Here is a 112,077-nt window from a genome sequence, read left to right on the forward strand (position 1 = left end):
AAACTTTATTGCAGTCCAAGCCTTCCGGGCGAGACGACAGCGGCGACGTCAAGCCGACGTCAAGCCCCCTGAGCAATGGTCCAAAATCTCGCTTACCCAGATCCTTGACCTCCTGTGGGGTGAAAGCCTTGAGGCCATAATAACCGGTCAGCTCCAAAACCCTGACGTCATCATAGATAAATCCCGCAGGGCGACCGACCTGAAGGAACGCAACCCCTCCATGGAAGCGATCACCGATATATGCATCGCGTGTGGTGGCGTAGGCGCGCCATGCCTGGGGGGAACGGAAATAGTAGTATCTTGAGAAGTGGTCGTCGGTCTTCAGCTTTTTCTTGACGTAACTGTCGCAGGCCGACTTGCTGACCTCATGGGATTCCGAGTTATAGCCGATTTCGCCGAGGTCATCTTTGCGGAACAGGTTGAACAGGTCGTTCTGAAAGGCGTAATCCGTGTCAAACTCGCGGGTGACATCGAGGAGAGGCTGAATGCGGCCGGTCTTCAATCCGGAAATTGAAAGACGTCCGGCAGCGGTCATGCGGTAGTCTTTTGACAACGGGCGGAACTCCAACTGACTGGTGCTGAAGGGGTTCACGTAAAGGCTGGGGCACCCAAGTGCGACAGCATTCGTCAGGCCAAGATCATGGAGAAATCTCTCGGTCCTGAAGCCCCGCGTGCCGAAGATCGCGGCCTTGTCGTTCAGCGCGGTGAGCAGCCTGAAGAGGCTGGGTCCGATCGATTCCGGTACCGCAGGCATCTCATCCTGAAGCCCGACGCCGAACGCAAAGATCTTGACGTCGTTCAGCTTCTCGACGAGTGCCGCAGTCGAGGCAAAGCCGACCTCCAGTATCTCGAATAGACCTTCCGCGAGCTTTTCCTTCGCATGTATGATGTTTGCGAAGTTAAGAACGACCCCGTCAAAGTTCTTCTCGACCGGCATGAGTTTCCTCGCGATCGTTTCCTCGGAATCCTCTGGGCGGATACCGGGGAGGCGCCCGATCGTCGAGAGAGATCGGTCACACTCAAAGATCTTGGCGGCCGACTCGGCATGGATGATGTTCCCGTTATTGGGCGTGACCCAATCGTTGTCGAGCTCCAGGCCCGCGAGCGTGTTGAACGTGTCAAGAGGCATGCTGCTACGGTTCAGGTAGCGGCTCTGGCACATGGCAGAACCGCTGTAGGCGGGGGTAAACAGTATCCTCATCGCTCACTCTACTCTTAAGGAATCGCTATCGGGCGCATTACAGGCTTTCACTAAACCATCTTTGTGCCAGATGGGCTATCCCATAGTTTGCGATACAAATCCGTCCGGTCGCTTGACGTAGGTTTCTGAGCATAGGGTCCGGATGTGCACAAGAAACGCACGGAGGTGTGTTGTCTGCTCCGCTTCTGCAGCGCGCTTCTGATCGAAATCGGGGAGCTTCTTGTGGCGCGCAGCTGTGATGGTGTAGTTCGTTGTCTAAGCGGGGATCCCGTGTTGTGTTTGCGTATGTGTGTGGGAGTGCAAGATGAAGTTTAGCCAGCTCAACAGGGACAATGTTCAGCAGTATCTGTGGGCGAACGGAGATCCCTCTGCTCTGTGGATATTTCAGCACATCCCCAAGACGGCTGGGTCATCTCTTACAGTCGAACTTCGAAAAAATCGGCCACCGTACCGAAACTTCTTCGCCGATTTTTCAAGCTCGGTTGGTCCTCGAGATCAGATGCGGGCCTTGGCCGAGACAGCTGATCTGGCGCCGAGCAAAAAGCCTCTCCGCTCTGCATCTGGACATTTCTTTGCCAGTGAGATGGATGTGCTACTTAAGAGGTACCCGGACGCGCGGCTGTTCACATTCGTCCGCGATCCAATCGAGCGCGTTGTTTCGAGTTACCGCTACTCCAGAACGCCCGATCACCCCCAGTGGGAGAAAATGTTGCTCGATTATCCCGATATCGAAACCTTCATCGATCGCTCGCCGATTGCCCGGAATGAAACAGCGTTCTTTATGCTAGGAGTTAGAACAGGAAACGCGCAGGAGGTCGCGAGTGCCGCGCTTGAAAGATTCAATTTTATCGGGTGTTTAGAGAAGTACCCGGCCAGTTTTCGAGCGCTTTCTTCAATGCTCTGGCGTCGCTCGGACCCAGAGGTGCGTGTGCGCGTAACTCACGCGACCGAGCACAACCGCGTCGAGCTTTCTGAGTCGATTAGGGCGCAAATAGAACGAAAAAACTATCTCGATTTGGAAATATACAAGCAAGTCATGAATAAGCTTACAGTTATTGAACGCGCTCTTGAGGCGCCGCCGGGAAATTACTCATAAATAACGCAGAGCCAAAAAGAGCGCTGCAGGAACTGGTTCCTGCAGCCTCGCGCGTGATGCCTTTTTTATTCTGGCACTGTTTCAGTTTCTGGGGCCTTTTTCGGTTTCAAGACTTTGGTGAGGGCACGCAGCGTCTTGCTTGTTCTGCTCGTGCGGTACTTGGGCAGTTCCTGGTTCAGCCCCTCAGCAATGGTCTGGAGACTTGCGGCGATGCGTTCCAGAGTCGCCGTGCCTTCCTCAGTGATCGACACGTAGCTGGCGCGGGCGGCTTCGTCGTCCTTGATGACCGTCACCAAGCCCTGAGCGCTGAGCTTCTTTATCGCGTTGTTGGCGTTCTGGCGGCTGATCCCCAACTTCTTGGCGACGGAGAACGGTCGAATTGGCTCGGTGGTGGCAACCAGATCGAGGAATGCCCAGTGAGTGACGGCAAGCCGGCTTTCGTCGGCCTGCAGGGTTGTTTCGAAGGCGCGCGAGACGCGATCGGCGAGCTTGATCAGCTCTTTCGCGTCGTCAGCGGTTTTCACTACGGTTTCTTCAGGTGCAGGTTCTGACATGATTGTGTCCTTCTGGGTGTTTCTTGCAGCCATTGCTGTCTCCGTTCGCTAGGGCTCACGGCCATTGGCACGTGTCAAAAGTCTCACATGCAGCTTGCGCATTATCGAAGAGGAGTCAAGTTACTTTACTCGAAAGCGCGGCGGGCCAGCACGATCGCGCCTGCTTCGCGCCTTCAAGAAATCCTCAGTCCTTCGCATTTGCCGAGTTTGAGAGCATTCTGAAGAGAGGCACTCGGCTGTGCCTGCTGCGAAGGGCGGCGGGCTGCGCAACAGGTCTTCATGGAGCGTCCGGATCATTTGCCGTCCTTCCGCTCCATGAAGGCCAGCAGCTTTTGTCGGGCACGCAGCTCCAGCATGGCTTCGCCGCAGGCCTCCTGCAGATCCTTTGGCTGCTTCTCGTATTGCTCGCGAATATCGAGCGGATTGGCCCGAAGCGAGTTCTCCATCCCCCGCTTCGCGCCCTCGACCCAACCCTCGATCTCGGAGGGCGGAAGGTCAAACGGACGACTCGCCTCGGCCACCGTTGTCTTGCCTTGGATGATCTCGATCACCAGCGCCGTTTCCGCTTCGCCGTCCACCGGTTGGATGCTCTCGTCCATCGCCAAACGCATCGCTGCGGTCTCGCTTGTAGCATGAGCAGACCTTCACTGGGGCGATACAGGTGTAAACGTCCGTTCCAAGGCACGACTCCTGCCGCAATAAGACGGGCGAAAAGCCGCTGCGCAGCTTCTTCGGCCACTTTTATCGCGAACTGCCGCTGTCTTTCTTCTAGTAGGAAATCTTCAGATCATGGGGTTTGGTAGGCCCGGAGGGACTCGAACCCCCAACCAAGGCGTTATGAGCGCCCTGCTCTAACCATTGAGCTACAGGCCCAGCCCATTTTGCCTAGCAGATCGGGCGGCGTGGTCAAGTCCGGTCATCCTTTGCAGGCGAATGACCAGAGCGGATTGCCCGGGCCGGGCGGATCGTCTATGGGGCAGCAGGATTTCCGCAGCGAAGGGGCGCGCGCCATGACCACCGGGAAGAACGGGCTGACATATGCCGATGCCGGCGTCGATATCGATGCGGGCAATGCGCTTGTGGAGCGGATCAAGCCCGCGGCCAGACGCTCCGCGCGTCCGGGAGTGATGGCGGGGCTTGGCGGCTTCGGCGCGCTGTTCGATCTGCGCGCCGCAGGCTATCAGGATCCGATCCTGGTGGCGGCGACGGATGGCGTGGGGACCAAGCTGCGCATCGCGATCGACACCGGAAATGTGGATACGATCGGAATCGATCTGGTGGCGATGTGCGTCAACGATCTTGTCTGCCAGGGGGCCGAGCCGCTGTTCTTCCTCGACTACTTTGCTACCGGCAAGCTCGACATCGATCAGGCGACGCGGATCATCAACGGTATCGCCGAAGGCTGCGCCGCCTCGGGCTGCGCGCTGGTGGGCGGGGAAACGGCCGAGATGCCGGGCATGTATCACGGCGGCGACTTCGACCTGGCGGGCTTTGCGGTTGGCGCGCTCGAGCGGGGGGCTGACCTGCCCGCAGGCGTCGCGGATGGCGATGTGCTGCTCGGGCTGGCTTCTGACGGAGTCCATTCCAACGGCTATTCGCTGGTGCGCAAGATCGTCGAACGTTCGGGCCTTGGCTGGGATGCGCCGGCACCGTTTGCGGAGGGCGCCCTTGGTGCGGCTCTGCTTGCGCCGACGCGCCTTTACGTCAAGCCCGTTCTGGCGGCGATCCGGGCGGGCGGCGTGCATGCGCTTGCCCATATCACCGGCGGCGGTCTGACCGAAAACCTGCCGCGCGTGCTGCCCGAAGATCTGGGTGCCGAGATCGATCTGGGCGCCTGGCCCCTGCCGCCTGTATTCCGCTGGCTGGCGGGAACGGCCGCGATGGCGGAGGCCGAACTGCTCAAGACGTTCAACGCGGGCATCGGCATGGTGCTTGTCGTGGCAGAAGAGCAGGCCGCGGCAGCCGAGGCGCTGCTGGCCGAGGCGGGGGAAACTGTCCATCGGATCGGACGGATCGCGCCGGGGCAGGGCGTCCGCTATCGCGGCAGCCTTCTGTGAAACGCGTCGCGATCCTGATTTCCGGCGGCGGTTCGAACATGATCGCGCTGGCGGAAAGCATGGTGGGCGATCATCCTGCCCGGCCGGTTCTTGTCGTCTCGAACGAGCCGACGGCAGCGGGTTTGTCGCGCGCGGCGCGCATGGGCATTCCTGCGGCGGCAGTGGATCACCGGCCCTTCGGCAAGGATCGCGCGGCCTTCGAGCAGGAACTGCTGAAACCGCTTCTAGCCGCCGAGCCCGACATCGTCTGCCTGGCCGGGTTCATGCGGGTTCTGACGCCTGCCTTTGTCAGCCGGTTCGAGGGGCGGATGCTGAACATCCATCCGTCGCTTCTGCCGAAATATACCGGGCTGCACACCCATGCCCGCGCAATCGCGGCGGGCGATGCCGAGGCCGGCTGCACCGTGCACGAAGTGACGGCGGCACTGGACGAAGGGCCGATCCTGGGCCAGGCGCGGCTGCCGATCCTGCCGGGTGACACGGCCGAAACGCTTGCGGCACGGGTGCTGCCGCTTGAACACAGACTTTATCCGGCGGTGCTGCGGCGCGTGGCATCGGGTGACCGGGGGCGGCTTGATCTCTGATCGTTCCGGGGCTTTTCTTTGCGGCAGGAACATCCTAAGCAGGGCAGGCGCCGGCAGCCACGATCCTGCGATCCCAGAAGAACGGGCCTGAATGAAGACCATCACCACCACCGAAGATCTGGCGCGTTTCTGCGAAGCGGCCAAATCTGAACCCTACGTCACGCTCGACACCGAATTCCTGCGCGAACGTACCTATTATTCCAAGCTGTGCCTGGTGCAGATGGCGCTTCCCGGGCGCAAGGGCGAGGCGGTCCTTGTGGATCCGCTGGTGGAAGGGCTGTCGCTCGAGCCGCTCTACGACCTGTTTCGCCACGAGGCGACGGTCAAGGTGTTCCATGCGGCGCGTCAGGATCTGGAGATCTTCTTCATCGAAGGCGGGGTTTTCCCCAAGCCTCTGTTTGATACCCAGGTTGCGGCAATGGTTTGCGGCTTTGGCGAGCAGGTCGGATACGAGACGCTGGTGAAAAAGATCGCCCGCGCGCCGGTGGACAAGACCTCGCGCTTCACCGACTGGTCGCGGCGGCCGCTGTCGGATGCGCAGAAATCCTATGCGCTGGCCGATGTCACGCATCTGCGCGACATCTACGAACACCTTGCCGCCGAGATTGAAAAGACCGGGCGTCAGAAATGGGTGGAAGAGGAGCTGGCGGTACTGACCGAACCCGCGACCTATATCCTCAACCCTGCGGATGCCTGGACGCGCGTCAAGACGCGGACCACCTCGGGCCGCTTCCTGGCAGTGGTGCGTGAGCTCGCCCGGTTCCGCGAGAATTATGCCCAAAGCAACAATGTGCCGCGCAGCCGGGTGTACAAGGATGACGCGCTGATCGAGCTTGCCTCGACCCGGCCCACCAATCACGAGGAACTCGGCCGCTCGCGGCTGCTGTTGCGCGAAGCCCGCCGCGGTGACATCGCCGAGGGGATTCTTGACGCGATCAAGGCCGGGATGGAGGCGCCGCCCGAGAGCTTTCCAAAGCCCGATCTGGCGCGCGAACAGCTTCAGGTGAATCCGGCCCTCGCGGATCTGCTGCGCGTGCTCCTCAAGGCAAAATCCGAGCAGTCGGGCGTTGCAGCCAAGCTGATCGCCTCGTCCGCCGATCTTGATGCGATTGCGGCGGGTGAACGTGATCTGCCGGCGCTGCGCGGCTGGCGCGAGGAAGTCTTCGGTCGCGATGCGCTGCGTCTGTGCCGGGGTGAAATTGCCCTCTCGGCCAAAGGGAGCGCGGTCAAGGTGGTGGCGCTGCGCTAACGGCTGCTGCTGCGCGCATTCTGGGCACCGCTGACGGTGATCTGACGCGCATTCGCCAAGCGAACAGCGGGCACAAAGATCGCCGCGGTCAATTCACGCGATTGTGGTGTTGAAACGCGCTGCGGCGCCGGGGGCGGTGCCGCGACAAAGCGGAAGCGGATTGCCCCGTCAACGGCGCGGCCCTCGTTTTCGGCAAGAAGTGCCGCATTCCACCAGCCTTGCACCGGTTGCCGCGCGGTTGCGCGGACAATGGCGCCGCCGGGGATGGATTCGACCCGCATGTCGACGATTTCGGCAACCAGGGGACGGGGATCGTCGGCGATGCTGCGCAACCCGCCTGCAGGCTCAAGTGTCGTCACCGGTGTCGACCGGCCGAACCAGTTGAGCGGATTGGCGCGCGACTCGCGGACCGTGCTGCAGGCGCTGATCAGAAGCAGCGCCGAAAGCGCAGCAATAAGCGGCTTGTTCATCCCGAACCCCCTGCCCAATTCACTGCCCTCTGGGTAGCGGAAAGCCACGCGCTTGAAAAGCCGCTTCCCGCGGCTGGACCTTTGGACACAGCGGGCTTAGGTCATGGGCAGGAAACGGAGGACGCCATGGCCAGCCCTGCATTCGAGGAAATCGCCGAAACCTTCGAGTTTCTGGACGATTGGGAAGATCGTTACCGACACGTGATCGAGATGGGCAAGGCAATGCCGCCGCTGCCCGAGGCACTGCGTGTCCCGGCAACCAAGGTCGAGGGCTGTGCCAGCCAGGTCTGGATCGTGCCCCGGATCGAGGGCGCGGGGGCGAATGCCATCTTCCACTTCCAGGGGGAAAGCGATGCACTGATCGTGCGGGGGCTTATTGCGATCCTTCATGCCCTTTACGATGGCCTTACGGTCTCTGAAGTTGTGAAGGTCGATGCCCCCTCCGCACTTGCACGGCTGGGGCTGACCGAGCATCTGTCCTCGCAACGCTCGAACGGGGTGCGCGCGATGGTCGAGCGCATCCGCATCCTGGCGGCAGCGGAAGCTGCCTAACCGTAATGCGCGACGGGTGTGCCCGCGAGCGCCGACATGTTCAGAAGGCCGCGGACGGTGATTGACGGCGTGACGATATGGGCGCGGTTTCCCATGCCCATGAGGATCGGTCCTACCTCAAGTCCTGCTGCCCGCATCTTCAGGATGTTTCGCGTGGCCCCTGCGGCATCGGTGCTGGCAAAGACCAGCACATTGGCTGCGCCTTCAAACCGGGCGTTGGGGAAGATCCGTGCCCGCAGATCGGCGTCCAGCGCCAGATCGAGCGACATTTCGCCTTCATAGGCAAAATCGGGGCGAAGGGCATCTAGCAGTCCAAGCGCCTGACGCATGCGATGGGCTGATTCCGTCGCGAGGTTCCCGAACTGCGACTGCGAACACAGCGCGATCTTCGGCTCGATCCCGAAGCGGCGCACATGCCGCGCCGCACCGATCACCGTGTCGCGGATCTGTTCGGGCGTGGGCTCCGGGTGAACCTGCGTATCGGCGATGAACAGCGGCCCTTCTTCCTGAATGATCAGGCTGAGCGCGCCCACCGGCTTGAGGTTGTCGCGGCCGAGAACTTCGGACACATATTTGAGATGCCACAGGAACTGGCCGAAGGTGCCGCAGATCATGCTGTCGGCCTCGTCACGGTGCACCATGACGGCGGCGATGGCAGTGGTATTGGTGCGCAGCACGGCCCGCGCAATGTCGGGCGTGACGCCGCGGCGCTCCATCAACGCGTGATAGGTTTCCCAGTAGTCGCGATAGCGGGGATCGTTTTCCGGGTTCACGATCTGGAAATCGCGATCCGGCCGGATCGGCAGGCCGGCCCGTTCACAGCGCCGTGCGATCACCTCGGGGCGGCCGATCAGGATCGGCACCTCGGTGGTTTCCTCCATCAGCGCGTGGGCGGCCCGCAGCACGCGCTCATCCTCGCCTTCCGCAAACACGATCCTGCGTGAGGCCGAGCGCGCCGCCTCGAATACTGGCCGCATGATCAGCGCCGAACGAAAGACGGAGCTGTCAAGCTTCTGCTTGTAGGCGGATAGGTCCTCGATCGGGCGGGTGGCGACGCCCGACTCCATCGCCGCGCGGGCAACCGCGCTTGCGACCACGCCCATCAGCCGCGGATCGAAGGGTTTCGGGATCAGATAGTCGGCTCCGAAGGTCAGCTGTTCGCCCTGATAGGCCGCTGCCGCCTCGGCGCTGGTGGTCGCACGCGCAAGCCGGGCGATGCCTTCGATACAGGCAAGCTCCATCGCGTCGTTGATGGTGGTCGCGCCCACGTCCAGCGCGCCGCGGAAGATGAACGGAAAGCACAGGACGTTGTTCACCTGGTTGGGGTAGTCCGACCGCCCCGTCGCCATGATCGCATCGGGTGTAACGCTACGGACCGCTTCCGGGGTGATTTCCGGCGTGGGGTTGGCAAGCGCGAAGATGATCGGACGCGCAGCCATGCGGGTCACCATCTCGGGGGTCAGCACGCCGGGGCCGGAAAGCCCCAGGAACAGATCCGCCCCGTCAATCACCTCGGAAAGGGTGCGCTTGTCGCTGGCCTGCGCAAAGGCCGCCTTCTGCGGGTTCATATCCTCGACCCGGCCCTCGTGGACCAGACCGTGAATGTCGCACAGCCAGACGTTTTCGCGCCGCACGCCAAGTTTCAGCAGCATGTTCAGGCAGGCGATCCCCGCAGCGCCGCCTCCGGTCGAGACGACCTTGATATCCTCGAACCGCTTGCTCGCCACATGCAGCGCATTGGTCGCGGCGGCACCCACCACGATGGCGGTGCCGTGCTGGTCGTCATGGAATACGGGGATGTTCATCCGTTCGCGGCAGATGCGTTCCACGATGAAGCATTCGGGCGCCTTGATATCCTCGAGGTTGATGGCGCCGAAGGTGGGTTCGAGGGCGCAGACAATCTCGGCCAGGCGCACGGGATCGGCCTCGTTCACCTCGATGTCGAAACAGTCGATATTGGCGAACTTCTTGAACAGGACGGCCTTGCCCTCCATCACCGGTTTCGAGGCCAGTGCGCCGATGTTGCCAAGCCCCAGGACGGCCGTTCCGTTTGACACGACAGCCACCAGATTGCCCCGCGCGGTGAAGCGGCTCGCGGTGCCTGGGTCTGCCTTGATCTCCAGGCAGGCTTCGGCCACGCCGGGCGAATAGGCGCGCGACAGGTCGCGGCCGTTGGCGAGCGGTTTCGTGGCGCGCACTTCAAGTTTTCCGGGCTTGGGAAACTCGTGGTAATCCAGCGCCGCTTGCCTTGCGTTGTCTTGCCGGGCCTCTTCCATCTGCGCCTCCGATTTGTTTAACGCTAAACCATCTGTGCCCGAGTATCGGTAAAGCGCCGCGTGGTTCAAGGGAAACTTGGTCGGCCGAGGGGGCGCAGCATGGGCCTTGCGGGCTTGCATCGGGGCTTGCAAGGCTCCAGACTTCGCCCATTCAGCAGGAGACCCGGATGCGCCTTCTAGAAGCTGCCACTGCCGTGCGTGAAAACGCCTATGTTCCCTATTCCCGCTTCAAGGTGGGGGCTGCAATCCGCGCCGCTTCGGGCGCGATCTATGCCGGGTGCAACGTGGAGAATGTTGCCTATCCGGAGGGCACCTGTGCCGAAGCCGGAGCCATTGCGGCCATGGTCGCCGCCGGTGAAACCCGGATCGAGGAAGTCCTGGTCATCGCCGACAGCCCGCTGCCGGTGACGCCCTGCGGCGGTTGTCGCCAGAAGATTGCCGAATTTGCCGCGCCCGGGGTGAAGGTGACGATGACCACGCTGGAGGGGAATGCGCGCAGCCTGACGGTGGCCGAGCTTTTGCCGGGGGTTTTCACCCAGGCCCATATGGAACGGGCCTGAATGGACATCCGTGCAACGATTGCCGCGATCCGGGATGGACGCGAGCCCGGCCGGCCCGCGCTGACCGCCTTTGCCCAGGGTCTTGCCAGTGGCGCGGTCAGCGATGCGCAGGCTGGGGCCTTCGCCATGGCCGTGCTTCTGAAGGGTCTGTCACCCGAGGCGCGGGTGACGCTGACCCGCGCGATGCGCGACAGCGGCCAGCTTCTGGATTGGGATCTGCCGGGGCCGGTTCTGGACAAGCATTCCACCGGCGGGGTGGGGGACTGCATCTCGCTGCTGCTGGCGCCGGCGCTTGCGGCCTGCGGCGCCTATGTGCCGATGATCTCGGGTCGCGGCCTGGGCCATTCCGGCGGCACGCTTGACAAGCTCGAGGCGATCCCCGGCTATCGCGCCGATGTGAGTGTCGAAAAGCTGCGGCAGGTCGTGGCTGAATACGGCTGCGCCATCGTCGGGGCGACGGGCGATATCGCCCCTGCGGATCGGCGGCTTTATGCAGTGCGCGATGTGACGGCAACGGTGGAAAGTGTCGATCTGATCACAGCCTCGATCCTGTCCAAGAAGCTTGCCGCGGGCCTCGAAGGGCTGGTGCTGGACGTCAAGGTCGGCGCCGGCGCCTTCATGAAGACCATGGAGGAGGCCGAGCGCCTGGCCGCCGTTCTGGTTGAAACGGCGCAAGGCGCAGGCTGCATGACGCGCGCGCTGATTACCGACATGAGCCAGCCGCTGGCCACAGCGGTGGGCAATGCGCTTGAAGTGATCGAGGTGATGGAAACCCTCACCGGTACCTCGGTCAACCATGATCTGTGGGATCTGACGACGGATCTGGGCGGCGAGTTGCTGGCGCTGGGGGGGCTTGTCGCCGATGCCGAAGATGGCGCCGGGCGCATTGCGATGGTTCTGGAATCCGGCCTTGCCGCGGAACGGTTCGGGGCAATGGTTGCCGCGATGGGCGGGCCGTCGGACTTCATCGACCGCTGGCCCGACCGGCTGCCCTCGGCGCCTGTCGTGCGTGAAGTGCCTTGCCCGGCCGAAGGCTATGTGCGCGCCATCAATGGCGAGGCATTGGGATTGGCGGTGGTCGCGCTGGGCGGGGGCCGTCTGCGGGATGGCGACCGTATCAACCCGTCGGTCGGGCTGTCGGAAATCGCGGCGCTGGGGGAAGAGTTGCAGCCCGACATGCCGCTTGCCCTTGTCCACGCGGCGACCGAAGCCGATGCCGAGCGTGCCATTGCAGCCGTGCAGGCCGCCTATCACTTCGGCCCCGAAGAACCACCCGAGCCGCCGCTTGTCCACCGAAGGATCGGCTGATGGGACGCGCGTTTCTGATCGTGATGGACAGCGTCGGCTGCGGGGGCGCACCTGACGCGGATGTGTTCGGAGACTCGGGTGCGAATACGCTCGCCCATATCGCGCAGGCCTGTGCCGCAGGCTGTGCCGAAGTGGGCCGCCAAGGCCCCCTTGCCTTGCCGCATCTGGATGTGTTGGGCCTTGGTGCAGCGATCCGGCTGGCCTCCGGTGCGGCAACACCGGGGTTGGAGGCCGCGCCGGCCGGGATATGGGGGGCGGCGACCGAAGTATCGCGCGGCAAGGATACGCCCTCGGGGCATTGGGAATTGGCCGGCGTGCCTGTTCCGTGGGACTGGCACTACTTCCCGACCACACCGCCCGCCTTCCCGCCCGATCTTGCTGATGCGGTCGCCGCTGCGGCGGGAACCGAGGGAATACTGGGCAATTGCCATGCCTCGGGCGTGCCGATCATCGAGGCGCTGGGCGCCGAGCATATCCGCAGCGGCTGGCCGATCTGCTATACCTCGGCCGACAGCGTGTTCCAGATCGCCGCCCATGAAGAACACTTCGGCCTCGCGCGTCTTCTGGCGCTGTGCGAGGCAGTCGCGCCCCGCCTGCACGCGATGAAGGTAGGCCGGGTCATCGCGCGGCCTTTCACCGGCGCGCCCGGCGCGTTCCGCCGCACCGGCAACCGGCGCGACTATGCGATCGCCCCGCCGTCGCCCACGCTGCTGGACTGGGCGCAGACTGCGGGCCGCATGACCTATGGCGTTGGCAAGATCGGCGACATCTTCTCGGGGCAGGGGATCTCGCAGCAGCGCAAGGGGCCAGACGATGCGGCCCTGTTCGATGCGCTTCTCGATCTGGCCGACGCGGCCGAGGATGGCGCGCTTGTCTTTGCGAATTTCGTGGAATTCGACAGTCTTTATGGCCATCGCCGCGATGTGGCAGGCTATGCGCGGGCACTGGAATGGTTCGATACCCGGCTGGGGATGCTTTTGCCACGCCTGCGCGCCGATGATCTGTTGATCCTGACCGCCGATCATGGCAACGACCCCACCTGGCGGGGCACCGATCACACCCGCGAACGTGTGCCGGTCCTGGTGCATGGGCGCGGCGCGGGGACGATCGGGCTGGTGGCCTTTGCCGATGTCGCGGCCTCGGTTGCGGCACATCTCGAGATTCCGGCCCAGCCGCCGGGAAGGAGCTTTCTGTGACCCTGCGCGACAGTCCGAAGGTCGAACTGCATCTGCATCTGGAAGGCGCCGTGCCGCCCTCCTTTGTTCGCGGCCTCGCGCGGCAGAAGTCCATCGACATTTCGGGCATCTTTGACGAAGGCGGCAACTATCGCTACCGCGACTTTGCCGAATTCCTGAAGGTCTATGAAGCGGCTACCGCGCCGCTGACCTCGCCCGAGGATTACCATAGCCTGACCCGCGCCGTCCTGGCGGAAAGCGCCGCGCATGGGGTGATCTATTCCGAGACCTTCCTGTCGCCCGATTTCTGCGGCGCGCGCGATCTGGGCGCCTGGCGCGAATACCTTCATGCGATCCGCGAAGCGGCAGAGGCCGCCGAGGCGCAGGACGGGATCATCTTGCGCGGCATCGTCACCTGCATCCGGCACTTCGGCCCTGACGCCGCCCGCGAAGTGGCGCTTTGTGCTGCCGAAACGGCGGGCGACTGGGTAGTGGGCTTTGGCATCGCGGGGGATGAGACGGCGGGCAAGCCGCGCGATTTTGCCTGGTCGTTCGACATGGCGCGCGAGGCCGGCCTGCGGCTGACCGCCCATGCGGGGGAATGGGCGGGGCCACAAGGCATCCGCGACACGCTCCGCGACCTGCGGGTGGAGCGGATCGGCCATGGTGTGCGAGCGATCGAGGATCTGGCCCTTGTCGACGAACTGGCCGAGGCGGGCATCGTGCTCGAGGTCTGCCCGGGCTCGAACGTTGCGCTGGGCGTCTATCCCGGCTGGCGCGCCCATCCGATCGGGCAGCTTTACGACCGTGGGGTGAAGGTGACAGTCTCGACCGATGATCCGCCTTTCTTTCACACGACCATGACGCATGAATACGACCGCCTCTCCGAGGCGTTCGACTGGGATGACGGCGTCTTTGCAACGCTGAACCGCACCGCGGCCGAGGCCGCCTTCTGCGCCCCCGAAACACGGGCGCAGATTCTCAAACGACTGGAGACCGCCTGATGCAAGAGCACCTGACAATCGTCCGCCATCCGCTGGTACAGCACAAGCTGACGATCATGCGCGACAAGGCGACCTCGACTGCCGGTTTCCGCCAGCTTCTGCGCGAGATCAGCCAGCTTCTGGCCTATGAGGTGACGCGCGATCTGGAGCTTTCCACCCGGCTGATTGACACGCCGGTCTGCGAGATGGAGGCGCCGACGCTCAAGGGCAAAAAGCTGGCGCTGATCTCGATCCTGCGGGCAGGTAACGGGCTTCTGGATGGGGTGCTGGAGCTTATTCCCTCGGCGCGGGTCGGCTATATCGGGCTTTATCGTGATGAAAAGACCCTTCAGCCGGTGCAATACTACTACAAGGTTCCCGACGAACTGGGCGACCGGCTGGTCATCGCCCTCGATCCGATGCTGGCAACCGGCAATTCTTCGGTCGCGGCGATTGACCTGCTCAAGAAATCTGGTGCGCGCAACATTCGCTTCCTCTGTCTGCTGGCCGCGCCCGAAGGCGTGGCACGCATGCGCGAGGCGCATCCTGACGTTCCGGTCATCACCGCCGCCCTGGATGAGCGTCTGAACGACAAGGGCTATATCGTCCCCGGCCTGGGCGATGCCGGCGACCGGATGTTCGGAACGAAATGATGCGGGCGCGGGGGTCACTGGCGGCGGTGTGTCTGGCGCTGGCGCTGCCGGCGCAGGCCGATCCGCTTCTGGCCCCTTCGGAGTTCCCGCCCGAAGGACATGCGGTGCGGGAATGGCAGGACAGCCGCGGCTGCAGCTTCATGCGTGCGGATCACGGCTCCGACCTGATCTGGGCGCCCCGGGTGGATGAAAACGGCGAACAGCTTTGCGCCGCCACCACATCCCGCGCCACCGGGCGCAGGCCGCCAGGTGCGGCTGCGTCCGGTCGAAAGGCGGCCGCGTCGGTCCAGGGGCCGCATCGCCATGTGCAGGTGGGTGTCTTTGCCGATCCTGCCAATGCCGAACAGGCAATCGCCACGATCATCGCCCTGGGCCTGCCTGCCGGGATCGGCCGGTTCGATCGAGGCGGCGCCACCTTGACCGTCGTGGCTGCAGGCCCTTTCGAGGAACCCGCGGCACTGGCCCGCGCCCGCTGGCTGCTGCGCAATGCGGGGTTCCCGGACGCCTACACGCGACCATAGGCGGCGGTTCCTCAGCCGTTGCAGATCTGTTGCAGGCTTACCCAGTCGCCATCGGCAAGGACCGGGCGTGGCGGGACGGTGCGGAACGGATCGCCCTCGATCAGGCCCAGCGTCGTTCTGCCTGACGGATCCAGCGAATAGGCATATGGGGTCGTCGGCACGCCGGCCGCCTGCATCCGCGCCAGAAAGTCCGCTTCGGGCACCGGCGCCGCAGGATGGGCAACAACCGCCGCGCCATAGCCGTCAAGCGCCGCAGCAGGCAGGTTACCGGTGGTCAGCAACTGGAAGGTTGCGCGCAGGCCCGCCGTCCGAAGCAGCAGCAGCAGCGGATCCTCCGCATCGGCGCGCAACCGTTCAGCGAGAATATGCCCCGCGAGGATTTCCGGCGCATCATGCCCTTCCACCAGGCCCCGCCCCACGAGAACGTGGCGTCCAGGCAGGTGTGCGGTTGCCGCAAGCCCTTCGTCGATCACCACGATCTCACCACCGTCCGGGCCCAGCAGCCGGTCGCGCAGGCGCGCGGCAGCGCGCAGTCCCAGCGGCGCGCGGCAGCTGAGCATGCCGTCGCGCGCCATGTCCTGCAGGATCCGCTGCCCGATCTCGACCCGCTTGGCATAGGGCACCACGGAGGCCGTGTGGCTCACCAGCGCCGCGGGCAGCCAGAACACCGCCAACCCCAGCAGCGCTGCGGCCGTCGCCGCGAACGACCAGAGGCGCAGCCGCCCCGGGCGCCTTTGGCGCTGCGCGACCACGCCACGCACCTTTTCCAGGGCCGCGATCATCGTCTCGTCGTCAATCTCAAGCGTCTCGCCTGCATCGACGCCCGGCGCGTAAAGCGCAGGTGTCTCATCGGGGTTGAGGCGTTCGACCGCGGGCAGGGACCAATGCGAGAGCGCGCGTTCGGTCCGAATGTCGGATATGACGAGGCTCGCCTCTCCGAACGAGACGATGACGTCCTTGCGCTGGTCGTCGGGCGTTTCGCGCCAGAGCCCCGATGTCTCGAGCCGTTGGTACTGCCTGAGTGCCGTCATTGCGCGGCCGGATATTGTGCCTGCCTTTTTCTTCATGCCGCACGATAGCCCAGCCCGGCGGGGGCCACAATCGGCTGCATCTGCCGATCGTGCATGTGACGAAGAACGGTTGCAGCCGGGTGGCCGGTGCTGATTATCTTCTCGGGAAATGGGGAATTGCCTGCGTCGCAGGACCCCCGGGGAATCACGAACAGAGGCAGGGCAAGATGGAGAACAGAGTGCTGGCGGCAGCCGGATCGGCCTGCCTCGGGGGCGTGATCCTGGGATTTACCGACAACTATGTCAGGGTCATCGCCGCCGAGGCCGGCATCTGGCAGTTCCATCTGATCCGCACGCTCATGGCGCTGGCGCTGATGGCGGGGCTGGCCGGTGCATTCGGCCAGCGCCTGTGGCCGCGCCGGCCAGGTCCGGTGCTTGCACGCAGCCTGTTCAACGCCGGCGCCATGTTCATCTATTTCGGCTGCCTGGCTTTTCTGCCGATCGGAGAGGTCATTGCCGGTCTTTATACCGCGCCCATCTTCGTTCTGTTGATCGCCCGCCTTGTCTATCACGAGCCGGTCGGCCCCTGGCGCATGGGGGCGGTTGCGCTGGGGTTTGGGGGCCTTCTGCTCATCCTGCAGGTCTGGCAGCTTCGGATCACGCTTCTGTCGCTGATGCCCGTTCTTGCGGGTCTGCTTTATGCAGTCGGAAACATCGCGACCCGGCGCTGGTGCGCGGGCGAGGGGGCGCTGACGCTGAATGCCGGGTTCTTCCTGTTCATGGGAATAGGGGGGCTGATCGGCACCTTGTCGCTGTCGCTGATGCCACTGGAGGCACCCGAGGGTGCGGCGGGCTTCCTGATGCGCGGCTGGATCGCGCCGACGGGCCATTTCCTGTTCTGGACGGCAGTGCAGGCTGTGGGATCGCTTGTCGGAGTGGGGCTGATCATCCGGGGCTATCAGCTTGCCGACGCGTCCTATGTCGCGGTTTTCGAATATGCGCTGCTGGTCTTTGCAGTGCTGTGGGCGATCGTCCTGTGGGGAGAGGTGCCGGACCCGGCCGCAGTGGGGGGCATGGCCCTGATCGCGGTGTCCGGGGTGATCATTGCGCTCCGGGGCCGGGCCGAAGGACATCCATGAGCCTGCGGCCACCGGATGGGTGGCCGCAGATCGTGCATCAGGTTCAGGCGGCCTTGGCCGGCTGGCCAAAGCGGGCATAGAAGCTTTCGCCCTTTCCGGCCATGTCGCGCAGCAGCGCCGGGGCGCTGAACCGGCTGCCATAGCGTGCCTCCAACGTCTCGCAGATGTCGACCGCGCGGGCAGCACCGATCATGTCCAGCCAGGAGAACGGGCCCCCGGACCACGGCGCAAATCCCCAGCCAAGGATTGCCCCCACATCGCCTTCGCGGATGTCCATGAGCACGCCATCCTCAAGTGCACGCACGGCCTCCAGTACTTGTGCGAACAGCAGACGATGCTGGACCTCGGTCAACTCGGGCTGATCGGCGGCGGGGTATTTCTCGGCCAGCCCGGGCCAGAGCCCTTCACGCTTGCCATCGGCATCATAGGCATAGAAGCCGGCCTTGGCCTTGCGGCCCAGCCGCCCCTGATCCGCCATCCAGAACAGCACCTCATCCACCGCCCCATCGGGATAGGCATCACCCATAGCCGCACGGGTGGCCTTGGCGATCTTGACGCCAAGGTCGATCGAGGTTTCATCGACAAGCTGCAGCGGCCCCAGCGGCATGCCCACCAGCTTGGCCGCGTTTTCGACCAGAACCGGGCTGACGCCTTCTTTCACCATCCGCACACCCTCGTTGATATAGGGGATGATGCAACGGTTGGCATAGAAGAAGCGGGCGTCGTTCACCACGATCGGGGTCTTGCGGATCTGGCGCACGAAATCGAGCGCCTTGGCCACGGCGCGGTCGCCGGTTTCGCGGCCCCGGATGATCTCGACCAGCATCATCTTGTCCACCGGGCTGAAGAAGTGGATGCCGATGAACTGGGCGGGGCGCTGCGACGCCTTCGCCAGATCGCTGATCGGCAGGGTCGAGGTATTGGTCGCAAAGATGCAATCCTCGCCCGCGGCGGCTTCGGCCCGGGCAGTCACCTCGGCCTTGACCTTCGGGTCCTCGAACACGGCCTCGACGATCAGGTCGCAACCGGCAAGGGCCGCGTAATCGGTCGTGGCAGTGATGCGGGCCAGCACCTCGTCCTTCTTTTCGGGTGTGACCTTCTTGCGGCTGATCCCCTTGTCGAGCAGCGCGGCGGAATGGGCCTTGCCCTTGTCCGCCGCCTCTTGCGCAGCGTCGATCAGCACCACCTCGATCCCCGCATTGGCCGAGACATAGGCGATGCCCGCGCCCATCATGCCGGCGCCAAGGATACCCACCTTGCGGACCGACTGGTCAGGCTGGTCAGGACGCACCGCGCCTTTTTCCAGCGCCTCCTTGTTCAGGAAGAGGCTGCGGATCATGGCGCTGGACGACGGGTTCATGAGCACGTTGGTGAACCAGCGCGCCTCGATCTTCAGCGCGGTGTCAAAGGGCACCATCGCCCCTTCATAAACCGCGGACAGCAGTGCCTTGGCCGCCGGATAGACACCCATCGTCTTGCCGTTCACCATCGCGCTGGCGCCGACAAAGGTCATGAACCCGGCCGGGTGGTAGGGCGCGCCGCCGGGCAGCTTGAACCCCTTCTGGTCCCAGGGTTTGACGATATCGGCGTCCTTGGCCCCCAGAACCCAGTCGCGGGCGCGCTGCAGCAACTCCGAGGGCGGGACGACCTCGTCGATCACGCCTGCGGCGCGCATCTTCTTTGGCTCTTGCATCTTGCCTTCCAGAAGGAAGGACGCGGCGCCCATCGCGCCAAGCTTGCGCACCAGCCGGGTGGTGCCACCCGCGCCCGGAAAGATGCCGACCATGATTTCCGGCAGGCCGATGCGTGCCTTGGGGTTGTCGGCGGCGAAGATGCGATGACAGGCGAGCGGTATTTCCAGCCCGATGCCCGCCGCTGTGCCGGGCAGGGCAGCGGCAATTGGTTTGCCGCCCTTCAGCGTCTTGGGGTCCATGCCCGCGCGCTCGATCTTCCGCAGGATACGGTGGATCTGCATGATGCCGTCAAAGATGCCTTGGGCCGGGTTTTCACCCTGCCGCATCCCGGCGAGCACGTTCAGGTCCATGCCCCCGGCGAAATCCTTCTTGCCGCTGGTGACGATGATGCCCTTGACGGCCTCATCGGCGAGGGCCGTGTCGATATGGGCGTCAAGCTCGCGGAAGCCCTCCATCGACATGACGTTCATCGACTTTCCGGGCACGTCCCAGGTGATGATGGCCACGCCGTCGGCGTCCAGATTGTAGTGAAACTCGGTCATGATGTCCTCCTTACACCCGCTCGATGACGGTTGCCGCGCCCATGCCGGACGCGATGCACAGCGTGGCAAGCCCGACGCCCTTGCCGGACCGTTCCAGTTCGTCGAGCAGCGTCCCGATGATGATCGCGCCCGTGGCGCCAAGCGGGTGCCCCATCGCGATGGCACCGCCGTTCACGTTCACGCGGTCAGCATCGACGTCAAAGGCCTGCATGAAGCGCAGCACGACGGCGGCGAAGGCCTCGTTCACCTCGAAAAGGTCGATGTCGGACAGCGACATGCCGGCGTCGCGCAGCACCTTTTCCGTCACCGGCACGGGGCCGGTCAGCATGATGGTCGGGTCCGATCCGATCTTGGCGGTGGCACGGATGCGGGCGCGGGGCTTCAGCCCGTATTTCTCGCCGAACTCCTTGTTGCCGATCAGCACGGCGGCGGCCCCGTCCACGATCCCCGATGAATTCCCGGCGTGATGGATATGCTCGATCCGCTCCAGATGCGGGTATTTCATCATCGCGATCTTGTCAAAGCCCGGCATCAGCTCGCCCATTTCCTTGAAGGCGGGCTTGAGGCTGCCAAGGCTTTGCATGTTCGTGTCAGGGCGCATGTATTCGTCGCGCGCAAGGATCGGCAGGCCGTTCACGTCACGCACCGTGATGATCGAGCGGTCGAAACGCCCTTCTTCCCATGCCGCCGCCGCGCGCTTCTGGCTTTCGACGGCCAGAAGGTCGGCGTCGTCGCGGCTGAACCCGTGTTCGGTTGCGATGATGTCGGCCGAAATGCCCTGCGGCACGAAATAGTGCTGCATGGCCACCGATGGATCGACCGCAATCGCCGCCCCGTCCGACCCCATGGGAACGCGGCTCATCATCTCGACCCCGCCCGCGACATAGGCCATCCCTGCGCCTGCGCGCACCTGATTGGCGGCAAGGTTCACGGCCTCCATCCCGCTGGCGCAAAAGCGGTTGATCGACAGGCCCGGCACACTCTCGGCAAAGTCCGAGGCGATGACCGCGCTGCGGGCAAGGCAGCCGCCCTGTTCGCCGACCTGGGTGACATTGCCCCAGATCACGTCCTCGACGGCGGTGGTGTCGAGATCGTTGCGGTCCTTGATCGCATTCAGCGTCAGGGCGGAAAGCCGCAGGCTCGTCACCTCATGCAGGCTGCCATCGGCGCGCCCCTTGCCACGCGGCGTGCGGCAGGCGTCATAGATATAGGCGTCGGTCATCGTTTCCTCCTTAGGCGCGGTCAGCGGGGCTGCCCGGCATCATGTCGTAGGGATGTTTCCAGCCGGGCAGGGCGCTGATGCGGTCCAGCCAGGCGTCTATCCTTGGCCAGTCGGCCCGGTCGAACCCGAAGGGCTCCGGGTAGAAAAGGTAGCCGCAGCAGGCGAGATCGGCGATCGTCGGCCCATCGCCCACCAACCAGCTGCGTCCGTCCAGCTGTGTATCGAGCGTGCGGAAGGCGGCGCACAGGCGGCCTTGCAGCCACTCGATCACCTCGGATGGGCGCTTGTCCTCGGGCAGGAAGTTCTGCAGGAAGCGCGCCGTTCCGCACTGGCTGGACATCTTGTGGTTGTCCCAGAACACCCAGCGCAGAACCTCGCGCCTTTCGGCGGCGCTGCGCCCGCCCAGGCGCCCGGTCTTGGAGCTGATGTAGTCCTGGATGACGCCCGATTGCGACAGAACCGTGTCGCCGTCGACCAGAACCGGCACCTCGCCCATCGGGTTGAGGGCCAGAAACTCGGGTCTGCGGGTTTCGCCGTTGAAGAAATCGACAAAGACCGGCTCCCACTCCACATCGGCAAGCGTCATGGTCAGCGCCGCCTTGTAGGCATTGCCGGATTCCCCGAAACAATAAAGCTGCATTCTGCGCCCTCCTCTGCTTGGCACCGGCCCGCGGTGGGGCCGGCACCAGTCGTGGCATCAGAAGTCGTTGGCCGCCAGCGCCATCACTGTGTCGGCGCCGCTTTCGATGCGGGCCAGATGCGCGCCGGTCGCCGGCATGTGCCGCGCCATGTAGTAGCGCCCGGTGGCGATCTTGGCCTTGTAGAAGTCGGCATCGCCCTGGCCCGCATCCAGTGCCTCTTGCGCGGCCTTGGCCATGCGCGCCCACATCAGGCCAAGGCAGACATGGCCGAAAAGGTGCATGAAATCATAGGAACCGGCCAGTGCGTGGTTCGGGTTCTTCATGCCGTTCTGCATGAAATACATCGCCGCCGCCTGCAGATCCTTCGAGCCCTTCTTCAACGGCTCGATGAAGCCTTCAAGCGCCGGGTTGTCCGCATTCTCCCGGGCAAAGCCCTTCACCAGGTCGAAAAAGCCCATGACATGCTTGCCGCCATCCTGCGCAAGCTTGCGGCCCACGAGGTCCAGCGCCTGGATGCCGTTCGCGCCTTCATAGATCATGGCGATCCGGGCATCGCGGGCGAATTGAGACATGCCCCATTCCTCGATATAGCCATGGCCGCCATAGACCTGTTGCGCCGCCACGGCCATTTCAAAGCCCTTGTCGGTCAGGAAGCCCTTGAGAACAGGCGTCAGCAGGCTGACAAGCCCCTCGGCCTCGGCGTCGTCCATCCGGTGGCTGCGGTCAATCAGATGGGCGCCCCAGAAGGTGAGGGCGCGCGCCCCTTCCACAAAGCTCTTCTGGTCCATCAGGTTGCGGCGGATATCGGGGTGGACGATCAGCGGGTCTGCCGGCCCATCCGGGTTTTCCGCACCCGTCACCGCGCGGCCCTGAAGCCGGTCCTTGGCATAGGCCACGGCGTTCTCGTAGGCCACGGCCGCCTGGGCATAGCCCTGCAGGCCCACGCCCAGCCGCGCCTCGTTCATCATGGTGAACATGGCGCGCATCCCCTTGTGAAGATCGCCCAGCAACCAGCCCTTTGCGCCGTCATAGTTCATGACGCAGGTCGAGTTGCCGTGGATGCCCATCTTCTCCTCGATCTTGCCGCAGGTCACCGCGTTGCGGTCGCCAAGGCTGCCATCGGGGTTCACAAGGAACTTGGGCACGATGAACAGGCTGATCCCCTTGGTGCCGGCGCCGCCCCCCGGTGCCTTGGCCAGCACCAGATGGATGATGTTTTCAGCCAGATCGTGTTCGCCAGCGGAAATGAAGATTTTCTGCCCGGTGATGAGATAGCTGCCGTCCTCCTGCGGTTCGGCCCTGGTGCGCATCAGACCCAGATCAGTTCCGCAATGCGGCTCGGTCAGGTTCATCGTCCCGGTCCAGTCGCAGCTGACCAGCTTGGGCAGGTAGGTTGCCTTCTGTTCCGCGGTGCCATGGGCATGAATCGCCGAATAGGCGCCGTGCGTGAGGCCCTGATACATGTTGAAGGCCATGTTGGCGGAGACGAACATCTCGCCTACGGCCGAGTTCAGAAGATAGGGAAGCCCCTGGCCGCCATATTCCGGGTCGCAGTCCAGAGCGGTCCAGCCGCCTTCCTTCATCGCCGCAAAGGCGCGGTCAAAGCCTTCGGGGGTGCGCACCACGCCGTTTTCAAGCCGGCAGCCCTGCGTGTCGCCTACCACGTTCAGCGGGGCAAGAACTTCGGACGAAACCTTGCCGGCCTCTTCCAGCACGGCGGCGGTGAAGTCACGGTCCATCTCCTCGTATCCGGGCACGCCGGTCTCGGAGGCCTTCATCACCTCGTGCAGAAGGAACTGCATGTCCCGGGTGGGGGGCGTGTATGTCGGCATTATCGGTCTCTCCCTAGATCATTCCGCCGCCGGGCGGCCGGTGAGCGAGGCAATCACGCCCTCGCCCCATTCAAGCTGTTCGCGCAGTTCCGCGATCGCCTCGTCCAGTTCCTCGCGCTGTGCTTCCATCTGCGCCAACCGTTCCCGCGCAATCTCGTAGGTGCGTTGCAACTGCATGACCTGCGTGCGGTCACGGTCGTAAAGGTCCAGAAGCTGGCGGATATGCTCTAGGCTGAAGCCGAAGCGCTTGCCGCGCAGGATCAGCTTGAGCCGCGCCCGGTCCCGTTTGGTGAACAGGCGCCGCGCGCCGTCGCGGATCGGAAACAGAAGCTCCTTCGATTCATAGAACCGCAGCGTTCGCGGGGTAACGCCAAAGGTGTCGCACATCTCGCGGATGGTCATCACATCATCGGTCATGGGCTGGTCCTCCCCTGGCTCCTCCCGCGATCCGCGGGTCCCGGTTGTGGAAAGATGCGGTTCACATGCCGACGATACAATACAGGCTTACGTTGACGTAAACGTAACGTCGCGTCATTGCGGCTTTGACGTGGTGTCACGCCCTGCCTTCGGAATACGCCCCCGCGGCGGGTGGCGTCGGGCAGCGACCGAAGCGGTGGGGCGCGGCACGGCCAGCATCTGACGGCCGCGCCTTCGGCCGCGGCATGGCGCTGGATCCGGGGTGAACCTGAGCGAGCCGGACGGGCGGCGTCAGGACTTCTGCTGGGACAGAAGCGCCGCAGCTTCCTGGCGCAGGGCGCGCAGGTCATCGATCGTATGCGCAAGTTCCTGCTGCTGCCGATCCAAAGCGCCCAGCTGGCGGTCGGCCATCTCGATCCAGGCTTCAAGCTGCGGAACCGTGCCTTCGGTCTGGTAGATCAGAAGCCACTGACGAATTTCCTCAAGGCTGAAGCCAAAGCGGCGGCCGCGCAGGATCAACGTCATGCGCGCCACCTCGCGCGGGCCATAGAACCGCGCGCGGCCCTCGCGCTGGGGTTGAAGCAATTCGATGTATTCGTAGTAGCGCAAGGTGCGTGGCGTCACCTCGAATCGGGCGCACATCTCTTTGAAACTGAGGGTGTTGTCGCTCATCGCTTCCTCCGGCGTTGCAAGTGAAGCTAGACCCAAGGTCGGACAGACGCAACGCTGCGCAGCGCGAATTTGGTCTTGCGGTGCGGCGCCGCTGGTCCATAACAGGGGTATGGCCCGGCGCTCGCGGGTTTGCAGGCTGGCAAGGGGACAGGATGGACGACAAACTCAGGATCGCGCGGCAGTTCATCGAGGCTATTCCCCACTCGGTCGCGCTGGGGATGGAGGTCGAGGAACTGGGTGACGGCGTCGCGGTCATTTCCATGCCCTATGACCGCCGTTTCGTGGGCGATCCGATGACCGGCGTCATCCATGGGGGTGCAGTGTCGGCCCTGATGGACACCTGTGGGGGTGCCGCCGTCATGAGCCATCCCAGCGCACCCGTCGGCACTGCCACGATCGATCTGCGCATCGACTACATGCGGGCCGCAACACCCGGGCAGCGCATCCGCGCGCGGGCCGAGTGTTATCACGTCACCCGCTCGGTGGCCTTCGTGCGCGCCACCGCGACCGACGAGGACGAGGCCCGCCCCGTCGCCACGGCCACCGGCGCCTTCACGATCGAATCTCCGCGCGCGCCCGCCGAAATGGTGGAGCCATGAGTCCGCGGCGCCCGGTCGAGCCGGTCCAGGTCATCAAGGAGCGGCGCGATGCTGCCCTGGGCGCGCTGGTGCATGGCGTGCCCTATATCCAGTTCCTGGGCATTCAGTTTGACCGACGTGGCGATGAACTGACCGCGATCCTGCCCTTCGACCAGAAGCTGATCGGCAACCCGATGATCCCCGCCATCCACGGCGGCGTCACGGCGGCCTTCCTCGAGGTGGCGGCGATCATCGAACTGTCCTGGTCGCTTCTGTGGGAACAGATGGAGGGCGGAACGCTTGATCCGCGGCTTCTGACGCCCGAAACTCTGCCCCGCCTGCCCAAGACGATTGATTTCACGGTGGATTACCTGCGTTCCGGCCTGCCCCGTGATGCCTATGCGCGCGCGCGCGTCAACCGGTCCGGGCGGCGCTATGCCTCGGTGCATGTCGAGGCCTGGCAGGACAACCGCGCCCGGCTCTTTGCCCAGGCGACAGGGCATTTCCTGATGCCCACGCCTGACTGATCGCCCGTTCGCTGCATGATTGCCACAGCGCCTTCCGAGGGGATCGGGCCGATCACCCATCGCCGCGTTCTCAGGATCGCGCTTCCTATCGTTCTTGCCAATATCACGGTGCCGATCCTTGGGGCGGTGGATACCGGCGTGGTGGGGCAGATGGGGGCTGCGGCGCCCATCGGTGCCGTTGGCGTCGGTGCGGTGATCCTTGCCTCGATCTACTGGGTTTTCGGTTTTCTGCGCATGGGCACCTCGGGCCTTGTCGCGCAGGCGGCCGGTGCCGGCGATCGCCCCGAAACTGCCGCGGTGCTGCTGCGTGCGCTTCTGATCGCGGCGGCGGCAGGGCTGATTTTCGTTCTGTTGCAAGGGCCGCTCATGGCCGGAGCCTTCCGCCTTGCCCCCGCCAGTGACGAGGTAGAGGCGCTGGCCCGCGCCTATCTTGGCATCCGGATCTGGGGGGCACCGGCCACCATCGCTCTTTATGCCGTGACCGGGTGGCTGATCGCGCTGGAACGGACGCGCGGCGTGCTGGTGTTGCAACTGTGGATGAACGGGCTGAACATCGTTCTGGATCTGTGGTTCGTGCTCGGGCTTGGCTGGGGGGTCGAGGGCGTCGCGATTGCCACGCTCATCGCCGAATGGACCGGGCTTGCCTTCGGGCTCTGGCTGTGCCGCGAGGCACTGGGGCTGCGCATATGGCGCGAACCGGCACGGCTTTTCGATCCGCTGCGGTTGCGGCGGATGATTGCGGTGAACACCGATATCATGATCCGGTCGGTGGTGCTGCAAGGCAGTTTTACCACCTTTGTCTTTCTGGGCGCCGGCTTTGGCGATGTGACCCTGGCCGCCAACCAGGTTCTGCTGCAGTTTCTCGAAATCATCGCCTATGCGCTGGACGGGTTTGCCTTCGCTGCCGAGGCGCTGGTCGGGCAGGCGGTGGGTGCGCGATCGGTGGCGGCGGTGCGGCGGGCGGCACGGATGACAAGCCTTTGGGGGGCGGTAGCGGCGGTTCTTCTTGCGGCGGGATTCCTGCTGGCGGGGCCTGCGGTGATCGACGTGATGGCCCGCGACCCCGAAGTGCAGGCCGCCGCGCGCAGCTATTTGCCCTGGATCGCCGCCGGCGCGTTGCTGAGCCTTGCCGCCTATATGTTCGACGGGATCTTCATCGGCGCGACCGCGACGCGCGAAATGCGCAACGCGACGCTGCTGTCGGTGGCGATCTATGTGGGGATGGTGCTGCTTCTGGTGCCGCACTGGGACAACCACGGTCTTTGGGCAGCGCTGTTGGTGCTGAACGTCATGCGCGGGCTGACACTCTGGGCGCTTTATCCGCGGATCGAGCGGCGCCTGGGCTAAAGCCAGGCGCCCCGGTCGCTGCCTACAGCCTCGGCCACGGTGGCGAATCCATCCCGGGCCAGTAGCGCGTCCAGCCCCGACAGGACTTCGGGCACCAGCGACAGCCCGCCATAGACCAGCGCGGTGTAAAGTTGCACCGCCGATGCGCCGGCCCGGATCTTGGCATAGGCCTGTTCTGCCGTCGCAACACCGCCGACCCCGACCAGCGGCAGTGCTCCGTCGGTCAGCTGCGAAAGGCGGGCAAGCACCCTCGTCGAGCGCTCGAAAAGCGGCGCCCCCGACAATCCTCCCGCCTCGGCCGCACGGGGGCTGTGCAGCCCCTCGCGTGACAAGGTGGTGTTGGTGGCCACGATCGCATCCACCCCGGCCGCCTGCGCGACCTCGGCAATCGCAGCAAGATCGTCATCCGAGAGGTCGGGCGCGATCTTGAGAAAGATCGGCAGCGGACGGACAAGGCCCGAACGCACGGTCATCACCCGGTCCAGCAGCGCCGTCAGCGCCGCCGGACCCTGAAGATCGCGCAGCCGTTCGGTGTTGGGAGAGGATACATTGACCGTGGCGAAATCGAGATGGGCGGCGCAGCGCTCCAGCACCTGTGCGAAATCGGCGGCTCGGTCGCTGCTGTCCTTGTTCGCGCCAAGGTTCAGCCCGATCACGCCGGCCTGCGGACGCCGGGCCAGCCTGCTGGTAATGACATCGGCACCTTCATTGTTGAAGCCGAAACGATTGATGACGGCGCTGTCTTCGGGCAGGCGAAACAGCCTTGGACGGGGGTTTCCCGGCTGCGGGCGCGGCGTGGCGGCACCAACCTCGACAAAGCCAAAGCCCGCGCGGACGAGCGGCCCAAGCGCCTGCGCGTTCTTGTCAAAACCCGCGGCAAGGCCCAGCGGATTATCAAGCGCAAGCCCGGCAAGGTTACAGCGCAAACGATCCGAAACAAAGGGTTGCGGCAGCGGGGCCAGACCAAGGCGCAATGCGCGCAGCGCCGCGGCATGGGCGGCCTCGGGGTCAAGGCAGCGCAGAGCGGCAAGCCCGGCCTTTTCGAACAGACTCACCACATGCCCTCCGGGAAGATATGGCCGGTTGCGCCCAGCGGCAGCGATTTGTCCCACAGCACGTCGTCAAGCCGAAGGGGGCGGTAAAGGTGCGGGAAAAGCTGCCCGCCGCGCGAGGGTTCCCACCTGAGCGCGGGGCCGAGATCGTCCGCCCGCAGCGCCAGCAGCACCAGATCGCTTTCCTGTCCGAAGTGCCTGGCCGCGGTTTCGGCCACCTGCGCGGCGGTGGAGAAGTGGATGAAGCCGTCCGCGATATCGACGGGCGCGCCCGGCGTTTCGCCCGCGGCGCGGAAAGCATCCCATTCGGAGCGGCGGAAAATCTTGTAGATCAGCATTCCTGCCTCATGCCTGCTTGACGAAGCGCGGTCAATGGTCGTGCGCTGCACGCTTCGCGGGCGCATCGAACGCCGGCGCTACCCAAAGTCGTATCACCCTTTGACAGGCCGCGCGGCACAGGCCAGTCTGGCCCCATCAACAACGCGGAGATTTCAGATGGTTGCCCGGTTTCTGGCATCTGCCGCCGTTCTTGCCCTCACGGCAGGTGCGGCGCAGGCCGAGTTCACGCTCCACATCCTGCATGTCAACGACTTCCACAGCCGGATCGAGCCCATCAACGCCTTCGATTCGACCTGCAGCGCCGAAGAGGATGCGGCAGGCGATTGCTTTGGGGGTGTTGCCCGGCTTTACACCAAGATCAATGCCTTGCGCGACAGTCTGGTTCAGGATGGTCAGAACGTTCTTGTTCTGGATGCCGGTGACCAGTTCCAGGGCTCGCTGTTCTACACGACCTACAAGGGCGCGGCCGAGGCCGAGTTCATGGAGGCGATCGGCTTTGACGCCATGGCGGTTGGCAATCACGAATTCGATGACGGCCCGCAGGGCCTTGCCGATTTCCTCGATCTGGTGAGCTTCCCGGTAATCTCGAGCAACCTTGACCTCAGCCGCTCCAACCTTCTGAACGGGCGGATCGAGAAGAGCCTGGTGCTTGAGGTGGGCGGCGAACGGATCGGGATCGTTTCGGCGCTTGCGACCGATACGGTCGATACGGCCGCGCCAGGCCCGGACGTGCTGTTTCAGGATGAGGTCGAGGCTCTCGCGGCCGAGGTCGACGCCCTTCAGGCCGAGGGGATCAACAAGGTCATCGCACTGACCCATGTGGGCTTTGTCCGTGATCAGGAGATTGCCGCAGAGGTTCCGGGCATTGATGCCGTCATCGGTGGGCATTCGCATACGCTCCTGTCCTCCAGCGCCCGTGACCGGCACGGCGCCTATCCCACCTGGGTCAGCCAGGAAGACGGCACCGCCGTTCCGGTAGTGCAATCCTATGGCTATGGCAAATATCTTGGCCATCTCGTGCTCGAATTCGATGCAGAGGGCAGGCTGATCCATGCACATGGCGATTCGCTGCTGATCGATGCCTCGGTCGAACCTGACGCCGCGATCGCCGCACGTGTGGCGGAACTTGGCGAGCCGATCGCCGACCTGAAGGCGCAGGTCGTTGCGCAGCTTGATGGCCCGCTGGACGGGGACCGCGACAGTTGCCGGCAGGTCGAATGCAGCATGGGCAATGCGATTGCCGATGCGATGCTGGCGCGGGTGGCGGATCAGGGCGTCAGCATCGCCATCCAGAACGGCGGCGGGATTCGCGCCAGCATCCAGGCGGGCGAGGTGACCATGGGCGACGTTTACACCGTCCTGCCGTTCCAGAACACGCTTGCCACCTTCCAGACCACGGGCGCGGTCATCATCGACGCGCTTGAGAACGGTGCAAGCCAGCTGGAAAGCGGGGCGGGACGTTTCGCGCAGGTCGCGGGGCTCACCTATACCGTGGATCCGGCGGCCGCGCCCGGTCAGCGGATCAGCGAGGTCATGGTGCGCGACGGACAGGACTGGGTGCCGATCGACCCCGAGGCGACCTATGGCGTCGTGACAAACGATTACGTGCGGCAGGGGGGCGATGGCTTCCGGATGTTCGCCGCCCATGCCGAAAACGTCTATGACTATGGCCCCGATCTGGCGGATGTCCTTGCCGAGCATCTGGCCGCCGCCGATGGATATGAGCCCTATACCGACGGTCGCATCACCCGGAAGTAACGCAAAAGGGCAGGCGGGGTCTTGCACAGGCCCCGCCGCCCGCCTATACCAAGCGTCAGGCGCGCGGGTATGGTGTAATGGTAGCGCCTCAGCCTTCCAAGCTGATGGTGCGGGTTCGATTCCCGCTACCCGCTCCAGTTTTTACCTGATCTGTCGAAACAGGCCCTACCGTTGCGGGGGCCTGCTATAGTATGCCACCGGCACCGTCCGGGGTTGCGTGCTGCCGTGACGCTGTCCGCCGTGTTGCCCGGACCAGCGGCCCGGGCAACATGTCGGGGGCAGGGCGCCCGCCGTGTTCAGCGGTGGCGGCGGATTTCGCCTGCTTTCAGCCGCTCGATGTACTGGGTCACCTCGGCCTTCACCACCGGCATCAGGGCGTAGAGCCCGATGATGTTGACCACCGCCATCGCAAAGATCGCCGCGTCCGAAAAATCGATCACCGGATCAAGGCTTGCCGCCGCGCCGATGATCACGAACAGGCAGAACAGCAGCTTGAATATCAGTTCCTGACGCGGGGATTCGCCGAACAGATAAGTCCAGGCCTTGAGCCCGTAGTAGGACCAGGAAATCATGGTGGAAAAGGCGAAAAGAACCACCGCGACCACCAGCACATAGGGAAACCACCAGATCGCGGCGCCAAAAGCGGCCGACGTCAGGCTGACTCCGGTCTGGTCGCCGACGGTGGCGACACGTCCGCCCTCGACGATATAGAGGCCGGTCTCGGGATCCTGCAGAAGCTGGCCGGTGATGATGATGACCAGCGCCGTCATGGTGCAGATCACCACCGTGTCGATGAAGGGTTCCAGCAGTGCGACAAAGCCTTCCGTGACCGGTTCTTTGGTGCGGACCGCCGAATGGGCGATCGCGGCAGAGCCCACGCCGGCCTCGTTCGAGAAGGCAGCGCGGCGGAAGTCCTGAATCAATGCGCCGACCATGCCTCCGGCCACACCCAGCCCGGTAAAGGCGCCGGCCAGGATCTGCCCCAGCGCCCAGATGATCTGGTCGTTGTAGATGATCAGGATGACCACCGCGGCACCGACGTAAAGGATGCCCATGAACGGCACGACCCGTGATGTGACGCGGGCTATCGATTGCAGCCCGCCGATGATGACCGCAAAGACAAGGCCTGCAAAGACCACGCCCGTCACCCAGCCGGGATAGGCGCCAACCACCCCGGCGATCTGCTGATGGGCCTGATTTGCCTGAAACATGTTGCCGGCGCCAAGCGCACCCAGCACACAGAACACCGCAAAAAGCACAGCGAGAATGCGCCCGCCGGGCAGACCGCGTTCCGCAAAACCCTTGGTGAGGTAATACATCGGCCCGCCCGAGACTGTCCCGTCGGCATATTCGTTGCGATATTTGACGCCCAGGGTGCATTCGGTGAACTTGGTGGCCATGCCCAGAAGGCCCGCCACGATCATCCAGAAAGTCGCGCCCGGCCCGCCGATGCTGACCGCAACGGCGACGCCCGCGATGTTGCCCAGCCCGACGGTTCCCGACAGCGCGGTGGCAAGCGCCTGAAAGTGGCTCACCTCGCCCGGATCGCGCGGATCGGCATAGCGTCCGCGCACGATGGCCACCGCATGACCGGCCATGCGCAACTGGATGAAGCCGAAGTAAAATGTCAGCACCGCCGCGGCCACCACCAACCACATCACGATCCAGGGAAACTCGGTCCCCGGCAGGTTCGAGAAGATGATCGACACGAACCAGCCGGTGGTCTGTGCGAAAAAGCTGTTGATGGTTTCGTCAATCCCCTGCGCCATCGCGGCGGCCGGGGCCGTTGCCGCCACAAGCGCAAGTGCCGCAATCCTTCTTGGATTATCACGTTTCAACATGGGTTACCTCACCTGTTTCGATGGCGCGGGTCAATGGCACGGTTGTTTTCCGGTGAAAACCCGGTTCTTGCGTCAACTGGCCCGTCGTTCTGCAACATGGCGCAGCAAAGCGGCAGATCAACCGGAGGCAGAAACGCAGCCGCGTCCACGCGTCGCCCCTCGGACGCTTGCCCCAGAAGGGGGTGTCGCTTAAACCGGAACGGCAAAAAAGGGACAGGTCATGGCGAAAAACGGTGCAACGGCTCTGGAAGAGCGGCAATCCTCGCGGCGGATCGGGGCGTTGCGCGGGCTTGTGCCCTTCGTCCTGCCGTATCGCCGGCTGGTTGCCGGGGCTGTCGCGGCGCTTATCCTGACGGCGATGGTGTCGCTGGCGCTGCCGCTTGCAGTGCGCCGCGTGGTGGATACGTTCAATGCCGATGAAGCGGCGCTTCTGAACCAGTATTTTGCCGGCGCGATGGGGATTGCGGCGCTGCTCGCGCTCGGAACCGGGTTGCGCTATTATCTGGTGACGCGGCTGGGCGAGCGGGTCGTGGCAGATATCCGGCGCGCGCTGTTCGACCGCATGATCGGCATGAGCCCTTCGTTCTTCGAGCGGATCATGACGGGCGAGGTGTTGTCGCGCCTGACCACTGATACCACCCTGATCCTGTCGGTGATCGGCTCCAGCGTCTCGATCGCGCTGCGCAACCTGCTTCTGCTGTTCGGCGGGCTGGCGCTGATGCTGCTGACCAGCGCCAAGCTGACCGGGCTGGTCCTGCTGATCGTGCCGGTGGTGATCGTGCCGATCATCACGCTGGGCCGAAAGCTGCGTGGCCTCAGCCGCGAAAACCAGGACTGGATCGCGCAAAGCTCGGGCAATGCCTCCGAGGCGCTGGGCGCGGCACAGACGGTTCAGGCCTTCACCCACGAACTGATCAGCCGCAGCACCTTCGGCAGCGTGACGGAACGCTCCTTCGAGGCGGCCCGCAAACGGATCGGCACCCGCGCCGTCATGACGGTGATCGTGATCTTTCTGGTTTTCTCGGGTATCGTTGGCGTGCTCTGGATCGGCGCGAATGACGTGCGCGCGGGAAACATGACGCCGGGCGAGCTGATCCAGTTCGTGATCTACGCGGTGATGGTGGCGGGATCCGTCGGCGCCCTGTCCGAAATCTGGGGCGAGTTGCAACGTGCCGCCGGCGCGACCGAGCGGCTGGTCGAGCTTCTGGAGGCGACCGATGCCGTGCAGGATCCGATCGCACCTGTCGCGCTGCCCCGCCCGGTTGCGGGGCGGATCGGCTTTGACAATGTGACCTTTCACTATCCGGCCCGTCCCGAGATGGCGGCGCTGAACGGCGTTTCGCTTGTCGTCGAACCGGGCGAAACCGTGGCACTGGTGGGCCCGTCGGGGGCCGGCAAGACAACCATCATCCAGCTTCTGCAGCGTTTCTATGATCCGACCAGCGGAACAGTCACGATCGACGGCGTGGACCTGCGGGCAATGGAGCGGTCGGATTTCCGCCGTGCGATCGCCATGGTGCCGCAGGATGCCGTGATCTTCGCCACCACGGCGCGCGAGAACATCCGCTTTGGTCGCCCGGAGGCCAGTGACGCGGAAGTCGAAGCCGCCGCCCGTGCCGCCGCCGCCCATCCCTTCCTTGTCGCGTTGCCCGAAGGCTATGACACTCAACTGGGCGAACGCGGGATCATGCTGTCGGGCGGCCAGCGCCAACGTATTGCGATCGCCCGCGCGATCCTGCGCGACGCGCCGATCCTTCTGCTGGACGAAGCGACCTCGGCACTGGACGCCGAATCCGAGCGGGCGGTGCAGACGGCGGTCGAACAGCTTGCACACGGCCGCACCACATTGATCGTCGCGCATCGCCTGGCCACGGTGAAGAAGGCCGACCGGATCCTTGTGTTCGATCAGGGCCGGATCGTCGCCAGCGGCACCCACGACGAACTGGTTGCTGCCGGCGGGCTTTATGCCCGGCTGGCCCGGCTGCAGTTCACCGATGGCAGTCAGGCGGCCTGAGGCGCAGGTTCCGGTCAAAGCTTCGCAGCGTCACGCTTGCGCCATCCGGTGCAAGCCCGCATCCTTTCCGCACTGCCGCGCCGGGGCCAAAGGCGCGCTGACGGGAGGAGAAACGAATGGCACCCTATGTTACCGTTGCGGACCGCGATGCGATCGAGGCCGAGATGCCCTGGGAAGATCGCGGCCTGCCCGTGACGCTTTATCAGCTTCTGGATCGCACGCGGCAGGCGCATGGGGATCGGCCCGCGGTGTCATTCCAGCTGCTGTCAGGGCCGAAGGACAAGGCCGAAACCGTCACCTGGGCCGAGTTTCAGAAAAGGGTAACGCAGGCCGCCAACCTGTTCCGCAGCCTTGGCGTGGGCGAGGGCGATGTGGTGGCCTTCATCCTGCCGAACTCCATGGAGACGGCGGTAACGCTTGTGGCGGGTGCGACTGCCGGGATCGTCAACCCGATCAATCCGCTGCTGGAACATGAACAGATCGCGGCCATCCTGCGGGAAACCCGCGCCAAGGTGGTGGTCACGCTCAAGGCCTTCCCGAAAACCGACGTGGCGCAGAAGGTTGCGCAGGCGGTGGCCGAGGCCCCCAATGTGACGGCAGTGGTCGAGGTGGATCTCAACCGGTATCTCACGCCACCCAGAAGCTGGATCGTTCCGCTGCTGCGCCCGAAGAACCCCGTCACCCACAAGGCGCGCGTGCTTGATTTCACCCGCAGCTGTGCCGCGCAGCCGGGTGACCGGCTGACCTTCCGCGAAACCGACAAGGATCGCGTCTGCGCCTATTTTCATACCGGGGGCACGACAGGCATGCCAAAGGTGGCGCAGCACAAGGCCTCGGGCATGATCTATAACGGCTGGCTTGGACACCGGCTCCTGTTCACCGAGCAGGACACGGTGATCTGTCCGCTGCCGCTGTTTCACGTCTTTGCGGCCTATCCGATCATGATGTCGATGATCGCCTCGGGCGCGCATGTCGTGCTGCCGACGCCGGCGGGATACCGGGGCGAGGGCGTGTTCGACAATTTCTGGAAGCTGGTCGAGCGCTGGAAGGTATCTTTCATCATCACCGTGCCCACTGCTATCGCCGCGCTGATGCAGCGCCCGGTCGATGCGGATGTATCTTCGCTGCGCTATGCCTTCTCGGGCTCGGCGCCGCTTCCGGTCGAACTTTACAATCGCTTCGAGAAGGCCACGGGCCTGACCATCGTCGAGGGCTATGGCCTGACCGAAGCGACCTGTCTTGTTTCGGTCAACCCGCCCGAAGGGGTGAAGAAGATCGGGTCGGTCGGAATTCCCTTCCCCTACACCCATGTGCGGATCCTTGACACCAATGGCGACGGCAGCGTGCGCCGGGAATGCGGCGTGGACGAGGTGGGCGAGATCTGCATTGCCAATCCGGGCGTGTTCGAGGGATCGACCTATACCGAGATCGACAAGAACCGCGGGCTTTTTGCCGAGGGGCGGTATCTGCGCACCGGCGATCTGGGGCGGCTGGATGCGGATGGCTATCTCTACATCACCGGGCGCGCCAAGGATCTGATCATTCGCGGTGGGCACAACATAGATCCTGCCGTGATCGAGGAAGGGCTGTTGAGCCATCCGGCGGTGGCCTTTGCCGGGGCGATCGGCCAACCCGACGCCTTCGCCGGCGAACTGCCCTGCGTCTATGTGGAACTTGTCGCAGGGGCCGAGGTCAGCGAGGCCGAGCTGCTGGAACATGTATCCCATCATATCAGCGAACGTGCGGCGATCCCCAAGCATATCGAGGTTCTGGCCGAACTGCCCAAGACAGCGGTTGGCAAGGTGTTCAAGCCCGATCTGCGCAAGCGTGCAATCGCCCGGGTGTATAACGCAGCATTATCCGAGGCGGGCCATGCTGCCGAGGTGGTGGACGTCTTTGAAGACAAGAAGCGCGGACTGGTCGCGCGCCTGCGTCGCACCGGCCCGGTTGACGAGGCAGCACTGAGCAAGACCCTGGGCGAGTTCACCCGGCCCTGGGAATGGGCGTGAGATCCGGGGCACTTGCCCGGCCATGCCCTGAACCCGCCGGCAGCGCAGATCGCTGATGGTCTGCCGGGCCGGTGGCTTCGTGCCGGTAAGGCATGTGGCGTGGCATACTGGCCTGCGGGCTCTGCATCCGCATGGGCCTGGCGCACCTGCGTCGGCCTGATGCACATATCCGCCTGAAGGGTGATCCTGCCCTCGGGCCGAAAGCGGCCTTCACCGGACAGCCGCAGAGACGGCATGTCCGCGGGCGCCGTGGAAAGCGCCCCGCCGGTTCTTGGAGGACGACAAGAAGGGTCGCGCTTGAAGGGCGGGCCGGGCGGGCGTTACCGATGGTCATGGCGCCGATCACGCCGGCACCGTTGCCGCTGTTCCGGCCGCTCGTGATCGGTGGTCGCGGCGCGCCGTCGTCTGTGTCGGGCGGTCTGACGATGCGGGAGGTGTGGCGGGCGAAGCCGACCCGCATCCGGGCCAGCCCGACGCCCCCGGACCGCGAAGACGGGAAAGAGACGTGTTGCGACCAGGCGATGTGAGCCAGCGGCATGCAGCGGCTTTGCCGTGAACCATCAGGCAGGGCAGCGCCGCCGTCGTGATCCGCCGGCCTCAGCCGGTCGCCGAAGCACTCTTGTCAAGATGTTCAAGACGGTTTTCCGGGCCCAGTGCGGCGCTGTCGCTTCCGACAGACTGCACTGATATCCGGTATCTGGAGCGGGCGATGAGATTCGAACTCACGACCCTAACCTTGGCAAGGTTATGCTCTACCCCTGAGCTACGCCCGCATCCTTGGGTGAGCGGTGATTTACAAACTCGGCCCGGGCGCTGCAAGGGGTAAAGCACGCCCGGGCGGATTTTTTTGCGCCCGGATCAGGTCTCGAACTCGACCAGCAGATCTTTCGCGTCGATCTGGGCACCGGCCGTCACGTGAACCGCCTTGACGATTCCGTCGCGGTCGGCGTGGATGCCGGTTTCCATCTTCATGGCCTCGATCGTCAGCAACAGATCGCCCGGCTTGACCTTCTGCCCGGCACTGATCCCGACCGAGGCGATGGATCCGGGCATCGGCGCGCCGATATGCGCCGGGTTGCCCTCGGCGGCCTTGGGGCGCGCGGCGGTCTTGGCCTTGACCTGCCGGTTCGGCACCCGCACGACGCGCGGCTGGCCGTTGAGTTCGAAGAACACCCGCACTTCGCCGTCATCGCCGGTTTCCCCCACGGTCTGCAGGCGAATCTCGAGCGTCTTGCCCGGGTCGATCTCGGCGGTGATTTCTTCGCCTGGTTCCATGCCATAGAAGAAGGTGCGGGTGGGTAGTGCGCGCACCGGACCATAGGTCGCATGACGGGCCCGGTAATCCATGAACACCTTGGGATACATCAGATAGCCGTTCAGATCCTCGTCATCGATCTCGGCTTCTGCGCTGTCTTCTGAATCAGCCGCCAGCTCGGCCGAGATCCGGGCGCGCGTGGCCTCCAGATCCACGGCCGGCAGGTGGGCGCCCGGGCGGTCGGTGAGGGGTTGTTCGCCCTTCAGCACTTTCTTCAGGATGGGTTCCGGCCATCCACCATGCGGCTGCCCCAGGTTCCCGCGCAGCATGTCTATCACGCTGTCGGGGAAGGACACATCGGTGTCCGGATCTTCGACCTGCGCCCGGGTCAGCCCCTGCGCCACCATCATCAGCGCCATGTCGCCCACGACCTTGGAACTGGGCGTGACCTTGACGATGTCGCCGAACATCTGATTCACATCGGCATAGGCCTGCGCCACTTCGTGCCAGCGTTCCTCGAGCCCGAGGCTGCGTGCCTGTGCCTTGAGGTTGGTGAACTGCCCGCCCGGCATTTCGTGCAGATAAACTTCGGACGCGGGGGCCTGAAGGCCGGATTCAAAGGCCGTGTAATGCCCACGCACCGCCTCCCAGTAGTTCGAGATCGCGCGGATCGCGGCAATATCAAGCCCGGTATCGCGGTCGGTGCCCTTCAGGGCCTCGACAATCGAACCAAGGGTGGGCTGGGAGGTGTTGCCCGACAAGGCGTCCATCGCGCAATCGACGGCATCCACACCTGCTTCGGCCGCGGCAAGGATCGTGGCCCCGCCAAGGCCCGAGGTGTCATGGGTATGGAAGTGGATCGGCAGGCCAACTTCTTCCTTCAGGGCGCGGATCAACACGCGGGCGCCGGCGGGCTTCAACAGGCCCGCCATGTCCTTGAGCCCCAGCACATGGGCACCGCCCTCGCGCAGTGCCTTGCCCAGGGTGACATAATACTGCAGGTCGTATTTTGAACGCGCCGGGTCCAGCAGGTCGCCGGTATAGCAGATCGTGCCTTCGCAGACCTTGCCGGACTCGAGCACCGCATCCATGGCGACGCGCATGTTTTCAACCCAGTTGAGACTGTCGAAGACCCGGAACACATCGACGCCCGTCCTTGCGGCCTGGGCCACGAACGACTGCACCACATTGTCAGGATAATTCGTATAGCCGACGCCGTTCGAGGCCCGCAGCAGCATCTGCGTCATCAGGTTCGGCATCGCGGCGCGAATGTCGCGCAGGCGCTGCCAGGGACATTCCTGAAGGAACCGGTAGGCGACATCGAAGGTCGCGCCACCCCAGCACTCGACGCTGAACAGCTGCGGCAGGTTGGCCGCATAGGCCGGTGCGACGCGGATCATGTCGATCGAGCGCATCCGGGTGGCCAGCAGCGACTGATGCCCGTCCCGCATGGTCGTATCGGTGATGAGCAGGTGCTTCTGCGCCGCCATCCAGTCGGCGACGGCTTGCGGGCCCTTCTGTTCCAGCAGAGTGCGGGTGCCGGGGGCGGGGTGTTCCGTCAGAGCAGCCGGCGGCCTTGGCTGCTTGATGTCGGCGGCAGGCCGTGGGCGGCCGGCGGTTTCCGGGTGACCGTTGACGGTGATGTCGGCGATATAGGTCAGGATGCGGGTCGCGCGGTCGCGGCGCTTCTTGAAGGTGAAAAGCTCGGGCGTGGTGTCAATGAACTTGGTCGTGCATTCGTTCGCAAGAAAGGTCGGATGCTTGAGAAGGTTCTCGACGAAGGCGATGTTCGTGGAGACGCCGCGGATGCGGAACTCACGCAGCGCCCGGTCCATCCGTGCGATGGCCATTTCCGGCGTGGGCGCCCAGGCGGTGACCTTGACCAGAAGCGAGTCATAATATCGTGTGATGACTCCTCCGGAATAGGCGGTGCCCCCATCCAGCCGGATCCCCATGCCGGTGGCCGAGCGGTAGGCGGTGATGCGGCCATAATCGGGAATGAAGTTGTTCTGGGGATCTTCGGTGGTGACCCGGCATTGCAGCGCATGGCCCGAGAGGGTGATGTCGGACTGGCTGGCGGCGCCGGTCGCCTCGGCAAGGGTGGCTCCTTCGGCGATCAGGATCTGGGCGCGCACGATGTCGATACCGGTCACTTCCTCGGTGACCGTGTGTTCCACCTGGATGCGCGGATTGACCTCGATGAAGTAGAATTTCTCCTCATCCATATCCATGAGGAATTCGACGGTTCCTGCGTTCTGATAGCCGACCTGGCGTGCGATCTTCAGGCCCAGTTCGCAGATCTCGGCGCGCTGCGCGTCGGTCAGATAGGGGGCGGGGGCGCGTTCCACCACCTTCTGGTTCCGGCGCTGCACGGTGCAGTCACGTTCGTAAAGGTGATAGATCTGCCCATGCGTATCGCCGAGGATCTGCACCTCGACATGGCGCGCGCGCTGGATCATCTTTTCCAGATAGCCCTCGCCATTGCCAAAGGCGGCCTCGGCCTCGCGCCGGCCCTCGCGGACCTTGTCGGCAAGTTCGTCCGGGCCGAGGATCGGCCGCATTCCGCGCCCACCCCCGCCCCAGCTGGCTTTCAGCATCAGCGGATAGCCGATCGCCTCGGCCTGAACACGGATCGCGTCGAAATCATCGCCAAGCACCTCCGTCGCCGGAATAACCGGCACCCCCGCCTCGATTGCGACACGGCGCGCGCTGGCCTTGTCGCCAAGGGCGCGCATCGTCTCGGCGCGGGGTCCGATGAAGGTGATCCCGGCCGCGTCGCAGGCCTCGACGAATTCCGGGTTTTCCGACAGAAGGCCGTAGCCGGGGTGAATGGCATCCGCGCCCGACATCTTCGCGACACGGATGATTTCCGGGATGCTCAGATAAGCGCCGACCGGCGACAGCCCCTGACCGATCAGATAGGCTTCGTCCGCCTTGAAGCGATGCAATCCCAGCTTGTCTTCTTCGGCATAGACGGCGACGGTGCGCTTGCCCATCTCGTTTGCGGCACGCATCACGCGGATCGCAATCTCGCCGCGGTTGGCGATCAGGATCTTGCGGAAAGTCTTCATTCGGGCTGTTCCTCGCTCAGGCTGCCGGTCCGGCAATCCCGACACGTTGCATCAGAGCCCCGCCGTTTTGCAACTGCGGAATAGGATGATGCTGCAGCCGCATCAGGATGGCCGCCGAAGCCGGCCGGCGGGGATGGTCGATCAAAGCCCGCGAACAGAATAAGAACAAACCTTTCCCTTGGCGCGGGCATTGGCTAGACTGTCACCATGAGCGATTTTGACGAATTCGACGCCTTCGAGGCCGGTGCCCGCCAGTCCCTGTCCGCACGTGCGATGGCGGCCCGGCCAAGTCCCTATCTTGACGAGCTTAACCCGGCGCAGCGCGCCGCGGTCGAAGCGCTGGACGGCCCGGTTCTGATGCTCGCAGGGGCAGGCACCGGCAAGACCAAGGCGCTGACCGCGCGAATCGTGCATCTGCTGAATACGGGCCGTGCCCGCCCGAACGAGATCCTGGCCGTGACCTTCACCAACAAGGCCGCGCGCGAGATGAAGGACCGGGTGGGCCGCATGCTTGGCCACGGCGCGGAGGGCATGGCATGGATTGGCACGTTCCATTCGATCAGCGTCAAGCTGCTGCGCCGCCACGCCGAACTGGCGGGCCTGAAAAGCAATTTCACGATCCTTGACACCGACGATCAGATCCGGCTGCTGAAACAGCTGATTTCTGCCGAGAACATCGACGAAAAGCGCTGGCCGGCGCGTCAGCTGGCGGGGATCATCGATCACTGGAAGAACCGCGCCTGGACGCCGCGCAACGTTCCCGCGGCCGAGGCGGCAGCTTTCAATAACCGCGGCCTTGACCTTTACGATGCGTATCAGGACCGTCTGCGCACGCTCAATGCCGTGGATTTCGGTGATCTTCTGCTGCATGTCGTCACGATCTTTCAGGCCCATCCCGATGTTCTGGAACAGTATCAACGCTGGTTCCGCTATATTCTGGTGGACGAATACCAGGATACCAATGTCGCGCAGTACATGTGGCTGCGCCTGCTGGCCCAAGGCCATCGCAACATCTGTTGCGTGGGCGATGACGATCAGTCAATCTATGGCTGGCGTGGCGCCGAGGTGGGCAATATCCTGCGATTCGAAAAGGATTTTCCTGGCGCGCAGGTGATCCGGCTTGAACAGAATTACCGCTCGACGCCACATATTCTTGGCGCGGCCTCTGGCGTCATCGCAGCGAATCAGGGGCGTCTGGGCAAGACGCTCTGGACCGATGCCCAGGAGGGCGAGAAGGTCCGGCTGATCGGCCATTGGGACGGCGAGGAAGAGGCGCGCTGGATCGGCGAGGAAATCGAGGCGATGCAGCGCGGCACCCGCGGCAACGACCCGATCAGCCCCGATCACATGGCGATTCTGGTCCGAGCCAGCCACCAGATGCGGGCCTTCGAGGACCGGTTTCTGACCATCGGCCTGCCATATCGCGTGATCGGTGGCCCGAGGTTCTACGAACGGCTCGAGATTCGCGATGCGATGGCGTATTTCCGCATCGTGGTCAGCCCCGACGACGATCTCGCCTTCGAGCGGATCGTGAACACCCCCAAACGCGGATTGGGCGACAAGGCGCAGCAGATCATCCAGCGCGCGGCACGGGACGCGGGGGTCACGCTTCTGGAAGGGGCGCGGCGGGTGGTGTCTGACGCCCAGATCGGCGGCAAGGGGCTTGCGGAACTGCGCCGTCTCGTCACTGCGGTTGATCAATGGCACGCACGCGCCCTGGCGCCCGGGCAAAGCCATATCGAACTGGCGGAACAGATTCTGGACGAATCCGGCTATACGGCGATGTGGCAGAACGACAAGACGCCGGAAGCCCCGGGCCGGCTGGAGAACCTGAAAGAGCTTGTGAAGGCGCTGGAGCAGTTCGAGAACCTTCAGGGCTTCCTGGAACATGTCGCGCTGATCATGGACAATGAAACCGAGGATGCGGCGGAAAAGGTCAGCATCATGACCCTTCATGCCGCAAAGGGCCTCGAGTTTCAGGCGGTATTCCTCCCAGGCTGGGAGGATGGGCTGTTCCCAAGTCAGCGATCAATGGATGAAAGCGGGATCAAGGGGCTCGAGGAAGAGCGCCGGCTGGCCTATGTCGGCATCACCCGGGCCGAGCGGATCTGCACGATTTCCTTTGCCGCGAACCGGCGGGTCTATGGGCAATGGCAATCGGCGCTACCCTCGCGTTTCATCGACGAACTGCCGGAAGAGCATGTGGATGTGCTGACGCCCCCGGGCCTTTATGGCGGGGGCTATGGCGCGGCGGCGCCTTCCACGGTCGAGCAACGCGCGGCTTCGGCCAATGTCTACAACTCTCCGGGGTGGAAGCGGCTTCAGGAACGCTCTGCCACTCGGCCGATGGCGCAGCCGCGCGAAAGCCGCAATGTGGTGATCGACCTTGATGCGGTTTCCAGCTTCAGCATCGGCGACCGGGTTTTTCACCAGAAATTCGGCTATGGCACCGTGCAGGGGATCGAGGGCGACAAGCTTGACGTGGCCTTTGACAAGGCGGGCCCGAAAAAGCTTGTTGCGCGGTTCGTGGTCGCGGCGGAACAGGCCGACGACGTCCCGTTCTGACAAGAACGCCACTGCTGCACATGAAGGAAGCCCGGCTCGTGCCGGGCTTTTTGCATTCTGGAACGAGAAACGGCGGCAACCCGGGAGGAGGGCGCCGCCGTTCCGACAACGAGGGCCCCAGGGAGGAGGAGGGGGCCTTCGAACTGATCGGGGCCATCATTCGGCCCGAATTCCAGGTGCGGTGACCTCCAGGGAGGAGGAGGGAGGCCACCGCCTGATTTGCGTGACCCCAGGGAGGAGGAGGGGGCCGTCGCAACCGTTTTGGGCCATTCGGCCCGAATTCCAGGTGCGGTGACCTCCAGGGAGGAGGAGGGAGGCCACCGCCTGATTTGCGTGGCCCCAGGGAGGAGGAGGGGGCCGTCGAACTGATCGGGGCCATCATGCGGCCCGAATTCCAGGTGCGGTGACCTCCAGGGAGGAGGAGGGAGGCCACCGCCTGATTTGCGTGGCCCCAGGGAGGAGGAGGGGGCCGTCGCAACCGTTTTGGGCCATGCGGCCCGAATTCCAGGTGCGGTGACCTCCAGGGAGGAGGAGGGAGGCCACCGCCTGATTTGCGTGACCCCAGGGAGGAGGAGGGGGTCGTCGCAACCGTTTTGGGCCATTCGGCCCGAATTCCAGGTGCGGTGACCTCCAGGGAGGAGGAGGGAGGCCACCGCCTGATTTGCGTGGCCCCAGGGAGGAGGAGGGGGCCGTCGCAACCGTTTTGGGCCATTCGGCCCGAATAAAAGACGGCGACACAGGGAGGAGCTCGCATCGCCGTTTAAGTAGAAAACCCTGGGAGGAGTTAGGGTTCTCTGTAGGAAACCTACTTCTGCATCGCCGCTTCGAGGGCGATCCGCGTGACCATCGAGCGGTTGATGCCCAGATCATTCAGTTCGCGGGTTGACAGCGCGTTAAGTTCGCGCAGAGTTTGCCGATAGACCCGGCGACGCTCGATCGCATCCCGTACCGCGGCAACGAGAGTTGCTGCGCGGTCAAGAATGCTGGCGTGGCCAGCCTGAGTATTATGTGCATAGGCCATGTTTGGCTCCGTCGTCTGTATCGTTGCGCTGTGACTGTGTCCTGCGCTGTTAGGGCAAACATAACGCAATGCTGCGCGTGCACAATGCGGCAAAGCGTCAATGCTGCCATGCGGCAAATGCATAACCGACGCTGACCTATTTTCATCACTTGCCCAGGCCATTGCCCGAAGCTTGGGCGAACTTCGGATGAGCCCTTGTCCTTTGCCCGATAAGCAACAAGCTATGGTCCGAGTCTAGGCAAGGAGAATACGATGACCCCCACGCGCGACATGGTTCTGCAGGCGCTGGAGCAACTGGAACTGCCCGGCGGGGGCACGCTTGGATCCCGTGACCTCGTGCGTGCGCTGTCGCTCGAGGATGGCGCGATTCGCTTCGTGATCGAGGCATCTTCGCCTGATGAAGCGCGTGCGCTGTCTTCGGTGCGGGCCGCGGCGGAGCAGATCCTGCGGGGGCTTCCGGGGGTGCGGTCGGTCTCGGCGGTGCTTACGGCCCATGCCCCGGGTGGTGCTCAGGCCCGGCCTGCGCAAGCCGCGCCGGCGGGCGAACCACCGGCACTCAAGATCGGGCGGCACCCTACGGGGCAGGCGGGGCCGCAGCCGGTCGCAGGCGTGAAGCGCATCCTGGCCATTGCCTCGGGCAAGGGCGGCGTGGGCAAATCGACCGTTTCAAGCAATCTCGCGGTGGCGCTTGCCCGGCAAGGGCGGCGCGTCGGGCTTCTGGATGCCGATATCTATGGACCTTCGCAGCCGCGGATGATGGGGGTGAACAAGCGTCCCGCCTCGCCCGATGGCAAGACGATCATCCCCTTGCAGGCGCATGGCGTGACCATGATGTCGATCGGCTTGATGCTGAAGGAGGACGAGGCCGTGATCTGGCGCGGACCGATGCTGATGGGGGCGCTGCAGCAGATGCTCGGGCAGGTGGCCTGGGGGGAACTGGACGTTCTTGTTGTTGATCTGCCGCCGGGAACCGGCGATGTGCAGTTGACGCTGTGCCAGCGCACCAGTCTGAGCGGCGCGATCGTCGTCTCGACGCCGCAGGATGTGGCGCTTCTGGATGCGCGGAAGGCGCTGAAGATGTTCGAGACGCTCAAGACGCCGGTTCTGGGGCTGATCGAGAACATGTCCACCTATATCTGCCCCAACTGCGGGCACGAGGCGCATATCTTCGGGCATGGCGGTGTCGAGGAAGAGGCGCGCAAGCTTGGGCTTCCGTTTCTTGGAGCCATCCCGCTCAGCCTTGATGTCCGCCTTGCAGGCGATGCGGGCACGCCGGTGGCGGCGGGTGATGGGCCGATCGCCGACGCCTATGGCGCCTTGGCGGCGCGGCTTGTGCAGGGTGGCATGGCCTGAGCGGCGGCGGCACACAGTCCGACCGTCCCCCGCGGACAGGATCCGGGAATTCATGGGAACGACAGGGGCCGCCGGTGGGCGGCCCTCGGCATCTTGCGAGATGGCTCTGGCGCGGTTCCGGCATCCGAATCACAAAATCGTTTTCAGCCCGTGATTCTGGGCCGCCTGGGCGGGGATGGCGGCATCCGAGCACGGGAAGAGCAGCCAGACTGTAGCCGATCTGCATCAGTCCGTCGCCAAGGGACCATCATTCGGTGGGATTTTACGGTATTTTTCTCAACGTGGCGCAAGAGACACATCTGGTGTTCGCGGCTGCGGCGACCACAATGTGTGGCCCTAAGATCCCCTTCTGTTCCAGAAGTTGATCTTCTTCTACAGACTCATGGGCCGCGCTTTCCCGAAAATAACCGTTGCCTCCCATGAAATCCCATGGCATCTCGATGTCAGACGGTGAACGGGTCTCAAGGGGCGGAAAAAAGAACCCCAAGGCGACCAGAGCAGGTTTCATACAGGCACCCGCTTCATCATCACAACGAGAAGATCCGGCGCGCGCGAGCAGCATCCCCCCAAGGTGGCAAGCGTAGCTGGGCAACCCCGACAAACGGGACGAGGGCGGCGGATCGGGCAGTGGCAGCAGCCCGGTCCGCCGTTTCGTTTCAGGGGCGCGAGATCGAAAACCGGGATCAACCCGGATCAGAAACGGGACAGTCGAGAGGGCCGCAGGCCGTGGCGCAAACGTTCAGAGGCGAGTTCAACCAGAAGGTTGACACGAAGGGCCGGGTTTCGATCCCCGCGCCCTTTCGGCGCGTTCTGGAGGCTGGCGATCCCGACTGGGCCGAAGGCCAGCGCCCGCGCTTCGTGATCGTCTATGGCGATGAGCGGCGCAAGTTTCTTGAATGCTATACCATTTCCGCCATGCGCGAGGTCGAGGCGCAGATTGCCCGGCTTCCGCGCGGCACGCCGCGCCGTCGTCTGCTGGAGCGCGTGATGATCACCCTGTCGCACACCTGCGAGGTGGATGAGGACGGGCGGATCGTTCTGCCACAGAAGCTGCGCGACAAGATCGCCCTCTCGGCCGAGGCCGTCTTTGCCGGCGCCTTGGACACCTTCCAGATCTGGCAACCCGCGGCCTATGAGGCCGATCTCGTGCAGGAGGCGCAGGCAGAGCTTGAAGCCCTGCCCGAGGGCGCGGACATCCTGTCGCTGCTGGGCGACCTGCCGGGGGCCTGACCCATGGCCGGGCCCGCCCATCCCCCCCATGTTCCGGTTCTGCTGCGCCCGCTTCTTGACGCGGTGGCACCCGTCCACGGCCTCTGGCTGGACGGAACCTTCGGGGCCGGCGGCTATGCCCGCGGCCTGCTTGCCGCGGGGGCAGACCGGGTCATCGGCATTGACCGCGATCCCCTGGCGCTCCGGATGGCAGCCGACTGGGCCGATGAGTTCGGCCCCCGCCTGACCCTGGTTCAGGGCCGGTTCAGCGAGCTGGACCAGCATGCCGATGCGCCGCTTGATGGCGTCGTGCTGGATCTCGGCGTATCCTCGATGCAGCTTGATCAGGCCGAGCGGGGCTTTTCCTTCGCCAAGGACGGCCCGCTGGACATGCGGATGAGCCAGGACGGCCCAAGCGCGGCCGATCTGGTCAATTCCGCTGCGGAAGGCGAGCTTGCCGACATTCTTTATCATTTCGGCGAGGAACGTGCCTCGCGCCGGATCGCGCGGGCCATTGTGGCTGCACGGGCGGAAAAGCCGCTCGAGACGACGCTGGAACTGGCGCGGATCGTCGAAAAATGTCTTCCCCGCCCCAAGCCGGGCCAGAGCCATCCGGCGACCCGCAGCTTTCAGGCCATTCGCATCGCGGTGAATGCCGAATTCGATGAACTCGTCGCAGGGCTCGAGGCGGCCGAACGGGCACTGAAACCCGGCGGGCGGCTTGCCGTCGTGACGTTTCATTCGCTTGAGGACCGGATCGTCAAGCGGTTCCTGCAGCAGCGGTCGGGGCAGGGGGGCAATGCCAACCGCTATGCCCCCGAGCAGGCCGCCGATGCGCCGCGCTTCCGCCTTCTGACGCGACGCGCCGTCGGTCCGGATGACGAGGAGCTTGCCGAGAACCCGCGCGCACGTTCGGCGCTCTTGCGGGTGGGCGAGCGGACCACGGCCCCGGCGGGGCGCGCGGACCGCCGCGCCCTGGGTTTGCCGCGGCTAGTGACGGGAGGTGCTTGATGCGTTCGGTGCTTTACGTCCTGACGGCGCTAGGAGTGATGGGGCTGGCCTATTGGGCCTATCATGAAAACTATCGCACCCAGCAGGCCCTGCGCGAGATCAGCGCGCTCAACCGCCAGATCCGCGCCCTGAACGAGGCGCTGAGCGTGCAGCGCGCCGAATGGGCCTATCTGAACCGGCCCGAGCGGCTGCGCGAGCTTGCCGATCTCAACTTTGATCGCCTGGGTCTGCTGCCTCTGACGCCCGAGCAATTCGGCACCGTCGAGGGCGTGGCCTTTCCCCTTCCGCCCGACATCGTGATCGAGCCTGACGAGATGTCCAACGAGTTGGAGAGCGAGATATGATCCGCACGCCCCTGCGCCCGCTGGCCCGCATTCTTCTTGCCCGTCAACGCGGCGAGAATCCCGATGCGATCGAACGCGAGAACCTCCGCCTGCGGCACGAGGCGCTGCGCGACAAGGCCCGCCTCCGGGCGGAAAGCCGGCTTTTGCTGCTCGGCGTCTGTTTCTTCTTTGCCTTTGCCGTGATCGGCGGCCGGATGGGGCTGATGGCGGCGTCCGAACCGCAAGAACCGCGCGCGGCGTCGTCCGGGGCCGATATCGTGGCGCAGCGCGCCGATATCGTTGACCGGAACGGCCGGATCCTGGCCACCAATCTCATCACCCATTCGCTTTATGCCCAGCCGCATCAGATGGTGGATCCGGCCCGCGCGGCGATGCGCCTGGCCGAACTGTTTCCCGACCTGAACCGCGACACCCTGCTGCGCCAGTTCACCGATCCCGAACGTCGCTTCGTCTGGGTCAAGCGGCGCCTTTCGCCCGAACAGATGCAAGCGGTGCACGATATCGGCGATCCGGGGCTGCTGTTCGGCCCGCGGGAAATGCGGCTTTATCCGAACGGCCGGCTGGCCGCGCATATCCTTGGCGGGGCGGGCTTTGGCCGCGAGGGTGTGCATTCGGCCGAAGTGATCGGCGTTGCGGGAATCGAGCGGCAATTCGATGACTACCTGCGCGATCCCAACAATGCCGCCAACCCGCTGGAGCTTTCGATCGATCTGACGGTGCAGGCCGCCGCGCGCGAGGTGCTGGACGGCGGCATGCGGTTGATGAATGCCAAGGGCGCAACCTCGATCCTGATGGATGTGCGCACGGGCGAGGTGGTGTCGATGGTGTCGTTGCCCGATTTTGACCCCAACACGCGGCCGCAGCCCCTTGTCGAGGGCGATCCCTCGGACAGCCCGCTGTTCAACCGCGCAGTGCAGGGGGTTTATGAACTCGGCTCCACCTTCAAGGTGTTTGCCACGGCGCAGGCGATTGACGAGGGCCTGATCAGCGCCTCTACCCGCATCGATACGCGCGGCCCGATGACCTGGGGGCGCTTCCGTATCCGCGATTTTCGCAACTATGGCCCCGAATTGAGCGTCACTGACGTGATGGTCAAAAGCTCCAACATCGGCACGGCGCGTATCGCGATGATGCTGGGTGGCAAGCGCCAGCAGGAGTTTCTGCGCCGGCTTGGTTTTCTTGACCCCCTGGGCGTCGAACTCAGCGAGGCGCCCGGCGCCCGGCCGCTTCTGCCCCGCCAGTGGTCCGACATATCGACCATGACGATTTCCTATGGCCACGGGCTGTCCGCAAGCCCGCTGCACCTTGCCGCCGGCTATGCCGCAATGGTCAATGGCGGCACGCTGGTCCGCCCGACGCTGCTGCGCCAGGATCAGCCGCAACAGGGCGAACGGGTGATCTCCGAACAGACATCGGCCATCATGCGCGACATGCTGCGCCAGGTGGTGACACGCGGCACGGCGAGCTTTGGCGACGTGCCCGGCTATGCCGTGGGTGGCAAGACCGGTTCGGCCGATAAGCCCCGTCCCGAAGGCGGGTATTACAAGGATCGGGTGATGGCGACCTTCGCGGCCTTCTTTCCGGCGCATGATCCCCGCTATGTGCTGATCCTGACGCTGGATGAGGGCGTCGAAACCTCGGGGCCCGAGCCGCGGCGGACGGCGGGCTGGACGGCTGTGCCCGTGGCGGCCGAGATGATCCGCCGCACGGCACCGCTTCTGGGCTTGCGGCCGACCATTGAACCCGTCGCACCTGATGGGATAACACTCGTCCGCAACTGAAAGGCGGGCAAGATGGCGGAACGGGTCAAATCGCTGGCAGAGCTGGGTCTGCGCGCACAGGGCGGGCAGGAAGCCCGGATAACCGGCCTTGCCGTGGACAGTCGCGACGTGCGCGACGGCCATCTGTTCGTGGCCCTTCCCGGCACCCGGCTGCATGGGGGCGAGTTCATTCAATATGCCTTGCGCATGGGCGCGGCGGCGGTGTTGACCGACGCGGCAGGCGCGGCGACGGCACGGCAGGAACTGTCCGCGGCCGGGGTGCCTGTGGTGGTGGCCGAGGACCCCCGGGGTGCCCTGGCCTATGCGGCGGCGCTGTGGTTCGGGGCGCAGCCGGGGGTGATGGTCGCAGTCACCGGGACCAACGGCAAGACCTCGGTCGCAAGCTTTACCCGCCAGATATGGGCGGCGCTGGGACATGAGGCGGCGAATTTCGGCACGACCGGCGTTGAAGGCGCCTTCAGTGCCTCGCTGAACCACACCACGCCAGAACCGATCACCCTGCACCGGCTGCTGGCCGAGATGGCGGCGGCGGGTGTGACCCATGCGGCGATGGAGGCCTCTTCGCACGGTCTGGACCAGCGCAGGCTGGATGGGGTGGTGCTGCGTGCGGCGGCGTTCAGCAACTTCACTCAGGACCATCTGGATTATCACGAAAGCTTCGACGCCTATTTCCAGGCAAAGGCAGCGCTGTTTGCCCGGGTCCTGCCCGACGACGGCACGGCCGTCATCAATCTGGACGATCCGCGCGGACCCGACATGGCGGCGATCGCGCGGGGACGGGGGCAGCAGGTGATCACCGTGGGCTCGGACGTCGATTGTGATCTGAGGATCCTTGCGCGGCAGCACGAGGCGACGGGGCAGGTGCTGCGGTTCGGTTGGCTTGGCACGCCTCATCAGGTGCATCTGGGCCTGATCGGCGGGTTTCAGGCGGAAAACGTCCTTCTGGCAGCAGGGCTTGCGATTGCCTCGGGGTCGGGCCCCGAGCGGGTGTTCGAAGTGCTGCCGCAGCTGCAGACCGTCCGCGGGCGGATGCAGCATGTCGCGACCCGCCGCAACGGCGCCCCGGTCTTTGTCGATTACGCCCACACGCCCGATGCGCTGGCCACGGCGCTGCGGGGCCTGCGCCCGCATGTGCTTGGCCGCCTTGTGGTGGTATTCGGCGCGGGGGGCGATCGCGATCGCGGCAAGCGGCCGCTGATGGGTGCGGCGGCAGCGGCCCATGCCGATGTCGTCTTTGTCACCGATGACAATCCCCGGACCGAGGATCCCGCGAGCATCCGCGCTGCGATCCTCGCATCCTGCCCCGAGGCGAATGAGGTGGGCGACCGGGCCGAAGCGATCCTGCGCGGGGTCGATGCGCTTGGCCCGGGCGATGCACTGCTGATCGCGGGCAAGGGTCACGAAACCGGACAGACCGTCGGCACCGACGTTTTCCCCTTCGACGATGCGGAACAGGCCAGCGTTGCCGTTGCCGCCCTGGATGGAAGCTACTGATGACATCTCTCTGGACTGCGCAGGACGTCGCGGCCGTCTGCGGTGGCGAATGCACCGCGCATTTCGATATCACCGGGCTGTCGATCGACAGCCGCGCCCTTGCGCCGGGTGACCTGTTCATTGCCCTGACGGCTGCGCGCGACGGGCATGATTTTGTGGCCCAGGCCCTTGCGGCGGGGGCTGCCGGTGCGCTGGTCTCGCGCCGTCCGGCCGGCCTTGCCGCGGATGCGCCGCTGATCATCGTGGACGATGTCCTGCCCGCACTTGAAGCCCTGGCGCGCGCGGCGCGGGAACGTACGCGGGCGCGGATCGTCGGCGTGACCGGTTCGGTGGGAAAGACCTCGAGCAAGGAGATGCTGCGCACCATCCTCGGGCGTCAGGGCCGGGTTCATGCGGCCGAGGCGAGCTTCAACAACCACTGGGGCGTGCCGCTTACCCTGGCGCGGATGCCAGCCGATGCCGATTATGCAGTGATCGAGATCGGCATGAATCGCCCCGGAGAAATCGCGCCGCTCTCCCGCCTCGCGCGGCCGCATGTTGCGCTGATCACCACGGTCGCGCCGGCGCATCTGGAAGCCTTCGAGAGCCTTGAGGGCATCGCTCATGAAAAGGCCGCGATCCTCGAGGGGTTGGTGCCGGGGGGCACCGCCGTTCTGCCGGCCGATCTGGAGGTCAGCCCGATCCTGATTGCCAAGGCCGATGCCTGCGGGGCGCAGAAGATCCTGTTCGGGCGCGCAGTCACTGCCGATTTCCGTCTGGGCGAGGTCACGCTTGCCCGCGACGCCACGGTCGTTGCGGCCCGCTCGGGCAGCCGCAAACTTCTGTTCAAGGTGGCCAGCGCCGGGCGGCACTTTGCCGAGAACGCGCTGGGCTGCCTCGCCGTGGCCGAGGCGCTGGGCGCCGATCTGACGGTCGCTGCACTTGATATCGGCCTCTGGCAACCGCCGGCGGGGCGGGGGCTGCGCGAAGTCGTGGTGCTGGACCAGGTTGATGACCATCTGCGCTTTGAACTGATTGACGATGCCTTCAACGCCAATCCCGCATCGCTGGATGCCGCGCTCGAGGTGCTGGCGGCGGCCGAGCCCGCCGACGGGATCGGGCGCGTTTCGGGGGGGCGGCGCATCGCGGTGCTGGGCGATATGCTGGAACTTGGGGTGGAGGAACGCGCGCTGCATGTCGCGGTTGCCGCGCATCCGGCGTTGAAAAAGGTGGACCGCGTTCATTGCGTCGGCCCGAGAATGCGCCACCTGTGGGAGGCGCTGCCACTGACACAGCGCGGCGAATGGGTCGAACGCGCGCAGGATCTGGCCGCGCGGGCGCGCCATCTGGTCGATGCCGGCGATATCGTGCTGGTCAAAGGGTCCAAAAGCAGCCACGTCAGTCTTGTTGTTGACGCGCTGCGCAATTTGGGTCAAGCGGACGCGGATCAGACCCGGGGGATGGCATAGATGCTTTACTGGCTAACGGAACTCGGGGATGGCACCGGGGTGTTCAACCTGTTCCGCTATATCACCTTCCGTGCCGGCGCGGCCTTCTTTACCGCACTTGTGTTCGGATTCCTGTTCGGCCGCCCGCTGATCGATCTGCTGCGGCGGCGGCAACGCAACGGCCAGCCGATCCGCGACGACGGCCCGCAGACGCATCTGAGCAAGGCCGGCACCCCCACGATGGGTGGCGTGCTGATCCTGGGCGCGCTGGTCTGCTCGACGCTTCTGTGGGCGCGGCTTGACAACCCCTATATCTGGATCGTGCTGCTGGTGACGATCAGCTTCGGGCTGATCGGTTTCGCCGACGATTATGCCAAGGTCAGCAAGAACAACAGCAAGGGCGTGCCCGGCCGCGTCCGGATGGCGCTGGGGCTGGTGATCGCCGCGCTTGCGGGGATTGCTGCCGCGGCCTTCCACCCCGAAGGGTTGACGAACCAGCTTGCCTTTCCGGTGTTCAAGAGCGTGCTTCTGAACATGGGCATCTTCTTCGTGCCATTCTCGATGATCGTCATCGTGGGGGCGGCCAATGCCGTGAACCTGACCGATGGATTGGACGGCCTGGCCATCATGCCGGTAATGATCGCCGCGGGCGCGCTGGGGGTGATCGCCTATGCCGTCGGACGGGCCGATTTTACCCAGTATCTTGATGTGCATTATGTTCCCGGCACGGGCGAACTTCTGATCTTCACCGCGGGGCTGATCGGGGGCGGGCTTGGCTTCCTGTGGTACAACGCCCCGCCGGCCGCGGTCTTCATGGGCGATACCGGCAGCCTTGCGCTTGGGGGTGCCCTGGGGGCGATCGCCGTCTGCACCAAGCATGAGATCGTTCTTGCCATCGTCGGCGGGCTTTTCGTCGTCGAGGCGCTGAGCGTCATCATCCAGGTGCTTTACTTCAAGCGCACGGGGCGGCGGGTGTTCCTGATGGCGCCCATCCACCACCATTTCGAAAAGAAGGGCTGGGCCGAACCGCAGATCGTGATCCGCTTCTGGATCATCTCGCTGATCCTTGCGCTGATCGGCCTGGCGACGCTGAAGGTCCGCTGACCGCTTGAAGCGGCGCCGGGCTTGGGGCAAGGTCCGGTCGTGATCGGCAAGGGGAACAGATGATACCGGTTCAGGGCTATGAGGGGCGCCGCGTCGCGGTGCTGGGACTGGGGCGGTCAGGTCTGGCCACCGCACGGGCCCTTCGCGCAGGCGGGGCCGAACCGCTGGTCTGGGACGACAGCCCCGAGGCGCGTGACAAGGCCGAGGCGGAAGGCTTCATGCCCGTCGATCTGTCGCGCGCAGATGCGTTCCGCAATGTCGCGGCCCTGATCGTCAGCCCCGGGATCCCGCATCTTTACCCCCAGCCCAATCCGATCATCGCGCAGGCACTGATGGCCGGGGTTCCGGTGGACAATGACATCGGGCTTTTCTTCCGGTCCTGGGCGATGGGCGGCTGGGAGGCGTTCGACCAGACGCCTCGCGTCGTGGCCGTGACCGGTTCGAACGGAAAATCCACCACCACCGCGCTTGTCCATCACATCCTCGAGGTCGCGGGTCGTCCCACGCAGATGGCCGGCAACATAGGACGTGGTGTGCTTGACCTCGAGCCGCCCGTGGACGGCGAGGTGGTGGTGCTGGAGCTTTCAAGCTACCAGACCGAGCTTGCCCGCGCGCTGACGCCCGACATCGCCGTCTTCACCAATCTGTCGCCGGACCATCTGGACCGCCATGCCGGAATGGGCGGCTATTTCGCCGCGAAACGTCGGCTTTTCGCAGAAGGTGGGCCGGATCGCGCCGTGGTAGGTGTGGATGAGCCCGAGGGCCGGTTTCTGGCCAATCAGCTTGCCGAGGCGCCCGAGGATGACCGCCTGATCCGCATCTCCTCGGGGCAGAAGCTCGAGGGCTTTGGCTGGACGGTTTTCGCACGCAAGGGCTTTCTTGCAGAATGGCGCAAGGGGCGGCAGGTTGCGGCCATCGATCTTCGGGCGATCCGTGGCCTTCCGGGCGCGCATAATCATCAGAATGCCTGCGCTGCCTATGCGGCCGCGCGTGCCCTTGGCATCGGGCCCAAGCTGATCGAGCAGGCTTTCCACAGCTTTGAAGGGCTGCCGCATCGCAGTCAGATCGTGGGCGAGAAGAACGGCGTGATCTTCGTCAATGACAGCAAGGCCACCAATGTCGACAGCGCGGCCAAGGCGCTGCAGGCCTTCGGGCGCATCCGCTGGATCGCGGGCGGGCTGGGCAAGGACGGCGGGATTGCCGCCCTGGCCCCGCATCTGGGCCCGGTGGTCAAGGCCTATCTGATCGGGCATTCGGCACGGGATTTCGCGCTGCAGCTCGGCGGCACGCCGCACGAGATCTGCGAGACAATGGAACGCGCCGTGACCAGCGCCGCAGCCGAAGCCGAGCCCGGTGATGTGGTGCTCCTGGCGCCTGCGGCGGCCAGCTTCGACCAGTATCCGAATTTCGAAAAGCGCGGCGAGCATTTTACCGCGCTGGTTCGACAGACGCTGTAACCGGGCGCGTCCCGCCCGCGCTTTGCTGCTGTCAGCGCCTTTGCGCGGCCAGTGCCTCGATCTGCGGGCGGAGGCCCTCAAGTTCGTAGCCGTGGCGCGCGGGCAGGCCTATCAGGTCATCCGTTCTCATCATCCCGGCTCGTGACAAGGCCCAGACGATGGACGACCGATTGCCCGAGGCGCAATAGGCCAGCACAGGCCCCTGTGCTTGGTCGAGAGCCGCGCCCTGCGCGATCACGTTTTCCATCGTCAGCGCGCCGCCCACGACGGGGTTTTCGACGAAGGTGAGCCCGGCGGCCTCGGCGGCCGCGCGGATCGCGTCGGCATGCAGTTCGGGCGGGATCTCGGAGTCCGGGCGGTTGCAGATCACAGTCGTATAGCCAGCCGCCTTGATCGCCGCGATGTCATCGGGCTCGATCTGGGGCGAAACGGCATAGGCGGGCGTCAGGGGGCGAATATCCATCTGGTTCTCCTTAGGCCGTCGCGGCGCGGTCGATGGCGCGGCGGACAGGCGGGGTGACGATCATTCCTGCCACCATTGCGACAAGGAACACAAGGCCACCCGTGCCGCCAAAGCTGATCGACGCCATTGCCGGGCCGGGGCAGAGGCCGACAAGGCCCCAGCCGGCACCGAACAGCGTCGAGCCGATCACGAGATCCCGTCCAAGCCGCGGTTCGGGTGGCGGCGGCAACGCCCCACCCAGAGCCGGCGCCCGCAGTCGCGCCGCAATGCGCCAGGCAATCGCCATCGGCAGGATCGCCCCCCCGAGCACGAAGGCAAGCGTCGGATCCCAATCGCCAAAGATATCCAGCCAGCCCTGAACCCGATCGGTATTTATCATGTCGGAAACCAGAAGCCCCGCTCCGAACAGGCCTCCGGAAAGGAGTGCAAAGAGATTGCGCATCAGACGACTCCCAGCAGATGCTTGAAGATCAGGACGGATACCCCGCCCGCGATCAGGTAGAAGACGGTGGCGACGATCCCGCGCAGGGAAAGGCGGGAAATCCCGCAGACGCCGTGGCCCGAGGTGCAGCCATTCGCAAGCCGTGTCCCCACGCCCACCAGAAGCCCCGCGGCGATGATCGCGGCAAGGTTCCCGGTGATATGCGTCTCCGCCGGCCAGATGGTGCGCTGAAGAAGGGCAGGCACCACGACCAGCCCCAGGATGAAGGCGATCCGTTCCGCCGCCGTGCTGCGGCCCGAGCCATCAACGAGCCCGCCGAGGATCCCGCTTGCCCCCATGATCCTGCCGTTGACCAGCAGGTAAACCGCGGCAGCAAGCCCGATCATCAGCCCGCCCGCAAATCCCATGATCCACGCCTGTTCCATGTTGTCTCCTCTGGTGGTGGTTGAGCGACAGGGGGCATATAGCGGCGCCGTTTTCATATTTCAACATATGAATATGAAAACGTCCGATAGCTTGACCTGAATCAATATGCGCAGCGTCGAGAATCGGTTACCCTTCCGGATGTCGAAACAGGTCACGCACACGCCGAAGGAGATACCATGCCCGTCACTACCGCAGAACGCCAGCGGCAGCTCGAGGTGCGGCTTGACGAACTCACCAGCCGGCTTGTGCATATCGAAGAGGAACTCGACAGCCACGAAAGCCGCGACTGGAGCGACCTAGCCGCCGAACGCGAGGGCGATGAGGTGCTGGAAACCATGGGCTCTGCCGGCCTGCAGGAAATCCGGATGATCAAGGCAGCCCTCGCCCGTATCGCCGAGGGTGAATATGGGTTCTGCACCAAATGCGGCACTGCCATCGCCGAGGAACGGCTTGATCTGCTGCCCTGGACACCCTTTTGCCGGACCTGCGCGCCCTGACCGGGCTTTGCCGACACTGGGCGCCAGAACGCGCGCCCCGAACCAAGGAGGAGAAGACATGACCAAGGCACCTGCACGGATCGCCCGCCTGGCGAACGAAATTGCCGACCATGCCGAGACCCTTGCGCCGAAAGATGACAGGCTGCGCGCGCTTCTGGACGAAATGCGTCAGCTTGCGGTGGTTCTTCCGGCCAGGCCTACCCTGGTTGCCGGGCACGAGAGCGAACAGGAAGACGATCTGGAAGAGATGTTCAACAACGTGCCGATCTGACGCAAAGGTGCGGAGGCTGAGGCCGGCCCCCCGTTGCGTCCGTCCGCGTTTCCCGGTCTATATCGGGCACCGGGATAGGCCTGACCAGAAACAGGCTTCCGGTCCTCGAGAGCAGGGTGAGGCATGTCGGATCAGGTCTGGATCGGGCGCGATGGCGCGCTGGTCGTTTTGCGCTTCATCGAGCGGGCAGGGCAGGCCAGGCGAATCGGGCCCCTGCTGGACGCGGCGCGCTGCAACGCGCTGACCGAGGCGCTTGCGACGCTTGCGCCTGATGATGCGGCGGTTCTGCTGGTATCGGGCGGTCCCGGCTTTGGCTGGGGGCCCGAGCCCGACCGGCTTCCTGATGCGTCCGAGGCTGAAGCCCTTGCGCGACTCTGCGACAGGATCGACCGCATGCCGGTTCCGGTGGTAGCGTTGCTGCAGGGTGCGGCGCTTGGCGCAGGCTTCGAACTGGCGCTTGCGGCGCATTATCGGGTTGCCCTTGCGGATGCGCGGCTCGGCTTTCCCGACATCATGCTTGGCCTTCCGCCGGGGGCCGGAGCGACGCAGCGCTTGCCGCGCATCATCGGTGCCGAGGCGGCTGTGCGGGTGCTGCTCTCGGCGCCTGCGGTCGATCTGCCCGCGGCGCAGGATCTGGGCCTTCTGGATGCGGTCGTTCCGGATGAAGCTGCGGCCCGGGCGTTCGCGCTGTCGCTTGTCGGTCAGCCGCGCCCGGCGCCGACGCGCCTTGATCGGCTGGATCTGCGTGCGGGACATGCCGCGGTCAATGCTGCGCGTGCGGTATTGCGGGCGCCGGCCCTTCCGGCGCTCAGGGCGGTTGTCGATTCGGTCGAGGCAGCGCTGCTGCTGCCATGGGAGGCGGGCCTCGCCTATGAACGGGTGCAGTACGAGGATTGCCTGCGATCGGAAGCAGCACGCGGCCTGCGCCATGCTGCCCTTTGCGACCAGCGCGTCGCGCGGCTGCAGGATGCCGCCGCCCAGGGCGCGGATCTTCCCGAGACGTTGCTGCTTTCCGCGATGCCCGCAAACCTGGCCCAAGCGGCGCTTGCTGCGGGAATGCGTGTGGTCCTGTATCATCCGGAGAAGGATGGTGCGCTTGCAGCACTCCATGGACTTGCGGAACTGCTTGATGCCGCCGAGGCGGAGGGGCGGCTCACAGGTTCCGAAATCGAGGACAGCTGGTCCCGGCTTGTCGCCACGACCGAGAGTGCCAGGGCCGGGCAGGCCGAGCTTGCGCTTCTGGGCGATGCCGATATTGCACGACGGTTGCGCCCGCATCTGCCAGCCAGCCTTCCGCTATGCGTGACCGAACCCGTCGCTGGCGCCGTGACGATGACCCCTGTGCCTGGCGCCTGCCAGCCGCGCCTGTGGGAGATCCGCAGCGAGGGCGCTCCACCTCGCGCCACCGCTGCGGCTTACGGCCTGATGCGTGCGCTGGGCTGGCCGGCTTTGCCTGGCAGCGCCGTCGGTTCACCGGTGTTGCTGGTGCTTGCGGAGGTTCTGCGCGTGCTCGTGACGATGAGGGACGACGGGCTCGAACCGGCAACAATCGACGCAAGGCTCGGGGTCGAGGGGTGGAGCCCCTCGCCGCTGCGGCATCTGGAACAATCGGCGGTAGCCCGGGCCGTTGCGGCCGCCGAGCCATGGCCGGATGCCGCGTCAGGCATGCCCGTCTGGGAAGCGGTTCTGGCTGCGGCCGCGCAGGGGGCGGCGCGGCTTCTTCAGGCCGATCCGGCTGTGCAGCCCTGGATGATCGACCATGCGCTTGTGCATGCTGCAGGCTTTCCGCGCTGGCGCGGCGGCCCTCTGGCTGCGGCCGATCATCACGGGTTGAAGCGCATCATCGCCCGTATCCAGGCAATGGGGCAGCGGCCGGTGCCGCTTCTTGCCGACCTTGCAAGGAGTGGCAGCGGATTCGACGCGCTGGACCGGGCGCCGGCGCTTCGACCCGTGGCGGCGCCCCCTGCCGCCCGTATCAGCCCAGGATGATGCCGGCCACCACCAGGACCAGTCCCAGGGCCGACAGTCCCAGGGCCGACATGTTGATGATTACCACCCGTTGCAGCCGCCGGCGCTGTTCGTCTTCCGGCAGGCTGGATTTGCGAAGCCCCAGCGCCAGCACGACACACCAGATCAGCCCTGCCACCCCCAGAAGCGCCGCAGCGGCGCCTGTCCAGATAAGCCATTCCATCCCCGTTCCTTTCTGCCGCAGGGCGCGGGTTCCCGCCCAGGGTCAAGGGCGTAGCTCAGGCATGGCAGGCTGACAAGGCCTGCCGCCCCTTGAAGGCGGGCTCGGGCAAGGCTAGGAACGGCGCGGATTATCAGGAGACCCGCGATGAGCGACGTGATCAGCGACGAAGCCTATAACGTCACCGCCGAGGAACTGCGCCAGTTCATCGAACGGTATGAACATCTTGAGGCCGAGAAGAAGGACATCGCCGAACAGCAGAAAGAAGTGATGGCCGAAGCCAAGGGCCGTGGCTATGACACGAAGGTCCTGCGCAAGATCGTCGCGCTGCGCAAGCGCCAGCCCGATGACATCGCCGAGGAAGAAGCGGTTCTCGAACTCTACAAGGCCGCCTTGGGCATGTCCTGACGGCATCCCCAAGCTGAAGCCCGCCTGCTGCCGGCGCCTGGCCATGATCTGTCGGGACAACAGGACATGATGCGGCTGGGGGGCGTTGCGGACAGCGCGGCCACCTGCGCCTGAAACCGGGAAGGGCCCGATCCCGTCGCGCGCAGAATCTTGCGCAATGGGTTCCAGCTGCTTACGTCGGTCCCAACATCGGCGGGAGCGGACGTGCGGGCGCGGGAACGGGCATCCGTCTCGCCCTGTGGCGGGCGAAATCCGGCTGTCCGGTCAGGGACGGATCAGGGTCACGTCCGAAAGCGCGGCTATCCGCTCCACATCCTCGTCATATCCGCGCGTCAGCTGTGCGATCAGGTCGGCGTTCCAGTCCGGCAGGTCGATCTCGATCTCGAAAGCCTCGGGCTGGCCGTGATCGGCGAGATGCGCCGCGATGATGCGGTGCCGTTCTGCGGCGGCCAGGCCCGGCGTCAGCGCCGCGCGCAGCGACAAGAGCCCCGCCGTCGTCATCAGCCCCTCGAGCACTTCGAAACATCCATCGAACAACGTGTCGTCGTCGATGCCGGTCATCGCCGCAAGCACATCCTGCATGACCAGCGGGCTGTCCTCATCACACCACACTGTCACTGGCGCATCCGGGCAGGCGCGTCGGATCGCGCGCACGGTATCGGACCAACGCAGGTCGCGCGGATCGGTCATCGACAGCGCCAGTGCCTGATCCGGCCCCCGTTCCTTGGCGAAAAGCATCGGAAGAAATGTGGCGGGATTGCGGATCGCAAGGAAGAATTGGGTCGGTTCTTGCGGAAACAGCGCCCGAAGGGCCGCGCATTTCTCCTCGGCGCGCGGATAGATCTGTGTAGGCTTCAGGGCATTGGCCGCAAGCGCGAGAAAATTCTCGTTGGAAAAGACCAGCCTTCTCGCGTGATCCTCATCCATGATCGTGTCCAGCAGGACCTCCTGCGCCTCGGCGCTGGCTGGCGCGCCCTTGAGCGTTTCCAGGGCATCGCGCAGCACCGGGCGGCAGCGGTAGGGGCCGGGGATCACCGTGCCGGCCCGTGCCACCGCGCCCCTGCTCTTGAGAAGCCACTTCATCAGCCGCTCGGCGTCGGTGCAATGGGCGCCCAGATGGTAAACAACTTGCATCAAAACGATTTCCTGACGTTCCCGCGATCCGAGTGCCCCGTTATAATCGCTTTTGTGGACAGGAAAACCGCTTTCATGTAACGCGCGTTACATGGCTGCATCATCCGACATTCCCGCTTCCCGCTCGGCCTTGCGCCGTTTCCTGTCGGCCGAGGCGCTGAACCCCTGGTCGGTCGGGGCGCTGGTGATTGCGGCCTTCGTTCTGGCGCCCATCTTCACGGTGGTCTGGCTTGCGCTCAACCCGGTCGAGAACATCTGGCCGCACATGATGCGGACCACGCTGCCGCGCTACATGACCAACACGCTCGTGCTCATGGCCGGGGTCGGGGTGACAACCGCAGTGGTCGGGGCTGTGACAGCCTGGCTTGTGTCGATGTACCGCTTTCCGGGGGCACGGCTGCTTGAATATGCGCTGCTTCTTCCGCTTGCGGTGCCAGCCTATGTCGGGGCCTATGCGCTGGTCGATCTGCTGGAATATTCGGGGCCCGTTCAGGTTGCGCTGCGCGAGGCCTTTGGCTGGACATCGGCGCGGGACTACTGGTTTCCGCGAATCCGCACCCGTGGCTTTGCCATTCTGGTGCTGTCTGCGGCGCTTTATCCCTATGTCTATCTGCTTGCCCGTGCGGCCTATCGCGAACAATCGGGTGCTTCTTACGAAGTTGCGCGCGCCTTGGGCACCGGCCCCTGGCGGCTGTTCCTGAAGGTAGGTCTGCCGCTTGCGCGCCCGGCCATAGCCGTTGGTGTGGCGCTGGCGATGATGGAGACGGTCAATGACTATGGGGTTGTCAGCTATTTCGGCGTCCAGACGCTGACCACCGGGATCTTCAGCGTCTGGCTTTCCGCGGGTAATCCCGGCGGTGCGGCCCAGCTTGCCACCGTCATTCTGGGGCTGGTCCTGCTTCTGGTCGGGATCGAGCGGCTGAGCCGGCGCCGCCAGCGCTTTTTTCAAAGCGCCCGCCAAAGCCGCCCGGTCGAGAGGCGCCCGCTCGCCGGCGCGGCGGCCTGGGCAGCAACGCTTGTCTGCGCTCTTCCGGTGCTGCTGGGCTTCGTGCTGCCACTTGCCGTGATCCTGTGGCACGCGCTGCAACGACCCGATCTCTGGCTGGCGCCGGGCCTTCTGCGGGCGCTGAACAACACGCTGATCGTGGGCGGCGCGGCGGCGGTTCTGTCGGTGGTTGCGGCCCTGTTCCTGGTCTATGGCGTGCGGATGACGGGCCGAAGGTTGCCAAGGTTCCTGTTGCCGCTGACGACCATCGGCTACGCGGCTCCGGGCGCCGTGCTGGCGGTGGGTATCCTCATCCCCCTCGCCGCGCTGGATCATCGTCTTGCGGATGCGGTGGCCTGGATCACCGGGCGCGACCCGGGCCTGATGCTGACGGGGTCGGCATTTGCGGTGGTGCTGGCTTATTCGGTCCGCTTCTTTGCCATTGCACAGGGCGCCACGGACGCGGCCTTCGGGCGCATTTCGCCGAGTCTGCCGATGGCAGCCCGGTCGCTTGGCGAAAGCCGGGCGGGGGTTTTGCGCAGCGTCTACCTGCCGCTGATGCGGGGCTCGGTCGGAACGGCTCTTCTTCTGGTCTTTGTCGATTGCGTGAAAGAGCTTCCGGCAACGCTGTTGCTGCGCCCGTTCAACTACAACACGCTGGCGACCCTTGTGCACGGACGCGCCAGCACCGAAGCCCTGACCGAAGCCGCCCCGGCCGCAGTGCTCATCATCGCCGTAGGCTTTGCCGCAGTGGCGCTTCTCGCCAGGGCGAACAGGTAGACCGTCTGGCGGCTGTCCACATCGTTCGGGTGCTGGAGCACGGTCCCATTTGCTGAGCGATGCTGAACAGGCGGTTGCTGTCGTCCAGCTTCCGGTATGGTCGGCGACGCGGAGCTTTTCGCAGATCGCGGGGGCTGTGGGAGAAAGGCCGTCGATTTAGGCACGCGGTTCGGCGCAATCGTCTCGGCATCGGCATCGGCATCGGCATCGGCATCGGCATCGGCATCGGCATCGGATGAGCGACGTTACGTTGGCGCTTTCATCAAGGATGGTCGAACGCATCCCGCTATCGCGCGGCTCTCACTGCCGAGGACACCAAACGGCGCGAGGCCGGGGCCGATCCGGAAACCCGCTCTGACCGCCAGTTCGCGGATCTGGTCGCGGGCTTCGAGCTGCGGCAGGTTGTGCTGGCCCTGGACGAGGGCCGGGCGCTGACGGGCAAGACGGCCGAGGTTGTCCGGGAAATGCGCGCGCAAGGCGGCTTCCGTGGCATCCCGGTTCCCTTCGAGGCGCTGGAACAACGCGACACGGTCCCCGCGCTGGTGCCGAACCCGGTAGAAACCCGCCCGATCATTGACCGGCTGTTCCCGGCCTCGGTGGCATCGCAGCTCGGCGTGCAGACGGTCAACATCTCGCAAGCTTTGGTCGAATGGCCGGTTGCAACCTCGGGCGCCGTCGCAGGATGGGCACCGACCGAGGGCGGCAATGTTCCCGGCCCTAACCCCTTCCAGGCGGCAGAGCGGGCGCTTTCGCCCGGCAACACCTTGGGCGCGCATATGCGGCCCTGAAGCGGGCCGAGCAGCCTGATTCATCAGCGGCGTTGGGCGCGTTCCCCCGCCTTCGACCTGTTCCCCCCCCCCCCGTGTTCCCCAATGCTGGAACGAGAAAAGCCCCCGCGAGGGGGCTTGCTCTTAAATCGCGGGCCTCTCAGAGATTTTTGGCTCCGGCGGTAGGGATCGAACCTACGACCAATTGATTAACAGTCAACTGCTCTACCGCTGAGCTACGCCGGAACACGGGGGCGATATAGCAAGCGATTCCGGGGGCGTCCAGAGGGATTGTGAAGTTTTTCGATCACTGGAAAAGCCGTCGCGCGGGAGGCAGCGCAACGTGGCGGGTGAGGCTTCATCGGGCGCGAGAAAAGGGGACCATGGGGCCCGGCAAGGGGGCTGTGTGGTGGACAAGGCCGCGTTCCTCCAGATCAAGGAGATGCGCAAGCACGTTTCGCTCGGCGGCGGGCATCATCACGGGCGGGATATCTGTATAAAGCCGCTCGGCGATGGCGCGGGGCGTATGTGCCGCGTAGGCAAGAGCGGCAAGGATCGCGGCTTCGCGACCGCGGCGATGTGCGATCAACTCGGAAATACGTGCCTGGGGTGCGTCGATTGCGGCGCCATGACCAGCCAGCAGCCGAGCTGCCGGACGCATCGAAAGCTGGCCGAGCGAGGCCATATAGGCGCCCATGTCGCCATCGGGCGGGGAGACGAGCGAACTGGTCCAGCCCAGCACCAGATCGCCGCTGAAGATCATCCCGCGCCATTCGAAACACATGTGATTGCCGAAATGCCCCGGCGTCCAGAAGGCGGTGAGCTGTTCGCGGCCAAAGCCGACCTGCGCCCCGTCGCGCAGTGCCTCATCCGGTATGAAGCCGTGATCGACCCCTTCGCCGCCGCCGATGCCGGCCTCGGCCAGCGCCGCCATGCGTGCGCTGCGGCCTGCATCCCAGGGACCATAGGCCAGAACCGGCGCGCCCGTCGTTTCGGCCAGCGCGCGGGCGAGCGGGGAGTGATCAAGATGTGCATGGGTCACGAGGATCTTCGTGATCCGTTCGCCCGGCTTCAACGTCCGCAGGATCGCGTCAAGATGTGCGGGTTCATCCGGGCCGGGATCGATCACCGCGACCTCGCCCTCGCCCAGTAGCCACGTGTTGGTGCCCGGCCCGGTCATGGGCGAGGGGTTGGGCGCAACAAGGGCGCGCAGGCCGGGAACTGGATCGGGGAGGGGATGAAAACCCGGACGGGGCTGCATCTGGCTCTTCCTTCGCTGTCTGGGCGCGGCTAGGGTGCCGGCATGAACCTTGCCTGGCTCAAACGTCCTTTGCCACGCGGGCTTTACGGCCGCGCCGCGCTTATCCTGATCGTGCCCATCGTCACGATCCAGCTTGTCGTGTCCGTGACCTTCATTCAACGGCATTTCGAACGCGTCACCCAGCAGATGACCGGCAATATCGTGCTGGAGGTGGACTATCTGCTGGAACTGGTCAACACCGCGCCGGATCTTGCCACGGCACAGGCGCGACTGATGCCGGTGACCGGACCGCTTGCGCTTCAGGTTGCGCTTCCCAGCGGCGAGGGCATCATCGAATCCAGACGTTTCTATGACTTCTCTGGCCGCCAGGTGTCGGCCACCTTGCACTTCTGGTTGCCCGAGGTGCTAGCGGTCGATCTTGGCACTGACATCCGGCGGGTGGAGCTGCTGATGAACACCCGGCATGGGCCGATGCAGGTCGCCTTGTCGCGCAACCGGGTTTCGGCATCTAACCCGCATCAGCTTTTGGTTCTGATGATCGGCACCGGCATCCTGATGACGCTGATCGCCTATCTGTTCCTGCGAAACCAGCTGCGCCCGATCCGCCAGCTGGCCGAAGCGGCTGCCGCCTTCGGGAAGGGGCGGTCGGTGCCGTACCGGCCGCGCGGAGCGACCGAAGTGCGCGCGGCCGGTCATGCGTTCCTGGACATGCGCGCGCGGATCGAGCGTGCGATCGAACAGCGCACGCTGATGCTTTCGGGTGTCAGCCACGATCTGCGCACCCCGCTCACGCGGCTGAAGCTGGGGCTGTCGATGCTGGAACCCAGCGAGGAGACGGATGCCCTGCTTGAGGATGTCGCCGACATGGAGCATCTGCTGGATGCGTTTCTGGCCTTTTCGCGCGGCGATGCGCTGGACGACCCCGAACAGATTGATCCGGCAGAACTGCTGCAGCGCGTGGTCGACAAGGCGCAGCGCAGTGGTCAGAACGTGCATCTGCGGGCGCTTGATCCGACGGGGCGGGTCGTCCTGCGCCCCAAGGCCGTGGAGCGGGCGCTCGAGAACCTGATCGGAAATGCGGTGCGCTATGGCAACCGGGCAGAGCTGAGCCTGACCGTCACCGATCGGGCGCTGCGTTTCACGGTCGATGACGACGGGCCGGGTATTCCCCCCGATCAGCGCCCGCTCGCCCTGCGCCCCTTCACCCGGCTGGATGAGGCCCGAAACCAGAACCGGGGCTCGGGGGTGGGACTCGGCCTGTCGATCGCGCTGGATATTGCGCGTGGTCATGGCGGCACCCTCCGTCTGGGCGAAAGCGACCTCGGAGGGCTGCGCGCCGAACTGGTGCTGGCGCGATAGGAAAGGCGCGGCAGAACAGCTTTCGTGCGCGGGTGCGGGGCTGCGGCCTGTCAGGTCCAGGGGCCGGTGCGGCGGCCGGACCGCGGGAAGCCGCTTGTCCTCTCGGGAGCAGGGGAGGGCTGAACCCGCGGCCTCGCGCCCCCAGCAAGCTGCCGCAGGGCCGCGATCCGGTTCGCGGTGTTCGGATGCGTCGAAAACAGCTTGTCATGCGCATGGGCGTGCAGCGGGTTGATGATGAACATATGCGCGGTGGCGGGATTGCGTTCGGCGCTGTTGTTGTCGATGCGCTGGGCCATGGCATCGATCTTGCCCAGCGCGGAAGCCAGCCAGAGCGGCTGCCGGCATATTTCGGCACCGACCCTGTCAGCCTCGTATTCGCGCGAGCGGCTGATCGCCATCTGAACCAGGGCCGCCGCCAGCGGGGCAAGGATCATCACGGCAAGCGTCCCCGCAAGCCCCATCGGCCGGTCGCGGCTCCCGCCGAAGAACAGAGCGAAGTTGGCCAGCATCGAGATCGCACCGGCAAAGGTCGCGGTGATCGTCATGATCAGCGTGTCACGGTTGCGGATATGGGCCAGCTCATGTGCCATCACACCCGCGATCTCTTCGCGGCTGAGGCTTTGCAGGAGCCCCGTGGTCGCTGCCACGGCGGCATTCTCCGGGTTTCGACCGGTGGCAAAGGCATTGGGTTGTGGCGTATCGATGATGAAGACCTTCGGCATCGGCATTTCGGCGTTCCGGGCCAGATCGCGGACCATACGCCATAGATCGGGGGCGCTGCGTTCATCCACCTCGCGCGCGTTGTGCATGCGCAACACGGCCTTGTCCGAGTTGTAAAGCGCGTAAAGGTTCATCCCGCCCGCGACCACCAGGGCGATGATCAAGCCGCTTTCCCCGGCGATCAGAAGCCCGACGCCCATGAACAGCGCGGTCATCGCGGCCATCAGTATCGCTGTGCGGGTGTACCCCATGCCGAACCTCCTGACTGAACCATCGGACCTGAACCATCCCGAGGCATGGCAGAATATGGTTTTTGGCCAAGGCCGTGACAAGTCCGCAGATGCCGCATCCACGCGCGCGATCACGTGACGCGGGGCCGATACTTGCAGTTGTGCTCCTGGATCCCTAGCCTCGGGTTGAACCGCAAGAGAAGGATCGGATCGATGAATGACCAGTTCCAGGGCAAGACCGCAGTCGTCACGGGCGCGGGATCGGGGATCGGCGCTGCAATCGCGGCCGAATTGGCTGCCGGGGGTGCCCATGTCATCGTCAGCGACCTTGACGAAGCGGCTGCGACCCGTGTCGCGGAAGCGATCCGCGCCAAGGGTGGGGCGGCCGATGTCTTCGTGGCCGATGTGGCTGATGCAGAGGCGAACGAACGCCTTGTTGGCTTTGCCGAACAGCAGACCGGCGCGCTGCATCTGGCGGTGAACAATGCCGGCATCGGCGGCCCCTCGGCTCGGGTGGGGGAATACCCGCTTGAAGGCTGGAAGAAGGTGATCGACGTCAATCTCAACGGCGTGTTCTACGGGATGCGTGCCCAGATCCCGGCGCTTGAACGTGCGGGGGGCGGGGCGATCGTGAACATGGCCTCGATCCTTGGCACGGTCGGTTTTGCCAACGCCTCGGCCTATGTGGCGGCCAAGCATGCGGTGCTGGGCCTGACGCGCACGGCGGCGATGGAATATGCCGCCAAGGGCATCCGCATCAACTCGGTCGGGCCGGCCTTCATCAACACGCCGCTTCTGGAAAAGAACCTGTCGTCCGAGGTGCTGGGCCAGCTGGCCTCGCTGCATCCGATCGGGCGGCTGGGCACGTCCGAGGAGGTTTCGGCCCTGACCTGTTTCCTTCTGTCCGATCGCGCGAGCTTCATCAACGGAAGCTACCACCTTGTCGATGGAGCCTATACCGCACAATAGTCCGTTAGCGCGCAACAGACGGTGAAGACCAGCATGAAAACAGCAACGTCCGCGCCAGAAGCGCCCGCAGACACGCCCACCGCAGCGCCGTGGGCCAAGCCGGCAGAAGCCGTCCTTGCCGCCGTCGCAAGTCGTCCCCGCGGGCTGAGCAACGATGAAGCGCTCCGGCGTCTGGCGCAGAATGGACCCAATCGTCTGCCCGAACCTCCCCGCCAGACGGCGCTTGCGCGGTTCATGCGCCAGTTCAACAATCTGCTGATTCTGGTGCTGATCGCGGCGGCAGGGATCACGGCTCTTCTGGGCCACTGGCTGGATACGGGCGTCATTCTGGCGGTCGTGCTGGCGAACACCGTCATCGGCTTTGTGCAGGAGGGGCGCGCGGAACAGGCGCTCGAGGCGCTGCGCGACATGCTGGCCCCGAAGGCGAGCCTCTGGCGGGACGGCGTGCGCGTGACGGTGCCTGCGGCTGATCTGGTCGTGGGGGATGTCGTCTGGCTCGAGGCGGGGGATCGGGTGCCGGCGGATCTGCGGCTGATCGCAGTCCAGGGGCTGACCGTGGAAGAAGCGATCCTGACCGGGGAATCGGTGCCGGTGCGCAAGCAGCTTGCTCCCGTTGCGCCCGACGCGGCGCTGGGCGACCGGCTGCCGATGCTGTTCAGTGGCACGATGGTTGCCGAAGGTAGCGGTACGGGCGTGGTAACGGCAACCGGGGCGGACTCGGAGATCGGGCGCATCAGCACCATGATGGGGGAGGTGCAGGAACTGACCACGCCGCTCATCCGGCAGATGGCGGTCTTTGCGCGCTACCTTACCGGAATCATCATCGCGCTTTCGGGCCTCATCCTCGCTTTCGCTGTATTCCTGCGCGGCATGGCCTTCCCCGAGGCGTTCATGGTCGTCGTCGGCCTGTTCGTCGCTGCCATCCCCGAAGGCTTGCCTGCCGTTCTTACCGTGACGCTTGCCATCGGGGTGCAGACCATGGCGCGCCGCCATGCGATCGTGCGCAGGCTTCCGTCGATCGAAACGCTGGGCGCGGTGTCGGTCATCTGCTCGGACAAGACGGGAACCCTGACCCGGAACGAGATGACGGTCACGCATCTGGTCACAGCCGAGGGGCGCCATGAGGTCACCGGAACCGGCTATGCGCCCGAAGGCGACCTGCTGCGCGATGGTGCGAAGGTGCAGCCCGGCCGCGTCCTGCGCGATCTGGGCCGGGTCGCTGCGCTGTGCAACACCGCGCAATTGCACGAAGCGCCGCAGTGGCGCGTCGAGGGCGATCCGATGGAGGGCGCGCTGCTGGCGCTGGCTGGCAAGCTCGGCGCAAGCCCCGGCGATGCGGCGCTGTCCGTGATCCCCTTCGATGCGCGCTACCGCTACATGGCGGTGCTGCATGACCTTCCCGAAGGCCGGTTCGCGTTGATCAAGGGCGCGCCCGAACAGTTGCTGGACCGCGCATCCCTGCAGGCCACCGCGGATGGATCGCAACCGCTGGATCGTCAGTTCTGGCTTGATGCTGCCGAGGAAACCGCAGCCCAGGGCATGCGGGTTCTTGCTCTGGCGCTCAAGCCGCATGACGGCGACCGGCTTGGGCATGATGACCTGGATCAGGGGCTGGTGCTGCTGGGGCTGACCGGCCTGATCGACCCGCCACGCGACGAAGCGATCGTGGCCGTGCGCGAGTGTCATGAGGCGGGGATCGCGGTCAAGATGATCACGGGCGACCATGCCGGGACTGCGGCAGCAATTGGCCGGCAGATCGGCTTGAAGCGGACGGACACGGTTCTGACCGGCGCTGACCTGGACAGGCTCGACGATCTGTCCCTGCAGGGTGCCGTTGTCGCGACCGATGTCTTTGCCCGCACCAGTCCCGAACACAAGCTGCGGCTGGTCAGCGCCCTGCAGGCGCAGGGGGCGGTGGTGGCCATGACCGGCGACGGCGTCAACGACGCGCCCGCGCTCAAGCGTGCCGATGCCGGGATTGCCATGGGTCAGAAGGGATCCGAGGCGGCGCGCCAGGCCGCGGATCTGGTGCTGACCGACGACAATTTTGCATCGATCGCCGAGGCGGTGCGTCAGGGTCGCACGGTCTACGGCAATCTCAAGAAGGTCATCACCTTTCTTCTTCCCGTCAATGGAGGCGAGAGCCTCAGCCTCGTGCTGGCGCTGATGCTTGGTCTGGTCCTGCCGATCACGCCGCTGCAGATCCTGTGGGTGAACATGATCTCCTCGGTCGCGCTGGCGATGGCCCTGGCCTTCGAGCCGGCCGAAAACCAGGTGATGCGCAGGCCGCCCCGCCGCCCCGACGCGCCGATCGTTTCGCGCTTCATTCTGTGGCGCGTGCTGTTGGTGTCGATCCTGTTCACGATCGGCGTCTTTGGCCAGTTCGCCCTGGAACTGTGGCTGGGCGGCACGGTCGAGGCAGCGCGGACCATGGCCGTCAACACCCTGGTCGCGATGGAGGTGTTCTATCTGTTCTCGGTCCGCTACCGGCACGGGGCCTCGCTGACCTGGCAGGGGGCAAAGGGAACGCGCGCCGTTCTGATGGCGGTGGGGCTCGTGGTGATGCTGCAGGCGATCTTTACCTATCTGCCGCCGATGCAGCGCCTGTTCGGCACCGTGGCGCTGTCGCCGCTCCAGCTTCTGGAGTGTGCCGGCGCGGGCGTGCTGCTCTTGCTCGTGCTCGAGCTGGACAAACGCGCGGCGGCGCATTGGAAGTCGCTACGCGACAGGGCAGTGGCAGCCAAGGTCTAGGCTGCGGGATCACGCGTTGTGCCGCAGCGCGCGAAGTCACACCGCGGAACGACGTCCGTTGTCGCGGCCCTGTCTTTCACCGAGGGCAGCGCCGCAGCCAGCCGGCCGGCGCCTCGGACGCTCCGGTTCGTCGAGCGGCATCTGCTTCAATCCCCGTCGGGCAGAGCCTCCGGGGTCTGCGCCTGGGCGGAGCATCCGTGCAAGCTGTGCGGGGAGTGCTGCTGGTCAAACCAGCGGCCCTGCGCTGCGCTTCCGGACAAGCATGCCCGATGATAACAAGCCTCTGACGCCCACGCGCCGCCCGTCAAGCGACGCGAGCCCGTCTGCCCTCGGACAGAGATGTGCCCCGGTCTTCAAGGTTGGGGTGGGCGATAACCCCTAGATGGGTCCTGTACAGGCGCGGCGAAAAAGCTTGCGCCCGGGTGGCGGCGCCATGCCGGGTCGGGAAAGGATCGCCGCGGCTTTACTGAGTGCCGCAGCCGAAGGGGCGGATCGCTTCCGGCGGCTGATGCCCAAGACCATCAATCTGGCCGTCGCCGTCCTGCGCCCGGCATCACCCGTGGGCGCGACCCGCCATGCGCGCGGGGCTGACCGGCGCGTGGCAGAGACTGGCGGGCACTCGGGCGCGCCGCACTGCTGCGCATCCGGTTCGCCTGAGTGGCAGCACGCCCTAGTTGTTCACCGCGATCAGGTTCTCGACCCTCTCCACCGCGCCGATATTCCCGGCCAGATCGGCCGCGCGCTCGCGATCCTCGGGGCGCGCGGCACTGCCGCGCAGGATCACGGTTGTTCCGCGCACCTCGACCGAAAGGTCGTCGATCTCAAGCGTCACATCTTCTTCAAGAACCGCGGTCAGCGTGAGCAGGATATCCGCACCCGCATCCCGCTGCGGCACGTCATCCTCGGGTATCGCGGCTTCTTCGTCGGTCGTCGGTGGCGGGCCGGGATAGGGCGCGTCTCCGACCCATGTGCCGCTGGGGCTGTCGACGTCGAATTCGCGCCAACCCTCCTGTTCAGGGGGCGGGCCGTCATGCAGACCAGGATTGCGATGGCTCTGGCCGGGGTCCGTCGGGGGCGGGCTGGTGTCGAAACCGGCCTTGTCCTGCCGCTCGTCCCGGTCATGGGTTCCGGTTTCAGGCGCCACCGAACCTGCCGTCCTGCCGTCCGAATCCCGCTTCGCGCCGGAGGTGCCGGGTCTGTCCGCGTCGCTCATGCTGCGTTCTCCTTCGTCAGGGGGCGCTCAGAACGCCCCGTCCGACACCGAAACGCAGGGTAACGCGGGATGTTCCGTGCCCGCCGGATCACTCCTCCTCGGGCTGGATCAGGATGATGTCGCCATCCGCCTCCAGCGTCCGGATCGCTGCGACGACCGCATTGCGGGCTGCTTCGGCATCCTTGTCGCGCCAGGACCTGAGTTCCGCCATCTCGTCCCTCAGCGTCGCCGCAAGGCGTTGCGACATGTTGTCAAGGATGAAATCGGCCACGATCCGATCCTCGCCCTGCGCGCTTGCCAGGGCCAGGATCAGGAGTCGTTGTTCCACGGCCCGCACGACCTTGGCGATATCGCGCTGTTCGACGCGTTCGGGGATGTTGCGGAAGGTGAAGATCGCCCGACGCACCCGCTCGGCAAAGTCGCTGTCGGTCTCCTCGAGCCCCTGCAGAACCTCTTCGCGCTTTTCGTCTGCGGCAAAGTTCAGGATGGCACCGACACGTTCCACCGGAGTCTTGGGGAAGGCGCGGGGCGGCTTGGCCTCGATCTGCGAGGCAAGCGACAGGCCGATGCGGCGCACGGTTTCCGGATCGACATCGCTGGTCAGGGACACGGCATAGGCGATGCGGCGTGCCTTGTCGCCCGGCAGCTTGCCCAGCAATTCGGCGGCCTTGGTGACCCCCAGCTTGGACAACAGGACCGCGCCGACCTCGACGCTTTCCTGTTCAAGAAGCGGCAGCAGTTCCTTCGTATCCTGAGCGATGATCCGGTCCCAGGCATCGCCTTCGCCCGCAGCGGCCGCCATGCGCCGCAGCCGGTTGGCGGCGCCACTGCTGATATGGCCGTTCAGAAGCGACAGCGCGCTGTCGATTCCGCCAGGGAAGGACAGGCCTACCGAGTCCAGCTCGGCAGAGAATTCCTCGATCACCGCGGAAAGCGTATCGCGATCGATCAGGCGCAATTCGGTCAGCTGCCGCGTCAGTTCGGCCTGAAGCTCTTCCGGGAGGGCCTGAAGCGGCAGCGGTGCACCCTCGGCCAGGAGGAGGCGGACGATCACGGCCGCCTTCTGTCGCTGGCTGAGTCGCGGCGGCATCCGCTTGGGGCGCGCATCTTCAACGACCTCGGCCGCACCAAAGCCCTGCGATCCGAAACCCAGTTTTCCCAATGCCAAAGCTGTCGACACCTGCACCTCCGAAGTTCACCGAAGGCACTGTCGCAGCAAAGCCTTAAGCTGCGGTTAGCGCCGGAGGTCAGCCGGTGACGGCACTGGTGCAGCGCAGGGTTTCGGCATCCCAGATCTGACCTTCGGCACAGCCCGAGGCCGAGGACGGGATCTTGCGATCGCTGCACATGGCCAAGGCAAAGCCCGGCACGAGCATCAGCGCGACCACGGCGAAGAGGAGAGATTTCATCACGGCGCTTCTCCTGTTTCAGGGTTGAGGAACCCCGATCATATCAGAGAAGCGCCGCCATTGCGCCGTTATTCGGTGCCGAACACTCGGGCAAAGATCGTATCCACATGTTTCGTGTGGTAGCCGAGGTCGAATTTCTCCTCGATCTCTGCATCACTCAGCGCCGCCCGCACTTCCGGATCGGCCTTGAGCTCGGTCATGAAATCGGCGTCCTGTTCCCAGACCTTCATCGCATTGCGCTGCACGAGGCGATAGCTGTCCTCGCGGCTGACACCCTTCTGGGTCAGGGCCAGCATCACACGCTGCGAATGAACCAGGCCGCGGAACTTGTTCAGGTTCTTCAGCATGTTGTCGGGATAGACGACGAGGTTTTCGACCACGCTGGTCAGCCGGGCAAGGGCAAAATCCAGCGTCACGGTCGCATCGGGGCCGATGTTGCGCTCGACCGAGGAATGCGAGATGTCGCGCTCGTGCCACAGCGCCACATTCTCAAGCGCGGGGATCGCCATCGAGCGCACCATGCGGGCGAGGCCGGTCAGGTTCTCGGTCAGTACCGGGTTGCGCTTGTGCGGCATCGCGCTTGAGCCCTTCTGGCCCTTCGAGAAGAACTCCTCGGCCTCAAGCACCTCGGTGCGCTGCATGTGGCGCACCTCGATGGCGACGTTTTCGATCGAGGAGGCGATGACGGCAAGCGTGGTGAAGAAGGCCGCATGACGGTCACGCGGGATCACCTGGGTCGAGATCGGCTCGGGCGTGAGGCCAAGCATCTTGCAGACATGTTCCTCGACGCGGGGATCGACATTGGCAAAGGTTCCGACCGCGCCGGAAATGGCCCCGGTCGCCACCTCGGCGCGCGCCGCCTGAAGCCGGCGGCGGTTGCGGTCCATTTCCGCGTAGAAGCGGGCAAAGGTCAGGCCCATCGTCGTCGGTTCGGCATGGATGCCGTGGCTGCGCCCGATGCGGATCGTGTCCTTGTGCTCCATCGCCCGGCGCTTGAGTGCGGCGAGCAGCCGGTCCATGTCAGCCAGCAGGATATCGGCCGCGCGCACCAGCTGGATGTTGAAACAGGTGTCGAGCACGTCCGAGCTGGTCATGCCCTGGTGGACAAAGCGTGCCTCGTCCGGGCCGACGATCTCGCCAAGATGGGTGAGGAAGGCGATCACGTCATGCTTGGTCACGGCCTCGATCTCGTCGATGCGGGCCACATCGAACTGGGCATCCTTTGCCTTCCAGACAGCCTCGGCATTGGCCTTCGGGATCACACCCAGATCCGCCATGGCGTCGCAGGCATGGGCCTCGATCTCGAACCAGATGCGAAAGCGGCTTTCGGGGGACCAGACGGCGACCATTTCGGGGCGGGAATAGCGGGGGATCATCTCGGGCCTTTCGGTTGGCGGCGGGGGCGGGATGCGCCGCTTCTAGACCCGTGGCGCCCCGGTCGCAAGCCTGCCGGCGCCGGCTTGACTTTGCGCGCAGGGCCGACCACCTTTCCGGGGTGCGGGACGGCCCGCAGCATTCCTGACATTGCCGGGACGACCCGTGCCGACAACGTGAGGGGACACCATGCCCTGGATCATCCTGACACTTGCGGGCCTGTTCGAGATCGGATGGGCGATCGGGCTGAAATATACCGAAGGCTTCAGCCGTCCGCTGCCGACGGTTCTTACCTTGGGCGCGATGGCCGTCAGCCTTGCGCTTCTGGGCCTTGCGCTGCGGGATCTGCCCGTGGGGACGGCTTATGCGATCTGGACGGGCATCGGCGCCGTGGGCACGGCGGTGCTGGGCATCGTGCTGTTCGGGGATCCGGTGCACACGGCGCGGCTGGTCTGTATCGGCATGATCGTGGCAGGCCTGGTGGGCCTGAAGATCGTCTCCTAGCCGCCGGTATGGCTCATGTGGCGGGTCATCTGCCCCGAGACCTGCTGGCGCGAATAGTCGAAATCATGGCCCTTGGGCTTGCGCGCGATGGCAGTGCGGATCGCCTCGTGCAGAAGCGCGTCATCGGCCGAGGCACGCAGGGGCAGGCGCAGATCGGCGCGGTCTTCCTGGCCCAGGCACATGTAAAGCTCGCCCGTGCAGGTCAGGCGCACGCGGTTGCAGCTTTCACAGAAATTATGGGTCAGCGGCGTTATGAAACCGATCTTCTGGCCGGTTTCCTCAAGGCGCACATAGCGCGCCGGCCCGCCGGACCGTTCCGCAAGATCGGTCAGCGTGAACCGGTCAGCGAGGCGTGCGCGCAGATCACGCAGCGGCCAGTACTGGTCAAGCCGGTCCTCGTTGCCAAGATCGCCCATGGGCATCACCTCGATGAAGGTGAGGTCCATGTCCTCGCGCGCGCACCAGTCGGCGAGGGCGAACAGCTCGTCCTCGTTGAAGCCCTTGAGCGCGACCGTGTTGATCTTGACCCGGAGCCCGGCCCCGCGCGCGGCGTCAATACCGTCAAGCACCTGCTCGAGCCGGCCCCAGCGGGTGATGGCCGCGAATTTCTCGGGCACCAGCGTATCAAGCGATACGTTGATCCGCCGCACCCCGCAGGCTGCAAGTTCGGCCGCAAACCGGCGCAGCTGCGATCCGTTGGTTGTCACGGTCAGTTCGCGCAACGCGCCGCTGTCAAGGTGGCGTGACATGGCGCGGAAGAAGGTCATGATGTCGCGGCGCACCAGGGGCTCGCCCCCGGTGATGCGCAGCTTCTCGACCCCGAGGGTGATGAAGGCCGAACACAGCCGGTCAAGCTCTTCCAGCGTCAGAAGCTCTTTCTTCGGCAGGAAGGTCATGTTCTCGGCCATGCAATAGACACAGCGGAAATCGCAGCGGTCCGTCACCGAGACTCGCAGATAGCTGATGGGGCGGGCGAATGGGTCGATGAGCGGCGCGTTCATGGCACCAAGGTAGGCGCGCAGCCGTTCGGGGGCAAGCGGCGGAAAGCCGCGCAGCCAGCTTTATTGTCGGTTCAGGTGCCGGTTGAAAGACTGTCCCTGCCGAACTACCCTTGAGCGATGAGAGATCGCGCCCCCCATATCCCCGCTTCGCCTGCCACGTTGGCCGGTGGTCATCTGCGGCTGCCCGCCGCGCTGGCGCTGGCCCTTGGTCTTGCCGCCTGTGCCGACACCGCGCACAGCCCGCCCCAGACTGCGCAACCCGCGGCTGCGCCTGCAAGCGCTTCGCCCGCGCCGCGCCCCGGGGCGACGGCCCGAAGCGCGGCCGATTTCGATACCGCCAGCGCCGAAGAACGTGCCGCTGCAAGGGCGCCGGCCACCGGGGGGCAGGAACTTGGGCGCAACACCGTGTCGCTGGGCAATCCGGCGGAAACGGGCTTCTGGCTGCGCACGCCGCTGGTCAGCACCGAAACCCCGGGGCGGGTGGTCGCGGCCAATGGGCAGGCGGTAAACGTGACGCTGATCCCGGCAAGCGATACCGGCGGGCGGCTGTCGCTTTCGGCCTATCAGGCGCTGGGCCTTCCGCTGACCGCGTTGCCGACCGTTCAGGTCTTTACGCGCTGAGATTGAGATAACGCGCCGCCTCGCGCCGGGCAAAGGATTTGAGCCTGGCGCCCTCGGCTTCCAGAAAGGCGCGGGCGCGGGCTGCGTCGTGCTTGGACAGGTCCCGGATCCACCAGGCGATGGCCTTCTGGATGAACCAGTCGCGATCCGCGACATAGCGCGCCGCCCAGCCCAGCACCTGTTCGCGGATCTCCAGATCCTCGGGTTTGGGGAAGTTCATCTTGGCCCAGGGCAGCGTGATTACCAGCGCCGCGCGGCGGGTCCAGAGGTTTTCGTGCCGCGTCCATTCCTCGACCGCGGCAAGCCGCCCTGGATCGGCCAGAAGACGCTTCTGCCCGGCGATGCAGGCGGCATCGGCAATGGCCCAACCGTCGAATTCGGGCGCCCAGGCAAGGATCAGCGTCCAGGCCCCGGCATCATCGGGGCGGATGCGCGCCTGGGTCAGCAGCTTGGCCGCCGCGATCCTGCCCTCGAAGATGCCGCCGTCCCAGAGGCCTGCCGCCAGTGCCAGCCGATCCTCAAGCGCCATGCTCTCGCGCCAGCTGCGGGCAAGGCGGTCGATGGCCGGCGCCGCCACCCCCAGAACCTCGCGTCCGGTCTTGTGGTAGGCGGCCATTTCGGCGGCCTTCTGCGGATTACCTTCGGCGCGCAGGGCCGTGATCGCATCCTCGGGGGTCATTCCACCGTCACCGATTTCGCAAGGTTGCGCGGCTGGTCCACATCCGTCCCCTTGGCGATTGCGGTGTGATAGGCCAGCATCTGCGCGGGCAGAGCGTAAAGCACCGGCGCCAGCCAGGGTTCGATCCGGGGCAGGGTAAGGCTGCGCCAGACGCCCGCGCCGGCCTCGTGCACGCCTTCGGCATCCGAGATCAGCAGCACCTTGCCATGCCGGGCCATCACCTCCTGCATGTTCGAGACCGTCTTTTCATAAAGCGCGTCACGCGGGGCCAGAACCACCACCGGCACATGCTGGTCGATCAAGGCGATCGGCCCGTGCTTCAGTTCGCCAGATGCATAGCCTTCGGCGTGGATATAGCTGATTTCCTTCAGCTTCAGCGCGCCTTCCAGCGCCAGCGGATACATCGGCCCGCGCCCCAGGAACAGGATGTCCTGCGCTTCGGCGAGATCGGCGGCGATGCGGGCCACGTCATTGCCCAGCAGCAGCGCGTGGTTCATCAGCCCCGGCAGGTTGCGCAGATGCGCAAGATGGGCGGCAAGCTGATCCGCATCCATGCGCCCCCGATCCACCGCGGCCTTCAGCGCCATCAGTGCCAGAACCGTCAGCTGGCAGGTGAACCCCTTGGTCGAGGCGACCGACACCTCGACCCCCGCAAGGATCGGCAGCGCCACGTCGCTTTCCCGCGCGATGGAGCTGGTCGAGACATTGACGACCGAGACGACCTTGGCGACCTTCTCTTTCGTGTAGCGCAGGGCGGCGAGCGTATCGGCTGTCTCGCCAGACTGGCTGACGAAAACCGACCAGGAGGCCGGCGACAGCGGCGGTTCGCGATAGCGGAACTCGCTTGCGATATCCACCTCGACGGGCAGGCCGGCAAGCTGCTCGAACCAGTATTTCGCCACCATGCAGGCATAAGAGGCCGTGCCGCAGGCCACCATCACCAGCCGGTCGCAGACGGCGAAATCGAGGCCCGGCATCTCGATCCCGGCGTCACTCAGATAATGATCCAGCGCCGAGCCGATCACGCCGGGCTGTTCGGCGATTTCCTTCGCCATGAAGTGCTTGTAGCCACCCTTGTCGATCCGGGCGGCGCCGATCTGGATCTGCGTGACCGCGCGATTGGCGCGCCGGCCGGCGGCGTCGAAGATCTCGGCGCCCTTGCGGGTGATGACGGCCCAGTCGCCCTCTTCCAGATAGGTGATCCGGTCGGTCAGCGGCGCCAGCGCGATCGCGTCCGAGCCGACGAACATTTCGCCCTCGCCATGGCCGATGGCAAGGGGCGACCCCTGCCGCGCGCAGATCAGCAGGTCGTCCTCGCCGTCGAACAGGAAGCACAGGGCGAAGGCCCCGGTCAGGCGGCGGATCGTGGCCTCGGCGGCCTCGGCGGGGCTCATGCCTTCGGCCATGTGACGCTCGGCCAGCAGCACGATGGTTTCGGTGTCGGTCTCGGTCTGGAACTGGGCTCCGGCGGCCGAAAGCTCTTCGCGAAGTTCGCGGAAGTTCTCGATGATGCCGTTATGAACCACCGCCACGCCGCCGGCGCGGTGAGGATGGGCATTGGTGACGCTGGGCGCGCCATGGGTGGCCCAGCGGGTGTGGCCGATCCCCGCCTTGCCCGCCAGCGGTTCGTGAACCAGAAGGTCCGAGAGGTTCACAAGCTTGCCCACCGCACGCCGGCGGTCCAGCCGCCCCTGATGCACGGTCGCGATGCCCGCGCTGTCATAGCCGCGATACTCGAGCCGCTTGAGCGCCTCGACCATGAGGGGGGCAGCCTCGTGGCTGCCCAGAACGCCGATGATCCCGCACATGTCAGTGGCCCCCCTTGGCGGCGCGCAGTTTTTCGAACAGGCGCCGCGCAAATCCCTCCTTGGTGACCTGCCGCGCGCGGCCCACCGCCAACGCATCGGCGGGAACATCGGCGGTGATGACCGAACCGCTTGCCGTCATCGCCCCCGCACCGATCCGCACCGGCGCAACAAGCATCGTGTCCGATCCGATGAAGGCGCGGGCGCCGATCTCGGTCCGGTGCTTGGAGACGCCGTCATAGTTGCAGGTGACAGTGCCCGCGCCGATGTTGGCACCTTCGCCGACATGGGCATCCCCGACATAGCTGAGGTGGTTGACCTTCGCGCCCGCGTCCAGCACGGCGTTCTTGATCTCGACAAAGTTTCCGACCCGTGCGCCTTCGGACAGTTCGGCGCCGGGACGCAGCCGCGCAAAGGGCCCGACCTGTGCGCCCTGGCTGACATGGCAACCCTCGAGATGGCAGAAGGCGCGGATCTCGGCGCCCGATTCAACCGTGACGCCGGGGCCGAAGACCACGTTCGGCCCGACCACCGCATCGCGGCCCACGACCGTATCGAAGGCGAAATGGATCGTTTCCGGGGCGATCAGGCTTACACCGTTTTCCAGCGCCTCGGCGCGGGCGCGGGCCTGGAAGGCGGCTTCGGCTGCGGCAAGTTCTGCACGGGTGTTGATGCCCAGCGTCTCGGCTTCGTCGCAGGTCACGACGCCGGCTGAAAGCCCGCGCGCCCGCGCCAGGGCCACGATATCGGGCAGGTAGTATTCCCCGGCGGCATTGTCGTTGCCAACCTCGGCCACAAGCGCCATCAGCAGCGCGGCATCGGCGCAAACGACGCCGGAGTTGCACAGGGTGAGCGCGCGCTCTTCCTCGGTGGCGTCCTTCCATTCGACGATGCGGGCCAGTTCCGACCCCTCCATCACCAGCCGTCCATAGCGGCCCGGATCGCGCGCCTTGAAGCCCAGGACCACCACATGATGATCGGCCCGGGCGCGCAGCATCGCCTCGATCGTCGCGTCGCTGATGAAGGGCGTGTCGCCATAAAGCACCACCGCATCGCCCCCTGCGCCCTTCAGCGCCGGGGCGGCCTGCAGGACGGCATGGGCAGTGCCAAGCTGTTCGGCCTGTTCAACCACCTGCACATCGGGGTTGAGGCCGCGCGCCGTGCGCGCCACCTCGGTCCCGCCATGACCGGTGACAACCACCACGCGGTCCGGGCCCTGCCGGTCGGCGGTGGCCATGGCATGGGCCAGCAGCGGCGCCCCGGCCAGCGCGTGCAGCACCTTCGGCCGTTCGGAGTTCATGCGCGTGCCCTGTCCGGCGGCGAGGATGATGAAGGAAACTGCCATGGTCTGCCTTTGCTGCGCCCCGTCGGGCCTTTTCTTTCGCTTGTGCCCGTTTTACCGATGGGCAGTGTCGCCGCAAGGGTGGCGGGATCACTTCTCTTTACCACGCATTACAGGCGCGGGCTTCGGGGGTTTGGATGACGCGGACGGTAATTTTCGACCTTGACGGCACCATCGCCGATACCAGCGCCGATCTGATCGCCGCGGCCAACGTCTGTTTCCGCGGGCTGGGCCACGGCGATCTGTTGCATCCCGAACAGGATGCGCTGACCGCCTTTCACGGTGGGCGGGCGATGCTGCGGCTGGGCCTCGGGCGCGTGTCGCGGGATTGGACCGAGGCACTGGTGGATGAACAGTATCCGCTGCTTCTGCAGGCCTATGCCGATGAAATCGCCACGCACACGCGGCTTTATCCCGGCGTCGAGGATGCCGTGGCGCGGCTTGCCGGCGCGGGCTATCGCCTTGGCATCTGCACCAACAAGCCCGAGGGCCTGGCCGAGACGCTGTTGCGCCAGCTGGGTTTTCGCGATGTCTTTGCTTCGCTTGTCGGGGCCGACACGCTGCCCGTGCGCAAGCCCGATCCGTTGCCTTACCGCGCTGCGGTCGAGCGGGCCGGGGGCGTGGTGGGGCGCTCGATGCTGGTGGGGGATACGGCGACCGACCGCGAAACCGCGCGCGCTGCAGGTGTGCCGGTGGCGCTGATCACCTTCGGACCTTCGGGGCGCGAGGTGGCGGCCCTGCAGCCCGAGGCGCTTCTGGATCATTTCGACCAGCTTTTCGATCTGGCCGAGATGCTGATCGCCTAGTCGATCCGGATGCGCTGGCGCAGGGCGCCGTCAGTGCTGTCGAAGATCAGGATTTCGTCGCCATCGGTCACCACCGCGAACCAGCCGGTGCCTTGGGTGAAGGCGTGGGCGCTGCTGCCCTCGGGCAGGGAAATCGCCTCGGGGAGCGCCGGCAGCGCAGACTTGGGCGGGATCAGGGTCAGCCGGGTGACAAGCAGCGCGATGATGATTACAAGCCCTGCAATCATCACGACGGTCAGCACCGTGACCAGCCGTTTCAGAAACCGAAGCTCGCGGGGCACCGGCCCGGGGGCATCCTTGTCAGTCATCGGGGTATCCCATGCAGTCGCTTCAGGTGACGATCGCCGCCAACCCGCCCGACCGCCTTGATAAGGCGCTTGCCCGCGATGTGCCAGAGGCGGCCGCGCTGTCACGTTCGCGCCTTGCGCGGCTGATTGCCGAAGGGGCCGTATCGCGCGGGAACGAGGTGTTGACCGAGGCCAAGGCCCGCGTGTCCGAGGGCGAGGTGCTGACGATCCGCCTTGACGCGCCCGAGCCGGTCGAGACCCTGGCGCAGGACATCCCGCTGAACGTGGTCTGGGAGGACGGCGATCTGATCGTGATCGACAAGCCGGCGGGGATGGTCGTGCATCCCGCGCCCGGTTCACCCGACCGCACCCTGGTCAACGCGCTGCTGCACCATTGCGGCGATACGCTTTCCGGCATCGGCGGTGAGCGGCGGCCCGGCATCGTGCACCGGATCGACAAGGATACCTCGGGGCTGCTGGTCGTGGCCAAATCGGACCGGGCGCACCACGGGCTGGCGGCCCAGTTCGAAAGCCACAGCGCCCATCGCCGCTATCTTGCCCTGTGTCACGGGGTGCCCGACGCCGCGGATCCGCGCCTGCGCGGGGTGCGCGGCGCCAGCTTCGAGCCGGGAAACATCCTCAAGATCACCACGCACCTCGCCCGGCACAAGACCGATCGCCAGCGTCAGGCCGTGTTGTTTCAGGGGGGACGCCATGCTGTCACGCGGGCGCGGGTGCTGGAAAGCTTCGGAACGCCGCCCTCGGTCGCCCTGCTGGAATGCTGGCTGGAAACCGGGCGCACCCATCAGATCCGGGTGCACCTTGCCCATGCCGGACATGGGCTGGTGGGCGATCCGACCTATGGCGGGCGCCGCAAGCCGGCGGCCAAGGCGCTGGGCGCTGCGGCTGCGGCCGCGGTCGAGGCCTTCCCACGGCAGGCGCTTCACGCCGCCACGCTGGGGTTTTCCCATCCGGTGACGCAGGAATGGCTTGAATTTCACAGCCCGATTCCACCCGATATGCAGGCGCTGCTTGATACGTTGTCGGAAAGGGCCGCGTCACGGGAGGACACATCAGCGTGAAGCGCTGACACAAATATGGCGCGCGATCCGTTGGACGTGCATCTGAAAGGAAAACCGCGGAGCTGCGGCAGGGGCCGTGGCATCGTCTCGCAAGGGGGACATCGACATGAGCAGCTATACCAATCTTCCCGCCCCCAGCCCGGAACAGGGCCTGAACCGCTATCTTCAGGAAATCCGCAAGTTCCCGATGCTGGAGCCCGAGGAAGAATACATGCTGGCCAAACGCTGGGTGGATCACCAGGATGCGCAGGCAGCGCACAAGCTGGTCACCTCGCATCTGCGGCTCGCGGCGAAGATCGCCATGGGCTATCGCGGCTATGGCCTGCCGCAGGCCGAGGTGATCTCCGAGGCGAACGTCGGCCTGATGCAGGCCGTCAAGCGCTTTGACCCCGAAAAAGGCTTCCGCCTTGCGACCTATGCGATGTGGTGGATCCGGGCGAGCATCCAGGAATACATCCTGCGGTCCTGGAGCCTCGTGAAGCTCGGCACCACCAGCGCGCAGAAAAAACTGTTCTTCAACCTGCGCAAGGCGAAATCCCGCATCGGCGCGCTGGAGGAAGGCGATCTGCGCCCCGAGAACGTGGCCCAGATCGCCAAGGATCTCTCGGTCACCGAAGATGAGGTGATCGCCATGAACCGGCGCATGTCGGGCGGCGATGCGTCGCTGAATGCGACTGTCGGCATGGATGGCGAAGGGGCGACACAGTGGCAGGACTGGCTTGAAGACGAAGATGCCGACCAGGCCGGCGATTATGCCGAACGCGACGAGCTTGAGGCCCGGCGGGCGCTGCTGATGCAGGCGATGGATGTGCTCAATGACCGCGAAAAGGATATCCTGATGCAGCGGCGGTTGCAGGACCAGCCGGTCACGCTCGAGGATCTGTCGGCGCAATACGAAGTCAGCCGCGAGCGTATCCGCCAGATCGAGGTCCGTGCCTTCGAGAAATTGCAGAAACGCATGCGCGACCTCGCGCGGGAAAAGGGCATGCTCACCCCGGCGTGATGCTTCCGCTCGGCATCTGGTTGCGCTAACATCGGCGCAACCACGAGGAGGATTGCATGACCCATCTGCGCTGGGGCGTTCTTGGTGCGGCCAAGATCGCCCGCAATTTCGTCTGTCCCGCCATCCATCAGGCCGAAGGCGCCGCGCTGGTCGCGCTGGCAACACAATCCGCCGAAAAGGCGCAGCCCTTCCTGGCGCGCTATCCCGGGTTGCGCATCCACGACAGCTATGAGGCGCTGCTGCAGGATCCGGATATCGACGCAGTCTATGTTCCGCTGCCCAACCACCTGCATGTCGAATGGACGGAACGCGCGTTGCGGGCGGGCAAGCATGTGCTGTGCGAAAAGCCCATCGCGCTAGCCGCGTCCGAGATCGACCGACTGATCGCGGCCCGTGACGAAACGGGGTTGATGGCGGCCGAAGCCTTCATGATCCTGCACCACCCGCAATGGCAGCGCGCGCGCGACCTGCTGAAGGATGGCGCGATCGGGCGCCTGCGCCATGTCGATGGGGTCTTCACCTATCGCAACACCGACGCCGGCAATATCCGTAACCGCGCCGAGATGGGCGGCGGCGGCATCTATGACATCGGGGTCTATCCGCTGATCGGCACCCGCTTCGTCACGGGGCGCGAACCCGATGATGTCGTTGCCAGGTTCGAGCTTGAAAGCGGCGTGGACACCTTTGCGCGGGTCTGGGCCGAATTCGGCGATGTCTCGTTGTCCTTTTCCTGCGGGATGCGGTTGCACCCGCGTCAGGAAATGGTGTTTCACGGCGAAGAGGGATGGCTGCGACTGACCGCGCCCTTCAATGCCAATGTCTATGGTCCGACGCAGTTGCACTGGGCGCGACCGGACGGAACCCTGATGATCGAGGATTATTCCGGCGTCGATCATTACCGGCTGATGGTCGAAGCCTTCTGCGCAAGCGTGCAGCAGGGGCTGCCCTTCGCCTGCCCGCTGGAGTTTTCACAGGGCAATCAGAGAGCACTTGACCGAATCCTGACTGCAGGGCAGGGAAGATGAAGAAGAAGATCGGGGGGATGACCGAAAGATGTTCGCTGCCACTTTCGGCAGCACATGTTTTCTGTAGCGCGCTGTACGCGACAGAGGAAGGTTAAAACTGTGTTAAAAATACCCGCGTGGCAGATTTTCTGCGCGGGTCATTTTGCTATTCGGGGCTCTGTCCTTGCCGCGTAAGTATGGCAATGCCATCTTTCGGGTATCACGCCGCGGGCTTCGCCAGAAGCTGCGGGGTTCATATGGAGTACTTAGTATGGCACAACGTTTTCCCCACCTCTCCCTCACGGCTGGCATTCTGGGCGCCGCCGCCCTTTTCCCGCTGTCGGCGATTGCCGGCGGCCCCACGGCGCCGATCGCCGAGCCGACCATCATCCCGGCCGCCCCGGCGCCGGTCGCAGCACCTCTGAACCGCTTTGTCGGCCCCTATGTCGGTGCTTCGCTTGGCTGGGGCTTCAGCGGCGATGACACCGTTGGCGTCGGCATCGAAGGCGGCCCGGTGACGGACTATGGTGTTCTTGAGAATGACGGCGTCATTGGCGGCGTCCATGCCGGCTACCGCTGGGGCTACAACAACTTCGTGTTCGGTGGCGAGATCGGGCTTGACGGTTCGGACGTGGGCTCGAGTGCTTCGGTCGATGGCGTCGACTCCAGCATGAGCATCAACTACCTGCTGACCGCAAAGGCTCAGGCCGGCGTCCAGGCAACCAACGACACGCTGCTTTACGTCACGGGCGGCGTGGCCCATGGCGAAGTCGACTACGCGGTGAACGGTGACGGCGTCGCCTCGATCAACGATACGACCAACCGCACCGGCTATGTGGTGGGTGCAGGCGTGGAATGGGCCTGGGATCAGTCCTGGTCGATCCGTGGTGAATACAACTACACCAACCTCGGCAAGTACCGCATCAATGATGATCTTGGCCGCGGCACCAGCGCCACGCCGGACTTCCATTCGCTGCGCGTGGGCGTGAACTTCAGCTTCTGACACGGCATCCGGATCGGAAGTTCAGGGCCGCCACCTTCGGGTGGCGGCCCTTTCGTCAGCCCATGGCTTCCAGTTCGTCGATCATGCCGGCGATCATGCTGAGGCCCTTGTCCCAGAATTTCGGATCGCTCGCGTCGAGGCCAAAGGGGGCCAGAAGCTCCTTGTGGTGCTTCGACCCGCCGGCCTTCAGCATCTCGAAATACTTCTCCTGAAAATCGGGCAGACCTTCCTCATAAGCGGCGTAGAGCGCGTTCACCAGCCCGTCGCCGAACGCGTAGGCATAGACGTAGAAGGGCGAGTGCACGAAATGCGGCACATAGGTCCAGAACGTCTCATACCCGTCCATGAAGTTGAACGCGTCGCCGAGGCTTTCGGCCTGCACGCTCATCCACAGGGCGTTGATGTCGTCGGGGGTCAGTTCGCCCTCGCGCCGTGCGGCGTGCAGCTTGCATTCAAAGTCGTAGAAGGCGATCTGGCGCACGACCGTGTTGATCATATCCTCGACCTTGCCGGCGAGCAGGGTCTTCCGTTCGCCTTCGGTCTTGGCGCGGGACAGCAGCGTCTTGAAGGTCAGCATCTCGCCAAAGACGCTTGCGGTTTCCGCCAGTGTCAGGGGGGTGGATGACAGAAGCTCACCCTGACCTGCCGCCAGCACCTGATGGACGCCGTGCCCAAGTTCATGCGCCAGCGTCATCACGTCCCGCGGCTTGCCCATGTAGTTGAGCATCACATAGGGATGAACAGTCGTCACCGTCGGGTGGGCAAAGGCCCCCGGCGCCTTGCCCGGCTTCACGCCCGCATCGATCCAACCCTTCGTAAAGAACGGCGCGGCCAGTTCGGCCATGCGCGGATCGAAGCCTTCATAGGCGTCGCTCACCAGCTTGCGGGCCTCATCCCAGCCAACGGTCCTGGGCGTCTCGATCGGGAGGGGGGCGTTCCGGTCCCAGACCTCCAGCTTGTCCAGACCCATCCATTTGGCCTTCAACGCGTAGTAGCGATGCGAGAGCTTCGGGTAGGCCGCGACGACGGCATTGCGCAGCGCCTCGACCACCTCGGGTTCGACGTGGTTCGACAGGTGTCGGCCGGTCTGCGGCGTCGGCATCTTGCGCCAGCGGTCGCTGATTTCCTTTTCCTTGGCCAGCGTGTTGTGGACGCGGGCGAACAGCCGGACGTTCTTCTGGAAGACTTCGGCCAGTGCCTTTGCCGCATCCTCGCGCCGCGAACGGTCGGGGTCCGTCAGCAGGTTCAGCGTTTCCTCAAGGTTCCGCGTTTCGCCCACGACCTGAAAGGTCAGCCCGGCCATCGTTTCATCGAACAGGCGGTTCCATGCCGCCGCGCCCACTGTGGACTGGTCGTGGAGGAAGCGTTCAAGTTCGTCCGACAACTGGTGCGGGCGCATGGCGCGCATCCGCTCGAACACCGGGCGATAGCGGGCGAGGTCGGCATTCGCTTCCAGCAGCCGTTCCAGATGCGCATCCTCCAGCCGGTTGAATTCCAGGCTGAAGAAGACCAGCGGCGTGGTGAAGGCTGTAATGCGATCCTGCGCATCGGCCATGAACTTGGCACGCTCGCTGTCCATCGTGTTCTGGTAATAGCGCAGGCCCGCATAGGACATCAGCCGTCCGGCGATGATGTCGATTTCCTCATAGCGCTCGACGCAATCCAGCATCCCCGCCGCGTCAAGCGTCGCCAGCTTGCCTTCGTAATCCGCCGCGAAATCGGCGCAGGCCTGTTCCAGCCAGTCCATGTCTCGGGTGACTTCGGGCGCGTCGGGGGCGGGATAGAGGTCGGTCAGGTCCCACTCGGGCAGTTGCCCCAGACCCCCACCGGCGCTGGCATTGGCGTCAAAGACGGGGCGGGGCAGGTGGGACAACATCAGGAAACCTCATTCTTGCGTTCGCCTGAACATATGTCCTTGGGCCGCCCGGCTGCAAGGCACCTAGCCGTAAGTCGCCAGCATCTCGCGCAGATCGGCAAGGGTGTTGGCCTCGGACGCGGGCTTGTCGAGCCGCCAGCGCGCCATGCGCGGGAACCGCAGCGCCACCCCCGATTTATGGCGCGTGCTTTCCTGAATGCCCTCGAAGGCGATCTCGAACACCAGTTCGGGGTTCACCCGGCGGACGGGGCCGAACCGTTCCAGCGTGTTGCGACGGACCCAATTCGTGATCTGGTTGAACTCGGCATCGGTGAGCCCCGAATAGGCCTTGGTAAAAGGCACGAGGTCGGGGCCGTCCCACACGGCAAAGGTGAAGTCGGTGTAAAGGGTCGCGCGTCGCCCATGGCCCGCCTGCGCATAGATCATCACCGCGTCGATGGTCAGCGGGTCGAGCTTCCATTTCCACCAGTCGCCGCGCTTGCGCCCCGCATGATAGGGGGCGTTGCGGCGCTTGAGCATCAGCCCCTCGGCCAGCTCGGTACGCGCCGCGGCCCGCCGCTCGGCCAGTGCCTGCCAATCGGCGATCTCGACCAGCGGCGAGGGGCGAAGCGGCAGCGCGGGCGGCAGCGATGCCAGCGCCCCCTCCAGCAGCCGCCGGCGTTCACAGAAGGGCTGCATGCGGATGTCCCGTCCCTCCCATTCCAGCAGGTCGTAGGCGAGCATCATCGCCGGCGCCTCGGCCAGCAACTTTTTCGGCACGGTCTTGCGCCCGATCCGTTTCTGCAGGGCGGCAAAGGGCAGGGGGATGTCCTGTCCCCAGGCCAGAACCTCGCCGTCGATCACGGTGCCGTCGGGCAGGAAATCGCGCAGGGCCGCGAATTCCGGAAAGCGGTCGGTCATCAGTTCCTCACCCCGCGACCAGAGGTAATGTTCACCTCCGCGCCGGATCAGCTGCGCCCGGATGCCGTCCCATTTCCATTCCGCGAGCCAGTCAGCCTCCGGCCCCAGCGCCGCCGGATCGCCCTCGACCGCATGGGCAAGGCAGAAGGGATAAGGGCGGGACAGGTCGGCCGCCGGATCATTGCTCAATACCAGCGCGGCGAAGCTTGTCGATTGCGGGGCCCAGTCGCCCATGAGCCGATGGGCGAGAACGGCCTCATCCTGGCCCGTCGCCTCGGCCAGCGCCCGGGTCATCAGCTTCTGGCTGACGCCGATGCGAAACCCGCCGGTGACCAGCTTGTTGAACAGAAACCGTTCGGTCTCGTCCAGCTGGTCCCAGGCGTCCAGAATCGCTGTCTTCTTCTCGGCCTCGCGCGCCGGGCCAAGATCCAGCAGAAGCCGCGTCCAGTGCGACAGGGGCAGGTCACTTTCGCGGGCAGGGGGCGGCAGGACAAGGGCGATCGTCTCGGCCAGATCGCCGACGACGGGATAGGCTTCCTCGAACAGCCAGAGCGGGATGCCCGCCCGATCCGCCGCCCAAAGCCGAAGCTGTGTGGCATTCACCGCGCGCCGCGGGCGCCGCCCCGAAAGAAGCGCGATGGTCCAGAGCCGGTCATCCTCGGGCGCTTCGCGGAAGTAGGCAGCAAGGGCCGCGACCTTGGCGTTCGTGCGCGTGGTGCGGTCGAGCGCGTTGAACAGCCGGGCAAAGCGCTTCATTCCTCGACCTCGGGTGTTGCGGGTGCGCTGGAGGTCTCAAGCATCTCGCCTTCATATTCCGTGGCGACAACCTCCGCGTCAAAGCCCTGATCCACCAGCCAGCGGCGGAACTGCGCCGTATAGCCATGGGTGACAAAGATCCGTTCGGCCCCCGTGGCGCGGATCGCGGCGTTCAGCCCAGGCCAGTCGGCGTGGTCCGAGATCACGAATCCCCGGTCGGCCGCCCGCCTGCGCCGCACACCGCGCAGGGCCATCCAGCCGCTGGCAAAGGCGGTCGACGCCGGGCCGAAACGCCGCATCCACGGTCCGCCAAGCGCCGAGGGCGGCGCAATGACCAACGCGCCCGGGAAGGCCTTGATGTCGAGATCCGGGGTCACCTGCACCGTCTCGGGCAAGGCAATGCCCTGATCGCGCAGCACTTGGTTCGTGGCCTCGACCGCGCCATGTGTCAGAATCGGCCCCGCCGGCGCCACCCCGGCCAGCAGCCGCTGTGCCTTGCCGAAGGCATAGGCGCCGATGACGGAAAACCGCCCCTCGGCCCGGTTCGAAGCCCACCAGGCGCCGATCGCTTCCGTGACGATGGCCGGATCCTGCCAGCGAAAGACCGGCAGGCCGAAGGTGCATTCGCTGATGAAGGCGTGGCAGGGCACCGGCTCGAACGGTTCCGACAGCGCATCGCGCTGCAGCTTGTAGTCACCCGACACGACCCAGACTTCGCCCGCGACCTCGACCCGGATCTGCGCCGAGCCCGGAACATGGCCTGCGGGATGGAACGATACCGTCGCATCTCCGATCCGCCGTGCCTCGCCATAGCGGATGGTCTCGATCCGGATCGCGCCCAGCCGGTGCCGGATGACCGGCGCTGCGGCTTCGGTCGCGAGATAGCGCTGATGCCCGGGACGGGCGTGATCCGAATGGCCATGGGTAATCAGCGCCCGGTCCACGGGGCGCCAGGGGTCGATGTGGAAATCGCCTGCAGGGCAGTAGATGCCCCTGTCGGTGAAGGTCAGAACCGCCATGATCTGCACTATAGCGCGCAGCCAGGCTGCGGCCAGCGGGATGCGGCGCGGCCCTCCGGGCTGCCCGCCGTGCTGGTGTCAGCCGCTGGGTGCGGCCCCGGGACGTCCTGCATCAAAAAGAGTGGTGGCCGCGTCGTAGAATGCCTGTCGCACCATCGGGCGCTCCATCAGGATCTCGTGGCGCGCCCCGGGAAGCTCCTCGAGCCTGCCGCCGGGCCACTGCGTCATGCGTCTGTGGATGGCCGCGACGGAAACGATCGTCTCTTGCGTGCCGACCGCCGTGAAGGCGGGGATGGGGGGCGAGGGTCGCAGCGAAAGCAGTGCGGTTTCCCGCAGCGCCGCATTCAGCCACCCAAGCGTCGGGCCGCCTATGCCCAGCTCGGGCCGCGCCACCAGTTGCGCCACCATCCATCTGTAGGCTTCGGGGTCAGAGGTAAGGCTGTTGGTGTCGAAGGGCTGTGTCAGCACCCAGCTGCCCGGCCCCGATCCGGGAACATAGCTGTGGCTGAACCGGCCCAGCCAGGCGGCGGTGCACAGCCCCCAGGCGGCCGAACGGAGCCGGATCGACATGTCGATCCCCCACATCGGCGCGCTGAAGGCCACGGCCCTCATCTGCAGCCCGTTCATCAGCGCCCTCAGGGCGATGCAGCCGCCCATCGAATGGGCGATCATGAACATGGGTGCAGGCTCGCCCGCCGCCTCCAGCGCCGCAAGAACTGCGGCAAGATCCCGCTGATAGTCGTAAAAATCACCGACATGACCCGCCTGCACATCGGTCAGCAGCCGATCCGAAAGCCCTTGGCCACGCCAGTCAAGCGTGACGGTGCCATAGCCGCGGCGTGCAAGCTCGGAGGCGACAGGGCCGTATTTCTCGCCGTATTCCCCGCGCCCGGGCAGCACCAGAACCCGTCCCTTGGATTGGGCGGGCCACAGAAGCATCCGCAGCCGCAGGCCATCGTCGGCCTGCAGCCAAGTTGCCCGCCCCCCTTCAGGACCCTGCGCCAGATCGGCATGGAAAGGGGCAGGCGGCATCGTCAGCCGAGAACCGACCCCAGTTTCATCGCCAGCCCCATCGACCCATCGACCTTCAGCTTGCCCGTCATGAAGGCCGTCGTCGGGTTGATTTCGCCGTCAAGGATACCACGAAACGTTTCGGTACTGGCGGTCAGGGTGACGTCGGCCTCGTCATCGCCGGCGCGTGCACCGTCCTGATCGATCATGATCGCGCCTTCACCCTTGATGACGAATTTCGCAAGCCCGTCAAATCCGCGGCCGCCCATCTTGGCGTTCAGTGCCTCGACGGCTCCGTTGATTACATCGCTCATGTCTCTTCCCTTCGGTTCTGCGCGCGCGGGCTCTCGTATTTCCGCGCGGCTGCGCTACATTCCTTTCCGTTATGGGATGTCACGCACGCTTTCTCAATCGTACCGTTGCGGCACTCGTCGCGATCCTGCTGTGGACGGGCGGGCCGGCACCCGCGCAGGCCGATCGCGTCGAGGAGCTTTACGAACAGCTTCAGCGCGAGGATCAGCCCGGCTGGCAGCGGATCGAGCGCGCACTCATTGCCGAATGGTCGAAATCCGGTTCGGCCGCGGCCGATCTGTTGCTGCAGCGGGGACGTGCAGCGCTGTCGCGAAATGATCCGCTGGAGGCCATCGAACATCTGACCGCGCTGACCGATCATGCGCCCGATTTCGCGGAGGGCTGGAATGCGCGCGCCGAGGCGTTTTTCCGGCAGGGCCTTTACGGTGCGGCGCTGGCCGATATCGCCCGGGCGCTGGAACTTAACCCGCGCCACTTCATCGCGCTTTCGGGCCTTGGCACCATTCTCGAGGATCTGGGCCAGTACGAACCCGCGCTTGCCGCCTATCGTCAGGCCCGTGCTATACATCCCCACCAACCCGACGTAAAAGCGGCCATTGCCGACCTGGAACGACGGGTGGCCGGACAGAGAGTGTAAGAGAAACGTGATGCGCGCGCAGTCGAGGATCACCGCGGTCCTCGGGCCGACGAACACCGGCAAGACCCATTATGCCATCGAGCGGATGCTGGCGCACCGGACCGGCGTCATCGGCCTGCCGCTGCGGCTTCTGGCGCGCGAGGTCTATGACCGGATCGTGGAGAAACGCGGCCCCTCGGTTGTGGCGCTGGTCACGGGCGAGGAACGGATCGTGCCCGAGCGCACCCAATACTGGGTCTGCACCGTCGAGGCGATGCCATTGGAGATCGGCGCCGATTTCGTTGCCATCGACGAGATCCAGCTTTGTGCCGATCCCGAACGCGGCCATGTCTTTACCGACCGGCTTCTGAATGCGCGCGGCCTTCAGGAAACGCTGCTCCTTGGATCCGACACGATGCGCGGGGCCATCGCGGCGCTTGAGCCGCGCGCCCAGTTCATCAGCCGCCCGCGCCTGTCGCAACTGGCCTGGGCCGGATCGAAAAAGATCAGCCGGATGCCCCCCCGATCGGCCATCGTCGGGTTTTCGGTTGAAAGCGTCTATGCGATTGCGGAACTGATTCGCCGGCAGAAGGGAGGCTGCGCCGTGGTCATGGGCGCGCTTTCCCCCCGCACCCGGAATGCGCAGGTCGCGCTTTATCAGAATGGTGACGTGGATTATCTGGTTGCAACCGATGCCATCGGCATGGGGCTCAACCTCGATATCAACCATGTTGCGTTTTCCTCGACCGTCAAGTTCGACGGGCGGCGGATGCGGCCGCTGATCCCGAACGAGTTGGCCCAGATCGCGGGCCGCGCCGGGCGGCACATGAACAACGGGACCTTCGGCGTGACCGGCGAAGCGCGCCCCCTCCCGGAAGAAGTGATCGACGCGATCGAGAACCACCGGTTCGAGCCGGTGCGCAAGCTGCAGTGGCGCAATGCAAATCTCGCGTTCGGCTCGGTCGAACGGCTGATCGGCTCGCTTGAACAGCAGACCCAGCACGACTGGCTGACCCGCGTGCGCGATGCGGACGACCTTCTTGCGCTCAAGACCCTGGCGGAAATGCCGGGAATTCGCGGCACGGTCGCGGCAGGGCAGGAGGTGCGGCTTCTGTGGGATGTCTGCCGGATTCCGGATTTCCGCGGCATCTCCGGCAATGAACACGCGGGCCTTCTGGAGCGGATCTTCGGCTTTCTGCGTGCCGGTGCGCCCATCCCCGACGACTGGTTGGGCCGCAACATCGCACGGATCGATCGGACCGATGGCGATATCGACGCGCTGTCCAAACGATTGGCATATATCCGCACCTGGACCTATGTCGCGCAACGCCGGGGGTGGACGGGTGATGAAAGCCATTGGCGGAACGAGACTCGCGCTGTAGAAGACCGTTTGTCGGATGCGCTTCACGCCCGTCTGACGCAGCGGTTTGTTGACCGGCGGACAAGCGTTCTGTTGCGGCGGTTGAAGCAGAAGGAGACCCTCGTGGCCGAGGTGAACGACAAGGGCGAAGTGACGGTAGAGGGCGAGTTCATCGGCCGTCTTGAGGGGTTCCGCTTCCGACAGGATGCCAGCACGAGCCCCGACGAGGCACGAACCCTGCGGCAGGCAAGCCTTCAGGTTCTGCGGCCCGAATTCCATCTGCGTGCCGACCGCTTCTACAATGCGCCGGACACCGAGATCGACTATACCGAGCAGGGCGGTCTCATGTGGGGCACGCAGGCGGTGGGCAAGCTGGTTGCCGGCCCCGAGGCCATGCGCCCGCAGGTCGAGGCGTTCGTCGATGAGGAAGCCGGACCCGAGGTTGCCGAGAAGGTCCGCCGCAGGTTGCAGCATTTCATCGACCGCAAGGTGAACGCGCTGTTCGAGCCGCTGCTGAACCTGCAGCGCGACGAAACGATGACCGGCCTTGCGCGCGGCTTCGCCTTCCGCATGGTGGAATCTCTCGGCATCCTGCCGCGCGAACAGGTCGCGCAAGAGGTCAAGGATCTTGATCAGGAGGCGCGGAGCGTCCTGCGCAAGCACGGGCTGCGCTTTGGCCAGTTCACCATCTTCCTGCCGCTGCTGCTGAAGCCCGCGCCGACTCGGCTGCGGCTTGTGCTCTGGTCATTGGCGCAGGGGTTGCAGGAATTCCCCGAAAGCCCTCCGCCCGGCCTTGTGACGATCCCGAACCTGCGCGAGGTCCCGCGCGAACACTACCTGTTGGCGGGCTATCGCCCCGCCGGCGCGCGCGCGATCCGCATCGACATGCTGGAACGTCTGGCCGACCTGCTGCGTGCCAAGGACAGCCGCGCCGGATTCGAGGCGACGCCCGACATGCTCTCGATCACCGGGATGACGCTGGAGCAATTTGCCGACCTCATGCAGGGCCTGGGCTACAAGGCCGAGAAAGGCGAGCGGGCGAAACAGAAGCCGGCGGCCGCCGTGGCAGAGGTTGCGCCTGTCGTGGATGGACAACCTACCGAAACGGCGGTGTCCGCGCCGGCAGATCCTGCGGCAGATCCCGAAACGCCTTCCGAAGCTGGTTCTGAAGACGCCGCGCCCGCCGAAACTGCGTCTGCCGAGACGATCCCGCAACCCGCCGCTGCCGAAGAGGAAGCGGTTGCGTCCGTGCAAGCCGACGCCTCGTCGGATGATGCCGAGGGTGCCCCGGCCGAAGCTGCCGAGCTCGAGGTCTTCTACAGCTTCACCTGGGCGCCGCGTCCGCGCAATGCCGGGCAGCGCGGTGACCGCGGGGCAGGCCGCAGCGGGGGCGGGCGCCAGGCGCGCGCCGGAAGCGCACAACAGCCGGGCGGCGAACAGCCGGCTGCCGGTCCGGGCGGCGAGGGGCAGGCCCAACACGCCCGCCAGGGCGGCAAGCCGCGCCGGGATGGGGGCGGCAAGAACGATCGTTTCGGCGGCAAGCCGAAGGGCAAGGACGGCAAGCCGCGCGCACCGCAGAACGAGGCACGGACCTATTCCGCCAAGCCGCCGCGTCAGGACCGGATCGATCCGGACAATCCCTTCGCGGTGCTTGCAGCCCTGAAGGATCGGAAATAGGTGGCCGGACCCGGAGGCCCGGCCGCTGCGCGTGCCAGCATCCGGTTGGACAAATGGCTCTGGTTCGCGCGTTTCTTCAAGACGCGCGGCCTCGCCTGCCGCTTCATCGAGGCGGGAACCGTCCGCATCAACCGTATGCCGGTGGCCAAGACATCCGTCCGCGTGGCGGAAGGGGACGTTCTGACCTTTGCGCTCGGGCCACGTGTGCATGTGGTGCAGGTTGTCGCGCTGGGTACGCGCCGCGGCCCCGCGTCCGAGGCGCAGACGCTTTATCTTGATCTCACCGCCGTTCCGGCTGCGGATGTTCCGCCGCTTGCGGCGCGGGACGAATAGCGTTCCGTCTTGTGCCGCCTGTCCGGACGCGCTGACTTTCCGGTGCGTTGGCGCTTGAATGATCCCGGCGGCTGGTCTAGCTAACGCCCCGGGTTCCAGTCAGAGAGGCTCCGCATGACCTACGTCGTCACCGACAATTGCATCGCCTGCAAATACACCGATTGCGTCGAGGTCTGTCCCGTGGATTGCTTCTATGAAGGCGAGAACATGCTTGTCATCCACCCGGACGAGTGCATCGACTGCGGTGTCTGCGAGCCGGAATGCCCCGCCGATGCGATCCGCCCCGATACCGAACCCGACATGGAAAGCTGGGTCGAGTTCAACCGCAAGTATTCAGAGCTGTGGCCCGTGATCGTTACCCGCAAGGATCCGCTGCCCGAGGCCAAGGAGCGCGACGGGGAAACCGACAAGTTGAGCCGCTATTTCTCGGAAGCGGCCGGCGAAGGTGGCTGAGGCGGCCAGCAGACCTGATCTCGCTGCATGACCGTCATGCAGTGTCCAGAGGCCGGAAAGGCCGGTTAAAGCCGTCAGAGCCATTTCGCGGCGCTTTGATTCGGCCTTAATTTATGATATACACTTGTCACAAAGATAAATCGGAACCTGCTGCCGCGCCCCGCAGACGATGCCTGCGGGAATACTTCTGGTGCAAATAGAGCCGAGTTCGGGGAAAATCCGTTCCCCGCGCGGTTCTTTTTGTCGCGGTGGTTGGTGCCTTGTGAGGAAGCGACTGCATGACCAAGACGAAGAAAGCCGAGTTCCGTCCCAATGACTTCGTGGTCTACCCGGCGCATGGCGTGGGGAAGATCATGTCGATCGAAGAGCAGGAAATCGCCGGCCTCCACCTCGAGCTTTTCGTGATCTCGTTCGAGAAGGACAAGATGACCTTGCGCGTGCCCACGCACAAGGCGACCGAGATCGGCATGCGTTCGCTCTCGAGCCCGGATGTGGTGACCAAGGCCCTTGAGACGCTCAAGGGCAAGGCCCGGGTCAAGCGGGCGATGTGGTCGCGCCGCGCGCAGGAATATGAACAGAAGATCAACTCGGGCGATCTTCTGTCGATCGCCGAAGTGGTGCGCGACCTGCACCGCACGGACGATCAGCGCGAACAAAGCTATTCCGAACGCCAGCTTTACGAAGCCGCGCTGGAGCGTCTGACGCGCGAAGTTGCAGCCGTCAGCGGCACTGACGAGGCCGGAGCGCAGAAGGCGGTGGACGACGTGCTGCTGTCGCGCGCGGCCTGAACCGGCCGACTTCGTGCAGGAACATGAAGAGGACCGCAGCGCCGGCTGCGGTCCTCTTCATGTCAGGGCAGCGGCGAAGGCGGCAAGGGCGGCAACTTCCGTCAGTTGCCGGGAGGCGCCCAGCACATCTCCGGTCTGACCCCCGATTTTGATCCGGGCGAGCCAGGCAAGCGCGGAGGTCACGAGAACACTCGGGAAAACCGGCCCCCCCTGCAAGTTTCAGCGTGACCAGAGCCGTCAACGCCGCGACCCCGGCGGCAGCTGCATCCGCCCGGCCAAGGCCATGCGACAGGCCGCTTCCCCGGGCATTGTGCAACCAGGTCAACAGGGCCGCCATCGGCGCGCGCGACAGGACCGCCACCGCGATCACCGGCCCCAGACGGCGCCGCTTTCGAACAGAGGCGCCAGCGCCGACCAGCGCGCGAGCACGCAAAGCAGCAGGTCCGGCATTCCGTAGGTACCGATTGCACTGTCCTTCATGATCTGAAGCCGCCGCGTGCGCGTCCAGCCGCCCCAGAAGCCGTTGCAGCAGTCGGCCGGGCCGCTTCGTGCATGGCCGGTTTTCGCGGCCTGCACCGCAAGGGCCAGTGCCGCGGCGATCGAGGCGGGTGGGCCGAGGCTCAGCGTAACTGCGCCGGAAAGCGAAACCAGCGCCCCCACAACCGGCCCTGCCGGCGGAAAGGCCCGCGCACCGATCTGTCAAGGTTCCGGGGATCAGCAGCCGTGTCAGAAGCGCCAGCGCCACCAGCAGGTCCTGCGGCTGCATCCAGGAGTTTTTCTCGAACATAAGCGGCCTCGCAGCTGTTGGCTCCGGAATGCCACGGGTAACCAAGGTGACATGCAACAGCAACGAGGCCCCAAATGACTGATGCGCCCTTCGACAGCCTGACAGGGTTCCGCGCGGCACTTTCGCGGCTTCCGGCGCCGGATGCCGCGGCGTTCGACGCGGCGGCCGCCCGGAATGCGGCGCTGGCCAAGCCGCCTGGCGCGCTGGGTCGGCTGGAGGACATCGCGTTGTGGTATGCGGGCTGGGCAGGCAGCGCGCGCCCGCAGTTGCACCGGCCGCAGGTCATCGTTTTCGCCGGCAATCATGGCGTCACCGCGCGCGAGGTTTCGGCCTTTCCATCCGAGGTGACCGCACAGATGGTTGTGAATTTCGAGGCGGGCGGCGCTGCGATCAACCAGCTCGCCCGCACCTTCGGGGCGCGGATCGACGTGCATGCATTGGATCTCGCCCGACCGACTGCGGATTTCACGCAAGGGGCGGCGATGGAGGAAGATGACCTGCTCACTGCCCTGCGCGTGGGGTGGGAAGCTGTCGATCCGGGCGCCGGCCTGATCGTCGCCGGTGAAATGGGCATTGGCAACACGACGGCTGCGGCGGCGATGGCGGCGGCACTGTTCGGCGGCAATCCGCGTGATTGGGTCGGCCGCGGCACCGGTGTCGATGACGCCGGCCTTGGCCGCAAGGCAGCGGCGGTGGCCGCGGGCCTGGCCTGTCATCGCGGACATCTTCTTGACCCGATTGAAGTGCTGCGCCGCCTGGGCGGGCGCGAGATCGCGGCGATGGCGGGGGCGATTGCGGCGGCGCGTGTCGCCCGGATTCCGGTGCTGCTGGACGGATTCATCTGCACCGCAGCCGCCGCGGTGCTGGAGCGGTTGTCCCCGGGTGCGCTGGATCACGCGCTGGCCGGCCATTGCTCGGACGAACCGGGCCATGGGCGGCTTCTGGCGGCATTGGGCAAGGAGCCGCTTCTGCAGATGGGGCTGCGTCTGGGCGAAGGGACGGGCGCAGCCCTTGCAATCGGCCTGGTGCAGGGGGCGCTCGCCTGCCATTCCGGCATGGCAACGTTCGACGAAGCCCGCGTATCTACCGGCTAGCCCGGGGCGCGGGTCAGCCCTGCGGCATGGCCAGGGCGAAGGTGCGGCCGTTCTTGATGTAGTGGAGTTCCCGCTCCTGAATGGCAGCGACCTGCCCGCCGTCGTAGCGATCGCCGACCCGAAGCTGCAGCATCCGGCCATTCGAGGTTCGCACCAGCGCCCTCCGGTTTTGCGCCGATCCATAGATCCCGATCAGATTGTCCTGGCGCAGGTTGATGGCCCGGGTGACGGTCGCCTGCTGCGCGACCGAAGCCGAAGTGGGGATGTTGGGCACAGGGCCGGTGATTTCGGGCTCGTCATCCACCTCTGGAGGGACGGGGGCGGCCAGCGCGGCGGCCAGCGCGGCATCGACCGCTCGGGCATCGACCGGCGGGGCGGCGGGCGCAGAGACGGGCGGCGCCTGAACAGCGGCAACCGCCGGCGGGGCTGCGGCAACCGGCGCCGCGACGGGTTCAGGTGCGGCGGCAGCCTGCCTTGGCGCTGCGGCGGCGGCAATGGCGGCGGGGCGCACAAGTGGCTTGGGCGATGCGGCTACGGCAAGGGCGGTGGCTGCGGCATCCAGCTCGGGCTCCAGATCGGCCGCGAGGGCGGCGATGGCGGCTGGCCGCGCGCGGGGCAACAGGCTGAAGGCCTCGGCCACAACCGTTTCGGTGTCGGCGGCTTCCGGAAGGGCGCTGGGGGGCGCATCCTCGGTCATGCCCGCATCCCCTTCCCGGGGGCGGCTGCGGGGACGGAAGCCGGCAAGAACCTCGGCGGTGGGCGGTGGCGGCGTGGCCGATGTGGCGTCCTCGGCGTCTTGCGCGGCGGCGTCGGGGACGCTGTCGGCGACGGCATCGGCGACGGCAGTCTCCACCGCCATCTGAAGGGCTGACGGGGTCAGTTCGGAAGGCGCACCGGCTTCATCTGCGGCCGAAGGCAATTCCCGCGGGCGGGCCGGCGGAACCACCGGGGGGCGGCCCTGGGTCACGGTCACCTCCGGCTCGCCCTCGGCCGAAGGTTCATCCGCAGGAAGTGTGTCGTCCGGCGTGGTCGGGGCAAGATCATCCGTTGGCGCAGAGCTCGCCGCGGGGGCATCCGTCTCGCTTGCGGCGCTTTGTTGAGCCAGGGCCGCATCCTCGGCTTGGGGGCCACGCAGCCCCGAAGCCGCCAGAAGCGCGACGGAATGCTGCCTGACGGCCTGGCCCAGCGCGCCGGTCACGCGTGCGGGTTCGGGCAGCGCGTCGGGCGCGATCGGGGGCGCGTCCGTCACCAGCAGCGATTGATCCGGCAGCGGCATCGCAGTCGGCAAGGACAGCGTCGGCGGGCTGTTGCCGTTCGGGAGCGTTTCGGCTTCTGCGCCGGTCGTGTCACCGGTGGCGGCCAGTTCGGTCGGGCCATCTGCCGCACCGGGCTGAAAGCCGGGTTGGCCTGGACCCTCGATCGCGGCAGGGGCGGGCTGGAACTCGGCCACCTCGGCTGCCGGCACGCTCGCCGGCCGGGACTGCAGGAACCAGAGCCCGCCGGCCAATGCGATAACGGCGACAGCCGCCGCGCCAGCCAGCAGCAGGCGCCGAGACCGGTTTGAACCGGGGTCGCGCACCGCCATTCGCCCGAGTGCCGCAGACGGTGCGGCAAGCGAGGCGGCATCGCGGGCGGCCTGCTGTTCTGGTGTCTCGCTCACGGGCGCAGGCGATGCAGGCGCTCCAGCTGCCGCGAGGGTCGGTGCAGCGGCCGGGCCGTCCGACGCGCGCTCGGGGCGCGTGACGGCCGCACGCGCCCGGGCGGAAACAGCGGCAAGGGTCGCCCGGGCGGCTCCGGCAGTAAGATGGCCGGCTGCGCGGAGCGGTGCGGCGGCGCCATCGGCAACCGCAGCATTGGCGGCCGGAACGTCGGGCGCATCGATGACCGGCGCGTTGACCCGATGGCCGGCCGGGCCGAGACGCGGCGGGACAGAAGCAGAATCTGCGCGACCGGTGCCGACAGCCGGGGGTCGCGCCGCTGGTTCCGCGGCGCTATCCGTTGCAGCGGCGTCAGGCGCAGGTGGCGCGACTGAGGGGTGTTTTGCCTTTTCGGGCGCAGGCTCGGCCGGGGGCAGACTGGGCGCATCCGTGGACGCGCCGTCCCCCGTCGGGGTATCCTCAGGCGGGGCGGCAACTGCTGGCTGGACAGGCGGCGCAGGATCGGGGGCCTGTGGGGCCAGCCCCGGCTGGGCCGTGTCAACCTCGGGCGCAACGACCGCGGACTTGTCCTGCGTGTCCGCGACGACGGTGGCTGCAGGCTCGGCCCGCGCGGCACGGACGGCGGCGGCGATGCGGCTTTTCTCGTCCGCAGACAGGCCCCCCCGAGCCGGGACTTCAGCGTGTTCCGCGGCGGGTTCAGGTTCCGCTTCGGGTTCTGCCGGATCGCCGGCAGCCGCGTCGACAGGCAGAACCTCGGCTGCGGGCGCCGGCCCCCGCGAGATCGTCCTGTCGGAAAACTCTTGGGATCCATCGGTGGGGATGACCGCGCGTCCCACCACAAAGGCGGCGTCGTCGTGGCGAAGCGTCTCGGGTGCGAGGCCCGCACTGCGCGCCCTTTCTGACAGGCCGAAGAACGGTTCTTCCTCGAAGGCGCCATCCTCTTCGGGCATGGCGACGAAAGACAGCGGTGCAAAGCCATGGTCTTCGGCGAAGGCTTCTGCCTCGGACAGGGTCTCGCGCGCGACGGCGGCAACGCGGCATCCGCGGCCTTCGGCCAGGCTGTCCCAGGCAAGCTGGTCTGCCGCGTAGGGGGTCACCCCCTCCAGCGCCGCGGCAATTCCGACCGTATCATCCGCTGCCACCCCAAGCGAGACGAAACGGATCAGCTCTTGCGGCAGGACGATCTTGCAGGAAAGCGCGTCGGGCGCGATCCGCAGCGCCATGTCGCGCAGGTCCTTCAGGCGGCGGGCGAGGCGCGGGTCGTCCAGCGCGGCCTCGCCCACCAGAAGCCAGCCCCGGGGGCTTCGGTGCAGAAGGCTCAGGCCGTCGGGGGAAAGGGTCAGCGCGAAAGTCGGTTTCATGGGCAGGCTCTAGCACGTTTGGGGCAGCGCTCAAGGCAGCGCCGTGCCGCTGGCAGACTACAGCAGGAAACCGCCGAGGAAAACCCGCCGTACCCGGCTGCGCGGCCGGCAGGGGCGCGGTGGGACCGCACGAATGCGTGTTCCCCGTTACAACCCCTTGGCAAGATGCTGCAATCATAGGCAGATGGGGCCATCAAACGAACAACAGCAGAGGATGTTCGATGCGCGTTTCAGCATTTTCCGTCGCGGTCCCGGCCCGAGCCATGATGACTGCGGCAATGATTGCGCTTCTTTCGGCAACGGCGGGACCCCTGATGGCGCAGGGGGCCGAACCCGGCCAGATCCGCGTCAGCGGCCAGGGAAAGGTTGAAACCGCCCCAGACATGGCCACGCTCACCCTTGGCATCACCGCCGAGGCCGATGCCGCCGCCGACGCGATGGGCGAGGCCACCCGGCAGATGACCGAAATGCTGGAACGGCTGCGTTCCGCGGGGATCGAGGCGCGTGACCTCCAGACCTCGGGCCTGATCCTGAGCCCGCGCTGGCATCACCCCGAACGCCCCGATCAGGGGCAGCCGCAGATCACGGGCTATATCGCGCAGAACACGCTGACGGTCCGGGTGCGCGACCTTGCGGTTTTGGGGGGCATCCTGGACGATGTGGTGCAGGCCGGGGCCAACACCTTCCACGGTCTGGGTTTCTCGATGGCCGATCCCGAACCGCTTCTGGACGAGGCGCGCCGTCGCGCCATCGCCGATGCGCGCCGCAAGGCGGAGCTTTACGCCGAGGCCGCCGGGGTGACCCTGGGCGAAGTCGTCGCGATTCATGAACCGGAGACGGCCGATTTTCCCCGACCGATGATGCGCATGGAGGCCGCGATGGCCGATGGCGGGATCGCCGCGGGCGAGGTGACGGTCGATGCGGCGGTGACGGTGATCTACCGTCTTGCCGAGGACGAATGATACAGCGCCCGGCGGCCCGTGTGGCCGCCGGGCAGCCGCTCAGGCCGATGCGGCGGCCAGGGCCTGATCCAGATCGGCGATCAGGTCTTCCGCATTCTCGATCCCGATCGAAACCCGCACCATGTCGGGTGCCGCGCCCGCCGCCTGCTGCTGTTCCGGCGAAAGCTGGCGGTGCGTCGTCGAGGCGGGATGGATGATGAGCGAACGGGTATCGCCGAGATTGGCAACATGGCTGAACAGTTCCAGCGCGCTGACCAGCTTGACGCAGGCGTCATAACCATCGCGCAGGCCAAAGGTGAACAGCGCCCCCGCGCCTTTCGGGCAGATCCGCTCGACGCGGTGATGATAGGGCGAAGACGGCAGGCCGGCCCAGGTCACGCGGCTCACACGCGGGTCCTTTTCCAGCCATTCAGCCACCCGGCGCGCGTTGGCCACGTGCCGCTCCATCCGCAGGCTGAGCGTTTCGATCCCCATCAGGGTGTAATGCGCCCCCTGCGGATTCATCGTCATGCCAAGGTCGCGCAGCCCCACGGCGATCCCGTGGAAGGTAAAGGCAAGCGGGCCGAAGGTTTCGTGGAACTTCAGGCCATGATAGGCGGGCTCGGGCTGCGAGAGCGAGGGGAACTTGTCGCTGGCCGACCAGTCGAAGCGGCCGCTGTCCACCACCACGCCGCCGGTGACGGTGCCGTTGCCGGTGAGGTATTTGGTCGTGGAATGCACGACCAGCGTCGCCCCGTGATCGAAGGGCCGGCACAGATAGGGCGTGGCGCTGGTATTATCGACGATCAGCGGCAGACCGGCCCTGTCCGCCACGGCTGAGACAGCGTCAAGATCGGTGATGTAGCCGCCCGGATTGGCGATGCTTTCGCAGAAGATCGCGCGCGTGTTCTCGTCAATGGCGGCCTCGACCGCCGCAAGGTCATCCAGATCCACGAAGCGCGCCGACCAGCCGAAGCGGCGGATCGTCTGGCTGAACTGGGTGACGGTGCCGCCGTAAAGGCGGGTCGAGGCGATGATGTTGCAGCCGGGCGCCATCAGCGGGAACAGCGCCATGATCTGCGCCGCATGGCCCGAGGAACAGCAGATCGCCCCCGCGCCGCCCTCAAGCGCCGCGATCCGGTCCTGAAGGGCCGCGACCGTGGGATTGGTCAGGCGCGAATAGATGAAGCCCACTTCCTGCAGATTGAAGAGCCGCGCGGCATGCTCCGCATCGCGGAAGGCATAGGCGGTCGTCTGGTAAATCGGAACCTGCCGTGCGCCGGTGGCCGGATCTGGACGCGCGCCGGCGTGGATCTGCAACGTGTCGAACCCGTAGGTTTTTGTCATGACTGGCTCTCCGAAAGGTCTGGCGCAGGCTAGGCGTGCTTGCTGCACAACGCAACGCCCTAGCGAAGCCAGAGCCCCTCGCGCTTGATCGCGTTGCGGATGGCCTGCTCACGGCGGGGCAGGTCGGCGCGGTCGAACATGCTCCTGATCCTTGCGCCATCGCCGCGAAAGACCATCTTCTTGACGGGCTGGTGTTCGCGCAGAACCTTCTTGTATTTCTGGGTGTTGCAGATTTCTTCCAGCATCGCCACGGCCGCATCGCTTTCCCGGGCGTAAAGCAGGGGCAGCAGCCGGTAGTGACAGCTTACATCGCCGTCCAGCCCTGCCAGGTCGGGCCCAGGACGCCCGCCGCCAAGCGAATGGATCACCAGCGGCAGCGCGATCTGGTCCAGCCAGGGCCAGAGCGTCTGGCACACCAGTTCCGGGGGCGGGTTGTCCCGGATTTCGCAGGCATAGGACAGGAAGCGCGCGCCGAATTCATGCGGACAGCGATAGAAGAACCAGCCGGCGTTGAAATAGAGGTAGCGCCCCCAGTATTCATCTGGGAGCGCCAGGTCGAGCGAACTGTCGAAGTCCAGCCCGAAACGGTCATAGAGCGACTTCCAGATCCCGGTGTAGCCCGGGCCATAAAGCTCCGGGATCGGCCAGGTCCCTTCCCGGCGCATCGAGGCCGAGGGGCGGTCGAAGTCGAACACCAGCCGGTCGAGCGGGCCGGTGAACAGCGTGTCGGTGTCGAAGAACACGAAAGGCTCGCCCTTGGGCAGCGCTGTCAACGCCTCGATCTTGTTGCCCTGCGGATAATGCCTGCCAAATTCGCGCGCCTCGAAGGGCACGAAAGTGGCGCCAAGATCCTCAAGAAGCGCGCGCGCCGGACCGGTGATGCGCGGGTCGCCGTCCCAGAGATGGTTTGGCACCGGCTCGCCGATGAAAAGCCTGGCCCGCGCAGCTGGATCAGCCTTGCGCAGGGATGCGGCGAACAACACCGCCTCGTATTGCAGCCGGTTGTTCTGGCCGATGATGAACACATTGAATGGCCGATCGGTCATGCACCTGCCTCTGGAAATGACTTGCATCAACCCGGGCGATCATAGGGAAATTTCCGCCCGACAAAAGCGGGAAAACGGCGCCATTCGCCCGCCCCCCGGGCAGGGCCGAACGCTGTTGCGTGGTGTGCCCGGTGGCCTTCGTTCTTCCGTGCTGGACGGTGACGGCCTGGCTGTCGCGGCATTCCCCGCGCCTACGCGTGGCATGCGCCGGGTCCGGGCCACGCACCGGGGCGCCGCGACCAGCGCCCTGGTGACCTGTGCCACCACCGGGGTTTGCCACCCGTCGTCGATGACCTCTCGGAGCTCGTCCGGCCGGCACATCCTGGCGCCCCGGCACCGGCATCGCCCCTTCACGACAGAGACGCGCGAAGCTCAGGTGACCGGCGTCTGTTGATGGGCCAAGAGCTTCCATTGGCCATCCTCGCGCACATAGGTGCTTGAACACAGCGCGGAATAGGCGCTTGTCCCGCCCCGCCGGCCCGTCGCGCGATAGACAAGAACCACCGTTGCCCCAAGCTGCAGCGCGCTTTTCTCCTTCATCTCGACCGCTTCCCACCGCGGCGCGCCTTCAAGGCTTTCCGGAATCTCTTTGCCCTTCAGGATGCCGACCGGGGCGGGAAACACCATCCGAGCCTCGGCTACCATGAATCGCGCGTAGAACGCGGGCCCGTCGAGCCAGAAGCTCGTCTCGCTTTTCCAGATGTCATCAACGCTCATCCCGCCCTCCGTCTTCATTGCCCCTCTGCGCTGGCGGGACATGACCCGAACGGAAAGACCGGCCGAAAGATCCATCGACGCTGGCACCAGGGCCCAGCCACTGGCGGCGCGACATGATGCTCATCACGCCCTGGGTCTGCATCCACCGCTGCGGTGACGGACAAGACCGGTGGCACGCGCAGAAGCCGGGCCCGCGACCGGCAAGGCTGCGGCTGGACATGGGGTTCGGGCGGTCCTACTGGTTGCAGGGACGACCGTTGTTCCGGAGATTTCCATGAAGAGGCATGTTCTGTCGGTGGTTGCCGGACTTGTGCTGGGCAGTTGCGGAACCCCGGAGTTCCGGGCGGAGAAAGACAGTTGCACGGCAAGCTGGATGGCCAAGATCCCTCCGCGCTACGAGCAGGAGTGGTATAACCAAAGCCAGACGCGCCAGGTGCCGACGGGCACAACCACCTGCACCGGCTCGGGCAACACCCTCATCTGCAATCAGGTGATGCGGACGGAATACTACACGGTGCCAGCGGTTCGGACCGTGGATCGGAACGCGCCCCTGAGAGATCCGCAGATCCAGAACTGCACGCGGCAGGCATGCCTTCTGAAATTCGGAAATGCCGAATGCAAAACGCCCTGAGGAAATAAGAAGTAGTCATAGCGCGCGCAATCCGGCGGCCACCACTCCTTGCTTTCATTCGGAAAAGAGGGAGTGGTGGGCGACCCTGGAATCGAACCAGGCGTGGGTCTCCCCGGCGGAGTTACAGTCCGCTGCCGCACCTTGCAGCACGTCGCCCGACGCTGGGCGCTGATTACCGAAGGGTCCGAGAGGCGTCAAGGCGAAAACGGCGGCTGCGAGATTCCAAATCAGCTTGCGCCTGCAGAGGGCAGACAGCATTCTTGCGGGCCTGATCTGGGGGCATGATGAAGAAACCGACTTGGGTGATTGAAAAGGAACGCGGCAAGCGCGCTGCGGCAGCCGAAACCGTGTGGCTGTTCGGCCTTCACGCCGTGCGCGACGCGTTGCTGAACCCCGCGCGGGAGCGGCTGCGGCTCGTGGTCACGAAGAACGCCGCCGACCGTCTGCAGGATGCGATCGATGCGGCGGGGATGGCGCCCGAAGTCGTGGATCCGCGCAAGTTCGACGTGCCGATCGACCGCGAGTCGGTCCATCAGGGTGCGGCGCTCGAGGTCAAGCCGCTGCGCTGGCCAAGCCTCGACCAGCTTGCGATTTCCGGGGCAGGCCACCCGCTGGTGGTGCTGCTGGACCGCGTGACCGATCCGCATAACGTCGGCGCGGTGCTCCGCTCGGCCGAGGTGTTCGGCGCCCGGGCGGTCATTGCCCCGGCGCGCCATTCGGCACCCGAAACCGGCGCGCTGGCCAAGACGGCAAGTGGCGCCCTGGAGCGGCAACCCTACCTGCGTGTCAAGAACCTTGGCGATTCGATGGAGGCGCTCAAGGCCATGGGCTATGTCCTTCTGGGGCTGGCGGGCGAGGCGGAACAGACGCTGGAGCAGGGCATTTCGGCAGCGGGCAATCGCCCCGTCGGCCTGGTTCTGGGGGCGGAAGGCCCGGGCTTGCGCGACCGTTCGCGCGAGCTTTGTGATCATCTTGTGCGCATCCCCTTTGCCGGCGAGTTCGGATCGCTCAATGTTTCCAATGCGGCCGCCGTGGCGCTTTATGCCGCCAGCCGGAGACCATGATCGGACAGGTCGCGCACGGGGTTCTGACGGGGCTTCACGCTTGCGGGAGGCGGCTTTCCCCGACCGACAGTTTGCGCCATCTGTCTGAAGCCGCCTGTCCTCAAGCTGGCCACCACGCTCGCCAACACGCCCGCCAACACGGAGCCTGACCTTGACCCGCTTCCGTTTCGCCATCTTCGTGCTTGCTGTCGTTCTGCCGTTGATTCTGCCGGCCGGAGGCGCCGAGGCCAAGGATCGTTCCGTTCATGCGCCCGGGGGCATTGCGCTTGCCGGCTATGACCCGGTCGCATATTTCAGTGAAGGTCGGGCGGTGCGCGGAGAACCCGCACATGCGCTGAGATTTCGGGGCGCGGTCTGGCATTTCACCTCATCGGGAAATCTCTCGGCCTTCGAGGCGGATCCGATGTCCTATTTCCCGCAGTTTGGCGGCTATTGCGTCTGGGCCCTGGCGCAGGGGGAGGCGGTTCCCGGCAATCCGGAATACTGGACGATCCTGTCCGGGCGCCTTTACCTGAGTGCAGATCCCGCGGCGCGCGCGCGGTTGCGCGATGCGCCGGGCGATGTTATTGCCCGGGCGGCGGCGCACTGGCCGCCCGGCCGTCGGCCCTGAAGGCGCACCCCCTGGGGCGACGCCACGACAGTCATTCACAGATTCGCGACCGGGACTGTCAGGACACTCGTTCGTTCCTATGTTGGAAACAGGAAGCGCGAATACGGAACATTCGTGTTTCAGTTCACTGTCCCTCGTTCCGCGACTGGCGCCCGGCTTTTCAGCTGGGCGCTTTTTTATGCGCGCGCCCTTCCGTCGGGTCGGCAGCCGGGCTAGGTCTGCTGCAGGAACAAGCAGGGAGAAACCGATGGATCTTGGTATTCGTGGCAAGCGGGCGCTGGTCTGCGCCTCAAGCAAGGGTTTGGGGCGGGGCTGTGCCGAGGCGCTGGCCGAGGCCGGTGTGGATCTGATCCTGAATGCACGCAGTGCCGGGCCGCTGGACGAGGCCGCCGAGGCGATCCGCGCGGCTCATGGCGTGACGGTGACGGCAATCGCGGCCGATATCACCACCGAAGCGGGTCGCGCCGAGGTTCTGCGCGCCGCGGGCACGGTGGATATTCTGGTGACCAATGCCGGCGGTCCGCCCCCCGGAATGTGGACCGACTGGAGCCGCGAGGATTTCCTGCGGGCACTCGATGCCAACATGCTGACGCCAATCGAATTGATGAAGGCCTGTCTGCCCGCGATGATCGATCAGGGCTGGGGCCGGGTGGTCAACATCACCTCGCAGTCGGTGAAATCCCCGATTCCGGTGCTGGGCCTGTCGAATTCTGCGCGGGCGGGTCTTACGGGCTATGTCGCGGGGACGGCACGGCAGGTTGCGCCGCATGGGGTGACGATCAACAACATGCTGCCCGGCATTCATGCCACGGATCGTGCGGTGTCGCTGGACGGCGGCGTGGCCAAGGCCGAAGGAATCTCCCTTGACGAGGCGCGCGCCCGGCGTCAGGCGACAATTCCCGCGCGGCGCTATGGAACCGCAGAAGAGTTCGGAGCGATGTGCGCCTTTCTCTGTTCGCAGCACGCGGGCTTCATCGTGGGCCAGAACATCCTTCTGGACGGCGGTGCGGTGAACGCCACGCTCTGACCGCGGGACGGCGAAGAAGGCGCCGCCGGCATGGATGACGCCGGCGCTTGGTCGCAGGCGCCATTCTTGCGGGCATGGCGGCGTGCTGGTATCCGACCTTATCCGTTTCGATCAGCAAGGATTGCGCGTGACTGCACCGCCTCGGCTCGAATTGCGCCATGTCAGCCGCCGCTTTGGCGGGGTCAATGTCGTGGACGATGTGTCGCTGACCATTGCGCCGGGGCAGGTGACCTGTCTGCTTGGCCCGTCGGGATGCGGAAAGTCGACGACCTTGCGCATCGTCGCGGGGGTCGATCGCCAGGACAGCGGCGAAGTGCGCGTCGATGGCCTCCTTCTGTCGGACGACACGCGCCATGTCCCGCCCGAGGAGCGCGGCATCGGCCTGATGTTTCAGGATTTCGCGCTGTTTCCACATCTGAGCGTCGCTGAAAACGTGGCCTTCGGACTGCGCGGCACCCGTGCCCGGAACGCAGCGCGGGTGGCCGAACTGCTTGAACGCGTCAACTTGCCCGATTTTGGCAGCAAGTATCCGCATCAGCTTTCGGGCGGCGAGCAGCAGCGCGTGGCGCTGGCGCGCGCGCTGGCGCCGCGCCCCCGCATCATGCTGATGGACGAGCCGTTTTCGGGCCTTGATGAACGCCTGCGCGACGAGATCCGCGACGCCACGCTTGATCTGCTGAAAGAGGCCGGCACTGCCGTTCTTCTGGTGACCCACGAACCCGACGAAGCCATGCGCATGGCCGACGAGATCGCGCTGATGCGGCACGGTCGGATCGTGCAGCAGGGGGCGCCCTACAACATCTACAACAATCCGGTGGATCGCGCCGCTGCGGGTTTCTTTTCCGACATCAACGTGATCCGCGGCAGGGTGCGGGGCGCCCTGACGGCAACGCCTTTCGGCGACTTCCTCACCCCGGGCGTTCCCGACGGAAGCGAGGTCGACATCATCATCCGGCCCCAGCATCTGCGAATCGATTTTGATCGCGCCGGCCGCGGGCCGAACCCCACGCCGCAGGATGGCCAGGCGGCGCGGGCCTCGGTGCTGCGCGCGCGCTACATGGGCCGCGAGAGCCTGGTCGAGTTCCGGATGGATCACGATGGGTCGCAGCTGCGCGCCACTGTTCCCGGTGTGTTCCTGCCGCGAGCCGGCACTGCGCTCTGGCTGATGATCCGGCGCGACCGCTGCTTTGTCTTCCCGGTCGATCGGGCGGCGGCCGAGTAGAAAAACCCGCGAAAGTGATGGATAGGGGCTTTGATCCGGCCCCGCTTACCCATAAATGTGGGGCTGGGATGACATGCACCGGCCCGGACCTTCGGGCAGCATCAGGGAGTAACCCATGCTCAATAATATCGGCCTTCCCGGCCTTCTTCTCATCGCGGTCGTCGTGCTTGTGCTGTTCGGGCGCGGCAAGATCAGCAGCCTGATGGGCGAGGTCGGCAAAGGCATCACCGCCTTCAAGCGCGGGGTCAAGGATGCGGCGGACGAGGATGACAAGAGCCTTGAACAACCCCGCGACGTGACGCCGCATGTCGATGCCCAGACCGGCAAGGAAAAGGTCTGAGACCTGGCCTCGTGGCCGATGAAGGATTGAGCCATGCTGGATATCGGCTGGACGGAACTGCTTGTGATCGGGATCGTTGCGCTGATCGTGGTCGGTCCCAAGGACCTGCCGATCATGTTCCGCAAGCTGGGACAGATCACCGGCAAGATGCGCAGCATGGCGCGCGAATTCCAACGCGCGCTGGACAGCGCCGCGGACGAAGCGGGCGTGCGCGACGTGGCGCGGGATCTGAAGGATGTGACCTCGGGCAAGTCTCTGGGCCTCGATGGCGTTCAGGATGCGGTGAAGGACTTGCGCAGCATCGACCCCCGTGCCGCGGTGCGGCCCAAGCCGGGCGAAGCCTGGCCGAGAGACCCCGAGACACCGGCGCGCCCCCGCCCCGAAACCGGCCCCGCAACGCGGAAGCTGGCTGAAAAACAGGCGGCGGCCCGCGCCGAGGCCGCAGCAGCACGGCCCGCAACCGACGCGGCCGCGGCTCCGGCTGAGGGATCCACCCCGGCAGGGCCCGGCAAGGGTGACGCATGAAGAACGACGACATCGACGACAGCAGCGCGCCGCTGATCGAGCATCTGGCGGAATTGCGCACGCGGCTGATCCGTTCGGTCCTGGCCTTCGGCGTCGGGATGATCCTGTGTTTCACGGTGGCCGAACCCATCCTGCGCTTCCTGTCGGAACCGATAGCGGAGGTGCTGCGCGCCCGCGGCGAGGATCCGCGCCTGATCTTCACCGCGCCGCAAGAGAAGTTCTTTGTGCTGGTGCGGATCTCGTTCATCGGCGGCTTTGCCCTGGCGTTCCCGGTCATCGCCCATCAACTGTGGCGGTTCGTGGCGCCAGGGCTCTACAAATCGGAAAAGAACGCCTTCCTGCCGTTCATCATCGCCTCGCCGGCGCTGTTCCTGATGGGCGCGGCCTTCGCGCATTTCGTCGTCACACCGCTGGCGATGAACTTCTTCATCGGCTTTTCCGATGCGATTCCGGCGCTGGCAACGATCCTGACCGGAGGTGAGGTGGGAACGGTTGCGGAAACGGGCCCTCGAAGTGAACTCTCGACGGTCTTTCTGGGATCGGTGCGCGAATCGCTCGACCTTTCGCTCAAGTTCATCTTTGCCTTCGGCCTCTGCTTTCAGCTGCCGGTACTCTTGACGCTGATGGGCAAGGCGGGTCTGGTATCGGCGCGTGGTCTGGCGGATGTGCGCAAATATGCGATGGTGGCAATCCTGACGGTCGCGGCGGTGGTCACGCCGCCCGACGTTATCACGCAGCTTATCCTCTTCACCGTTGTCTATGGCCTCTATGAAATCTCGATCCTTCTGGTGCGCCGGGTTGAACGCAAGCGCAATCAGGCGCTGCGCGAGGCGGGGCTTCTGGACGAGGACGAGGCC

At 65.4% G+C, this 112,077-nt stretch carries 103 protein-coding genes and 5 tRNA genes (1 of these 108 only partly in view); 60 read left to right on the plus strand and 48 right to left on the minus strand.

Annotated features, from left to right (window positions below; genetic code table 11):
* Positions 1-1,201, minus strand: a 1,201-nt coding sequence (locus ACFQXB_RS03400; protein ID WP_377399173.1) for a polysaccharide pyruvyl transferase family protein, incomplete at its 3' end; no start/stop codon positions are given.
* Positions 1,202-1,505: 304 nt separating this feature from the next.
* Here ACFQXB_RS03400 and ACFQXB_RS03405 point away from each other — a divergent pair.
* On the plus strand, positions 1,506-2,297 hold the full coding sequence (locus ACFQXB_RS03405) for a sulfotransferase family 2 domain-containing protein (protein ID WP_377399176.1): 792 nt from the start codon (positions 1,506-1,508) through the stop codon (positions 2,295-2,297).
* Positions 2,298-2,362: 65 nt separating this feature from the next.
* Here the strand turns inward: ACFQXB_RS03405 and ACFQXB_RS03410 are convergent, their stop codons facing one another.
* From ACFQXB_RS03410 to ACFQXB_RS03420, 3 genes are all read right to left on the minus strand, one after another.
* Positions 2,363-2,884 carry a MarR family winged helix-turn-helix transcriptional regulator gene (locus tag ACFQXB_RS03410; protein WP_377399179.1) on the minus strand — a complete coding sequence of 174 codons (522 nt, stop codon included), beginning with the start codon at positions 2,882-2,884 and terminating at the stop codon, positions 2,363-2,365.
* Positions 2,885-3,144: 260 nt separating this feature from the next.
* A complete protein-coding gene (locus ACFQXB_RS03415) occupies positions 3,145-3,450 on the minus strand; it encodes a DUF1153 domain-containing protein (protein ID WP_377399182.1) in 306 nt (101 codons plus the stop codon).
* Between the two features lie 198 nt (positions 3,451-3,648).
* Positions 3,649-3,724: transfer RNA gene (locus ACFQXB_RS03420), tRNA-Ile, on the minus strand.
* 137 nt (positions 3,725-3,861) lie between these two features.
* Between ACFQXB_RS03420 and purM the strand changes: the two genes are divergently transcribed.
* From purM to rnd, 3 genes are all read left to right on the plus strand, one after another.
* A complete protein-coding gene (gene purM / locus ACFQXB_RS03425; protein WP_377399185.1) occupies positions 3,862-4,908 on the plus strand; it encodes a phosphoribosylformylglycinamidine cyclo-ligase in 1,047 nt (348 codons plus the stop codon).
* Positions 4,905-5,492 carry a phosphoribosylglycinamide formyltransferase gene (purN, locus tag ACFQXB_RS03430; RefSeq protein ID WP_377399188.1) on the plus strand — a complete coding sequence of 196 codons (588 nt, stop codon included), beginning with the start codon at positions 4,905-4,907 and terminating at the stop codon, positions 5,490-5,492. Before purM ends, purN begins: the two co-directional genes overlap by 4 nt.
* A 91-nt stretch (positions 5,493-5,583) precedes the next feature.
* A complete protein-coding gene (gene rnd, locus ACFQXB_RS03435; protein WP_377399191.1) occupies positions 5,584-6,741 on the plus strand; it encodes a ribonuclease D in 1,158 nt (385 codons plus the stop codon).
* On the opposite strand, the gene ACFQXB_RS03440 is transcribed toward rnd, so the two are convergent.
* On the minus strand, positions 6,738-7,211 hold the full coding sequence (locus ACFQXB_RS03440; protein WP_377399194.1) for a hypothetical protein: 474 nt from the start codon (positions 7,209-7,211) through the stop codon (positions 6,738-6,740). The two genes, rnd and ACFQXB_RS03440, sit on opposite strands and share 4 nt — an antisense overlap.
* Positions 7,212-7,337: 126 nt before the next feature.
* Between ACFQXB_RS03440 and ACFQXB_RS03445 the strand changes: the two genes are divergently transcribed.
* On the plus strand, positions 7,338-7,763 hold the full coding sequence (locus tag ACFQXB_RS03445; RefSeq protein ID WP_377399197.1) for a SufE family protein: 426 nt from the start codon (positions 7,338-7,340) through the stop codon (positions 7,761-7,763).
* Here the strand turns inward: ACFQXB_RS03445 and ACFQXB_RS03450 are convergent.
* Positions 7,760-10,039: an NADP-dependent malic enzyme gene (locus ACFQXB_RS03450; RefSeq protein WP_377399200.1), complete on the minus strand. Its 2,280-nt coding sequence runs from the start codon at positions 10,037-10,039 to the stop codon at positions 7,760-7,762. The genes ACFQXB_RS03445 and ACFQXB_RS03450 overlap by 4 nt on opposite strands.
* 149 nt (positions 10,040-10,188) lie before the next feature.
* Here ACFQXB_RS03450 and ACFQXB_RS03455 point away from each other — a divergent pair, with 149 nt between their 5' ends.
* Genes ACFQXB_RS03455 through ACFQXB_RS03480 form a run of 6 tightly spaced genes read left to right on the plus strand, consistent with a single transcriptional unit; the run spans position 10,189 to position 15,239 of the window.
* The gene (locus ACFQXB_RS03455) at positions 10,189-10,599 is read left to right on the plus strand and encodes a cytidine deaminase (protein WP_377400696.1); all 411 of its coding nucleotides are present in this window, start codon (positions 10,189-10,191) and stop codon (positions 10,597-10,599) included.
* Entirely contained in the window at positions 10,600-11,907 is a 1,308-nt protein-coding gene (locus ACFQXB_RS03460) for a thymidine phosphorylase (protein WP_377399203.1), read from the plus strand.
* Positions 11,907-13,103: a phosphopentomutase gene (locus tag ACFQXB_RS03465; RefSeq protein ID WP_377399206.1), complete on the plus strand. Its 1,197-nt coding sequence runs from the start codon at positions 11,907-11,909 to the stop codon at positions 13,101-13,103. Before ACFQXB_RS03460 ends, ACFQXB_RS03465 begins: the two co-directional genes overlap by 1 nt.
* 2 nt (positions 13,104-13,105) lie before the next feature.
* Positions 13,106-14,086: an adenosine deaminase gene (locus ACFQXB_RS03470; RefSeq protein ID WP_377400699.1), complete on the plus strand. Its 981-nt coding sequence runs from the start codon at positions 13,106-13,108 to the stop codon at positions 14,084-14,086.
* Positions 14,083-14,718, plus strand: a complete 636-nt coding sequence (upp, locus tag ACFQXB_RS03475) for a uracil phosphoribosyltransferase (protein ID WP_377400702.1) — start codon at positions 14,083-14,085, stop codon at positions 14,716-14,718. The genes ACFQXB_RS03470 and upp overlap by 4 nt, the downstream gene beginning before the upstream one ends.
* A complete protein-coding gene (locus ACFQXB_RS03480) occupies positions 14,715-15,239 on the plus strand; it encodes an SPOR domain-containing protein (RefSeq protein ID WP_377399209.1) in 525 nt (174 codons plus the stop codon). The genes upp and ACFQXB_RS03480 overlap by 4 nt, the downstream gene beginning before the upstream one ends.
* An 11-nt stretch (positions 15,240-15,250) precedes the next feature.
* Here the strand turns inward: ACFQXB_RS03480 and ACFQXB_RS03485 are convergent, their stop codons facing one another.
* The gene (locus tag ACFQXB_RS03485; RefSeq protein ID WP_377399212.1) at positions 15,251-16,270 is read right to left on the minus strand and encodes a hypothetical protein; all 1,020 of its coding nucleotides are present in this window, start codon (positions 16,268-16,270) and stop codon (positions 15,251-15,253) included.
* A gap of 206 nt (positions 16,271-16,476) precedes the next feature.
* Here ACFQXB_RS03485 and ACFQXB_RS03490 point away from each other — a divergent pair, with 206 nt between their 5' ends.
* Positions 16,477-17,388 carry a DMT family transporter gene (locus ACFQXB_RS03490; RefSeq protein WP_377399214.1) on the plus strand — a complete coding sequence of 304 codons (912 nt, stop codon included), beginning with the start codon at positions 16,477-16,479 and terminating at the stop codon, positions 17,386-17,388.
* 43 nt (positions 17,389-17,431) lie between these two features.
* Here ACFQXB_RS03490 and ACFQXB_RS03495 read toward each other — a convergent pair whose 3' ends face one another.
* The 6 genes from ACFQXB_RS03495 to ACFQXB_RS03520 all read right to left on the minus strand — a co-directional run bounded on the left by ACFQXB_RS03495 (position 17,432) and on the right by ACFQXB_RS03520 (position 24,408).
* A complete protein-coding gene (locus tag ACFQXB_RS03495) occupies positions 17,432-19,624 on the minus strand; it encodes a 3-hydroxyacyl-CoA dehydrogenase NAD-binding domain-containing protein (RefSeq protein ID WP_377399217.1) in 2,193 nt (730 codons plus the stop codon).
* Between the two features lie 10 nt (positions 19,625-19,634).
* Positions 19,635-20,846: an acetyl-CoA C-acetyltransferase gene (locus tag ACFQXB_RS03500; protein WP_377399220.1), complete on the minus strand. Its 1,212-nt coding sequence runs from the start codon at positions 20,844-20,846 to the stop codon at positions 19,635-19,637.
* 10 nt (positions 20,847-20,856) lie between these two features.
* Positions 20,857-21,486: a glutathione S-transferase family protein gene (locus ACFQXB_RS03505; RefSeq protein ID WP_377399223.1), complete on the minus strand. Its 630-nt coding sequence runs from the start codon at positions 21,484-21,486 to the stop codon at positions 20,857-20,859.
* Positions 21,487-21,543: 57 nt separating this feature from the next.
* The gene (locus ACFQXB_RS03510) at positions 21,544-23,319 is read right to left on the minus strand and encodes an acyl-CoA dehydrogenase C-terminal domain-containing protein (RefSeq protein WP_377399226.1); all 1,776 of its coding nucleotides are present in this window, start codon (positions 23,317-23,319) and stop codon (positions 21,544-21,546) included.
* An 18-nt stretch (positions 23,320-23,337) separates the two neighbouring features.
* Positions 23,338-23,736 carry a MerR family transcriptional regulator gene (locus ACFQXB_RS03515; RefSeq protein WP_377399229.1) on the minus strand — a complete coding sequence of 133 codons (399 nt, stop codon included), beginning with the start codon at positions 23,734-23,736 and terminating at the stop codon, positions 23,338-23,340.
* Between the two features lie 291 nt (positions 23,737-24,027).
* Positions 24,028-24,408, minus strand: a complete 381-nt coding sequence (locus ACFQXB_RS03520; RefSeq protein WP_377399232.1) for a MerR family transcriptional regulator — start codon at positions 24,406-24,408, stop codon at positions 24,028-24,030.
* Between the two features lie 152 nt (positions 24,409-24,560).
* Between ACFQXB_RS03520 and ACFQXB_RS03525 the strand changes: the two genes are divergently transcribed.
* Genes ACFQXB_RS03525 through ACFQXB_RS03535 form a run of 3 tightly spaced genes read left to right on the plus strand, consistent with a single transcriptional unit; the run spans position 24,561 to position 26,860 of the window.
* A complete protein-coding gene (locus ACFQXB_RS03525) occupies positions 24,561-25,007 on the plus strand; it encodes a PaaI family thioesterase (protein ID WP_377399235.1) in 447 nt (148 codons plus the stop codon).
* Positions 25,004-25,513, plus strand: coding sequence for a PaaI family thioesterase (locus tag ACFQXB_RS03530; RefSeq protein ID WP_377399238.1), 510 nt, complete (start codon positions 25,004-25,006; stop codon positions 25,511-25,513). Before ACFQXB_RS03525 ends, ACFQXB_RS03530 begins: the two co-directional genes overlap by 4 nt.
* Before the next feature lie 18 nt (positions 25,514-25,531).
* Positions 25,532-26,860 (plus strand): MATE family efflux transporter, encoded by a 1,329-nt coding sequence (locus tag ACFQXB_RS03535; protein ID WP_377400705.1) that lies wholly within the window; start codon positions 25,532-25,534, stop codon positions 26,858-26,860.
* Here the strand turns inward: ACFQXB_RS03535 and ACFQXB_RS03540 are convergent.
* A complete protein-coding gene (locus ACFQXB_RS03540) occupies positions 26,857-27,915 on the minus strand; it encodes a quinone-dependent dihydroorotate dehydrogenase (RefSeq protein WP_377399240.1) in 1,059 nt (352 codons plus the stop codon). The two genes, ACFQXB_RS03535 and ACFQXB_RS03540, sit on opposite strands and share 4 nt — an antisense overlap.
* Entirely contained in the window at positions 27,912-28,250 is a 339-nt protein-coding gene (locus ACFQXB_RS03545) for a DUF952 domain-containing protein (RefSeq protein ID WP_377399243.1), read from the minus strand. Before ACFQXB_RS03545 ends, ACFQXB_RS03540 begins: the two co-directional genes overlap by 4 nt.
* A gap of 157 nt (positions 28,251-28,407) precedes the next feature.
* On the opposite strand from ACFQXB_RS03545, the gene ACFQXB_RS03550 reads away from it, so the two are divergent.
* Together ACFQXB_RS03550 and ACFQXB_RS03555 are read left to right on the plus strand one after the other, a co-directional pair.
* Entirely contained in the window at positions 28,408-30,009 is a 1,602-nt protein-coding gene (locus tag ACFQXB_RS03550; RefSeq protein ID WP_377399246.1) for a bifunctional metallophosphatase/5'-nucleotidase, read from the plus strand.
* A gap of 63 nt (positions 30,010-30,072) precedes the next feature.
* Positions 30,073-30,146 (plus strand) — tRNA-Gly (locus ACFQXB_RS03555).
* Positions 30,147-30,305: 159 nt separating this feature from the next.
* Here ACFQXB_RS03555 and ACFQXB_RS03560 read toward each other — a convergent pair.
* Positions 30,306-31,850, minus strand: coding sequence for an alanine/glycine:cation symporter family protein (locus ACFQXB_RS03560; RefSeq protein WP_377399249.1), 1,545 nt, complete (start codon positions 31,848-31,850; stop codon positions 30,306-30,308).
* 220 nt (positions 31,851-32,070) lie between these two features.
* Between ACFQXB_RS03560 and ACFQXB_RS03565 the strand changes: the two genes are divergently transcribed.
* Entirely contained in the window at positions 32,071-33,864 is a 1,794-nt protein-coding gene (locus ACFQXB_RS03565) for an ABC transporter transmembrane domain-containing protein (protein ID WP_377399252.1), read from the plus strand.
* A 116-nt stretch (positions 33,865-33,980) separates the two neighbouring features.
* The gene (locus ACFQXB_RS03570) at positions 33,981-35,873 is read left to right on the plus strand and encodes an acyl-CoA synthetase (RefSeq protein ID WP_377399255.1); all 1,893 of its coding nucleotides are present in this window, start codon (positions 33,981-33,983) and stop codon (positions 35,871-35,873) included.
* Positions 35,874-36,571: 698 nt separating this feature from the next.
* Here the strand turns inward: ACFQXB_RS03570 and ACFQXB_RS03575 are convergent.
* Positions 36,572-36,646 (minus strand) — tRNA-Gly (locus tag ACFQXB_RS03575).
* An 85-nt stretch (positions 36,647-36,731) separates the two neighbouring features.
* Entirely contained in the window at positions 36,732-40,199 is a 3,468-nt protein-coding gene (locus ACFQXB_RS03580) for a pyruvate carboxylase (RefSeq protein ID WP_377399258.1), read from the minus strand.
* Between the two features lie 207 nt (positions 40,200-40,406).
* Between ACFQXB_RS03580 and ACFQXB_RS03585 the strand changes: the two genes are divergently transcribed.
* A complete protein-coding gene (locus ACFQXB_RS03585) occupies positions 40,407-42,764 on the plus strand; it encodes an ATP-dependent helicase (RefSeq protein WP_377399261.1) in 2,358 nt (785 codons plus the stop codon).
* 805 nt (positions 42,765-43,569) lie between these two features.
* On the opposite strand, the gene ACFQXB_RS03590 is transcribed toward ACFQXB_RS03585, so the two are convergent.
* Positions 43,570-43,785 carry a DUF1127 domain-containing protein gene (locus ACFQXB_RS03590; protein ID WP_377399264.1) on the minus strand — a complete coding sequence of 72 codons (216 nt, stop codon included), beginning with the start codon at positions 43,783-43,785 and terminating at the stop codon, positions 43,570-43,572.
* Between the two features lie 252 nt (positions 43,786-44,037).
* Between ACFQXB_RS03590 and ACFQXB_RS03595 the strand changes: the two genes are divergently transcribed.
* From ACFQXB_RS03595 to murD, 9 genes are all read left to right on the plus strand, one after another.
* Positions 44,038-45,138 (plus strand): Mrp/NBP35 family ATP-binding protein, encoded by a 1,101-nt coding sequence (locus ACFQXB_RS03595; RefSeq protein ID WP_377399267.1) that lies wholly within the window; start codon positions 44,038-44,040, stop codon positions 45,136-45,138.
* Between the two features lie 726 nt (positions 45,139-45,864).
* Positions 45,865-46,368 (plus strand): division/cell wall cluster transcriptional repressor MraZ, encoded by a 504-nt coding sequence (mraZ, locus tag ACFQXB_RS03600; RefSeq protein ID WP_377399270.1) that lies wholly within the window; start codon positions 45,865-45,867, stop codon positions 46,366-46,368.
* Positions 46,369-46,371: 3 nt separating this feature from the next.
* Entirely contained in the window at positions 46,372-47,358 is a 987-nt protein-coding gene (rsmH, locus tag ACFQXB_RS03605) for a 16S rRNA (cytosine(1402)-N(4))-methyltransferase RsmH (protein ID WP_377399273.1), read from the plus strand.
* The gene (gene ftsL, locus ACFQXB_RS03610) at positions 47,358-47,702 is read left to right on the plus strand and encodes a cell division protein FtsL (protein WP_377399276.1); all 345 of its coding nucleotides are present in this window, start codon (positions 47,358-47,360) and stop codon (positions 47,700-47,702) included. Before rsmH ends, ftsL begins: the two co-directional genes overlap by 1 nt.
* Complete coding sequence (locus tag ACFQXB_RS03615; protein ID WP_377399279.1) at positions 47,699-49,483, plus strand: peptidoglycan D,D-transpeptidase FtsI family protein; 1,785 nt, start codon at positions 47,699-47,701, stop codon at positions 49,481-49,483. The genes ftsL and ACFQXB_RS03615 overlap by 4 nt, the downstream gene beginning before the upstream one ends.
* A 12-nt stretch (positions 49,484-49,495) precedes the next feature.
* A complete protein-coding gene (locus ACFQXB_RS03620; protein WP_377399283.1) occupies positions 49,496-50,977 on the plus strand; it encodes a UDP-N-acetylmuramoyl-L-alanyl-D-glutamate--2,6-diaminopimelate ligase in 1,482 nt (493 codons plus the stop codon).
* Positions 50,977-52,425 carry a UDP-N-acetylmuramoyl-tripeptide--D-alanyl-D-alanine ligase gene (locus ACFQXB_RS03625; RefSeq protein WP_377399286.1) on the plus strand — a complete coding sequence of 483 codons (1,449 nt, stop codon included), beginning with the start codon at positions 50,977-50,979 and terminating at the stop codon, positions 52,423-52,425. Before ACFQXB_RS03620 ends, ACFQXB_RS03625 begins: the two co-directional genes overlap by 1 nt.
* Positions 52,426-53,508 (plus strand): phospho-N-acetylmuramoyl-pentapeptide-transferase, encoded by a 1,083-nt coding sequence (mraY, locus tag ACFQXB_RS03630; RefSeq protein ID WP_377399289.1) that lies wholly within the window; start codon positions 52,426-52,428, stop codon positions 53,506-53,508. It abuts the gene before it with no gap.
* 59 nt (positions 53,509-53,567) lie between these two features.
* Positions 53,568-54,965, plus strand: coding sequence for a UDP-N-acetylmuramoyl-L-alanine--D-glutamate ligase (gene murD, locus ACFQXB_RS03635; RefSeq protein ID WP_377399292.1), 1,398 nt, complete (start codon positions 53,568-53,570; stop codon positions 54,963-54,965).
* Between the two features lie 31 nt (positions 54,966-54,996).
* Here the strand turns inward: murD and ACFQXB_RS03640 are convergent, their stop codons facing one another.
* Genes ACFQXB_RS03640 through ACFQXB_RS03650 form a run of 3 tightly spaced genes read right to left on the minus strand, consistent with a single transcriptional unit; the run spans position 54,997 to position 56,295 of the window.
* Positions 54,997-55,428: a TIGR01244 family sulfur transferase gene (locus ACFQXB_RS03640; protein WP_377399295.1), complete on the minus strand. Its 432-nt coding sequence runs from the start codon at positions 55,426-55,428 to the stop codon at positions 54,997-54,999.
* Between the two features lie 10 nt (positions 55,429-55,438).
* A complete protein-coding gene (locus ACFQXB_RS03645) occupies positions 55,439-55,870 on the minus strand; it encodes a DUF6691 family protein (protein WP_377399298.1) in 432 nt (143 codons plus the stop codon).
* A complete protein-coding gene (locus ACFQXB_RS03650) occupies positions 55,870-56,295 on the minus strand; it encodes a YeeE/YedE family protein (RefSeq protein ID WP_377399301.1) in 426 nt (141 codons plus the stop codon). The genes ACFQXB_RS03645 and ACFQXB_RS03650 overlap by 1 nt, the downstream gene beginning before the upstream one ends.
* Positions 56,296-56,472: 177 nt before the next feature.
* Between ACFQXB_RS03650 and ACFQXB_RS03655 the strand changes: the two genes are divergently transcribed.
* The 3 genes from ACFQXB_RS03655 (at position 56,473) to ACFQXB_RS03665 (ending at position 59,053) form a co-directional block, all read left to right on the plus strand.
* Positions 56,473-56,793, plus strand: coding sequence for a TraR/DksA family transcriptional regulator (locus tag ACFQXB_RS03655; RefSeq protein ID WP_377399304.1), 321 nt, complete (start codon positions 56,473-56,475; stop codon positions 56,791-56,793).
* 58 nt (positions 56,794-56,851) lie between these two features.
* Positions 56,852-57,064, plus strand: coding sequence for a hypothetical protein (locus ACFQXB_RS03660; RefSeq protein WP_377399307.1), 213 nt, complete (start codon positions 56,852-56,854; stop codon positions 57,062-57,064).
* A gap of 123 nt (positions 57,065-57,187) precedes the next feature.
* The gene (locus ACFQXB_RS03665; RefSeq protein ID WP_377399310.1) at positions 57,188-59,053 is read left to right on the plus strand and encodes an enoyl-CoA hydratase-related protein; all 1,866 of its coding nucleotides are present in this window, start codon (positions 57,188-57,190) and stop codon (positions 59,051-59,053) included.
* Here ACFQXB_RS03665 and ACFQXB_RS03670 read toward each other — a convergent pair.
* Complete coding sequence (locus ACFQXB_RS03670) at positions 59,040-59,255, minus strand: hypothetical protein (protein WP_377399313.1); 216 nt, start codon at positions 59,253-59,255, stop codon at positions 59,040-59,042. The genes ACFQXB_RS03665 and ACFQXB_RS03670 overlap by 14 nt on opposite strands.
* Positions 59,256-59,399: 144 nt before the next feature.
* On the opposite strand from ACFQXB_RS03670, the gene ACFQXB_RS03675 reads away from it, so the two are divergent.
* Positions 59,400-59,660: a DUF2312 domain-containing protein gene (locus ACFQXB_RS03675; RefSeq protein ID WP_377399317.1), complete on the plus strand. Its 261-nt coding sequence runs from the start codon at positions 59,400-59,402 to the stop codon at positions 59,658-59,660.
* Between the two features lie 264 nt (positions 59,661-59,924).
* Here the strand turns inward: ACFQXB_RS03675 and ACFQXB_RS03680 are convergent, their stop codons facing one another.
* Entirely contained in the window at positions 59,925-60,794 is an 870-nt protein-coding gene (locus ACFQXB_RS03680; protein ID WP_377399319.1) for a hypothetical protein, read from the minus strand.
* A gap of 91 nt (positions 60,795-60,885) precedes the next feature.
* On the opposite strand from ACFQXB_RS03680, the gene ACFQXB_RS03685 reads away from it, so the two are divergent.
* Together ACFQXB_RS03685 and ACFQXB_RS03690 are read left to right on the plus strand one after the other, a co-directional pair.
* A complete protein-coding gene (locus ACFQXB_RS03685) occupies positions 60,886-62,559 on the plus strand; it encodes an ABC transporter permease (protein WP_377399322.1) in 1,674 nt (557 codons plus the stop codon).
* Positions 62,560-62,963: 404 nt separating this feature from the next.
* Positions 62,964-63,347 (plus strand): hypothetical protein, encoded by a 384-nt coding sequence (locus tag ACFQXB_RS03690; protein ID WP_377399325.1) that lies wholly within the window; start codon positions 62,964-62,966, stop codon positions 63,345-63,347.
* Between the two features lie 150 nt (positions 63,348-63,497).
* Here ACFQXB_RS03690 and ACFQXB_RS03695 read toward each other — a convergent pair.
* Positions 63,498-63,572 (minus strand) — tRNA-Asn (locus tag ACFQXB_RS03695).
* A 112-nt stretch (positions 63,573-63,684) separates the two neighbouring features.
* Positions 63,685-64,587, minus strand: a complete 903-nt coding sequence (locus ACFQXB_RS03700; protein ID WP_377399328.1) for an MBL fold metallo-hydrolase — start codon at positions 64,585-64,587, stop codon at positions 63,685-63,687.
* Positions 64,588-64,629: 42 nt separating this feature from the next.
* Between ACFQXB_RS03700 and ACFQXB_RS03705 the strand changes: the two genes are divergently transcribed.
* Positions 64,630-65,946: an ATP-binding protein gene (locus ACFQXB_RS03705; RefSeq protein WP_377399331.1), complete on the plus strand. Its 1,317-nt coding sequence runs from the start codon at positions 64,630-64,632 to the stop codon at positions 65,944-65,946.
* A gap of 50 nt (positions 65,947-65,996) precedes the next feature.
* Here the strand turns inward: ACFQXB_RS03705 and htpX are convergent, their stop codons facing one another.
* Positions 65,997-66,917 carry a zinc metalloprotease HtpX gene (gene htpX / locus ACFQXB_RS03710; protein WP_377399334.1) on the minus strand — a complete coding sequence of 307 codons (921 nt, stop codon included), beginning with the start codon at positions 66,915-66,917 and terminating at the stop codon, positions 65,997-65,999.
* A 192-nt stretch (positions 66,918-67,109) separates the two neighbouring features.
* On the opposite strand from htpX, the gene ACFQXB_RS03715 reads away from it, so the two are divergent.
* Both ACFQXB_RS03715 and ACFQXB_RS03720 read left to right on the plus strand, forming a co-directional pair.
* Positions 67,110-67,865 (plus strand): SDR family NAD(P)-dependent oxidoreductase, encoded by a 756-nt coding sequence (locus ACFQXB_RS03715; protein ID WP_377399337.1) that lies wholly within the window; start codon positions 67,110-67,112, stop codon positions 67,863-67,865.
* A gap of 33 nt (positions 67,866-67,898) precedes the next feature.
* Positions 67,899-70,616, plus strand: coding sequence for a cation-translocating P-type ATPase (locus ACFQXB_RS03720; protein ID WP_377399340.1), 2,718 nt, complete (start codon positions 67,899-67,901; stop codon positions 70,614-70,616).
* 670 nt (positions 70,617-71,286) lie between these two features.
* Here the strand turns inward: ACFQXB_RS03720 and ACFQXB_RS03725 are convergent.
* From ACFQXB_RS03725 to purB, 4 genes are all read right to left on the minus strand, one after another.
* Complete coding sequence (locus tag ACFQXB_RS03725) at positions 71,287-71,829, minus strand: BON domain-containing protein (RefSeq protein WP_377399343.1); 543 nt, start codon at positions 71,827-71,829, stop codon at positions 71,287-71,289.
* Between the two features lie 88 nt (positions 71,830-71,917).
* Positions 71,918-73,009, minus strand: coding sequence for a flagellar motor switch protein FliG (locus ACFQXB_RS03730; RefSeq protein WP_377399346.1), 1,092 nt, complete (start codon positions 73,007-73,009; stop codon positions 71,918-71,920).
* A 67-nt stretch (positions 73,010-73,076) separates the two neighbouring features.
* Positions 73,077-73,238, minus strand: a complete 162-nt coding sequence (locus tag ACFQXB_RS03735) for a hypothetical protein (RefSeq protein WP_377399349.1) — start codon at positions 73,236-73,238, stop codon at positions 73,077-73,079.
* Positions 73,239-73,306: 68 nt separating this feature from the next.
* The gene (gene purB, locus ACFQXB_RS03740; RefSeq protein ID WP_377399352.1) at positions 73,307-74,614 is read right to left on the minus strand and encodes an adenylosuccinate lyase; all 1,308 of its coding nucleotides are present in this window, start codon (positions 74,612-74,614) and stop codon (positions 73,307-73,309) included.
* Positions 74,615-74,801: 187 nt separating this feature from the next.
* Here purB and sugE point away from each other — a divergent pair, with 187 nt between their 5' ends.
* Positions 74,802-75,116: a quaternary ammonium compound efflux SMR transporter SugE gene (gene sugE / locus ACFQXB_RS03745; RefSeq protein WP_377399355.1), complete on the plus strand. Its 315-nt coding sequence runs from the start codon at positions 74,802-74,804 to the stop codon at positions 75,114-75,116.
* Here the strand turns inward: sugE and moaA are convergent.
* Complete coding sequence (gene moaA / locus ACFQXB_RS03750) at positions 75,113-76,117, minus strand: GTP 3',8-cyclase MoaA (RefSeq protein ID WP_377399358.1); 1,005 nt, start codon at positions 76,115-76,117, stop codon at positions 75,113-75,115. The two genes, sugE and moaA, sit on opposite strands and share 4 nt — an antisense overlap.
* A 117-nt stretch (positions 76,118-76,234) precedes the next feature.
* Here moaA and ACFQXB_RS03755 point away from each other — a divergent pair, with 117 nt between their 5' ends.
* A complete protein-coding gene (locus tag ACFQXB_RS03755) occupies positions 76,235-76,738 on the plus strand; it encodes a hypothetical protein (protein WP_377399361.1) in 504 nt (167 codons plus the stop codon).
* Here ACFQXB_RS03755 and ACFQXB_RS03760 read toward each other — a convergent pair.
* Genes ACFQXB_RS03760 through glmU form a run of 3 tightly spaced genes read right to left on the minus strand, consistent with a single transcriptional unit; the run spans position 76,728 to position 80,567 of the window.
* Positions 76,728-77,417 carry a DNA alkylation repair protein gene (locus ACFQXB_RS03760; protein ID WP_377399364.1) on the minus strand — a complete coding sequence of 230 codons (690 nt, stop codon included), beginning with the start codon at positions 77,415-77,417 and terminating at the stop codon, positions 76,728-76,730. The two genes, ACFQXB_RS03755 and ACFQXB_RS03760, sit on opposite strands and share 11 nt — an antisense overlap.
* A complete protein-coding gene (gene glmS, locus ACFQXB_RS03765; RefSeq protein WP_377399367.1) occupies positions 77,414-79,225 on the minus strand; it encodes a glutamine--fructose-6-phosphate transaminase (isomerizing) in 1,812 nt (603 codons plus the stop codon). Before glmS ends, ACFQXB_RS03760 begins: the two co-directional genes overlap by 4 nt.
* Before the next feature lies 1 nt (position 79,226).
* Positions 79,227-80,567 carry a bifunctional UDP-N-acetylglucosamine diphosphorylase/glucosamine-1-phosphate N-acetyltransferase GlmU gene (gene glmU / locus ACFQXB_RS03770; RefSeq protein WP_377399370.1) on the minus strand — a complete coding sequence of 447 codons (1,341 nt, stop codon included), beginning with the start codon at positions 80,565-80,567 and terminating at the stop codon, positions 79,227-79,229.
* A 134-nt stretch (positions 80,568-80,701) separates the two neighbouring features.
* Between glmU and ACFQXB_RS03775 the strand changes: the two genes are divergently transcribed.
* Positions 80,702-81,370, plus strand: coding sequence for an HAD-IA family hydrolase (locus ACFQXB_RS03775; protein ID WP_377399373.1), 669 nt, complete (start codon positions 80,702-80,704; stop codon positions 81,368-81,370).
* Here the strand turns inward: ACFQXB_RS03775 and ACFQXB_RS03780 are convergent.
* Positions 81,367-81,678 carry a DUF6476 family protein gene (locus tag ACFQXB_RS03780; RefSeq protein WP_377399375.1) on the minus strand — a complete coding sequence of 104 codons (312 nt, stop codon included), beginning with the start codon at positions 81,676-81,678 and terminating at the stop codon, positions 81,367-81,369. The two genes, ACFQXB_RS03775 and ACFQXB_RS03780, sit on opposite strands and share 4 nt — an antisense overlap.
* Before the next feature lie 11 nt (positions 81,679-81,689).
* Here ACFQXB_RS03780 and ACFQXB_RS03785 point away from each other — a divergent pair, with 11 nt between their 5' ends.
* The 4 genes from ACFQXB_RS03785 (at position 81,690) to ACFQXB_RS03800 (ending at position 85,749) form a co-directional block, all read left to right on the plus strand.
* Positions 81,690-82,739: an RluA family pseudouridine synthase gene (locus ACFQXB_RS03785; protein WP_377399377.1), complete on the plus strand. Its 1,050-nt coding sequence runs from the start codon at positions 81,690-81,692 to the stop codon at positions 82,737-82,739.
* 106 nt (positions 82,740-82,845) lie between these two features.
* Positions 82,846-83,742, plus strand: a complete 897-nt coding sequence (rpoH, locus tag ACFQXB_RS03790) for an RNA polymerase sigma factor RpoH (protein WP_377399381.1) — start codon at positions 82,846-82,848, stop codon at positions 83,740-83,742.
* Between the two features lie 56 nt (positions 83,743-83,798).
* A complete protein-coding gene (locus ACFQXB_RS03795) occupies positions 83,799-84,767 on the plus strand; it encodes a Gfo/Idh/MocA family protein (RefSeq protein ID WP_377399384.1) in 969 nt (322 codons plus the stop codon).
* Between the two features lie 250 nt (positions 84,768-85,017).
* On the plus strand, positions 85,018-85,749 hold the full coding sequence (locus ACFQXB_RS03800) for an outer membrane protein (RefSeq protein ID WP_377399387.1): 732 nt from the start codon (positions 85,018-85,020) through the stop codon (positions 85,747-85,749).
* 55 nt (positions 85,750-85,804) lie between these two features.
* Here the strand turns inward: ACFQXB_RS03800 and ACFQXB_RS03805 are convergent, their stop codons facing one another.
* The 5 genes from ACFQXB_RS03805 to ACFQXB_RS03825 all read right to left on the minus strand — a co-directional run bounded on the left by ACFQXB_RS03805 (position 85,805) and on the right by ACFQXB_RS03825 (position 91,625).
* Positions 85,805-87,625, minus strand: coding sequence for a M3 family oligoendopeptidase (locus ACFQXB_RS03805; protein WP_377399390.1), 1,821 nt, complete (start codon positions 87,623-87,625; stop codon positions 85,805-85,807).
* 63 nt (positions 87,626-87,688) lie between these two features.
* Positions 87,689-89,281 carry an ATP-dependent DNA ligase gene (locus ACFQXB_RS03810; protein WP_377399393.1) on the minus strand — a complete coding sequence of 531 codons (1,593 nt, stop codon included), beginning with the start codon at positions 89,279-89,281 and terminating at the stop codon, positions 87,689-87,691.
* A complete protein-coding gene (locus ACFQXB_RS03815) occupies positions 89,278-90,300 on the minus strand; it encodes a ligase-associated DNA damage response exonuclease (protein WP_377399396.1) in 1,023 nt (340 codons plus the stop codon). The genes ACFQXB_RS03810 and ACFQXB_RS03815 overlap by 4 nt, the downstream gene beginning before the upstream one ends.
* A 78-nt stretch (positions 90,301-90,378) precedes the next feature.
* Complete coding sequence (locus tag ACFQXB_RS03820) at positions 90,379-91,332, minus strand: alpha/beta fold hydrolase (protein ID WP_377399399.1); 954 nt, start codon at positions 91,330-91,332, stop codon at positions 90,379-90,381.
* A 2-nt stretch (positions 91,333-91,334) separates the two neighbouring features.
* Positions 91,335-91,625, minus strand: a complete 291-nt coding sequence (locus tag ACFQXB_RS03825) for an SCP2 sterol-binding domain-containing protein (protein ID WP_377399403.1) — start codon at positions 91,623-91,625, stop codon at positions 91,335-91,337.
* A gap of 71 nt (positions 91,626-91,696) precedes the next feature.
* Between ACFQXB_RS03825 and ACFQXB_RS03830 the strand changes: the two genes are divergently transcribed.
* The 5 genes from ACFQXB_RS03830 to ACFQXB_RS03850 all read left to right on the plus strand — a co-directional run bounded on the left by ACFQXB_RS03830 (position 91,697) and on the right by ACFQXB_RS03850 (position 96,850).
* Entirely contained in the window at positions 91,697-92,260 is a 564-nt protein-coding gene (locus tag ACFQXB_RS03830; protein ID WP_377399406.1) for a tetratricopeptide repeat protein, read from the plus strand.
* 10 nt (positions 92,261-92,270) lie between these two features.
* A complete protein-coding gene (locus tag ACFQXB_RS03835; RefSeq protein ID WP_377399409.1) occupies positions 92,271-95,276 on the plus strand; it encodes a helicase-related protein in 3,006 nt (1,001 codons plus the stop codon).
* Entirely contained in the window at positions 95,277-95,609 is a 333-nt protein-coding gene (locus tag ACFQXB_RS03840; RefSeq protein WP_377399412.1) for an RNA-binding S4 domain-containing protein, read from the plus strand.
* A gap of 114 nt (positions 95,610-95,723) precedes the next feature.
* Positions 95,724-96,062, plus strand: a complete 339-nt coding sequence (fdxA, locus tag ACFQXB_RS03845) for a ferredoxin FdxA (protein WP_377399416.1) — start codon at positions 95,724-95,726, stop codon at positions 96,060-96,062.
* 278 nt (positions 96,063-96,340) lie between these two features.
* A complete protein-coding gene (locus ACFQXB_RS03850; RefSeq protein WP_377399419.1) occupies positions 96,341-96,850 on the plus strand; it encodes a CarD family transcriptional regulator in 510 nt (169 codons plus the stop codon).
* 57 nt (positions 96,851-96,907) lie between these two features.
* Here the strand turns inward: ACFQXB_RS03850 and ACFQXB_RS03855 are convergent, their stop codons facing one another.
* Positions 96,908-97,033, minus strand: a complete 126-nt coding sequence (locus ACFQXB_RS03855) for an adenosylcobinamide-GDP ribazoletransferase (protein WP_377399422.1) — start codon at positions 97,031-97,033, stop codon at positions 96,908-96,910.
* Positions 97,034-97,216: 183 nt separating this feature from the next.
* A complete protein-coding gene (locus ACFQXB_RS03860; protein WP_377399425.1) occupies positions 97,217-97,510 on the minus strand; it encodes an adenosylcobinamide-GDP ribazoletransferase in 294 nt (97 codons plus the stop codon).
* Between the two features lie 201 nt (positions 97,511-97,711).
* Between ACFQXB_RS03860 and cobT the strand changes: the two genes are divergently transcribed.
* Positions 97,712-98,731, plus strand: coding sequence for a nicotinate-nucleotide--dimethylbenzimidazole phosphoribosyltransferase (gene cobT / locus ACFQXB_RS03865; protein WP_377399428.1), 1,020 nt, complete (start codon positions 97,712-97,714; stop codon positions 98,729-98,731).
* 13 nt (positions 98,732-98,744) lie between these two features.
* Here the strand turns inward: cobT and ACFQXB_RS03870 are convergent, their stop codons facing one another.
* Positions 98,745-101,750, minus strand: coding sequence for a hypothetical protein (locus ACFQXB_RS03870; RefSeq protein WP_377399431.1), 3,006 nt, complete (start codon positions 101,748-101,750; stop codon positions 98,745-98,747).
* Positions 101,751-101,971: 221 nt separating this feature from the next.
* On the opposite strand from ACFQXB_RS03870, the gene ACFQXB_RS03875 reads away from it, so the two are divergent.
* The gene (locus tag ACFQXB_RS03875; protein WP_377399434.1) at positions 101,972-102,712 is read left to right on the plus strand and encodes an SIMPL domain-containing protein; all 741 of its coding nucleotides are present in this window, start codon (positions 101,972-101,974) and stop codon (positions 102,710-102,712) included.
* A 39-nt stretch (positions 102,713-102,751) separates the two neighbouring features.
* On the opposite strand, the gene ACFQXB_RS03880 is transcribed toward ACFQXB_RS03875, so the two are convergent.
* The 3 genes from ACFQXB_RS03880 to ACFQXB_RS03890 form a co-directional block, all read right to left on the minus strand.
* A complete protein-coding gene (locus ACFQXB_RS03880) occupies positions 102,752-104,038 on the minus strand; it encodes an O-acetylhomoserine aminocarboxypropyltransferase/cysteine synthase family protein (RefSeq protein ID WP_377399437.1) in 1,287 nt (428 codons plus the stop codon).
* 59 nt (positions 104,039-104,097) lie between these two features.
* Complete coding sequence (locus ACFQXB_RS03885) at positions 104,098-105,084, minus strand: hypothetical protein (protein ID WP_377399440.1); 987 nt, start codon at positions 105,082-105,084, stop codon at positions 104,098-104,100.
* 372 nt (positions 105,085-105,456) lie between these two features.
* Complete coding sequence (locus ACFQXB_RS03890) at positions 105,457-105,801, minus strand: DUF4440 domain-containing protein (RefSeq protein ID WP_377399443.1); 345 nt, start codon at positions 105,799-105,801, stop codon at positions 105,457-105,459.
* 274 nt (positions 105,802-106,075) lie between these two features.
* Between ACFQXB_RS03890 and ACFQXB_RS03895 the strand changes: the two genes are divergently transcribed.
* On the plus strand, positions 106,076-106,432 hold the full coding sequence (locus ACFQXB_RS03895; RefSeq protein ID WP_377399446.1) for a hypothetical protein: 357 nt from the start codon (positions 106,076-106,078) through the stop codon (positions 106,430-106,432).
* 73 nt (positions 106,433-106,505) lie between these two features.
* Here ACFQXB_RS03895 and ACFQXB_RS03900 read toward each other — a convergent pair.
* Positions 106,506-106,589 (minus strand) — tRNA-Tyr (locus ACFQXB_RS03900).
* Between the two features lie 127 nt (positions 106,590-106,716).
* Between ACFQXB_RS03900 and rlmB the strand changes: the two genes are divergently transcribed.
* The 7 genes from rlmB to tatC all read left to right on the plus strand — a co-directional run.
* Positions 106,717-107,496: a 23S rRNA (guanosine(2251)-2'-O)-methyltransferase RlmB gene (rlmB, locus tag ACFQXB_RS03905; protein ID WP_377399449.1), complete on the plus strand. Its 780-nt coding sequence runs from the start codon at positions 106,717-106,719 to the stop codon at positions 107,494-107,496.
* 151 nt (positions 107,497-107,647) lie between these two features.
* Positions 107,648-108,106, plus strand: a complete 459-nt coding sequence (locus ACFQXB_RS03910; RefSeq protein WP_377399452.1) for a YHS domain-containing (seleno)protein — start codon at positions 107,648-107,650, stop codon at positions 108,104-108,106.
* 247 nt (positions 108,107-108,353) lie between these two features.
* Positions 108,354-109,133 carry an SDR family oxidoreductase gene (locus ACFQXB_RS03915; RefSeq protein ID WP_377399455.1) on the plus strand — a complete coding sequence of 260 codons (780 nt, stop codon included), beginning with the start codon at positions 108,354-108,356 and terminating at the stop codon, positions 109,131-109,133.
* 127 nt (positions 109,134-109,260) lie between these two features.
* Positions 109,261-110,355 (plus strand): ABC transporter ATP-binding protein, encoded by a 1,095-nt coding sequence (locus ACFQXB_RS03920; RefSeq protein ID WP_377399458.1) that lies wholly within the window; start codon positions 109,261-109,263, stop codon positions 110,353-110,355.
* Between the two features lie 115 nt (positions 110,356-110,470).
* On the plus strand, positions 110,471-110,695 hold the full coding sequence (locus tag ACFQXB_RS03925) for a twin-arginine translocase TatA/TatE family subunit (protein ID WP_377399461.1): 225 nt from the start codon (positions 110,471-110,473) through the stop codon (positions 110,693-110,695).
* Positions 110,696-110,728: 33 nt separating this feature from the next.
* A complete protein-coding gene (gene tatB / locus ACFQXB_RS03930) occupies positions 110,729-111,220 on the plus strand; it encodes a Sec-independent protein translocase protein TatB (RefSeq protein WP_377399464.1) in 492 nt (163 codons plus the stop codon).
* Positions 111,217-112,077, plus strand: partial view of a twin-arginine translocase subunit TatC gene (gene tatC / locus ACFQXB_RS03935; protein WP_377399467.1) — the 5' portion only. It continues 9 nt past the right edge of the window; the window shows 861 of its 870 coding nt (coding positions 1-861); it begins with the start codon at positions 111,217-111,219; its stop codon lies off the right edge, out of view. The genes tatB and tatC overlap by 4 nt, the downstream gene beginning before the upstream one ends.

The sequence above is a fragment of the Halodurantibacterium daqingense genome (genome assembly GCF_042666235.1).
Classification (GTDB): domain Bacteria; phylum Pseudomonadota; class Alphaproteobacteria; order Rhodobacterales; family Rhodobacteraceae; genus Halodurantibacterium; species Halodurantibacterium daqingensis.

Coding starts and splice junctions, on each gene's coding strand:
- ACFQXB_RS03825 (WP_377399403.1), bottom strand. CDS start 91,625: ATGAGCGATGTAATCAACGGAGCCGTCGAGGCACTGAACGCCAAGATG.
- ACFQXB_RS03590 (WP_377399264.1), bottom strand. CDS start 43,785: ATGGCCTATGCACATAATACTCAGGCTGGCCACGCCAGCATTCTTGAC.
- ACFQXB_RS03705 (WP_377399331.1), top strand. CDS start 64,630: ATGAACCTTGCCTGGCTCAAACGTCCTTTGCCACGCGGGCTTTACGGC.
- ACFQXB_RS03410 (WP_377399179.1), bottom strand. CDS start 2,884: ATGGCTGCAAGAAACACCCAGAAGGACACAATCATGTCAGAACCTGCA.
- ACFQXB_RS03645 (WP_377399298.1), bottom strand. CDS start 55,870: ATGCGCAATCTCTTTGCACTCCTTTCCGGAGGCCTGTTCGGAGCGGGG.
- ACFQXB_RS03405 (WP_377399176.1), top strand. CDS start 1,506: ATGAAGTTTAGCCAGCTCAACAGGGACAATGTTCAGCAGTATCTGTGG.
- ACFQXB_RS03650 (WP_377399301.1), bottom strand. CDS start 56,295: ATGGAACAGGCGTGGATCATGGGATTTGCGGGCGGGCTGATGATCGGG.
- ACFQXB_RS03670 (WP_377399313.1), bottom strand. CDS start 59,255: ATGGAATGGCTTATCTGGACAGGCGCCGCTGCGGCGCTTCTGGGGGTG.
- ACFQXB_RS03800 (WP_377399387.1), top strand. CDS start 85,018: ATGGCACAACGTTTTCCCCACCTCTCCCTCACGGCTGGCATTCTGGGC.
- ACFQXB_RS03460 (WP_377399203.1), top strand. CDS start 10,600: ATGGACATCCGTGCAACGATTGCCGCGATCCGGGATGGACGCGAGCCC.
- ACFQXB_RS03510 (WP_377399226.1), bottom strand. CDS start 23,319: ATGCCGACATACACGCCCCCCACCCGGGACATGCAGTTCCTTCTGCAC.
- ACFQXB_RS03895 (WP_377399446.1), top strand. CDS start 106,076: ATGAAGAGGCATGTTCTGTCGGTGGTTGCCGGACTTGTGCTGGGCAGT.
- ACFQXB_RS03795 (WP_377399384.1), top strand. CDS start 83,799: ATGACCCATCTGCGCTGGGGCGTTCTTGGTGCGGCCAAGATCGCCCGC.
- ACFQXB_RS03615 (WP_377399279.1), top strand. CDS start 47,699: ATGATCCGCACGCCCCTGCGCCCGCTGGCCCGCATTCTTCTTGCCCGT.
- ACFQXB_RS03570 (WP_377399255.1), top strand. CDS start 33,981: ATGGCACCCTATGTTACCGTTGCGGACCGCGATGCGATCGAGGCCGAG.
- ACFQXB_RS03880 (WP_377399437.1), bottom strand. CDS start 104,038: ATGACAAAAACCTACGGGTTCGACACGTTGCAGATCCACGCCGGCGCG.
- ACFQXB_RS03655 (WP_377399304.1), top strand. CDS start 56,473: ATGCCCGTCACTACCGCAGAACGCCAGCGGCAGCTCGAGGTGCGGCTT.
- ACFQXB_RS03680 (WP_377399319.1), bottom strand. CDS start 60,794: ATGCAAGTTGTTTACCATCTGGGCGCCCATTGCACCGACGCCGAGCGG.
- rnd (WP_377399191.1), top strand. CDS start 5,584: ATGAAGACCATCACCACCACCGAAGATCTGGCGCGTTTCTGCGAAGCG.
- ACFQXB_RS03595 (WP_377399267.1), top strand. CDS start 44,038: ATGACCCCCACGCGCGACATGGTTCTGCAGGCGCTGGAGCAACTGGAA.
- glmS (WP_377399367.1), bottom strand. CDS start 79,225: ATGTGCGGGATCATCGGCGTTCTGGGCAGCCACGAGGCTGCCCCCCTC.
- ACFQXB_RS03780 (WP_377399375.1), bottom strand. CDS start 81,678: ATGACTGACAAGGATGCCCCCGGGCCGGTGCCCCGCGAGCTTCGGTTT.
- murD (WP_377399292.1), top strand. CDS start 53,568: ATGATACCGGTTCAGGGCTATGAGGGGCGCCGCGTCGCGGTGCTGGGA.
- ACFQXB_RS03530 (WP_377399238.1), top strand. CDS start 25,004: ATGAGTCCGCGGCGCCCGGTCGAGCCGGTCCAGGTCATCAAGGAGCGG.
- ACFQXB_RS03850 (WP_377399419.1), top strand. CDS start 96,341: ATGACCAAGACGAAGAAAGCCGAGTTCCGTCCCAATGACTTCGTGGTC.
- htpX (WP_377399334.1), bottom strand. CDS start 66,917: ATGGGGTACACCCGCACAGCGATACTGATGGCCGCGATGACCGCGCTG.
- ACFQXB_RS03890 (WP_377399443.1), bottom strand. CDS start 105,801: ATGAGCGTTGATGACATCTGGAAAAGCGAGACGAGCTTCTGGCTCGAC.
- ACFQXB_RS03835 (WP_377399409.1), top strand. CDS start 92,271: ATGCGCGCGCAGTCGAGGATCACCGCGGTCCTCGGGCCGACGAACACC.
- ACFQXB_RS03805 (WP_377399390.1), bottom strand. CDS start 87,625: ATGTTGTCCCACCTGCCCCGCCCCGTCTTTGACGCCAATGCCAGCGCC.
- ACFQXB_RS03415 (WP_377399182.1), bottom strand. CDS start 3,450: ATGGACGAGAGCATCCAACCGGTGGACGGCGAAGCGGAAACGGCGCTG.
- ACFQXB_RS03490 (WP_377399214.1), top strand. CDS start 16,477: ATGGAGAACAGAGTGCTGGCGGCAGCCGGATCGGCCTGCCTCGGGGGC.
- ACFQXB_RS03775 (WP_377399373.1), top strand. CDS start 80,702: ATGACGCGGACGGTAATTTTCGACCTTGACGGCACCATCGCCGATACC.
- ACFQXB_RS03925 (WP_377399461.1), top strand. CDS start 110,471: ATGCTCAATAATATCGGCCTTCCCGGCCTTCTTCTCATCGCGGTCGTC.
- ACFQXB_RS03735 (WP_377399349.1), bottom strand. CDS start 73,238: ATGAAATCTCTCCTCTTCGCCGTGGTCGCGCTGATGCTCGTGCCGGGC.
- cobT (WP_377399428.1), top strand. CDS start 97,712: ATGACTGATGCGCCCTTCGACAGCCTGACAGGGTTCCGCGCGGCACTT.
- ACFQXB_RS03550 (WP_377399246.1), top strand. CDS start 28,408: ATGGTTGCCCGGTTTCTGGCATCTGCCGCCGTTCTTGCCCTCACGGCA.
- purB (WP_377399352.1), bottom strand. CDS start 74,614: ATGATCCCCCGCTATTCCCGCCCCGAAATGGTCGCCGTCTGGTCCCCC.
- ACFQXB_RS03700 (WP_377399328.1), bottom strand. CDS start 64,587: ATGCAGCCCCGTCCGGGTTTTCATCCCCTCCCCGATCCAGTTCCCGGC.
- ACFQXB_RS03485 (WP_377399212.1), bottom strand. CDS start 16,270: ATGACGGCACTCAGGCAGTACCAACGGCTCGAGACATCGGGGCTCTGG.
- moaA (WP_377399358.1), bottom strand. CDS start 76,117: ATGAACGCGCCGCTCATCGACCCATTCGCCCGCCCCATCAGCTATCTG.
- ACFQXB_RS03915 (WP_377399455.1), top strand. CDS start 108,354: ATGGATCTTGGTATTCGTGGCAAGCGGGCGCTGGTCTGCGCCTCAAGC.
- ACFQXB_RS03665 (WP_377399310.1), top strand. CDS start 57,188: ATGTCGGATCAGGTCTGGATCGGGCGCGATGGCGCGCTGGTCGTTTTG.
- ACFQXB_RS03480 (WP_377399209.1), top strand. CDS start 14,715: ATGATGCGGGCGCGGGGGTCACTGGCGGCGGTGTGTCTGGCGCTGGCG.
- ACFQXB_RS03515 (WP_377399229.1), bottom strand. CDS start 23,736: ATGACCGATGATGTGATGACCATCCGCGAGATGTGCGACACCTTTGGC.
- ACFQXB_RS03885 (WP_377399440.1), bottom strand. CDS start 105,084: ATGACCGATCGGCCATTCAATGTGTTCATCATCGGCCAGAACAACCGG.
- mraY (WP_377399289.1), top strand. CDS start 52,426: ATGCTTTACTGGCTAACGGAACTCGGGGATGGCACCGGGGTGTTCAAC.
- rlmB (WP_377399449.1), top strand. CDS start 106,717: ATGAAGAAACCGACTTGGGTGATTGAAAAGGAACGCGGCAAGCGCGCT.
- glmU (WP_377399370.1), bottom strand. CDS start 80,567: ATGGCAGTTTCCTTCATCATCCTCGCCGCCGGACAGGGCACGCGCATG.
- ftsL (WP_377399276.1), top strand. CDS start 47,358: ATGCGTTCGGTGCTTTACGTCCTGACGGCGCTAGGAGTGATGGGGCTG.
- ACFQXB_RS03560 (WP_377399249.1), bottom strand. CDS start 31,850: ATGTTGAAACGTGATAATCCAAGAAGGATTGCGGCACTTGCGCTTGTG.
- ACFQXB_RS03720 (WP_377399340.1), top strand. CDS start 67,899: ATGAAAACAGCAACGTCCGCGCCAGAAGCGCCCGCAGACACGCCCACC.
- ACFQXB_RS03465 (WP_377399206.1), top strand. CDS start 11,907: ATGGGACGCGCGTTTCTGATCGTGATGGACAGCGTCGGCTGCGGGGGC.
- ACFQXB_RS03715 (WP_377399337.1), top strand. CDS start 67,110: ATGAATGACCAGTTCCAGGGCAAGACCGCAGTCGTCACGGGCGCGGGA.
- tatB (WP_377399464.1), top strand. CDS start 110,729: ATGCTGGATATCGGCTGGACGGAACTGCTTGTGATCGGGATCGTTGCG.
- ACFQXB_RS03565 (WP_377399252.1), top strand. CDS start 32,071: ATGGCGAAAAACGGTGCAACGGCTCTGGAAGAGCGGCAATCCTCGCGG.
- ACFQXB_RS03760 (WP_377399364.1), bottom strand. CDS start 77,417: ATGACCCCCGAGGATGCGATCACGGCCCTGCGCGCCGAAGGTAATCCG.
- ACFQXB_RS03500 (WP_377399220.1), bottom strand. CDS start 20,846: ATGACCGACGCCTATATCTATGACGCCTGCCGCACGCCGCGTGGCAAG.
- ACFQXB_RS03875 (WP_377399434.1), top strand. CDS start 101,972: ATGCGCGTTTCAGCATTTTCCGTCGCGGTCCCGGCCCGAGCCATGATG.
- ACFQXB_RS03620 (WP_377399283.1), top strand. CDS start 49,496: ATGGCGGAACGGGTCAAATCGCTGGCAGAGCTGGGTCTGCGCGCACAG.
- ACFQXB_RS03525 (WP_377399235.1), top strand. CDS start 24,561: ATGGACGACAAACTCAGGATCGCGCGGCAGTTCATCGAGGCTATTCCC.
- ACFQXB_RS03625 (WP_377399286.1), top strand. CDS start 50,977: ATGACATCTCTCTGGACTGCGCAGGACGTCGCGGCCGTCTGCGGTGGC.
- ACFQXB_RS03505 (WP_377399223.1), bottom strand. CDS start 21,486: ATGCAGCTTTATTGTTTCGGGGAATCCGGCAATGCCTACAAGGCGGCG.
- ACFQXB_RS03445 (WP_377399197.1), top strand. CDS start 7,338: ATGGCCAGCCCTGCATTCGAGGAAATCGCCGAAACCTTCGAGTTTCTG.
- ACFQXB_RS03520 (WP_377399232.1), bottom strand. CDS start 24,408: ATGAGCGACAACACCCTCAGTTTCAAAGAGATGTGCGCCCGATTCGAG.
- ACFQXB_RS03580 (WP_377399258.1), bottom strand. CDS start 40,199: ATGAAGACTTTCCGCAAGATCCTGATCGCCAACCGCGGCGAGATTGCG.
- ACFQXB_RS03685 (WP_377399322.1), top strand. CDS start 60,886: ATGGCTGCATCATCCGACATTCCCGCTTCCCGCTCGGCCTTGCGCCGT.
- ACFQXB_RS03820 (WP_377399399.1), bottom strand. CDS start 91,332: ATGCCGCCTGCCCCTTTCCATGCCGATCTGGCGCAGGGTCCTGAAGGG.
- rpoH (WP_377399381.1), top strand. CDS start 82,846: ATGAGCAGCTATACCAATCTTCCCGCCCCCAGCCCGGAACAGGGCCTG.
- ACFQXB_RS03725 (WP_377399343.1), bottom strand. CDS start 71,829: ATGAGCGACGCGGACAGACCCGGCACCTCCGGCGCGAAGCGGGATTCG.
- ACFQXB_RS03830 (WP_377399406.1), top strand. CDS start 91,697: ATGGGATGTCACGCACGCTTTCTCAATCGTACCGTTGCGGCACTCGTC.
- ACFQXB_RS03810 (WP_377399393.1), bottom strand. CDS start 89,281: ATGAAGCGCTTTGCCCGGCTGTTCAACGCGCTCGACCGCACCACGCGC.
- ACFQXB_RS03785 (WP_377399377.1), top strand. CDS start 81,690: ATGCAGTCGCTTCAGGTGACGATCGCCGCCAACCCGCCCGACCGCCTT.
- ACFQXB_RS03815 (WP_377399396.1), bottom strand. CDS start 90,300: ATGGCGGTTCTGACCTTCACCGACAGGGGCATCTACTGCCCTGCAGGC.
- ACFQXB_RS03660 (WP_377399307.1), top strand. CDS start 56,852: ATGACCAAGGCACCTGCACGGATCGCCCGCCTGGCGAACGAAATTGCC.
- ACFQXB_RS03870 (WP_377399431.1), bottom strand. CDS start 101,750: ATGAAACCGACTTTCGCGCTGACCCTTTCCCCCGACGGCCTGAGCCTT.
- rsmH (WP_377399273.1), top strand. CDS start 46,372: ATGGCCGGGCCCGCCCATCCCCCCCATGTTCCGGTTCTGCTGCGCCCG.
- fdxA (WP_377399416.1), top strand. CDS start 95,724: ATGACCTACGTCGTCACCGACAATTGCATCGCCTGCAAATACACCGAT.
- ACFQXB_RS03545 (WP_377399243.1), bottom strand. CDS start 28,250: ATGCTGATCTACAAGATTTTCCGCCGCTCCGAATGGGATGCTTTCCGC.
- ACFQXB_RS03675 (WP_377399317.1), top strand. CDS start 59,400: ATGAGCGACGTGATCAGCGACGAAGCCTATAACGTCACCGCCGAGGAA.
- ACFQXB_RS03640 (WP_377399295.1), bottom strand. CDS start 55,428: ATGGATATTCGCCCCCTGACGCCCGCCTATGCCGTTTCGCCCCAGATC.
- ACFQXB_RS03755 (WP_377399361.1), top strand. CDS start 76,235: ATGAGAGATCGCGCCCCCCATATCCCCGCTTCGCCTGCCACGTTGGCC.
- sugE (WP_377399355.1), top strand. CDS start 74,802: ATGCCCTGGATCATCCTGACACTTGCGGGCCTGTTCGAGATCGGATGG.
- ACFQXB_RS03440 (WP_377399194.1), bottom strand. CDS start 7,211: ATGAACAAGCCGCTTATTGCTGCGCTTTCGGCGCTGCTTCTGATCAGC.
- ACFQXB_RS03585 (WP_377399261.1), top strand. CDS start 40,407: ATGAGCGATTTTGACGAATTCGACGCCTTCGAGGCCGGTGCCCGCCAG.
- ACFQXB_RS03450 (WP_377399200.1), bottom strand. CDS start 10,039: ATGGAAGAGGCCCGGCAAGACAACGCAAGGCAAGCGGCGCTGGATTAC.
- ACFQXB_RS03495 (WP_377399217.1), bottom strand. CDS start 19,624: ATGACCGAGTTTCACTACAATCTGGACGCCGACGGCGTGGCCATCATC.
- purM (WP_377399185.1), top strand. CDS start 3,862: ATGACCACCGGGAAGAACGGGCTGACATATGCCGATGCCGGCGTCGAT.